The following is a 103,193-nucleotide window of genomic DNA, read 5'->3' as shown; positions in this document are numbered from 1 at the left end:
GGCGGCGGCCAGGCGCTGCGGGCCGGACTGGCGGCCCGGGGCGTAGACCGGCTTGGCGGCCGCCACGGCACTGGCCTTGGTTTCGGCGGGCTCGGCGCGCGGCGACTTGCCGATCACCGCGATGGCTTGACCGTCGGAAGCGTCGCTCGCGGCCCGGTTGATCGAGGCGTAGATCTTCTGCACGTAGCCGTGCCGGAACCCGGTGACGAAGTTGCCCGAGTAGTAGCAGCTGAACGACTTGCCCCAATCGTTGTTGGAGCGGCTGTAGCACTCGGCCAGGATGCGCGAACCGGCCTGGAGGTTCGGGCAGGTCTCGAAGGCTTTCTCGTAGGAGTCCAGGCCGTACTTGCCCAGGTTGTAGCGGTTGACCTGGGCGACGCCGAGCGAAAAGTTGTAGCCGCGGCGCTCGAGCATGCGCACGGTGGCGATCGCTTCGGGGAGATTCTTGGGCTGGCGCACGAGGCGGCCGCCCACGACGCCGATGGCGTAGGGATTAAAGGACGACTCCACGCGCACGACGTGGTGCATCACTTCATGTGGAACTGCCAAGCCCGGGCAGTTCATCAGCTCAATTCCGGGCAACATTCCTTGATTCCCCCCTGCCGACCTTGGCGCCGACCCCCTGTGAACAGACCGATATGAATGGGTTGCTAGCAGTTGGAGCGACGCCGCAATGATTCATGTTGGAGCCAGGATTGTCAATCGCAATGCACACTTACGTCACTTTTTCACGAATTTCGCGAACGTCCGACACCTATTCAGCGTGCGTGCGTTCCGGATTGAAATCGATACCCGTGATATAGCGCTGCCCGGCGTGGGCCTTGATGTGCACGACGATGTCGATGGTCATCATCAACAAGCGCTTGATGACCGCGAACTCCAATCCCGAACCTTCGTTCGAAGCCTTCACCATCAACGCCAGCTGATCCCAGGTCTGGGTGATGCTGCCGGCGTGGCAGCTGGTGATCGATCCCGGGTGACCCGAGGCGCAGTTACGAATGAAGTAGAACGATTCGTCGCCACGCAACTCGGCCAGGATGATCCGGTCGGGCTTCATACGCAGGCAGGCTTCCATGCAACTCTTGGCCGTGACGTTGCTCGTGCTTTGTCCACCTTTTGAGTAGAGCAAGTGCACCACATTCGGCTGCTCGATGAAGAGCTCGCGCGCGTCCTCGATCGTCACCAGCCGTTCGTAGGCCGGGATGTGGTTGACGAGCGACTTCATGAAAGTGGTCTTGCCACTGCCGGTGGCGCCGGCGACGACGACATTCTTCTTGTATTGCACGGCCTTCTTGAAGAATTCGGCGTAATTCCTCGACGCGCGCAGCTCGAGCAGCTCGCGGTCGTGCTCGCTGAGCACGTGCGTCTGCTCGACGACCTGGGCGAAGAAGCCGTCCTCCTCGTACTGCTGCAGGGTCTTGCTGTGCTTGGACGGCAACCGGATCGTGATCGAGACCTTGCCGGCGTCGCAGGCCGGCGGGATCACGAACTGGGCGCGCTGGCCGGTCGGGAACGTCAACGAGACCACCGGGTCGGCATCGGTGATGCGCTGGCCTGTGTTGCTCTCGTTGACGACCGCGGTACAGAACTGCCGGGCCCGTTCGAACGTCAGGCCCGGCACTTCGATCCGGTTCCAGCCCGACCGGGTCTCCAGATAGAGCTCCCCCGGCCGGTTGATACAGATTTCCGTCACATCCGGCGAGCTCATGTACTCGTGGATGCCCAGCACCTGGTACTGGTACTCCAGGAACGCGTTGGATACCTGGGCGATCGGTGAATTGTCCGTATCCATTTCTCAACCAACCACTGTTGTCGATATCACCTGAGGACCGACGAGAAGTCGACGTCCTTGGCGACATAAACGTTCACGATCGTGCCCTGATTGATGGTCACGGTCGGCGGCCGGTTGATGCTCTTGTCCAGAGCCTGGTTGGCCAGACGCTCCATGGCGCGAGCGGTGTTGCTCTCGTAGGGCTCCTGAACCGCCAAGCCGCCGTTAGTGATGGTGGTGCTCTCCGGGCCGTTCTTGGCCGCGGCGTACTTGAACGCGTCGCTGATCAGGCTGATCAGCAGCGCCGAGGCGATGCGGCTGCCCCAGTGCGCGTTGAAGTCGCCGGGGTGGCCGGCGCCGCCGAGGTTGTCGACGCCCGGGCTGGCCATGTTGACGTCGATGCCGTTCGGCGTGGTGATGCGATCCCAGATGACCGACACGCGCGGGCCGTTGATGTTGTCGCTCTGGTAGCGGCCGGAGATCTTGGAGCCCTTCGGCAGCAGCAGGCGACGGCCGTTGATCGAGTAGGTCGGCTCGGTGACGACGCAGGAGGTGAAGCCCGGCAGATCGGTGATGATCCGGGTTTCCATCACGCAGCGGATGTACGTACCGCGCACCAGCAAGGTGTCGGGGTTGTAGATCGGCTGGGCGAAGGCGACTTCCTTCGGCGGCTCGACGGCGACGGCCTTGTTCGGGTTCATCCGGGCTTCGGCGGCGGCCAACTGGGCAGCGAGTCGGTCCTCGGCGTTATAACCGCCGCCGCCACCGCCGCCGCTCTGCCCTGCCATTTCACCCATCCGGCGCTCCATCAAGCTCGGCCCGCGCGGACCGGCTTCGACCTGCTCCTGCGGCTGCTGGTTCATTTGCGGCTGCGGCGGCGGCATCGGCTCGGCCATCGGCAACGGCGGCATCTCCGCCATCGGTTCCGGCGGCGGCAGCTGCGCTTCGATCGGCTTGGGCAGCGCCGGGATGCTGACCTCTTCTTCCTTGACCTTTTTAGCGTCTTCGTCGCCGGAGGTCGCGCTGTTGAACATCCACAGCGCGGCGATGATCAGCAGCAGCACGATGCCGCCGAGGAACAGCAGCGCCTTGCGGTTGAGCTTCTGCGCTTCGGAGGACTTCAGGGTCGGGGTGCTGGCGTCCAGGTCCGGCGCGGGGCCGGAGGCCTGCTGACCGTAATAGGGATTGGCACCGGCGTAACCGTAGTTGCCTTCTTGCGGCGTGCCCTGGTCGTCCTCGGGGCGGCCAGGCGGGTTGGGCGGCATGTTCTGGCTCATTTCTGCTTCTTCCTGCGCAGACCGACGACGTTGTTGCCGTGCCGGATGATCAAGTAGGGATAGGTGCCGTGGACCACGATCGTGTTGTTCTCGACCGTGGTGTTGACCACGAAATCCTCGCCGCCTTCGCGTTCGCGGCCGAACACGGCGGGGAAATTGCCGGTCGGCAGGCTCTTCAGTCCACTGATCTTGATGTAGGTGAACTGGCCGTCGTCGTAGACGTTGGTCGGCACCAGCCAGGACGGCTTCTTGCGGGTCGAATATTGGTAGTCGAAGTTGTAGACGCGGTTCTTGTCGAGCGTCGTGTTCAACTCCGGAACCGGTTCGGCCTTGGTTTCCTGGGCGCTGGAAAACTCGGTGCCGTTCGGATACACGAACTTGATCTTGTACTGCACGCCGGCCTGCTTGGCCTGTTCGAGCACGCGCCAGTCGGTGGCGACGACCTTCAACTCGAAGATGTACGAGTGGGTGCTCGTACGGATCATCATGTTGGTGTCGACGTCGACGTTCTTGGGCTTGATGTAGAAGACGTTGTCGCGCCGGCTCAGATCCCAGCCGGTGCTGAAGCCGGTGCTGTAGTCGAGGATGTTCTCGCTCGGGCTCAGCTCGATCTGGGTGGTGATGCCCAGACCAGTACGCACCGGATAGATGCGGTTGGCTTCGTATTCGTATTCCTGGATAACCTGGGCCGTGGCAGGTAGCGCGAGGCCGGATACCGCCAGAAACAGCAGGGCGGCCAAGCGGTGTTTACGCAGGCAGTTCATCGGTTGCTGACTCCATTCGCATTGCCAGTCGGTGCAGGTGCGGGTGCCGCCGGCGTCATTGCCGGATTGGCGGCGGGATTGGGGGGAACGGGCGCGCCGGGCTGGCCGGGCTGAGCCGGTGCCGTCGGCGGATAGCCGGGGGCGGCGCCGGGAGCGGCCGGTGCCGCGCCGGGATAACCGGGCGCCGGCGCGACGGTGCCGTCGGGCATCAACTGGCCCTGCTGCGGCGCGGCGCCCGGTGCGGCGGTCTGCGGCGTGGTCGGGTACTCGCTCTGGATCGGCGGCGAAGCGGCGTAGTCGTTGTCGACGCGGTAACCGGTGACCTGGAAGCCCAGGGGATTGAGCACGCGATTGCGCTCGTCCATCTTGAGGTTCGACTTGTACAGGTACTCGATCGTGGCGATCTTGCTGTCCAGCGGCTCGGACGCGCCCGAGGTCTTGTTCAGCACGCTGCGCTGGAAGCGCACCGTGGCGACCTTCGCCTTCGGGCCGGTGTTCTGCTCGCCGTTGAGCTGGATGCTGAGGATCTTGACCCGGACCGTCTTCTCCTTGCCGAAGATCTTGATCGGGTTGTTCGGGTTGGTGGGGCCGAACAGCTGCGAGTAGCCGCTGGTGACGTGCGGGGCCGCCATCGCGAACACCGTGCTCCAGTCGCGCTCGCCGATCTGCGAGGCATCGTAGGACTCGCGGGCCATCACGAAGTGCGAGATGTTCGCCTTGTTGATCGCTTCGCTGGTGGCGATGCTGGGATTGACGAAGTCGTCGCGCAGGCGGGCCACGGTCGAGGTACCGGTGTAGGCATCGGCCATGACCAGGTACGGCACCTTCTCCTTGAGCGGCAGGAAGTAGAAGTAGCCGCCGGCCAGGATCAGCGACATCACCAACGAGGCGGACGCCACCATCCAGGCGCGGCGTTCGCTGCGTCGCGCGATGTCGGCGACGGTGACCTCGTAGTTGGCCGCCTTGGCGACGGCGTTCTCGATCTGCGGAGTTACGGGCTTTTTTCCGAACATCTTATGTCGCATCCATAACTATGGAATCGTTGCCGGCGACCGCGCGTGCTCGCGCACGCAGATCGCCTGGACGGGTCGGCGTTAGCCGTTCGATGGTTAAGGCGTCGGAACCGGGGCTTGCGCGACCGCTGTCGTCGAGACCGACGAGGGCGCTGCGTCGTCCGCGGAGGGCGATGCGGCCGGGGCCGGTTCGTCCTTGGATTTGACCTGGTGCTTGGCTTTCGGCTCGGGTTCCGGCAACGCGGCCGCGGGACCCGGCGCCGGCGCGGCGACGGCCGAGCGCACCACGATCTTGTCGCCTTCGCGGGCGATCACCACGCCCTGCGCGGCGTACGCCGAATTGAGCTGGGTGACCGCGTCCGGCAGGCTGGTGGTGTGGATCAGCGACACCGCCTGATGCAGGGTAAAGTCCGAATAGTGCTGGTAATCCAGGGTCATATTCGAATCGGCGGCCCAGCGGGTCAGCATGTTCTTCAACGTGCCGTCCATCGGCGACGGATAGAACACGTAGGACTGGTGCAGCGGAATTTCGCTGGGCGCTTCGGAATACCGGTTGACCGGCTTCCAGCGGCCGCCGAAATCCGGCGCGGGTCGAGTGGCGCAGCCTGCCAGCGCAATCGCCAGCAAAATCGCGACCCACAAACGAGGGCTGGTTGCAGTTGTATGTCTCACGCTTTCCCCGGCTTTATTGATTGAACTGACGCACGAAAAATCGCCGCTGAGGCCGCCAGCCACGCCTGGACTCGCCAGCGCGTCGCGACTGGCCCCGCCGCGGTCATTGTTGGTAACGGATTAGACGGACCGAAGCCGGCCAAAATGAGACGGCGGACACCTTTACAGCGGCAGTGCGTAACACGCCTGCCCTTTCTGCACCGGGTCGCGAAAGTAAGGCCGCGCGAGACGCGCGACGCGTAATCATCGTTCTGTCCATGAACTCCCCTGCTGCACGGTTAAACCGTTGAACGTGCGTCTGACGACACTCGTAGACGAAGATTAGACCGAAGTCAAAGCTTTGGGCAAGTGGTTCGACGAAAAAAGTGCAATCTAGAGTTGCGACTCAAAGTCCGGCCAGGCGTTCGATGGCCGCGTCCAGGGTCGCTTCGTTCTTGGCGAAGCACAGGCGCGCCAGTCGTTGGCCGGCCGGCGGCGATTCGTAGAACGGCGACAGCGGAATCGCCGCGACGCCCTTCTCGACGGTCAGCCAGCGGCAGAAGGCGGCGTCATCGAGGTCGCTGATCGCCGAGTAGTCGACCAGCTGGAAATAGCCGCCGGGCACCGGCAGCGGCTTGAGCCGCGTGGTCGACAGTTGCTCGCGAAACCGATCGCGCTTGGCCTGGTAGAACTCGCCGAGGCCTTCGTAGTGCCCGGGCTCGGCCTCGATCATCTCCGCGAACGCCCACTGCGCCGGGGCGAAGCTGCAGAAGCTGTTGTACTGATGGACCTTGCGCAATTCGGCCGAGAGCGCCGGCGGCGCGATGCAGTAGCCGATCTTCCAGCCGGTGCAGTGGTAGGTCTTGCCGAAGCTCGACACCACGAAGGCGCGCTCGCGCAACTCGGGGTAACGCAGGATCGATTCGTGGCGGCGTCCGTCGAACACGATGTGTTCGTACACCTCGTCCGAGAGCAGCCAGAGCTCGTGCTCGCGCAGCAGCTCGGTCAGGCGCGCGATGTCGTTCGCGTCGAACATCGCCCCGGACGGGTTGTGCGGCGAGTTGATCATCAACAGCCGGGTCCTGGGGGTGACCGCGGCACGCACCCGATCCCAGTCGACGGCGAAGGTCTGCGGGTCCAGCGGAACGTGCACGGCGCGGCCGCCGGCCAGGTCGATCGCCGGCTCGTAGCTGTCGTAGCACGGGTCGAGCACGATCACTTCCTCGCCGGGGCGGACCACGGCCTGGACTGCGTCGAAGATCGCCTCGCTGGCGCCGGACACCACGGTGATCTCGCTGTCGGCATCGGGCCGGTGGCCGTAGCAGCGCTCGGTCTTGGCGGCGATGGCCTGGCGCAGGGCCGGGATGCCGGTCATCGGCGCGTACTGGTTCTTGCCGTCCTTCATCGCCCGCGCCAGCGATTCGACCAGGCGCGCCGGCACCTCGAAGTCGGGAAAGCCCTGGCCCAGATTGACCGCCTGGTGCTCGAGGGCGAGCTGCGACATCACGGTGAAGATGGTGGTGCCTACTTTCGGCAGCTTGGTTTCGAGCGTCATGGGCCGGGACGGATCGCGTACGGGACATCGAGTGTAACGGCGCGGTGTTGCAGGCGGTTAGATCGCATCCGGCGGCAAGCCGTCCGGCTCGACATACCGATATGCATCCGGCCCATTGGACAGCCGCCGATCAACGGGCATTGCACTGCCCGCCCGGGGTCGGGACACTGGCGCCATGCGCGAACTACAAGTCGTCGATGCAGCCGAGCTGGCGGTCGCCTACGCCGCGGCGGACTATGCGGTGGCCCTGGACGGAGACGCGCTGCCCCTGCGGGTCGGCCGCCCGGCCCGGGACCTCGAAGCCTACTGGCCGGCGACACACTATATGTTCGTGACCGCCTGGAACCCGGCCTCCGAACCGCATTCCGACAGCGCCAACCGCGCCGCCGACGAGCGCCTGGTGGCGCGCCTGGATGCGGCCGGGGCGCAGCGCCACGCCGCCTGGGCCGAGGACACCGCCGGCGAATGGCGCGAGCCGGGCTGGCTGCTGGCCGATCTCGACGAGAACATCGCCTACGCCCTGGCACGCGACTTCGGCCAGGCCGGAGTGCTGGCCTGGCGCCGCGGCGAGCCGGTGCGCCTGCGCATGCTGATCGCCCGCCCGGCCAATGCCGAGCGCTCGGAATTCACCGACTGGCTCGGCGATTGAGCCCGTCCCGATCCAGGCCGCGCGGGCCGGCGCGGCCGCGGTCGCCCTCGCGCTCGCCCTCGCGCTTGCCCTCGATCGCGGGATCGGCGGCGGACTCGCATAAAATGCGCGCTTCGCGACCCGACCGGGCGCCCGCACCCGACCGATGACCTCACCCGAACGTACCGCCCCGCCGCTGTTGCAAGCCCGCGGACTGCGCTTTGCGCGCAACGACGAACCCGTGTTCGGGCCGCTCGACTTCGCCGTCGACGCCGGCGAGGCCTTGCTCGTGCAGGGAGACAACGGCGCCGGCAAGACCACCTTGTTGCGGGTGCTGGCCGGCCTGTTGCGCGCCGACGGCGGCGAGATCGACCTGGACGGCGAGCCGTCCGACCCGGCGCGGCGCGCCCGCGCGATCGCCTACCTCGGCCATCTGCCCGGGCTCAAGGCCGACCTGAGCGCGATGGAAAACCTCGACTTCCTGTGCGGCCTGCAGGGGCGCCGGCGCAGCCAGCTGCCCGAGAACGCCCTGGCCATCGTCGGCCTGGCCGGCTACGAGGACGCCCTCGCCCGCCAGCTTTCGGCCGGCCAGAAGAAACGCCTGTCGCTGGCCCGCCTGTGGATGGCGCCGGCGCCGCTATGGCTGCTCGACGAGCCCTACGCCAACCTCGACCTGGAAGGCATCGAGCTGGTCAATCGCATGGTCCAGGCTCACCTGCGCGAGGGCGGCGCCGCCCTGGTGACCACCCACGGCGCCTACGCCGCGCCGCCGGTGCGCACGCGCATGCTGGTCATGGAGAAGGCGGCATGAGCGCGCGCCAACGCAACCCGAGCCTGGCCGCCGCCACGCCCGGCCTGATCGGCTCGGCCCGCGCGCTGATGGCGCGCGACCTGCGCCTGCTCTGGCGCCGTCGCGGCGACGCCCTGCAGCCGGCGCTGTTCGCGGTGCTGGTGGTGATGTTGTTCGCGCTGGCCCTGGGCGGCGAAAAGCAGGCCCTGGCGAACGTGTCCGGCGCGGTGCTGTGGCTGTCGGCGCTGCTGGCCGGCCTGCTCGCCCTGGACACCCTGTTCCGCGGCGACGCCGAGGACGGCTCGCTGGAGCAATGGATGCTGGCGCCGGTGCCGCTGGGCTGGCTGGTCGCGGTGCGTACCTTCATGCACTGGGCCACCACCGCCCTGCCGCTGCTGGTCGCGACCCCGTTCCTCGGCGAGCTGCTGTACCTGCCGCGCGAGCAATTGCCGGTGCTGCTGGCCTCGCTGGCGCTGGGCACGCCGCTGCTGAGTCTGCTCGGCGCGGTGGTGGCCGCGCTGACGGTCGGGATGCGGCGCTCTGGTATCCTGGTGGCCTTGTTGGCGCTGCCGCTGTACGTTCCGGTGCTGGTGTTCGGGGCGGGCAGCGTGGCTCGCTCGGCCCAGGGACTGGACCCGGTTGGCGCGTTGCTGTTGCTGGCCGCCGGCCTGGTGGTCGCCCTGTTGCTGGCGCCGCTCGCGGCCGCCGCGGCGATCCGCATCGCATTGAACTGATCGCAACCAACAGACCTGCGCGGCCGTCGTCCGGCCGCGTCCCACCGCTCCAGGCCGCTCGCGACCCAGACACCCAGACCTCGACGAACCACTGAATGAATCCCCTCGTCCGCTGGTTCCACACACTCGGCTCGCCGCCCTACTTCGACCGCTTCGCCGCGCGCTGGGCGCCGTGGGGCTACGGCCTGGGCCTGCTGGTCATGGCCTGGGGCCTGTACTCGGCCCTGTTCCTGGTGCCGGCCGACTACCAGCAGAAGGACAGTTTCCGCATCCTCTATATCCACGTGCCCAGCGCCTGGATGAGCATGGCGGTGTTCGCGCTGATGGCGGTCTATGCCGCGATCGCCCTGGTCTGGCGGATCAAGCTGTGCGAGATCCTGGCGATGGCCTGCGCGCCGATCGGCGCCGGCTTCACCCTCATCACCCTGGCGACCGGTTCGATCTGGGGCAAGCCGATGTGGGGCACCTGGTGGGACTGGGACCCGCGCCTGACCACCGAGCTGATCCTGCTGTTCCTGTATCTGGGCGTGATCGGCCTGTACAACGCCATCGACGACCGCCGCGCCGCCGCGCGCGCCGCCGGCCTGCTGGCGATCGTCGGCGTGGCCTTGCTGCCGGTGATCCGCTACTCGGTGGTGTGGTGGAATTCGCTGCACCAGGGCCAGACCATCAGCCTGCTCGGCAAGTCGAGCATGGACCCGAGCATGATGGCGCCGCTGATCTGGATGATCGTCGGCACCAAGCTGTGGTTCCTCGGCGCGCTGCTGACGCGCGCCCGCGCCGACAACCTGCGCCGCGAACAGGGCAAGGCCTGGGTCGCCGCCCTCGCCGGCGCCGGCGCCGGCGCCGGCGCCGGCAACGAGGGTAGCCGCTAATGGAATACCGGGAATACATCATCGCCGCGTATGCGGTCTTCGCCATCGTGCTGGGCTGGGAGTTCGTCGCCGGCCGGCTGCAGATCCGCCGCGAGTTGCGCCTGGCGCGCGCGCGCGCGGCCCGCAGCGCAGCGCGCAGCCAAACCAGTGAGTTGAGCCGATGAATCCCACTCGCCGTCGCCGCCTGCTGTGGGTGGTCGGGCTGGTCGCCGCCGCCGGCGCCGCGACCGCCCTGGTCGCCACCGCCTTGCAGCGCAATGTCGCCTATCTGTACACGCCGAGCGAAATCCTGCGCGGCGAAGCCAGCGAACGCGCGCGCTTCCGCCTCGGCGGCATGGTCGCGGCCGGTTCGTTCAAGCGCACCCAGGGCACTCTGGACTCGCAGTTCCGCGTCACCGACGGCGACGCCGAGCTGGCGGTCGCCTACACCGGCATCCTGCCCGACCTGTTCCGCGAGAAGCAGGCGGTGGTCGCGACCGGCCGCATGCAGGGCGACACCTTCGTCGCCGAGGAGATCCTCGCCAAGCACGACGAGACCTACATGCCGAAGGAAGTCGCCGACAAGATGGGCGCCGCGCACAAGAAGCACGACGTCGCCGCTCCCGGCGGCGCGGAGCCGGCGCGTTGATCGCAGTGACCGCGGCGGTGGCGAGAGCGAATCCCCCTTGCCTGGCGTTTTCGAAGGGCGCAACGGCATGGATGGGTCATGCATCGCCGGATGAATTGCGCATCGTCGCCAAAGGCATAGCGGCATTGCCCGCTTCAACGCGTCCCGCTTGCCGTCCCCGTTTGTCCGAAGCGGACCGAGGGGGGCTTGCCTTCGCTTCCAGTTCGCCCTCCACCTTCGCAGGCGATGCCCATGCTGCCTGAACTCGGCCAGATCGCGCTGATCCTCGCCCTGCTGATCTCCATCGTTCAGGCCGGCCTGCCGATGCTCGGCGCGCATCGTGGCATCGCCCCGTGGATGGCGGTCGCGCGACCGGCGGCCTACGCGCAGCTGATCTTGGTCGGCTTCGCCTTCCTGATCCTGACCGAGGCCTTCGTCACTCAGGACTTCTCGCTGCGCTACGTCGCCGAGAACAGCAATTCGCTGCTGCCGATGGCGTACCGCTACTCGGCGGTGTGGGGCGCGCACGAAGGCTCCCTGCTGCTGTGGGCGCTGGTGCTGGCGCTGTGGACCGCTGCGGTCGCGCGCTTCTCCAGGGCGCTGCCGCCGCAGGTGATCGCGCGCGTGCTCGCGGTCATGGGCGTGATCAGCGTCGGCTTCCTGTCCTTCCTGATCTTCACCAGCAATCCGTTCGCGCGCCTGCTGCCGGCGGTCGCCGAGGGCCGCGACCTCAACCCGCTGCTGCAGGACCCGGGCCTGATCATCCATCCGCCGATGCTGTACATCGGCTACGTCGGCTTCTCGGTGCCGTTCGCCTTCGCCATCGCCGCCTTGCTCGACGGCAAGGTCGATGCGCGCTGGCTGCGCTGGACCCGGCCTTGGACCAACATCGCCTGGGCCTTCCTCACCCTCGGCATCGCCCTGGGCTCGTGGTGGGCGTATTACGAACTCGGCTGGGGCGGCTGGTGGTTCTGGGACCCGGTCGAGAACGCCAGCTTCATGCCCTGGCTCGCCGGCGCCGCGCTGCTGCATTCGCAGGCGGTCACCGAAAAGCGCGGCAGCTTCCGCGGCTGGACTCTGTTGCTCGCGATCGCCGCGTTCTCGCTGTCGCTGCTCGGCACCTTCCTGGTCCGCTCCGGCGTGCTGACCAGCGTGCACGCCTTCGCCGCCGACCCATCGCGCGGCCTGTTCGTGCTGATCTTCCTCGGCATCGTCATCGGCGGCTCGCTGCTGCTGTACGCCTTGCGCGTGCCGTCCGGCGACGACAACGGCGGCAAGCCGTTCGAACTCAGCTCGCGCGAGACCTTGCTGCTCGCCAACAATCTGCTGCTCGCCACCGCCTGCGCGATGGTCCTGCTCGGCACCTTGTATCCCTTGCTGGCCGATGCGCTCGAGCTCGGCAAGATTTCGGTGGGGCCGCCGTACTTCTCGCTGATGTTCCTGCTGCTGATGGCGCCGCTGGTGTTGCTGCTGCCGTTCGGCCCCCTGTTCCGCTGGCAGCGCGAGCAGCCCTCGCGTCCCTTGGCGATGCTGGTGCCCTGGGCCGGCCTCGCCCTCGGCGCGGCCATCGCCGCGTATTTCCTCGCCCCGCAGGGGCCGTGGAAGGTCGCCGCCGGCGTCGGCGGCGCGGTCTGGGTCGCGGCCGGCACTTTGCGCTTCGTGTGGACGCGCGTGCGCGGCAACGGCACCCGCTACACCGCCGAGATGCTCGGCATGACCCTGGCCCACCTCGGCGTCGCCGTGTTCCTGGTCGGCGCCCTGCTGGTCGAAGGCCTCAGCGTCCAGCGCGAAGTCGCGCTGGCGCCGGGCAAGAGCCTGGACCTCGGCCGCTACCAGTTCCGCTTCGACAGCGTCTCCCACCGCGTCGGGCCCAACTACGAAGCCGACTACGGCACCGTCACCGTGTTCGACGGCGACGAGGTGCTCGCAGTCATGCATCCGGAAAAGCGCGCCTACGCCAGCGGCGGCCAGGTCATGACCGAAGCGGCGATCGAGCGCGGCATCACCCGCGATCTGTATGTCGCCCTCGGCGAATCGCTCGGCGACGGCGCCTGGGCGGTGCGCGTGCACATCAAACCGTTCGTGCGCTGGGTCTGGCTGGGCGCGCTGCTGATGATGCTCGGCGGTTTCGTCGCCGCGGCCGACCGGCGGTTCCGGGTCAAGGCCGATAATCGCGAGGCCGACAGTCGCGAGGCCGGTGCGCGAGCGGTCGACGTGCGCGAGCCCGGCGGACGTTCGCCCGGGCCGCAGCCGGCGGCGGGCACCGTGGCGGCCACGGTCGCAGGATCCATTGCAGGAGAACAGGCATGAATACCCCCACCCCGCGCGGCAACAACAGCCGCTGGTTGCCCTTGGCGGTATTCGCTGCGTTGGCCGTGCTGCTCGCCGCCGGCGTCTGGCTAAGCCGCAAGCCGAACCGCGAGGCACTGCCGTCGCCGTTGATCGGCAAGCCGGCGCCGGCGTTCTCGCTGCCGGTGCTGCACGAAGCCGGCCGCCTGCTCTCGTCCGACGACCTGCGCGGAGCGCCCTACCTGCTGAACGTCTGGGGCAGCTGGTGCCCGGCCTGCCGCGACGAGCACCCGGTGCTGACCCGGTTCGCCGAAACCAAGCGCGTGCGGGTGATCGGCTTCAACTGGAAAGACGAACACGCCGACGCGCTGCGCTGGCTGGAGCAGTTCGGCAATCCGTACTGGGTCGTGGTCACCGACTACGAAGGCAAGTCGGCGATCGACTGGGGCATCTACGGCGCCCCGGAAACCTTCCTGGTCGACGGGCGCGGCATCGTGCGCTGGAAGTTCGTCGGCCCGCTGACCGACGCGACCATCCGCGACGAGCTGCTGCCGAAGCTGGCGGAAGTCGAGAAGGCGCGATGAGCGGCCGCGGCAAGAGCGCATCCCTCCCCCCCTCCTTCGAAGGGGCGGCCAGCTCGGGTTCGTTGGCTGCATCGACCGCATCCGATAGCCTCTCTCCTTTGAAAAAAACGCGCCCGGGGGGATTTGCCGTCCTCGCCCGATCGCTGCGCCGAATCACGAGCCGCGTCGCGTTCGCGTTGCTGCTGACCCTCTCCATCGCCGCGCCGCTCACCGCGCAGCCGGCCAACGACCCGGTGCCGCTGAGCTTCAACGACAGCGGCGAGGAGCGGCGTTTCCACGCCCTCGTCGCCGAGCTGCGCTGCGTGATGTGCCAGAACCAGTCGCTGGCCGATTCCAACGCCCAGATCGCCCACGATCTGCGCCGCGAAGTGCTGGATCTCATGCGCCAGGGCAAGGACGACGCCGAAATCAAGCAGTTCCTGGTCGCGCGTTATGGCGAGTTCGTGCTGTACCGGCCGCAGGTCGACTCCAAGACCTGGTTGCTGTGGTTCGGCCCGGCCCTGCTGCTGGCGGTGGGCGGCTTCGTGGTGGCGCGCATCGTGCGCCAGCGCAGCGCGGCGTCGACGCCCGCGCCGAACGACGACGAGCAAGAGTGGTGACGGCCGTGGCGATGGGCTCGACCTCGATGACGATGTTCGCGATCGCCGGCGCGACCCTGGTGGTGTTCGCGCTCGGGTTCGCCCTGTATCCGCTGTGGCGCTCGCGGCCGTGGCTCGGCGCCGGCGTCGGCCTGGCGCTGGCGGCGGTGACCGCGGCGCTGTACCTCGCGATCGGCACGCCGGCCGCGCTCAATCCGCAGCAGGTCAAGGCGCCGCAGACCCTGGCCGAGGCGGTGACTCAACTCGAAGTCGAACTGGACCGCGACCCCAACCAGATCGAGGGCTGGCGCCTGCTCGCCAGCGCCTACACCGCCCAAGGCCTGCACGAAAAAGCCCGCGATGCCTACGCGCGCGCGGTCAAGCTCGCCCCCGACAACCCCGACCTGCTCGCCGAGGCCGCCGAGGCGCGCGCGCTGGCGACGCCCGACCGGCGTTTCGACGCCGAAGCGGTGGCGATGCTGCAGCACGCCCTGAAGCAACAGCCGATGCATCAGCGTGCGCGCTGGTTCCTCGGCATCGCCCAACGCCAGGCCGAGCAGCCGGCCGAAGCGGCCAAGACCTGGGAACCGTTGCTCGCCGTGGTCGATCCGCGCACCGCCGCGAGCCTGCTCGAGCAGATCAACGGCGCGCGCCTGGAAGCCGGGCTGGAACCGATGCAGCCGCCGGCGCCGGCCCAGGCCGCCGCCGCGGGGCCCGGCCTCACCGTCAAGGTCAGCCTGGCGCCGGCGCTGGCGGCGAAATTGCCGGCCAATGCCAGCGTGTTCGTGCTCGCCCGCCAGACCAGCGGTGCGCCGATGCCGGTCGCGGTCGAGAAACTCGCGGCCAAGGACTTCCCGATCGAAGTCCGGCTCGACGACGGCGACAGCCCGATGCCGACCATGAAACTGTCCCAGCTCGCGCAGGTGCAGGTGCTCGCCCGCGTTTCGGCCTCCGGCAACGCGATCCCGCAGCCCGGCGACTTCGCCTCCGCGCCGGCCACCGCGCGCGTGGCCGGCAACGGCACGGTCGAGATCTTGATCGATCGCGTGGTCGAATGAGCGCGGCCGGGTCGGTCCCGCCGATCCGCAGCGGTTCGTCCACGTGCGAAACGCGGCCTGTGGCGCGATCGGAACGAGCGCATGACCGCACAAGCGATGCTGCGGCGACGCACGCCGAAACTATGCTTTAGGCTGCACGGCGACCGGCGCGGGCGAACGGAACAGGCGAGTCTCGCCGACCTCCGCAGCCCGCTCGGTGTTTCCCCTCCGACCCCATGGACACCGGCCCCCGGCCGGCCAGACGAGCGCAAGGCATGACCGAATTCATACCGCCCGGCACCCGCCACATCGACCTGCCCTCGCCGTTTCCGATGAAGCGCGGCGGCGCGCTGCACGGCGCCCGCATCGCCTACGAAACCTGGGGCGAGCTCAACGCCGCGCGCGACAACGCCATCCTGATCGTCACCGGTCTGTCGCCCGACGCGCACGCTGCGGCCAATGCCGGCAATCCGGAACCGGGCTGGTGGGAGGCGATGCTCGGCCCGGGCAAGCCGATCGACAGCGATGGCTGGTTCGTGGTCTGCGTGAACTCGCTCGGCAGCTGCAAGGGCTCGACCGGTCCGGCGTCGGTCGATCCGGTCACCGGCGAGCTGTACCGCCTCGAATTCCCCGAGCTGTCGATCGAAGACGGCGCCGATGCCGCCGCCCACGTGGTGCGCGCGCTCGGCATCGAGCGCCTGGCCTGCGTGATCGGCAATTCGATGGGCGGCATGACCGCACTGGCCTTGCTGATCCGCCACCCGGGCCTGGCGCGCAACCACATCAACATCTCCGGCGCGGCCCGCGCGCTGCCGTTCTCGATCGCGATCCGCTCGCTGCAACGCGAAGCGATCCGGCTGGACCCGCAGTGGAACCAGGGCCGCTACGACGACGCCCATTACCCCGAATCGGGCATGCGCATGGCGCGCAAGCTCGGCGTCATCACCTATCGCTCGGCGCTGGAATGGGACGGCCGCTTCGGCCGCGTGCGTCTGGACTCCGACCGCGCCGACGACGAGCCGTTCGGGCTCGAGTTCGAGGTCGAGAGCTACCTGGAAGGCCACGCGCGCCGCTTCGTGCGCCGCTTCGACCCCAACTGCTATCTGTACCTGAGCCGGTCGATGGATTGGTTCGACCTGGGCGATTATTGCGGCCAGACCCTCGCCGACAATGATGAACAGGTGCGCCTCGGCCTAGCCGCGATCCGGGTCGAGAAGGCCCTGGCGATCGGCGTCCAGACCGACATCCTGTTCCCGCTGCAGCAACAGCAGGAGATCGCCGACGGCCTGCGCGCCGGCGGCGCCGATGCGCGCTTCCTGCCGCTGGAATCGCCGCAGGGCCACGACGCCTTCCTGGTCGACATCGGCCGGTTCGGGCCGGCCGTGGCCGGATTCCTCGCCGAGCTGCGGGGACGCTAGGACAGACGTAGAATGGACCGCATGAACGCCACCGACGCCCTGCCCGACCTCGACTTCCCCGGCCACGACAAGCTGGTCGCCGCCATCGACGACGCCGTCGCCTGCGGCGACGAGCACGCGGTCACCGCGGCCTTGCGCAACACCTTGTGCAAGATGATCCGCGACCGCGACGTGCACCTGCCCGAATGCGTGTTCGATCCGATCGACGATCACTACGCCCGGCGCGAGATCTACCGCAGCCCGCAGCTCGGTTACAGCGTCGTGGCGATGACCTGGGGGCCAGGCCAGGGCACGCCGATGCACGACCACAGCGGCCTGTGGTGCGTCGAAGGCGTGTGGGACGGCGAACTCGAAATCACCCAGTTCGAACTGCTCGAACGCAACGGCGAAAACTTCCGCTTCCGCGCCGCCGGCGGCATGCATGCCGGCCCCGGCAGCGCCGGCAGCCTGATCCCGCCGCACGAATACCACACCATCCGCAACGCCAGTAACGACTCGGTCGCCGTGTCCCTGCACATCTACAAGGCGCCGATGGAAGCCTGCTCGATGTTCGAGCCGCGCGACGGCGAGTGGTTCCGTCGCGTCGACAAGTCGCTGGAAACCGACGAAGCGGCCTGAGCCGCCCGGCGCCGCCGCGCGCGGCGGCGCATATCGCATCGCGGGCATCGGCCCGATGACCGGCGCGCAGGCATGCCATCGCGACGCCGCATGGCATCCGGCTTATGACCCGTGCCGGCGCGGCCGACAAGGCGTAGCATCCGCGAGTTCGCTGCTTGCCCTCTCTCAGCCGCCGCCGGAGACCAGACGATGCTGACCGACCTGTTGCTTGCCGCTACCCACCACTTGCTGGTGTTCGCCCTGGTGTCGATGCTCGTCGCCGAATCGATCCTGTTGCGCGGCCCCATCGAGGGCGGCGTACTGCAGCGCCTGGCCCGGCTCGACGCCGGCTACGGCGGCTGCGCCGGCTTGTTGCTGCTGATCGGCCTGGGCCGCGTGTGGTATGGCATGAAGGGCCACGATTTCTACCTGCACAACCCCTGGTTCCACGCCAAGCTCGGCGCCTACGTCCTGGTCGGCCTGCTGTCGATCCTGCCCACCGTGCGCTTCCTGCGCTGGCGCAAGGCCCTCTCGCTCAACCCGGGCTACCTGCCGGACGCCGGCGAAGTCGCGAAGATGCGCGGCCTGGTACGTTTCGAACTGGTGCTGATCGCCGCGATCTTCGTCCTAGCCGCGTCGATGGCGCGCTACGGCGGCTTCTGAGCCGTCTGCGTTCGCAGCAGTCGCGCGGAGGCTCCGGCCCCGATTCCTTCCGATCGCCGATCGTTGCAGACCGTCTAGAAACACCGAGGACGACAAGGAGGCGAGCATGGCCTGGAAACTCATCGGATCTATGGTGTTGCTAGCGATGGTCGCCGTCGGGTCGTACCAGTCGGGCCGGTTCAGCCGCGAAGCAGAAATCAGGGCGCTACGCGTCCAGAACGACACCCGGAAAGAACGCGCCGATCGACTGGACCGTCTGAACCAGGTCTTGATGCAACCGTGCGAGAAGCACGCCCGGGCCGCCTCGGGCATGCTGGAGTCGAAGTAAGCCAGTCCACGGTAGTGAAGCCCGATCCGACACGCCAGCCTGGCGCCGAGGGCAAGCTCATGCCACCGACATCGGCAACACCCGCGATGGACGGATCGACAGGCCGAACGCTTTAACGAACCCCGACACGGCCCGAACGCCGGACCTGCTCGAGACGTGCAGACGCGGAGCGTTCGGCTCGCTATACTGCGCGTCCGCTGCCGGAGTGGCGGAATCGGTAGACGCAGCGGACTCAAAATCCGCCGCCCTTAAAAGCGTGTGGGTTCGAGTCCCACCTCCGGCACCATGAAAAAACAAGGGCTTAGCCGCAAGGCTTGGCCCTTTGTTTTTGCGACGTGCCGAGCCGGCCCGTCAATGCGAGAGCTCAATTCGGCTCGCCGGCCTCGTCGTCGGCCGCCAGCGCCACCGCCATCGAGGCGGTCGCGGCTTCGCTGGTTTCGAGCGGTTCCGCCACCGGCTCAGGGCGTTCCGCCACGCGCATCCGCGCCGCCGCCTGCCAGGCGGTCACGGTGCATCGGATGGCGGCGGCGGTTGCGAGCATGGGATCAGTTTTCTGAATGAGATCGACCACAGCCCAGGCATCGCCGGGTAGGGCCGCGACGGCCGGACGAAGGCCGCGACAGCAGGCCGCCACAAGGACATTGCGGCTCCAGTCCGCGCTCCCAGCGCCACAGACGCCAGAATGAATACATCATCATCGTGAAGCCGGCGCATACGCTGCCGAGCTGCAACGATCGTGCGATCGGCGCGAACGCCGCACCGGCGGGCGTATCGCCTAGTTCCAACAGTACCGTACCGGCCGCGATGCCGCCGGCGGCGATCACCAGCGCCGGCGCGAACAATTGCAGCAACATCCTGGCACCACGATTCATCGAGAGCTCTCCCCTTCTGCGCCCGGTAGCAGAACGTGGAGCGATCTCAGCCGATGAGACGATGGCCAGAATATGGCCAGCTTCGCGGCGACGCCCCTGCCATTCGTCGTGGCGGCGCCGCGACGCTTGGCGCTTGCGCAACGCCGCCGGTCGTGAGCAATCCGGCGCCATGGTCAGGGCTAGAATGGCGCGATGTGCCTGATCGCCCTCGCCTGGCAACACCACCCTCGCTATCGCCTGGCCTTGATCGCCAATCGCGACGAGGCCCATCAGCGCCCGACCGCCCCGGCGGGGCCCGACCCGGACAGCCCCGAGGTTTACGGCGGCCGCGACCTGCTGCAGGGCGGCAGTTGGCTGATGGCGTCGCGCGCCGGCCGTTTCGCCGCAGTCACCAACGTCCGCGCCGGGCTCAATCCCGAGGTCGCGCCGCGCTCGCGCGGCGGCCTGGTGCGCGGGTTCGTGCGCGATCGCATCGGCGCGGCCGACTATCTGGAAACCTTGCGTCCCGATGCGGCCGAGTTCGGCCGGTTCAACCTGTTGCTATGGGACGGCGAGGCCTTGATGTTCGCCAGCAATCATCCGCAGTTCGTCGCCGAACCGGTTGCGCCCGGCGTACATGCGATGTCGAACGGCGCCTTCGACGCGCCGTGGCCGAAGAGCGCCCACGCGACCCGCGCTTTGTCGTCGTGGCTGGATTCGTCGGCGTCGACCGCGCCGCAGTCCGGCACCGATCAACTGGGCATGCTGTTGTCGGCGCTCGCCGACAGCACGCCCGCGCCCGACGCCGCCTTGCCCGATACCGGCGTGGGCCTGGAACTCGAACGCATGCTGTCGCCGCCGTTCGTGCTCGGCGAGCGCTACGGCACGCGTTGCAGTACGGTGGTGTTGATCGATGAAGATTCGATCGCCTTCGTCGAGCGGCGCTTCGGCCCGAACGGCGCGCCCGCCGGCGAATCGGCGACCCTGCTGCCGCTGTCGCGGCACGATTGACCCGCGACCCGATGCGCCGACCAGGCTCGAACGAGCAAGCTGTCAAGCGTGCGCATGAAATAGACATGAGAAGACCCGGGCCTTCGAGATGTTCCTCGGGTGTCCGGGCCTTCCGTATCGGAGCGATTGCATTGGACTTTACGCCCGTTGCTTGTTCTCCGATGGGCGTAGATTAACGCCGCCGGCGTTACCGGCCGGTCAAATTTTCGTAAGCCCGGCCTGGCGTCGCCTGTTCAGGGCGTAGTGCTGCTACTAGGAACTAGAAACTAGAAACTAGGAGCGAGTAGGAACCGGCCTGGAGCTCTACTAGTTACTAGTAGTTACTAGTTCCTCACTACTAGTTCCTCGCTCCTAGCCCAAGGCCACCACCCCCGCCCGGTCTGGGCGTAGCGGTCGGCAGCGCGCTCGAACCGATTGCGCACGCTGACGCCGCCGCACAGCAGGTACAACGGCACGAACAGCGGGCCCAGCACCATGTACTGATAGACGTGGGCGCGCTCGTGATCGGCCAACAGGATCGGCGGTTCGTCGCCGTGGCCGGCGTCGTGGGCGTAGGTGAAGCACGGCGAATCCAGGCTGTCGCCGGTGTGCAGGATGACGTTGCCGAGGGTGATCGCCCCGCCCGGGCCCCACGGCCAGTGCTGGAACACCAGGGCCAGATCGCTGCGGCGCAAGCGCAGGCGCGCGCCGAACGGCATGCCGACGGCCCCGGCGAGCAGGCCCAGGATCGTGACCGGCGAGGTCCAGAGCATGCCGAGCGCGCCGCCGGCGATTCGCACGAAGCCAGCCAGTCAGCAGCCCTCTTCCGACATCAGCAGCCACAGGATCAGATACGCCAGCGCGACCGGCAGCACGAAGGTGGCCAGGGCGAGTACGACGAAAACGCCGCGCACCAGCACAGGATTCCACTGCAACCGCAGGGCGATGCCGCCGCAGACGCCGGCGATCATGCGGTCGTGGCGCGAGCGGCAGAAGGTTCGCGTGGTGCTGCTCATCCGGGCGTACTCCGGGGTTCCTGCGGGCCCGGAATCAGTCTAGCGCGTCAGGGTGATGGCGTCGTCGCCGGCTTGCGCAGCTGAACGAGACGGGCCTTGAGCCAGACGGCCGAGGGCACCGGCTGGGCACCGCCGCAGCGGACCCGGTAGGCCTGGCCGCTGAGGCTGCTTTCGCTGGCCGCGCGCTCGATGAACTGCTCGGCGGTGTCGGCCAGCTCGCGCTTGCGCAGGTAGGCCAGTTTCTTGCGCAGATGCGCCTGGGCGGCCTGGGCGTCGTGCCAGCTGCCGTTGCGCTCGAACTGGCAGGAGGAGCTGCCCAGCGCCTGGATCAGTTGTTCTATCTCGCGCTCGGCCTGGGCCGAGGGCACAGCCTGGGCGTTGCCCATTCCAGCGAACAGGCCGGCGAGCAGGCCGGAAAACAGGACCATCGCGGCCAGCGTCCCCATAAACGGGCTGGCCGGGAGGCTGGCGGAGGTCTGGCGGAAACAGGCGTGGGCGACGCGCATGCGAGGAATTAAAGCTTACCCAGCCAGGCGCCGACCACGTCGGCCCATATTGCGTAGCCGCTGCGGTTCATGTGCAGGGCGTCTTCCAGGAACAGCTCCGGCCGCGGCGCGCCGGAGGCCTGCAGCATCGGCGTGTAGACGTCGAGATAGTCCACGCCCTTCGCTTGCTGTGCGTATGCGCGCACCAGCGCATTCGCCTCGCGCACCTGCGGCAGCAAGGCCGCGCGCGAAGGGCTGGGCTTGATCGAGATGAAACCGATCCGCGCCTGCGGCGCGGCCGCGCGCACGCGCTCGACGAAGGCGACGAAATCGTCGCGCACCTGCGCCGGCGTGCGGCCTTCGTGCAAATCGTTGTCGCCGGCATAGAAGACCACCGCGCGCGGTTGATACGGGGTGACGATGCGATCGGCGTAATGGAGCGAATCGTAGACGCGCGAACCGCCGAAACCGCGATTGATGATGGCCACGCCGGGGAAGTCCGTGTCCAGGCTTCGCCACAGGCGGATCGAGGAACTGCCGACGAAGACGATGCTGCCGGGCCGGCGACGGACCACCGCGTCTTCGCGCTCGAAGGCCTGGATGTCGAGCTCCCAGCGGCTGGAATCGGTGGCGGCGGGAGCGGTTCGTACAGCGACCGGCGCTGCGGCGGCCGTCGCGGCCTCGGGTGCCGGTGCGGTGCTGGCACAGGCGCAAAGCAGGGCCGACAGCAAGGGAAGCAGGATGCGGCGCATGGGCGTTCTCTGACTGACGAGTGGCCGAGACTAAACGTCCCGGCGTTACGATGCATCCGGCAGTGCGGGTGCGTGGTTGCTCTTGCCCTCCCCCGGCCCTCTCCCGCAAGCGGAAGAGGAAGCGGTTCGCGTGCGTGGCGAGGCGCGCTCAGCGGCTGCGGCGCCGCCGTCGTTTTGACCCGCTTCAGCGCGAGCGCTGCGCCAGCCAGTCGTGGATCGCCTGCGGCACTTCGCGCTGGGCGCGGCCGGACACGTAGATGCCGATGTGGCCGCCACGGAACGACAGTTCCGAGTAGTCCTCGGTGCCGACCAGCTTGGCCAGCGCGCGCGACGCGGCCGGTGGCACCAGATGGTCTTGTTCGGCGAAGATGTTCAGCACCGGCATGCCGATGTAAGCCAGGTCGACCGCGCGGCCGCCGATGTCGATGCCGCCGTTGACGAAGCCGTTGCCCTGATAGAACTGCTTGATGAACTGGCGAAAGGCTTCGCCGGCCTGGTCGGGCGAGTCGAAGATCCATTTCTCCATGCGCAGGAAATCCTCGAGCGCGCGCTTGTCGTCGAGGATGTCGATCAGGCCGACGTATTTCTGCACGAACAAGCGCCACGGCTTCAAGGTGAGGTAGCACCAGTTCATCACGTCGGCCGGGACGTTGCCGAGGGTGTCGACGAACTGGTCGATGTCCAGGCCGCGGGTCCAGTTCGACAGCATGTTGTCGTCGGTGTGGAAATCCACCGGCGTCACCATGGTGATCAGGTTGCGGACCTTGTTCGGGTTCAGGGCCGAGTAGCACAGCGAGAACGCGCCGCCCTGGCAGATGCCGAGCAGGTTGATCGCGTCCATGCGGTACTCGCGGCGCAGGTGGTCGACCGCGCCGCCGAGGAAACGCTGGATGTAGTCCTCGAGTTCTAGATAGCGGTCGGAACGGTCCGGATAACCCCAATCGAGGATGTAGACGTCTTCGCCGCGTTCGAGCAAGCCGCGCACGATCGACTTGTCGGCCTGCAGGTCGACCATGTAAGGGCGGTTGACCAGGGCGTAGGCGATCAGCAGCGGCACCTTCGCGGTCGGCGCCTTGTCGCCGCGGAAACGGTACAGCGCCACCTTGCCGTCGCGCCAGACTTCCTCGCGCGCGGTCGCGCCGTAGTCGATGTCGCCGACCTGGTGCAAAGACTCCAGGCCGGCGCGTAATTTGTTCTGCGCCTGCATCGCTTCCTGGGCCAGGGATTCGGCGCTGAAATTGATCGGTGCGGTCATGTCAGCGCGCCTTCTTGTTGGGCTGGGCCGGCTTCACCGCGGCGGAGTCGGGCCGCGCCGGCGGCTGCGGGCGGGCGATTGCTGTCTTCTTCGCCGGATTGGGCTTGCCCGCAGCGACGGCGGCCGACTTGCTGGCGGCGGCCGCGGCGGCCTGGGCCGCGCGCGGCTTGACGATCTTCTTCGGCGCCGGCTTGGCGGATTTTGCCGCAGATTTCTTGGCCGCGGGCTCGGCGGCCGGTTGCGCCTGCGCGCGCGGCGCGTCCGCCGGACGACGCGGCGCCTCGTTCGCGCCCGAGGAGCGCGATTGCTGCACCTCGTCGCGCAGCCTGCGCAGTTCGCGTTCGAGCTGGACGATCTTGCGATGCGCGGCATCGATCTCGGTCCGGGTCGGGATGCCGAACGTGCCGCTGGCCTGCTCGATCTCTTTCTGCACGCCGGCGCGCAGACGCATCTGCGAATTCACCAGCGCCGCATAGGCGTCGCGGAAGCGCGGCGACAAGGCGATCTGCGCATAGGCCTCTTCGGCGGCATCGATCCACAGGTCGAACAAGGCGCGCGCGCTGCTGATCTGGCGGCCCGGCTCGCTGCGTTCGGCCAGCTTGTCCTCGAAGCGCGCGAATGCGTCCTGGCCGGCTTCGGCCATCAGCGCGTTATAGGCCTGACTCTGCTTCTGGTAGTCCATGTGCGCCTGCGCCAGCGCCTGCAGGCGCTCCTGGTGCTCGCGGGCGAAACCGAACGCCGGCAGGCCGAAGATCGATTGGCCCTGGCCCTGCAGGCGCTCCAGGTAAGGCGCGATCTGCTCGACCCAGCGCGACAAGTCCTGCTGGCCCGGGCCGCGCATCGCTCCGAACACGTCGGCGAAAGGGTTGGCGGCATCGCCGCCGAGGGCGCGCTTCCAGGCGCCGGCGATGTCGCCGGCCGAGGCGTCGCTGCCGGCGAACTGCGCCGCCAGTTTCTGGATTTCGCCGAACCAGCCGCGCGCCTGGCTGTTGAAACGGTCCAGGGTTTCGTCGGCCTGCGGGCTCGCGCCCTTGGCCAACTGCGACCACCAGTTCACCGCCTCGTTCCAACCCGGTACCGACGGCTGTGCAGGCTGCGCGCCGGTGCCGCGCATCATCTGCCCCCATGCGCTCCAGTACTGTCGCGCCAACGCATCCAGGTCGGGCCCGGCGCCGAAATCGCCGGGATGAGTCGAGCCGAAACCGAAATTCGCCATCGCCGCCTCCATGATTTGCCCCGATCATAGCAACGGCCTGTTGCCGCGCGCTGCATGTTCGCCGTGTTGACGCGAACGGCTCGACACTTCGATCGGCCGCGATACGCAAACTGCGTGCGGCTACGCGGTCGGCCCGGGCTTGGGTATGCTTGCGGCACATTCAGGCAAGGAGCCACTCGTGGCCATTGGCGAGTATTCGCAGATCTACCGCGGCAAGCGCATCGTGAATTTCAGCATGGGCGACACGCCCGCCGGCGGCGACGTCGTCTACCGCCTCCACCAGGATTACGACAGCGCCGAAAGCCAGGGCGACCTGCTCGGCAGCCTGCTGTCGCAGGTCGATCCGGGCGCGCTCGAAGCCCTGGTCATCGGTCCCTGGAGCGAAGCCCACGACGAAGGCCCGTCGGGCTATCTCGACCTGCTGATCGAACGCCGCGCCGAACTGCCCGCGCTCAAGGGCCTGTTCGTCGGCGACATGACCTACGAAGACTGCGAGATCTCCTGGATCATCCAGACCTCGTACAACGCCCTGCTCGCCGCCTATCCGGCGCTGGAATCGCTGCGCATCCGCGGCTCCAGCGGCCTGGAGCTGCAAGCCTTCGAACACGAGCACCTGCAGGAGCTGGCGATCGAATGCGGCGGCCTGCCCTCGAAGATCGTCGACGCTCTCGCAGGCTCCAGGCTGCCGGCCCTGCGCCACCTCGAACTGTGGCTCGGCGACGACAACTACGGCTACGACGGCGACCTGGCGACCTACCAGCGCCTGTTCACCGCGATCCAGCCCGAGCGCCTGCGTTACCTGGGCCTGCGCAACGCCAGCATCAGCGACGAACTCGCCGTATGGCTGGCCGCGCAACCGTGGCTCGGCGGTCTGCAGACCCTCGACCTGTCGCTGGGCACCATCGGCGACATCGGCGCGCAGGCACTGTTCGAAAGCCCCCATCTCGGCGGCATCGAGCGGATCAACCTGAGCCATCACTACATCTCGCCGGAGTGGCAGGCCAAGCTCGCCAGCCTGTCCTGCGAGGTGGTCCTCGACGAGCACGAAGACGAGGACGACGGCGAACGCTACGTCGCAGTCGCCGAGTAAGCCGTGCCCGCCGCCTCCTGGCTGCTGTTCGGTCCGCGCGCCAGCCGCCGGGTCCAGGGACTGCAGCAGGCCTTGCGAGAGCGCGGCCTGGCCGCGGCCGAGGTGGTCGACTACCAGGCCCTGCTGAGCGAGCCGGAACGCGCCGCCGAGGCGATCGCCGGCCATCGCGGCGCCCTGGTCAAGCTCGAGTCGCCCGGCGAAGCGCCGGCCCTGCACGCCGCCCTGATCGAACGCGGCTGGCAACGGCACGGCGCGACGGGCCCGGCGCCGCACGCGCTCGAGCACGGCGAGCTCGCCCACCAGCACTACTGGTACGCCGGCTTTGCCGATCTGCTGCGCGCGCTGCCGGCCGATGCGGCTTACCTCAACCCGCCCGACGACATCGCCTGCATGAGCGACAAGCTGGTCTGCCAGCAGCGCTGCATCGGCGCCGGGGTCGAGGTGCCGCCGTTGCTCGGCCCGGTCGAAGGCTATGAGCACCTGCGCGAACGCCTGCACGACGCCGGCTGCGACCAGGTCTTCGTCAAGGCGCGCTACGGCTCCTCGGGCGCCGGCGTGCTGGCGTATCGGCGCAACCGCGCCGGCCGCGAGCTCGCCTACGGCTCGGCCGAACTGGCCGACAGCGGCGGACGTGTGCGCATATTCAATTCGTTGCGCCCGCGCCGTTACACCGACGGCCGCGACATCGCCCGGCTCGTCGACCTGCTCGCCCTGCAAGGCGCCTATGCCGAGCGCTGGATCGCCAAGCCGCGCGCACCCGATGCGCACGGCGGCCATTACGATCTGCGCGTGGTCGCGCTCGACGGACAGGCGCGGCAGCGCGTCGCCCGGATCAGCCGCGGGCCGCTGACCAACCTGCACCTGGGCAACCGCCGCGGCGCGACGGAAGCCTGGTTCGACTGCGTCGCGATGCAGGCGCTCGAAGCCGCGACCGCGCGCGCCGCCGGCGCGTTCCCGCGCAGCCGCATGATCGGCTTCGACCTGATCCTGCGCGAGCGCCGCAGTTGGCTGCTCGAAGCCAACGCTTTCGGCGACCTGCTGCCGAACCTGCTGTGGCGAGGCCGCGATACTTACCAGGACCAGGCCGCGCTGGCGCCGTCGCCGCCGGCCCGCAGCGCTCCGGATCGACTGCCCGCCCATGCCTGACGCCCTGCCCGACATGCACGCCATCGTCGGCGATCACGACTTGGTCCTGATCACCCTCGATACCTTGCGCTACGACGCCGCCCAGGCCTGTTTCGCACGCGGCGAATTGCCGGTGCTCGGGCCGCACCTGCCGCCGGGCGGCTGGGAGCGCCGGCACACGCCGGGCAGCTTCACCTATGCCGCGCACGCGGCGTTCTTCGCCGGCTTCCTGCCCACGCCGGCCGCGCCCGGCCCGCATCCGCGCCTGTTCGCGCTCGACTTCGAAGGCAGCGAAACCACCGCGGCGGGCACCTATGTGTTCCGCGACCGCGCCGACATCGTCTCCGGCCTGCACGACGCCGGCTATCGCACCATCTGCATCGGCGGGGTCGGCTTCTTCAACAAGCGCAATCGGCTGGGTTCGCAGTTGCCGGGCCTGTTCGACGAGAGCCATTGGGAACCGGGCTTCGGCGTCGCCGCGATCGACTCCACCGAGCGGCAGGTCGCCCTGGCCTGCGCGCGCCTGCGCAGCGAGGATCTGCGCGATACCCGCTGCTTCGTCTTCATCAACGTCTCCGCCCTGCACCAACCCAATCGCCACTACCTCCCCGGCGCCGAACGCGACGGCTACGACAGCCATTGCGCCGCGCTGCGCTACGTCGATGCCGCGCTGGCCCCGTTGTTCGCTGCCTTGCGCGAACGCGGGCGCGCCTTCGTCATCGCCTGCTCCGACCACGGCACCGCCTACGGCGAGGACGGCTACCACGGCCACCGCCTCGCCCACGAGGTGGTGATGACCGTGCCCTACGCGCATTTCATACTCTCGCCATGACCGCTCCCCTTGCTTCGCCCGGCCTCGCCGACCTGCTCAGCCTGCCGCCGTACCAGGCCTATTCGTATTCCTATCCGCACAAGACCGCCTACCGGCCGATCGAGCCGGCGCGGCCGCTGTCGCGGCTGTGGGCCGGCGAACGTCGCGACGCCCTGTTCCTGTACCTGCACATTCCGTTTTGTTCCTACCGCTGCGGCTTCTGCAATCTGTTCGCGCTGGCGCGGCCCGAGCCGGCCAAGGTCGACGCCTACCTGGCGCAGATGGAGCGGCAGTTGCAGGCCACCGCCGAGGCCCTCGGCGATCATCGCTTCGTGCGCTTCGCCCTCGGCGGCGGCACCCCGACCTACCTCGACGCCGAACAACTGCGCCGGGTATTCGCGATGGTCGAGCGGCATGCCTCGATCGATCTGAAAACCACGCCGGCCGGCATCGAGGTGTCGCCGGAAACCGTCGATGCCGACAAGCTGCGGGTCTGCCGCGAGGCCGGCATCGACCGGGTCAGCATGGGCATCCAGAGCTTCAGCGACGCCGAGGTGCGTTCGCTGGTGCGGCCGCAGCAGCGCGAAGTGGTCGAACGCGCGATCGCGACGATCCGCGGCCGGGCCTTCCCGATCCTCAACCTCGATCTGATCTACGGCATCGCCGGGCAGACGGTGGCGAGTTTCCTCGCCTCGATCGACAGCGCGCTGAGCCACCGGCCCGAAGAAATCTATCTGTATCCGCTGTACGTACGGCCGCTGACCGGCCTGGGCCGGATCGAGGCCAAGGCCGGCGCCAAGCCCGGTTTCGCCCTGCAGCCCGAGCCCGTGGACACGCGCCTGGCGCTGTACGAGGCCGGCCGCGACCATCTGCTCGCCGCCGGCTACCAACAGGTGTCGATGCGCATGTTCCGCGCCCCGCATTCGCCCGACATCGCCGCACCGGTCTATTGCTGCCAGAGCGACGGCATGGTCGGCGTGGGCTGCGGCGCGCGCTCCTATACCGGCCGCCTGCATTACTCCAGCGAGTACGGCGTGGCCCGGCGCAGCGTCGCCGAAATACTCGACCACTACCTGACCCGCGACCCGGCCTCGTTCGCCTATGCCGACTACGGCATCGAGCTCGACGACGACGAGCGCCGGCGCCGCCACGTCATCCAGTCCCTGCTGATCCGTCCGGGCTTGGACCGCGACGACTATCGCCGCCGGTTCGGCGCCGACTGCCTGGACGACCTGCCGCAGTTGCGCGATCTGCTCGATCTCGGCCTCGCCCGCGGCGACGAGGCCATGCTCGCCCTGACCGACGCCGGCCTCGCCCGCGCCGACACCATCGGCCCCTGGCTGACCTCGGCGCGCATCGCCGAGCGCATGCACGACTACCGCCTCGGCTGAGCGCATGCACCTGTCCCTGCTCTATCGCGGCCGGCTCAGCAGTTGCAACTACGAGTGCGCCTATTGCCCGTTCGCGAAGACCTACGACAGCCGCGCCGCCCTGCGCCGCGACGCCGAGGACCTGGCGCGCTTCGTCGACTGGGCGGCCCAGCAGCGCATGGAGTTGTCGATCCTGTTCACGCCCTGGGGCGAGGGCCTGGTGCGCCGCCACTACCGCGAGGCGATGACCCGCCTGAGCCATCTGCCGCACGTGCGCCGGGTCGCGATCCAGACCAACCTGTGCGTCGGCATGCGCTGGCTCGACGAGGTCGACACCCGCAGGCTCGCGCTGTGGTGCACCTACCACCCGACCCAGGTCGCCCGCGCGGCCTTCCTCGCCCGTTGCCGCGAACTCGACCGCCGCGGCGTACGCCACAGCGTCGGCATGGTCGCGCTGCACGAGCACCTGGACGAAATCGACGCGCTGCGCGCGGAACTGCCGGCGCATACGCCGCTGTGGCTCAACGCCTACGACGAGCGTCCGCCGGGTTATTACGACGAGGCGCAGATCGAGCGCCTGCAGCGCATCGACCCGCACTTCCGCTACAACCTCGACCCCGCGCCGAGCCTGGGCGCGCCCTGCCTGACCGGCGAGAGCGTGGTCTCGGTCGACGGCGACGGCAACGTCAAGCGCTGCCACTTCGTCGCCGAACCGCTCGGCAACCTCTACGACGGCAGCTACGCCGCGCAACTGCGCGCCCGCCGTTGCCCCAACGCGCGGTGCGACTGCTACATCGGCTACGCCCACCGCCCCGACCTGCCGTTCCAGCGCGATTACGCAGGCGGCGTACTGGAACGGGTGCCGTCGTTCGTCCTATGACTTCGGCGGGCCCGCATGCCCGCCTCGCCCCCAGCCGGTCGCCGATCCGGTCGCCTTGAACCGGCAGACCACCCTCTTCCCATGCAAAGGAACGCCCATGTCCCGCAACCCGCTCCGTAATGCGCTGTTGGCCGCGCTGTTGATTCCGGCCGTGCTCGCGCCGGCCATCGACCCGGCCTTCGCCGCCAAGCCGTCCAAGGCCGCCAAAGCCAAGACTCGCGCGCCCAAGATCACCATGAAGCCCGAGCAGGTCGCCGAGCTCTACGCGCGCGTCGCGCTGAGGCAGGACCTCGAAGCGGCGAAGCAACTCAACGCCTATTCCAAGCCGCTGTACGCCAACAACGAAAACGCCTTCGATCTCGAGGGCCTGGCCGACACGGCCGGAATGGAGCAGCAGTACGAAGGCTTCGCCGACGGCATCCTGGCGGACATGCCGAAGGTCGACAAAGCCAAGGCCAAGCCCGCCCTCGCCGCGGCGATCAAACGGGTCAATCAGCTCGCGGCCGGCGCGCAATGCCGCGGCCTGTCGAACACCGAACAGGCGAACGAGTACGTCAAGAACGGACGGATCAGCGAGGTCGAGCTCGAATGCACCGTGCCGGCGCTGAGCGCGCGCATGCAGGACGTGCTGGCCAAGAAGGGCAATCCGGCCAAGCTCAAGACCAAGAAATTGCTGGAAGGGCTGGCCGAGTTCGATCGCCTGCTCGATCAAGCCGGCAGCCGGGTGATTCCGGCCACGATGACGTTGTACGCGCCGGGCAAGGGACAGCCGTGGTCCACCGGCAGCTATAACGACATCATCGAGACCGTGCACAACGGCATGTACGCCGAAGTCGCGGCCGATTAAGGCCGGCAAGGCCGGTCGAAACTGTTCGGGCGAGTGCCCGCGGCGGCGCAACGACCGCATCGGCCATGCGCGCGCCGCGGCGCGCGCATCCCTCATATGCATCCGTCGCGCGATCTCGTCGGCGCGCTTGCGACCCTTGCCTTGTCGACGATCGCGGCTCGACGTGCGCGCCGCGCGCACGATACGTCGATACGTCGATACGTCGATGCGCATCGCAGGCCTTACCCATTCGCTTATCGAGCCAGGCAAAGACAGGCCATGAAAGCGCGGCCACGAACGCGTGCATGTCGGCGATTTTTCGTTCTTCGTACGCACGAAAACACAGAAGGCCGCCTTTCGGCGGCCTTCTGTGTTGTTTGGCGTCCCCACGGGGATTCGAACCCCGGTCGCTACCGTGAAAGGGTAATGTCCTAGGCCTCTAGACGATGGGGACAAAACTTGTTGTTCTTGCAGCTAACTCGTCCGGAAACCCTTTCAGTTCCGAAGAGTGGTGGAGCCAGCCGGGATCGAACCGGCGACCTCTACAATGCCATTGTAGCGCTCTCCCAGCTGAGCTATGGCCCCACGTGCTGGAAAGACGAACATCTTAGCGGGCGTTCAGCGATGTCGTCAAGCATTCATCGCTAAATTTTTTCCCGGTCCCGCGTCGCCTGGGCCGATCGGATCGGGCTGCGCGGGGTCGTGTTCGACCGGGCGCAATGTTGCCATGCCATGACCCCGTTCCGCTAGATACTCGAGCCACTTTCCTAAAAAAGTATTCATGCGCATGCGGTGGCCGATCAGCTCCGCCGGCGGCGGGTACATGCCGATGACGTCCTGCCAGCGCCGGCCGACATAGCAATGGGTGGCTTCGACCTGGTGCGCGTCGTGATAAAGCCGCAGGTACGCCGAAGGGTCGGGCTCGCCGGTCAAGGGGTCCTGCAGCGCATACGTCAAGCGCATTTCGGTGGTGTAACGGTGTTGCTCGATCACGTCCAGGCGCAGGTCGAGGCCGTCGCCGACCTCGGACAGGTACACGCCGCGCGCGAGTTCGGCCGGAGAAAACAGGCGCGAGAGGCGGTCGTGGTTCTCCGCATACAAGCCCATCAACCAGCCGAAACGGCTGAGTTTGGGAAGGCGCGCGAAGCGGGAGGCGGCTGTGCTCATGTTCGCGATCCTACACGCCTTGCGCAGCCCGCGGCAGCATTGACGAAATAGCGAAAAAGCCTTAATTTATAGGCTCTTCGCCAAGGCGAACGGGACAGGCGGAACGCTGGGGAGCGGACTGCGCAATTCAAGCCCCGGCCCCGGTCGCGACACACGCTGCTACGCCCCGGTTCATACGCTTATCCGCGAGCCGCCGCTCGCTTTCCTGCTCCGCAACGCATCCAGGGCTTCCCTGCCCGTCCGTGCCCGGGCGCATCCGCTGCCGCTCACGGCGGCGCGGCAGGCCGGTTCAGAACATCTCGCGGTGGATGCCCAGAGTGGTCAGCACCTTGCTCGAGATTTCCTCGATCGAGGTATGGGTGGTGCTCAGGGTCGGAATGCGCTCGGCCCGGAACATCATCTCGGCCGCGGCGACCTCGCGCTTGCAGGTCTCGAATTGGGCGTAACGCGAATTCGGCCGGCGTTCCTGGCGGATCTGCTGCAGCCGGATCGGGTCGATGGTCAGGCCGAACAGCTTGTTGCGGTACGGCCGCAGGCGCGGCGGCAGGCGGTCGTGCTCGAGGTCCTCCTCGGTCAGCGGGTAGTTGGCCGCGCGCACCCCGTAATGCAGCGCCAGATAAACGCAGGTCGGGGTCTTGCCGGCCCGCGACACCGCCACCAGGATCAGGTCGGCCTCGGCGTAGTCGACGCTGGCCCCGTCGTCGTGGGTCAGGGCGAAATTCATCGCATTGATGCGGCGGTGGTAGGTCTCGAAATCGGCGATGCCGTGGGCCTGGCCGATCCGGCGCTGGCGGGTCTCGTGCAGCTCGCGTTCCAGCGGTTCGATGAACGGCGCGAATACGTCCAGCATCAGCGCCCCGCTCTCGGCCAGGGCCGCGCCCACCTCCCCGTCCATGCAGGAATTGATCACCACCGGCCGCACCCCGTGGACCACGGCGGCCTCGCGGATCCGCGCCGCGGCGTCCTGGGCGCGCTCGACGCTGTCCACGAAGGCGATGCGATCGGTGACGAACCGGGTCTCGGTGAACTGGGTCAGCAAACTGTGACCGATGGTCTCGGCGGTGATGCCGGTGCCGTCGGAAACGTAGAAAACCGGTCTTGTGCCTGCCATCGCCCACCCCATCGTTCCGCTGCGCCAATACGAAAAAGCCCGTCGGATCAAGCTTGTATGCACCCGACGCCCGGGCGATCATAGCCGCTTGGCCGCGCCCCTGACGTGTCCTCCCCCCTCGGAGATTGTGTGTCTTGAACGAGAACATCCTCTGGCTGCACGCGTTACGCCTCAACGATCTCGCCCGCGTAGGCGGCAAGAACTCCTCGCTCGGCGAAATGATCGGCAACCTCGCCAACCTCGGCGTATCGGTGCCAGGCGGCTACGCCACCACCTCGGAAGCCTTCAAGGCCTTCATCGCCCATAACAATCTGCACCAGCGCATCTTCGACAAGCTGGCGACCCTGGACGTGGAAGACGTGCCGGCGCTGAACGCGGCCGGCGCCGAAATCCGCGGCTGGGTCATCGAGTCGCCCCTGCAGGACGATCTCGACCGGGACATCCGCAGCGCCTACCGCAAGCTGTGCAGCGAGAACGGCGGCGGCGACGTCGCGGTCGCGGTGCGCTCCTCGGCCACCGCCGAAGACCTCCCCGACGCGTCCTTCGCCGGCCAGCAGGAAACCTTCCTGAACGTCACCGGCGAAGACGACGTGGTCCGCAAGGTCAAGGAAGTGTTCGCCAGCCTCTACAACGACCGCGCCATCGCCTACCGGGTGCATCACGGCTTCAAGCACGAAGACGTGTTCCTGTCCGCCGGTGTGCAGCTGATGGTGCGCTCCGACGTCGGCGCCTCCGGCGTGCTGTTCACCCTCGACACCGAGTCGGGCTTCCGCGACGTGGTCTTCATCACCTCCAGCTACGGCCTGGGCGAGATGGTCGTGCAAGGCGCGGTCAACCCCGACGAGTTCTACGTCTACAAGCCCACCCTGCAGCAGGGCAAGCCGGCGATCCTGCGCCGCTCGGTCGGCGCCAAGCAGCTGCGCATGGTCTATTCCGACCGGCCCGGCGAGCGCGTGCGCACCGAGAACACCCCGGCCGAACTGCGCGCGACGTTCTCGATCAACGACGCCGACGTGCACGAGCTCGCCAAGCAGGCGCTGGTGATCGAAAAGCATTACGGCCGCCCGATGGACGTGGAATGGGCGAAGGACGGCGTCAGCGGCAAGCTGTTCATCGTCCAGGCGCGCCCGGAAACGGTGAAGTCGCGCGGCAAGGCCACCCAGATCGAGCGTTACCAGCTCGAAAAGCGCGGCGAAGTCATCACCGAGGGCCGCGCGATCGGCCAGAAGATCGGCAGCGGCGTGGCGCGCGTGGTGCGCAACCTCGACGACATGAACCGGGTGCAGCCCGGCGACGTGCTCGTCGCCGACATGACCGACCCCGATTGGGAGCCGGTGATGAAGCGCGCCGCGGCGATCGTGACCAACCGCGGCGGCCGCACCTGCCACGCGGCGATCATCGCCCGCGAGCTCGGCGTGCCGGCCGTGGTCGGCACCAGCAACGGCCTGGAGACGATCAAGGACGGCCAGGTCGTCACGGTCAGCTGCGCCGAAGGCGACACCGGTTTCATCTACGACGGCAGCCTGCCGTTCGAGCGCCATGTCGCCGACCTGGACAAGATGCCGCCGGCGCCGCTGAAGGTGATGATGAACGTCGCCAACCCGGAGCGCGCGTTCGACTTCGCGATGCTGCCTAACGCCGGCGTCGGCCTGGCGCGCCTGGAGATGATCATCGCCAGCCACATCGGCATCCATCCGAAGGCGCTGCTCGAATACGCCTCGCAGGACGCCGACACCAAGAAGAAGATCGACGCCAAGATCGCCGGCTACGGCAACGATCCGGTGCAGTTCTACGTCGACCGCCTGGCCGAAGGCATCGCCACCATCACCGCGTCGTTCGCGCCGCATCCGGTGATCGTGCGCCTGTCGGACTTCAAGTCCAACGAATACGCCAACCTGATCGGCGGCACCCGCTACGAGCCGCACGAAGAGAACCCGATGATCGGCTTCCGCGGCGCCAGCCGTTACGTCGACCCGAGCTTCTCCGATGCCTTCGCCCTGGAATGCCAGGCGGTGTTGAAGGTGCGCGAGGAAATGGGCCTGACCAATTGCTGGATCATGATCCCGTTCGTGCGCACCCTCGACGAGGGCCGCCGCGTGCTCGAAGTTCTCGAGAAGAACGGCCTGCGCAAGGGCGAGAATGGGTTAAAGATCATCATGATGTGCGAGGTGCCCTCGAACGCCCTGCTGGCCGACGAGTTCCTCGAGATCTTCGACGGCTTCTCGATCGGCTCCAACGACCTGACCCAGCTCAGCCTCGGCCTGGACCGCGACTCGGCGATCGTCGCCCACCTGTTCGACGAACGCGACCCGGCGGTCAAGAAGCTGCTGGCGATGGCGATCTCGGCCGCGCGCGCCAAGGGCAAGTACGTCGGCATCTGCGGCCAGGGCCCGAGCGATCACCCCGACCTGGCCGAATGGCTGATGGACCAGGGCATCGAATCGGTGTCGCTGAACCCGGACACCGTGGTCGACACTTGGCTGCGCCTGGCCAAGGCCAAAGCCAAGGCCCAGGTCTGAGCGCACGATGACGGAAAAGGACGCGGTGCAGACGCTGGTCCCCAAGTCCCTGCTGGGACTTGAGGCCGGCTTCGACATCGACAAGCTGCTCGCCTGGGCGCAGACCAAGGGCCTGGTCCTGATCGGCGCCCTGGCGATCCTGCTGATCGGCCTGTGGCTGGCCAAGTGGCTGTCGCGCGCGCTGGAACGGGTCATGACCCGCGCCAACATGGAAGTCACCCTGCGTGGCTTCCTGCGCAACATCGCCTATGCGGCGATGATCGTGATCGTCGCGGTCGCCGCCCTGCAGCAGCTCGGCGTGCCGATGACCTCGGTGCTCGCCGTGCTCGGCGCCGCCGGCCTGGCGATCGGCCTGGCGCTGAAGGATTCGCTGTCGAACATCGCCTCCGGCGTGATGCTGATCGTGCTGCGCCCGTTCCGTGCCGGCGACCATGTCCAGGCCGCCGGCATCGAGGGCACGGTCGAGCAGATCCGGGTGTTTCAGACCCGCCTGCGCACCATCGACAACCGGGTGATCGTGCTGCCGAACAGCCTGATCACGACCGCGGCGATCATCAACTTCACCGCCAACCCGAAGCGCCGCATCGACCTGACCGTCGGCGTGGGCTACGACGACGACCTCAAGGTCGCCAAGGCCACCCTGCTCGCCCTGGCCACCGCGCACCCGAACGTGCTGCAGGACCCGGCGCCGGAAGTCCTGGTGACCGCCCTGGCCGAGAGCAGCGTCAATCTGGAGCTGCGCTCCTGGGTCAAGACCGCGAACCTGCTGCGGACCAAGAGCGACCTGGTCGAAGGCATCCGCAACGAACTGATCGGCAAGGGCCTCAACATCCCCTACCCGCAGCGCGACCTGCACGTGTATCACCACGATGCCGACGGCCGCCCGCTGACCGAAGTGCTGACCAAGGCCGTCGCCGACGATGGCGACCTGCCCAGGCCGGCGGTCAAGCCGAAGGCGTGAGGCGCGGCCGCTTCGGCCAGCCGAAGCGGCGAACGGCTTGTGTGTAGGAGCGGCGTGAGCCGCGACCAATCGGGATGGTGTATGCAAGCGCCAGGAACCGAAGCCCGGACATTGGGGCTCAGGCTGGCGGCAGGCCGGGTTTTGGAGGATGACGTGGCATTGCACCGCTTCGGTTGGTCGCGGCTTACGCCGCTCCTACAAGCCGCGAGACGTCGGAGCAGCCTCAGCCCAGACCGCCCAGCTTGCCCATCGCCGCGCGGTAATGCCTGAGCTCGGCGATCGAGTCCATCACGTCGCTCAGCGCGGTGTGCTTGCTGTCCTTGTTCAACCCGGCCAGCACGTCCGGCGCCCAGCGCCGCGCCAGCTCCTTGAGCGTGCTGACGTCGAGGTTGCGGTAGTGGAAGTACTTTTCCAGCCGCGGCATGCAGCGGTGCAGGAAGCGGCGGTCCTGGCAGATCGAATTGCCGCAGATCGGCGAGGTGTTCGGCGGCACCCAACGGGCGAGGAACTCCAGGGTCCGGGTTTCGGCCTCTTCCATCGCCACGCCCTGTTCGAGCACCCGCTTCCACAGGCCGGACTTGCCGTGCTGGTGGCGGTTCCACTCGTCCATCGCCTGCAGGCGTTCGAGCGGGTGGGCGATCGCGAGCTCCGGTCCCTCGGCCAGGACCTGCAGCTGCGCATCGGTGACGACGGTGGCGATTTCCAGGATCGAATCGCGGTCGGTATCCAGCCCGGTCATCTCCAGATCGATCCAGATCAGCCGGTGCTCCTGCCCTGTCTTGTCGCTCATAGCCTCGCCGTCGTGCCCGTGTCGCGGCATGATAGCCCAGCCCCCTTCCCCACCGCCGCACCGCAATGAGCCAGAACGCCGCCTCTTTCGCCCACTACGCGATCCTCACCGCGATGCTGGCCCCCGCGTTCTTCCTGACCGCGACCGCCTCGCTGCTGCTGTCGGCCAACAACCGCCTGGCGCGGGTGATCGACCGCGCCCGGGTCCTGCTGAAGGAGCTGGCCGAGACCGAGGACGCCGAGGAGCGCGACCAGCTCGAACGCCACATCCTGCGCCAGAAGAAGCGCAGCAAGATCATCCTGCGCGGCAGCCAGTTGCTCTACACCGCGATCAGCTTCTTCGTCGGCACCAGCCTGAGCGTGGCCGGCGACGCCTTCCTCGGCTACCGGCTCGGCGCAGTGCCGACGGTTCTCGCCGCGCTCGGGGTGCTGGCGATGTTCGCCGCCAGCCTGCTGCTCGCGCGCGAATCCTCGCTGGCGGTCGAGGCGGTCAACGAGGAAATGGACCATGGCCACATCAGCGCGATGAAACGCTGGTCCAAGCCGCAGGCATGAGCCGCGCCGGTCCGGCTTGCGGCATCATCACGCCTCGCGCGCATCGTTCGCGTGCATAGATCCTGGAGCCCGTCATGGCCGATCCTCTCGTGCAACTGAGCAGCCATTACACCGTGGTCTCGGCGATGATCACGCCGGCGTTCTTCCTGACCGCCACCGCTTCGCTGCTGGTGTCCTCCAACAACCGCCTGGCGCGCGTGGTCGACCGCATGCGCCAGCAGCTGGGCCAGCTCGAGGACACCGTCGACGAGCAGGCGCGCGATTATCTGGAGGCGCGCATCATCCTGCACCGCCGGCGGGTGCGCCTGATCCTGATCTGCCTGCAGTTGCTGTACGGCGCGATGACCGCCTTCGTCGCCACCAGCCTGGCGATCGGCATCGACCAGTTCACCGACTACCGCCTGCGCGGCGTGCCCACCGGTCTGGCGATGTGCGGCGTGCTGTTGGTGCTGGCCGCTTCGATCAACCTCGGCCGCGAAGCGCGCATGAGCGTGACCATGCTCGATGCCGAGGTGAAGCGCGAATTCGACCGCGACAACGGCCGCCAGAAACGGCGCTGAGCCCGAGGGGCCCAGTCTTAAACCGGCTTGCCGCGCTTGCGGCGGAAATACGCGGTCAGTCGCGCGCCGGCCTCTTCGCCGAGCACCCCGCCGCGCGACTCGATGCGATGGTTGTGGCGCGGGTCGGTCAACAGGTCGAACACGCTGCCGGCGGCGCCGGTCTTGGGGTCGCCGGCGCCGAACACCACCCGCGCGACGCGGGCGTGCACCATCGCCATCGCGCACATCGCGCAAGGCTCCAGGGTCACGTAAAGGGTCGTGCCGATCAGGCGGTGATTGGCGAGCCGGCGGCCGCCTTCGCGCAAGGCGACGATCTCGGCGTGCGCGCTCGGGTCGTGGCTGCCGATGTTGCGGTTCCAGCCTTCGCCGAGCACTTCGCCGTCGGCCGAGACCAGCACCGCCCCGACCGGGATCTCGTCGTCCTCGCGCTCGGCCCGTTCGGCCAGCGCCAGCGCATGCCGCATCCAGCGTTCGTCGATGTCGGCCAGTTCGCTCACTCGGCGGTCCGCGGGTGGAAAGCGGCGATTATCGCCGACGCGCGGACGCGGCGCACCGGCCGGGCCGGCACGCCTGCCTGCCGGCCAGCCGTTTCGGCTCAGAGCGAGCCGGCGGCGAGGTAGTCCGGCTTGCGCAGGGCCACGCCCTGATGACGCAGGATCCCGTAGGCGGTGGTCAGGTGGAAGTAGAAGTTAGGCAGGACGAAGAAGCGGATGTAGTCGGCGGCGACGAACTTCAGCTCCGGCGCGTTCGGCGGGCGGATCACGATCTCGCGCTGCTCCTGACCCTCGATGCTTTCGCGCGGCACGCTGCGCAGGAATTCCTGGGTGCGGGCGATGCGCGCACGCAGCTCCTCGAGGGTGGTCTCGGTATCGGGGAAGCTCGGCGGCGCGATGCCGCCCAGGCGCGCGGCGCCGAACTTGGCCGCGTCGCTGGCCGCCTGCACCTGCCGGGTCAGGGTGTACATGTCGGGCGCGAGCCGGCCGCCGAGCAACTGCTCGATCTCGATGCCCCGCTCCTGCGCGTGCGATGCGCCTTTGTCGAGCAGGTGCGAAAGCGTGTCGAGACCGCGCAACAGGCTCGGTACCGAGATGTCGTACAGGGATAAGGTCATGGAGATTCTCTTGGCGTGGCGTGGTGGCGAGCGCCGCCGTCGGCTGGCGCGTGTCGGACTGCTGGGTGTCGATGCAACGAAAAGCGCACGGTGCCGGTCTCGTCTGCCGCCGGTAGGCCGGCCGGACCCGACGATGCGGGGCCAGCCGGTCAGGCGACTGCGTCGAGCCCGGCTTAATGTAGCGATTGCTAAGCAATGCGAGCGGGATTCTGGCTGCTTGCCGAGGCCGGGTCAACGATTTTATTATCGATCGCTATGGAAATACCCGTTGCGAAACCCGGCCCCCTCGCCGAGGCCCCGGACAGCTGCAAGCCGGCGCCCCGCCCGCGCGGCCGGCCACGGGTGTTCGACCGCGAGCAGGCTCTGGATACCGCGATGCGTTTGTTCTGGTGCCAGGGTTACGAGGCGACCTCGCTGAGCGACCTGACCGCCGCGATGGGCATCGCCGCGCCCAGCCTGTACGCCGCGTTCGGCAGCAAGGAGCAATTGTTCCGCGCCGCCATCGCCCGCTACATCGACGACTACCGCTGCAACGGCGGGCGCGCGCTCGCCGACCCGACGCTGGGCACGCGCCAGGCCTTCGAGGCCTTCTTCGAATCGATCGCTCACAGTTTCGTCGAGGCCGAACGGCGTTCGGGCTGCATGCTGATCGCCGCCGAGGCCGGCGGCCTGCCGGCCGAACTGCGCGACGAACTCGCGCGTTATCGCGGCGCGCTCGAAACCGAGTTCCTGCTCCGCCTCGAGCGCGGTCTGCGCGCGGGCGATCTGCCGGCCGATACCGATGCGGCGGCCCTGGCCAAATTCCTCACTGCCCTGACCCAGGGCCTGTCTGTCCAGGCGCGCGATGGCGCGACGGTGGAGCAACTGGCGCAGGTTGTGCGCATCGCGATGCGCGCCTGGCCTTCGGTCTGAGAAAAGGCGTCACTCCAGGAGCAGCGCTGGCGCGCTCAATGGATACCGAGCGACTGCGGCGCAAGCACCGGCCTGGCGCCCTTGCGCACCGGCGCCACGGGGTGTTTGCGGTAAAGCGCGTCGCAGCGGGCCCGTTCCAGCTCGATCGCATGTACGTCGCGCGCCGCATCCGGTTCGGTCCGCGCAGACGCGGCCGCGATCAGATGCGGCAAGGCCAGCAAGGCCGCCACCACCGGCAGGTATCTCGACATCGAACTTCTCCCTGGCAAGGTCGTTCGTCGTGCATCCCGGCCGCGGCAGTCGCCTGGATCGGCCGGTACTGAAGAAACGACGAGTCGAGCGCTCCAAAATCGACAACGCAGGCGCAACGCGAAGGCGGCTCGACCTATCCCGGCTTCTGTGCGCAGACGAACGCCCGTGAGCCGCCTCGATCGGGGCCCCGGGACAGATCGTCATGCGGCGAAGCTACGCCCCATTCCGGACTGGCTTTGTCCTAAATCGAAAGCGTCACTGTGGCGATGTCATGATCCGGGACGCAGTTGGCGATCGGATGCGACCCGATGTCGCAGGCCTGTCGTCGCAGGCCTGTCGTCGACGGGCTGTCATCGCCGGGATGTCATCGCGGATCTGTCGGCGGCGTCGGCCGACGCACCGGGCGCCGGCATTGGAAGCGCCGCGACCGAAAGGAACTTGCTCGCCGAGAGCGATATCGGCGGCGAACGGCGGTCGGGCCGCGCGGGTCTTTCGTGGCTCGTCCGTGGGTCGAAGGAAGGGGCGGTGTTCCGCCCCTCCCATGCCGGATCAGCAGCCCGGCGTACAGATGGCCCAGCAACGCGAATCCGGATCGTCCGGATCGCAGCTGCTGCAGCACGGCCGCGCGAACGCGCTGAGGCTGACACTGAGGCCCAATCCGAACGCGAAGCAGGCCAGCAACACCTTGGTGCGGGACTTCCTATTCATCGCTTTCTCCTGTGCTGATGGAACGACCGGGGCTCTCCTTCCCCTGCCGTCCGGGGCGCCGACGGCAGGTGCCGTCCAGCGCGGTTCGCCGCGACTCCTTCCGCAGCCAATCGGTCCCGCGATACGGCGTTTCGCCGTCGCGAGTTCGTATTTCGCAGTGCTTGCTCGCCCTGCTCCTCGACGGAACGAACGCGCACCAACGGCGGCAGGCGCCTTCGTCGCATCAGTCTTCAAGCCGTGGGCAGATGGATGAGGCTCGTGCGCATCGGTCGTGCAGGCCGGTGACGACGAAGATTCAATCGCGGGCAGACCGGCCGCGGGTCCGATCGATGCCGGCGCCCGAAAAGAGGAACATGGCGGTTCGCGGCGGCGCAACGACCACCCCGGCCGCGCGCCGGCTCCGCGAAACGCGACGGTGGTGAGGCTGCCTGTCCAAGCGGGTGCGGACATCCTGTGTCCCCTGGCGGCTCCGGGCCGATACCCGGATGCCGTTCGAACCCTAGCGGCGTAAGGCCCGCGGAAACGCGTTGCGAATCACACAACCGACCGGGAATGGCATGGGCTGCCCGTCCCGACGCCAGCGCCGGAAGCCAGCGCATGAAGTCGAGTGATGCATCCCCAGCTCGACGGCTAGGCGCCCATCCGGTCAGGCCCGTCGAAACCGGACGACGAACGCCGGCACGATGCTTCGCTACCGCGCTCGTCAAAGCGGTCTTGAGAGTAAGCAGGAAGATGCGAGAACTACGGCCAGCGCCATGGGCTCCGGCAGGATTCGATCGGCTTTACCCGGCCGACGCGGACGTGCCTGCGCACATCCGAACGACAAGAATGAATCGGGGCCTTGCCGCGCTTGCGGCAAGACCCCGGTCATGAGAGCAACGGCCCCGATGGGCTCAGCGGCGACTCACTCCCACTCGATCGTCGCCGGCGGCTTGCCGCTGATGTCGTAAACCACCCGCGACACGCCGCGCAGTTCGTTGATGATGCGGTTGGAGACCGTGCCGAGGAAGTCGTACGGCAGGTGCGCCCAATGCGCAGTCATGAAGTCGATGGTCTCGACCGCGCGCAGCGCGATCACCCACTCGTAGGCGCGTGCGTCGCCGACCACGCCGACCGATTTCACCGGCAGGAACACCGCGAAGGCCTGGCTGGTCTTGTCGTACAGGCCGGCCTTGCGCAGTTCGTCGATGAAGATGTGGTCGGCCTTGGCCAGCAACTCGGCGTATTCGCGCTTCACTTCGCCGAGGATGCGCACGCCCAGACCCGGACCCGGGAACGGATGGCGATAGACCATCTCGCGCGGCAGGCCGAGTTCGACGCCGAGGCGGCGGACTTCGTCCTTGAACAGCTCGCGCAGCGGCTCGACCAAGCCGAGCTTCATGTGCTCGGGCAGGCCGCCGACGTTGTGGTGGCTCTTGATCACGTGGGCCTTGCCGGTCTTGCTGCCGGCCGACTCGATCACGTCGGGGTAGATCGTGCCCTGCGCCAGCCACTTGGCGTTGGCGAGCTTGTTCGACTCTTCATCGAAGATGTCGACGAACAAGTTGCCGATGATCTTGCGCTTGGCTTCCGGGTCGCCGACGCCGGCGAGTTTTTCGAAGTATCGGTCGGCGGCGTTGACGCGCAGCACCTTGACGCCCATGTGCTCGGCGAACATCGCCATCACCTGGTCGCCTTCGTTGTAGCGCAGCAGGCCGGTGTCGACGAACACGCAGGTCAGCTGGTCGCCGATCGCCTTGTGCAACAGCGCGGCCACGACCGAGGAGTCGACACCGCCGGACAGGCCGAGGACGACCTCGTCGCTGCCGACCAGGGCGCGCACGCGCTCGATCTGGTCTTCGATGATGTGGGCGGCGGTCCACAGCGTCTGGCAGCCGCAGATGTCGACCACGAAGCGGCGCAGCAGGGTCTGGCCCTGCTTGGTGTGGGTGACCTCGGGATGGAACTGCACGCCGTACCAGCCGCGCGCGTCGTCGGCGAAGGCGGCGACCGGGATGCGGTCGGTCTTGGCGGTCACGACGAAGCCGTCCGGCGCCTTGGAGACGTGGTCGCCGTGGCTCATCCACACGTCCAGGCGCGGCGGCGAGCCCGGGTGGTCCTTCAAGCCGTCGAACAAACGGCAATGCGCGACCAGCGAGACCTCGGCGTGGCCGAACTCGCGTTGGTCGGCGGCCTCGGTCTCGCCGCCGAGCTGCTTGGCCATGGTCTGCATGCCGTAGCAGATGCCGAGGATCGGCAGCCCGGCGTCGAACACCTGCTGCGGCGCGCGCGGCGAGCCGTGCTCGGTGGTCGACTCGGGGCCGCCGGACAGGATGATGCCCTTGGCGCCGAACGCAGCGATCTCGGCCGGATCGTGGTCCCAGGCCCAGATTTCGCAGTACACGCCGAGTTCGCGGATACGGCGCGCGATCAGCTGGGTGTACTGCGCGCCGAAGTCGAGGATCAGGATTTTGTCGCTATGGATGTCTTGGCTCATCGGGACTCGGGACTCGGGACTCGGGACTCGGGATCCGTCGCCCTTCAGTTACGACGGTGGCCGCAGGTATCGCCCGCGGCCACTTCGCTGCACTTACCGCTTTGCCGAGTCCCGAGTCCCGGCAAACATCATCCCGCCCGATAGTTCGGCGGTTCCTTGGTGATCTGCACATCGTGGACATGGCTTTCGCGCGCGCCGGCATTGGTGATGCGCACGAAGCTGGGCTTTTTGCGCATATCCTCGATGGTCGCGCAACCGACATACCCCATGGTCGCGCGCAGGCCGCCGGCCAGCTGATGGACCACGCCGTGCAGCGGGCCGCGGTAGGGCACGCGGCCTTCGATGCCTTCGGGCACGAGCTTGTCGGCGTCGGAGGCGTCCTGGAAATAGCGATCCTTGGAGCCCTGCTCCATCGCACCGAGGCTGCCCATGCCGCGATAGCTCTTGTAGCTGCGGCCCTGGAACAGTTCGATCTCGCCCGGCGCTTCCTCGGTGCCGGCGAACAGGCCGCCGACCATGACCGTGGAGGCGCCGGCGACCAGCGCCTTGCCGATGTCGCCCGAATAACGGATGCCGCCGTCGGCGATCAGCGGGATGCGGTCCTGCAGGGCCTCGGCGACCATCGCCACCGCGGTGACCTGCGGCACGCCGACGCCGGCGACCACGCGCGTGGTGCAGATCGAACCGGGGCCGACACCGACCTTGACGGCGTCCGCGCCGTGATCCATCAGCGCCAGCGCCGCGTCGCCGGTGACGATGTTGCCGCCGATCACCTGCAGCTGCGGGAAGCGGGTCTTGACCCACTTGACCCGGTCGAGCACGCCCTGCGAATGGCCGTGCGCGGTATCGACCACGACCACGTCGACGCCCGCCGCGGCCAAGGCCTCGACGCGCGCTTCGGTGTCGCCGCCGACGCCGACCGCCGCGCCGACCAGCAGCCGTTCGGCGCTGTCCTTGGCGGCGTTGGGGTTGTCGGTCTTCTTCTGGATGTCCTTCACCGTGATCAGGCCGCGCAGCTCGAAGCCGTCGTTGACCACCAGGATCTTCTCGATGCGGTGACGGTGCAGCAGTTGCAGCACTTCGTCGTCGCTGGCGCCTTCCTGCACCGTGATCAGGCGGTCGCGCTTGGTCATGATGTGGCGGACCGGGTCGTCGAGCTTGGTCTCGAAGCGCATGTCGCGGCTGGTGACGATGCCGACCAGCTGGCCGCCGTCGACCACCGGCACGCCGGAAATGTTGCGCGCCCGCGTCAGCTTCAGCACTTCGCCGATGGTCGTTTCCGGACCGACGGTGAACGGTTCGCGGATCACCCCGGCCTCGAACTTCTTGACCTGGGCGACCTGCGCGGCCTGGGCTTCCAGGCTCATGTTCTTGTGGATGATGCTGATGCCGCCGAGCTGGGCCAACGCGATCGCGAGGCGGGCCTCGCTGACGGTGTCCATCGCCGCCGACAGGATCGGCAGGCGGATCGACAGATCGCGGGTCAGGCGGGTCGAGAGGTTTACGTCCTTAGGCAGGACGATCGAATGCGCGGGGACGAGGGACACATCGTCGTAAGTAAGCGCTTCAGCCTGGATGCGCAGCATGGGCGGGCCCGGGAGGATGAAGCGCGCCATTCTAACCCGAAACGCCTCCTGCCCGCCCGCTGCGCCAGCGGAAAGAGGCGTTCTGCGGGTGGGAGGGCGGTAGCCGTTAAGCCTCGCCTGAGACCGGGCGAGGCGGTCTGCAACCGTCCTTCCCGCGCAGGCGGGAACCCAGGGCTCTCGAGCAAGAACCACCAAGGTCCGGCCGTTCCCACTGCAGGCCCCCGGAAACCGCCAACTGAAGTCTCTGGAGTCCGGCCTTTGCGGGAACGACGCCCTGGAGTGCGGCTCCGGCCCGTCCGGTGCCTGCGAGGCAATGCCCTCAACCGACCTTGTCGGCGGCCTCGGCCGCTTCCAGCGTGTTCTGCATCAGGGTGGCGACCGTCATCGGCCCGACCCCGCCTGGCACCGGGGTGATCCAGCTGGCGCGCTGGGCCGCAGCGTCGAAGCCGACGTCGCCGACCAGGCGGCCGTCGTCGAGCCGGTTGATACCGACGTCGATGACCACCGCACCCGGCTTGACCCATTCGCCCGGGATCAGCTGCGGACGCCCGACCGCGACCACCAGGATGTCGGCGCCGCGCACCGAGGCCTCCAGGACCTCGGGCGGGGTGAACTTGTGGCAGCTGGTGACGGTGCAGCCTGCGATCATCAGCTCCAGCGCCATCGGCCGGCCGACGTGGTTGCTGACCCCGACGATGGTCGCGCTCTGCCCGCGCACCGGGCGGTCGGTATAGCCCAGCAAGGTGGTGATGCCGCGCGGCGTGCACGGGCGCAGGCCGAACTGGCGCAGGACCAGATGGCCGACGTTTTCCGGGTGGAAGCCGTCGACGTCCTTGCGCGGATCGATGCGGTGGATCAGTGCGGTGGCGTCGCGGCGGTCCGGCAGCGGCAGCTGGACCAGGATGCCGTGGACCTCGGGGTCGGCGTTGAGCCGGTCGATCAGGGCCAGCAACTGCTCGTCGCCGGTATCGGCCGGCAGATCGTAGTCGATCGCGCGGATCCCGACCTTCTGCGCGGCGCGGCGCTTGTTGCGCACGTAAACGCTGGACGCCGGGTCATTGCCGACCAGCACCACCGCCAGACCCGGCCGCGACTGCCCCGCAAGGATGCGCGCATCGACCTGGGCCTTGAGATTGTCGAGCAGGTCCTCGGCGATGCGCTTGCCGTCGAGGATGCGGGCCGGATGCGCCGAATGGGGTGTGGACGTCATGCGAGGTCGGATGCGCTGCGGTAGAGTCGTGGCCGCGCATTATCCCCTATTCCCACCCGCGTTTTTTGCCGGGTCACCGCGAGCGCCGCCATGAGCCACACCCCGCCCCCCGCCCCGCCCCCGCAGGACCATGAAACCCTGGCGATCGAGGCCGCCGCGTTCCGGCGCCTGCTCGCCCATCTGATGCACGAGCGCAGCGACGTGCAGAACATCGACCTGATGATCCTGGCCGGCTTCTGCCGCAACTGCCTGGCCGACTGGTACCGCGAAGCCGCCGAAGGCCGCGGCATCGCGATGACCAAGGACGAAGCCCGCGAGGCGGTCTACGGCATGCCGTTCGCGCAGTGGAAGGCGCAGCACCAGCAGGACGCCACTGCGGAGCAGTTGGCCGCGTTCGAGGCGGCGCAGAAGCGCCACGGCTGAGTCCGCTTCGGCGGTTGTGCCGGCATAGCCCCTGCTCGTGGTCTGTTCGGCGCGCTTGCTTTCAGGGTAGGAGCGGCGCGAGCCGCGACTGCCTACCTGAGCGGCGAGATAAGCGCCCGAGCCTCAACCGCGTTGCCGTTGCCGTTGCCGTTGCCGTTGCCGTGATTTTGATCTTCTGCCTTTCCGGTCAATTGAAGACCCGGAGGGCGGCCCGCAGGGATGCGGGCCGTGCGCAAGCAGGCCATGGATGGCCTGTCTGGAGCATCCCTGCGTCGGCAGCGATCGCGCGGGCTGGTGCCCTTGCAAGGAGAGCCCTTTTCTTTGGTTACCTTTCTTTTGGGCTTAGCAAAAGAAAGTAACCCGGCCGCGTCAGCGGACGGAAGCTTAGGTGTTGATGTTGCTTCAAAGGCCTACGGTAAGAAACGCCGCAACTGGAAACGGCGCGGTCGCGACTTGCGTCGCTCCTACCCCGCAAGAGTTAACGGCTTCGACCATTGCCCTCGGCGATGCGGCCTTTGCGCGTCCCTGGGACGCGGCTTACGCCGCTCCTACAGGGGATCGATTCGCAGCTTTGCGGTGCAGGCTTCGCCTTTGTAGGAGCGACGTGAGTCGCGACCGCGGACTGCGGAGATGACGAGGCCGTCGACATTCGTCGAAGCGGCGCCCGCTCGCCAGGGTAGGAGCGGCGCAAGCCGCGACATCGCTGCAGCGGTCTTGCGACGCGCGGTTCAAGAAAAATCAAGATCAAGATCAAGATCAAGATCAAACCCAAAGCTTCCGCCACTAAAGCGGCGGGTTACTTTCTTTTGTCACAAGCAACAAAAGAAAGGTAACCAAAGAAAAATGCTTTTCTTTGAGTCAAAGGCCCGCACGAGCGGTGCTAACGCGGTGATTTTTCATACGGGACATCCCTGTCCCGATGAAAAACGGCCCGCATCCCTGCGGGCCGCCCTCCGGGTCTTCTGTTGCCTTCACTAGTGCGAGACTACGCACGGCAACCACAACGGCAAAGGCCAGGACGGCATCGAACGGCGGCGCGACTTGAGGGCGCGCGGTCGCGGCTCACGCCGCTCCTACAGGACGGCGCTTACTGCTGCTGCGGCCGCACTCCCGGGGCATTCGGGTTCGGGCAGCGCGGCACGCCGGAGCCCACCACGCATTGCACGCAGCAGCCCTGCGGGGTCGCGGCCGGGGGCGCGGTCTGCGGGACGTACAGGGGAATCGCCGGGGAGAGTTGGGCCAGCGAGGCCTCCGGCTTGAGCTTGAGCAACGCCGCCCAATCGAGCTTGTTCATGTCGCAGGCCGCGGCGGTGTCGGGCGAACACTCGACCTGGGTTTCGCTGCGGCGGGGCAAGGGCCAGAATTCGCCGCTGCGGTTGACCGCCATGATCCGCATCGTCGCGCCCTGCTGGACGTTGCCGCCGATCAGATAGGCCTTGCCGTCGTTGTTCGGATTGACCGCGACGACGATGTCGCAATGCATGTTGAGCGAGCCGTTGGCGCCGTCGAGCGCGGCGGCCAGGCCTTCGTAACCGTAGACGCGGTTGCCCGAGCGCACCGCGCACAGCAGGTCGCCGACCGCCGGCCGCGCCGTGCTCGGGTCCAGGAACTGGAACGGGCTCTGGTCGGGCGTGCGGTAGGCGTCGCGGACATAGTCGTAATGGCTCGCCGAGGGCCGGAAACCGGGCACGGCGGCTTTCATCATCACATAGGACACGAACGCGGCCGACCAGGGGTTGTCGACCAGGAAGGCGCGGCAGGCGACCGCCGGGTAGCTGCCGCCGTAGGGGTCGTTGCATTCGTTGGCGCCTGCGAAGCCGGCCATGCGCTGCAGCAGGCCGGTGTCGCGCCAGTAACTGACGGTGCGGCGCCAGGTCTCGGTCGCGCCGTCCTCGAGCCGGCTGGTCTCGGCTTCGCTGAGGGTCGCGCTGGCCAGGCGGCCCTGCACGTCGATGAAGGGACGGAACCACTGCAGGTTCTCGGTGCAGGCGGCCGCGGCGATGCGCGTCGCCGCCTGCGGCGCCGCGGTCTGCGCGCGCAACGCCGGGCAGGCGTCGGCGGCGACGGCGGCGCCCGCCGACAGCCACAGACAGGCGAACACGAGCGAACGGAACATCGGCACTTTCTCCAAAGCGGTGCCGGGCGGCACGCGAAACGACGATACGGTCCGTCGTACGACGACGCCGCGTGGGGTGACGGCATGATCGGTCAATCACCCGCCCTTGCCCAGCCTATGGATCGTCTGTGCAAGTCGTGTGATAGCCGCGGCGCTGGCGAGAAACCGACGCCGCGGGTTATCGTCGCCCGATCGCACCGTGCGCCCGCAATCCATCGCCCGCGCTCCCTTGCCCGCCTCGGAAGGCCCTGCATCGATGGCACGTAATCCGCGTCTGCTCCAATCCGTCACCACCCTCGCCGGCGTCGCCGCGGCCGGTTATCTCAGCGTCTGCGGCTGGCTCTACTTCAAGCAGCGCGAGCTGATGTACTTCCCGCAGAGCACGCGCCTGGGCGCGTCGATGACCGACTACACGGTCAGGCACGGCAACATCGTCCTGCGCGGCTGGCGGCTCAATGCCGGCCAGGACAAGGCGCTGATCTATTTCGGCGGCAATGCCGAACGCATCGAGAACATGCGCGAATCCCTGGCGCAGTGGTTCCCGGACCGCAGCATCTACCTGGTCTCGTACCGCGGTTTCGGCGCCAGCGATGGCCGCCCCGAAGAGTCGGCGCTGTTCGCCGATGCGCTGGCGGTGTTCGACCAGGTCGCGCGCGAACACCCGCGGCAGCCGATCGCAGTGATCGGCCGGAGCCTCGGCAGCGGCGTGGCCAGCTACGTCGCCGGCCATCGCCCGGTCGAGCGCCTGGCCCTGGTGACCCCGTTCGACAGCCTGCGCGAGACCGCGCAGGCGCATTACCGCTGGTTGCCGACGCGCTGGCTGGTCAAGGACCGCTACGATTCGGTCACCTACCTGCGCAGCTATTTCGGCCCGATCCTGGTGGTGCGCGCGACCGCCGACGACGTGATTCCGGCGCCGAACACCCAGCGCCTGATCCACTCGCTGCAGACCCGGCCGCAAGGCGTCGACGTGGTGCAACTGGAAGGCGCCGACCACCACAACATCGCCAGCTACCCGGCCTATCGCGACTCGCTGCGCGAGTTCATGGACTGAGCCCGCGACCATGCAGCGACGCGCCATTCACCCGACCGCGGTCTCGTACGCGCAGGCGCACGAGATCGCCGGCTTCAAGCGGATGCTGTTCGTCAGCGGCCAGATTCCGCAAAGCGACGACGGCGCGCTCGCCGACGATTTCGACGGCCAATGCCGCCAGGCCTGGGCCCATGTCGCCCGCCAACTGGCCGCCGCCGGCATGGACTACAGCCATCTGGTCAAGGTCACGACCTTTCTGACCGATCGCCGCCATCGCCAACGCAATTACGAGATCCGCCACGAGCTGCTCGGCGAACACTCGCCGGCGCTGACCGTAATCATCACCGGCTTGTACGAGGAAGGCTGGCTGGTCGAGATCGAGGCGATCGCCGCCGAATGACGCCGTCGTGCGAGCCTCGCCGCACCTGGCACAGTTCGCCGAAGGCGCGTACCTGCGCGGTGCGGCGCGAGACGCCCAGGGCGGTCGCCGCGGCCTCAGTGCGCACTGCAGAAGGCCTGATAGTCGATATAGCCGGGGAACTCGCGGCCGGCCGCGCACACCGGGCAATCCGGATCGGGCGCCAGCCGGGTTTCGCGGAAGCGCATGCCCAGGGCGTCGAAATGCAGCAGGCGACCGGCCAGGGATTCGCCGAGCCCGAGGATCGACTTGATGACTTCGGTGGCCTGGACCAGCCCGACCACGCCGGGCAACACGCCGAGCACGCCGGCCTCGGCGCAGTTCGGCGCCGCTTCCGGCGGCGGCGGTTCGGGGAACAGGCAGCGATAACAGGGGCGCGCGCCGCGCTGGCGGCCGGCGTCGAACACGCTGACCTGTCCTTCGAAGCGATGGATCGCGCCGTAGACCAAGGGTTTGGCCAGCTTCACGCAGGCGTCGTTGAGCAGATAACGCACCGGGAAATTGTCGGCGCCGTCGAAGACCACGTCGGCGCCCTCGATCAGCCGCTCGACGTTGTCGGGCGTGATCCGTTCGGCGAAGGTTTCCACGCGCACGCGCGGGTTCAACGCCGCCAAGGCGATCCGCGCCGATTCGACCTTCGACACGCCGATGCGCGCCTCGGTGTGCAGGATCTGCCGCTGCAGGTTACTGCGATCGACCACGTCGTCGTCGGCGAGCACCAAAGTGCCGACGCCGGCTGCGGCGAGATAAAACGCCGCCGGCGAGCCCAGGCCGCCGGCGCCGACCATCGCCACCCGCGCGGCCTGCAGCTTGCGCTGCCCGGCCTCGCCGACTTCGGGCAGGCGCAGATGGCGCGAATAGCGGTCGTAGAAATCGCGTTCTTCGTCGGACTGCTCCAGCAGCGCCAGCGGCAGCCCTTCGGCGATCCAGCGCGAAGTGCCGCCCTCGACCGAGGCCACCCGCGCATAGCCGGCGTCGAGCAGGCGCTGCGCGGCGCGCAGCGAACGCGCGCCGGATTGGCAGATCAGCAAAATCTCGGCGTCGCGGTCCGGCAAGTAGCTCGACGGCTCGGATTCCAGCGCGTCCTTGGCGATGCCGCGCGCGTGTTCGGCCTGGCCGCCGGCGCGCTCGTGGGCCTCGCGCACGTCGATCAGGACCGCGCCGGCCTGCTGCCGCCGGCGCGCCTGCGCCGGGGAAATCTGTTCGATGCTCATGCGCGGATTATCCGCTTTCGGGTGCTCCCGCGCAGGCCGATCGAGCGCGTCCGCGGCGACGCTGTGTTGCGCCGGCCGTCAGTACGGCAGGACTTCCATTACCGCGCCCTCGGCCAGGCTCTGCGGCCCTTCGGCCACCACCATCAGGGCGTCCGAATCGGCCGCGGCGCGCAGCCGGTGCGAACCGGTGGCCGGATTCGGGTCGACCCGCAGCACCCCCTCGTCGTCGCTGAACAAACGCGCCCGGATGAATTCGCGCCGCGGATGCGTCTTGTCGATCGAGCCGACCAGGCGCGCGCGGAACCGAGGGCGCGCCTCGCTGCGCCCCTGCAGGCCGTCGATCAGGGCGCGACCGAAGGTCATGTAGGTCGCCATCACCGAGACCGGATTGCCCGGCAGCCCCAGCATCCGCGCCTGGTCCATGCTGCCGAACAGCAACGGCATGCCCGGGCGCATCTTCACCTTCCACAGGTGGATCCGGCCGAACTCGCGCAGCACCGCCGGAATGTGGTCCTTTTCGCCGGCCGAGACCGCGCCGCAGGTGAACACCAGGTCGAAGGCGCAAGCGGCGTCGCGCAGGGCGATCTCGACCTGTTTCGGGTCGTCGGGCAGGCGCGGCCACGCGGTCGGTTCCAGACCGTCGGCGCGCAGCAGTCCCATCAACAGGTCGCGGTTGCTGTCGTAGATCTGTCCCGGCTGCAGGCTCATGCCGGGCTCGACCAGTTCGTCGCCGCTGGTGAATACCGCCACGGTCGGCTTGCGCCGAACACGCAGCGAAGACAGGCCAAGCGAGGCAGCCAGCGACACCCGCGCCGGAGTCAGCAACTGCCCGGCCTGCAGGACCCGCTCGCCCTCGCGCACGTCTTCGCCGGCATAGCGCACGTTCTGGCCGAGCGCGGTGCGCGGCACGCTCACTCGCTCTCCGTCGACGGCGACGTTCTCCTTGATCGCGACCGTGTCGGCGCCGGCGGGCAGCGGCGCGCCGGTGGTGATGCGCACGCAGTCGCCGGCGCCGAGCGACCAGCCGCCGTCGAGGCCGGCGAACTGCTCGCCGATCAGCCTCAGCACGGTCGGCTCGCCAGCCTGATCGCCGGCCTGGTCGGCATGGCGGAAGGCGAAGCCGTCCATCGCGCTGTTGTCGAACGGCGGCAACGACAGCGGCGCATCGACGTCGTCGGCGAGCACGCGGCCGTGGCAGCGCGACAAGGCCATGGTTTCGGCTTCGAGCCGGTGCGCGGCGGCGACTTCGGCGACGATCGCCATCGCCTCGTCGAACAACAGGCCGGTCGGAAAATCGCTTATAGGAGCATCGCTTATAGGAGCATCGCTCATGGGGGCATCGCTCATGGGGGCATCGCTCGCAGAGGGCGGATCAGCGGCCCGGCGCGTCGTCGGCGACGAAGCCGTGGGCCAACAGATCCTCGGGACGGTTGAGGTTGCCGAAGCGTAGGCCATCGAGCCGCGCCGCGGCCATGCCGAGTCCGGCCTGCAGTTCGCGCACCGCCAGGCGCCGGTGCGTCAGGGCCTGGGCCAGGGCCGTGCGCAAGGCGGCCACCGGCCACAGCGCGAACAAAGGCTGCACGCCGTCGTCGTCGACGGCATAGGCGCCCTGCCCGTCCTGTACGGCGATCAGCGCCGGCAACAGGCGCTCGTCGAGCGTCACCGCATCGACCGGCAAGGTGAACAACCACGGCGTCGTGCAGGCCGCGGCCAGGGCGTCGAGGCCGCCGAGCGGGCCGAGATCGGGATGGGCATCGGCAACCGCGTGTGCGCCGAGCGGGCGGTACCGTTCCAGGTCGCGATTGGCGCTGACCAGCACCTGCGCCACCCGATCGCGGTAGGCGTGCAGCAGGCGGAGCACCTGCGCTTGACCGTCGCGGCGCAGCCAGGCCTTGTCGAGGCCGCCCAGGCGTGAGGCGCGGCCGCCGGCGAGCAGGCCCAGGCTGAGCTCGGCGCGTGTGCACTGCATGGCCTGTCCTCGCTTGTCTTGGGTGCGTCCACTCGCGGGCCGCCGCCGCGGCTCGAGCTTATTTGCCGCGCTTGACGTGGCGGATCAGGCGCTTCTTCTTCGCCACCTGGCGTTCGGTCAGCACGTTCTTCTTGCCTTCGTAAGGATTGCTGCTGTCCTTGAAGACGAAGCGGATCGGGGTGCCGACCAGCTTGAAGCGCTTGCGGAAGAAATTTTCCAGGTAGCGCTTGTAGGTATCGCCGAGCGTGCGCAGGCGGGTGCCGTGGACGACGAAGGTCGGCGGATTGAGCCCGGCCGGATGGGCGAAGCGCAGCTTGGCCACGTGCCCGCGCACCACCGGCGGCGGGTTGGTCTCGTAGGCCACTTCCATGGCCTTGGTGACTTCGCTGGTGCCGATCTCGGTGGTCGCCGAGGCGTGAGCGCGGTGGATCGCGCTGAACAGCTCGCGCAGGCCGGAGCCGTGCTTGGCGCTGATCCGCACCTTTTCGGCCCACTCGACGAACGCCAGCTTGCGCATCAGCAGGTTTTCGGTCTGCTGGCGCTGGTATTCGGTCTGCCCGTCCCACTTGTTGACCGCGACCACGAGGGCGCGGCCGGAGTCGAGCGCATAGCCCAGCACGCTAGCGTCCTGGTCGGTCACGCCTTCGCCGGCGTCGAGCATGACCACCGCGACCTGGCAGTTCTCGATCGCCTGCAGGGTCTTGATGATCGAGAACTTCTCGACCGCTTCCTCGACCTTGGACTTGCGGCGCACGCCGGCGGTGTCGACCAGGCGATACAGGCGGCCGTCTCGTTCCATGTCGACCGCGACCGAGTCGCGCGTGGTGCCCGGCACTTCCGAGGCGATCATGCGCTCTTCGCCGAGCAGGCGATTGACCAGGGTCGATTTGCCGACGTTGGGGCGGCCGATGAAGGCCACGCGCACCCGCGAGGGGTCGTTGTCTAGTTCGCTGGTGGTGCCCTCCTCGGGCAGGCGCGCGAACACTTCGGCGAGCAGTTCGTCGATGCCCTGGCGGTGCGCGGACGACACCGCGACCGCATCGCGGATGCCGTAGCGGGCGAAGTCGTTGACCGCGGCGCGCGCATCGAGGCCGTCGGTCTTGTTGACCACCAGCAAGGTCGGCCGCGCGGTCTTGCGCAGCCAGGCCAGTATCTCGTCGTCGAGCGCCGAGGCGCCTTCGCGGCCGTCGACCAGGAACAGCACCAGATCGGCCTCCTCGGCGGCGGCGCGCGCCTGGCGCGCGGTCGCGCCGGCCAGCCCCTCGTCCTCGCCGGCGATGCCGCCGGTGTCCACGACCGCGAACGGGCGCTGGCCTTCGGGCCGGCACACGCCGTAGTGACGATCGCGGGTGACGCCGGGCTCGTCGTGGACGAGCGCGTCGCGGCTGCGCGTGAGCGCATTGAATAGGGTGGATTTTCCGACGTTGGGGCGGCCAACGAGGGCGACTAAGGGAAGCATGATGTGAAGCCGGGAATGGGGAATGGGAGTGGGGAATCGAAGGCGCGCGGCCGCAGGCGGCGGCGTCGGGCCCGGGAATCCATCGGCGCGAGGCTGCCGAAACAGGCGCCATAGTGCCAGAGCGGACGCGAAGACGCTTTCGCCCGGCCGCCGGCCGGGCCGGTCGAGACGCCTCGGTACAGGCACCGGTCGCCCGGATGCGGCACCGATCAAACGAACGGCCCGGCACGGCTTGCGCCGCCCGGGCCGCGATTACTGCGGAAAACGGGGCCGGGCTGGGCCCGCGCTCCCGAATCCCGGTCTTATTGCAGCTTGAACGCGGTCAGCTCGCCTTCGACGTTCTGCACGATCAGCACGCCGTCGGCGACCACCGGGGCAGCGCGCAGCAGCTTGCCGCCGACCCGCGCACGCGCGGCGAATTCGCCGTTGTCGAGCTTGAGCCAGTGCACGTAACCGTCGAAATCGCCGACCACGGCGTAATCGCCGTGCACGGCCGCGCCGGTCAGGCTGCGCCGCGCCAGGCCGGGCTGCTGCCACAGGGCGCTGCCGCTGGCCTTGTCGAGGCCGAACACCAGGCCGGTCGGATCGCTGACGACCAGGCGGTCGCTGGCGACGCCGAGGCGGCCGACGCCGCCGTGCTCGCTGACCCACATCGGCCGGCCGCTCGGGGCGTCGATCGCGATGGTCTGCTTCTTGAAGCTGCTGGCGTACAGCGTGGTGCCTTCCAGCACCGGGGTGCCGTCGATATCGGCCATGCGGTCGAGTTCGCTGCGGCCTTCCGGCTGTGCGACCGGCAGGTCCCAGGTCGGACGGCCGTCGCTCGCCGACAGTGCGTTGACCGTGCCGTCGTCGTTGCCGACGAACAGGAAGCCCGGGCCGAGGGTCGGCGAGCCGTTGCCGCGCACGGTCAGCATCGGCACTTCGTGCACCCAGAACCAGCGGCGCTCGCCGCTGGCGGCGTCGAACGCGGTGACGCGGCCGTCGTTGGAGCGCACGAACACCATGCCCAGGCCGATGGACGGCGCGGCGATGACTTCGTTGGACACCTTGGCGGTCCATTTCTGCGCGCCGGTGGCCGCGTCGAGCGCGATCACTTCGCCGTCGAGCCCGCCGATCACGACCAGGCCGTCGCCCGCGCCCGGACCGCCGGACAGGCGGATGTCCTTGTCCTTCTTGTCCTTGTCGGTGCGCATGGGCTGGAAGTGCCAGACCTGCTTGCCGGTCTGCAGATCGTAGGCATACACGCCGCCCTTGACCGCCGCGGCGTAGACGCGGCCGTCGGCCACCGCCGGGCCCTGGCGAATGCCGATGCGTTCCTCGCCCTTGCCGGCGTTGACCGACCAGATCTTGTCGACCTTGACGCTCGGGGTGATGTCGGTGAGCTCGGTCGGCTCGTTGGGCTTGCCGTCGTCCTTCTTGCCGCCGCCGAACCAACCCTTGATGGTCGTGCAACCGCTGAGCGCGAACGCGCACAGCACGATCGCGGCGGTGTTGCGGACGGCGGGGCGGCCGGAGAACCTGTTTTCAGCGGACTTCATCAAGACTTGGCCTCGGGCTTGGCCGGCGTGCCGCCGGCTTCGGTGAGCTTGAGTTCGAGCAGACGGCGACGCGGCGAGGCCTCGTCGAGCTTGCCGAGCGCGGAGCCGTAATCGGCCCGGGCGAGATCGGACTTGCCGAGCGCGAAGTGAGCGTCGCCGCGCACCTCGATCGCCATCGGCGTGGTCGACTTATCGAGCAACTTGATCGCTTCGGCCGGCTGCTTGGCGTCGATCAGCAAGCGCGCCAGGCGCTGCTTGACGATCTCTGCGATGGCCGCGTCCTCGGTCTTGATCCCGCGCAGGGTGGCGATCGCGGCGTCGCGCTGGTCGGCATCGACCTGCGACTTGGCCAAGTCGAGCTGGGCCAGGGTCTGGTACATGCCCGGAGGCAGCGCCTTGACCTTGGCCGCGGCGGCCTTGTCCTTCGCCTGAACCGCATCGACCGCGGCCTGGAACTCGGCGGCGGCCTTGCCGTGGGTTTCGAGCTGGTGGTTGCCCCACCACTTCCAGCCGCCGATCGCGGCCAGACCGAGGGCGATGCCGCCGATCAGGCCGGCACCGTTGCTGCGCAACCAGGCCAGCACCCGTTCGCTTTGTTCGTGTTCGTCGAGCAGATCGTCTATCGCCATGAGTACGCCGTAGGCCGCCGTGCTAGGTCCTCGCCCGCGAGGGCGAAGCCGAAGTCAATGAGGACCGGCCCGCAACGCGGGCCGGTGATGGTCGCGAACCCGCAGCGCGGATCAATTAGACGCTGGCGCGAGGGAACCGTCAGAGGATAGCGTAAAGCGGGCCACGCTTCCGCGGCTGAACGGCGCCAGATCGACCGACTCGCCGGTCTTGCGGACTTCCACGCCGGAGGCGTTGCCGAGCTTGACGTAGCCGACTTCGCCGAGGTTGTAGCTGCGGGTCTGGCCGGGCTGGACGGTGCCCTCGTCGAGCACCTGGCCGTCGGTCCCGCGCACTTGCATCCAGCTTTCGCCGGTGAAATTCAGGGTCAGGGTCTTGCTGGCCTGGATCTGCGACAGCGCCGGCGCCATCGAGGCGACCAGGGGCGTGCGCTGCGGCGACATCGCCGTCGCGGTGGCCGAGCGTGCCGTCAGGGCGGCGCCGTGCTCGGCGCCGGCCGGAGTCGCCGGCATTTCCAGCGATTGCACGTTGACGCTGTTGCTCAGGTGCGGCCGCGTCGCCAGGACCACCGGCACCGCGATCGCCGCGGTCATCACGATGTAGATAGCGCGGCGGGTGGTCTGTTCGAACACGCGGCGATAGCGCGGCGTGTGGGTGTGGCTGATCAGTTCGGACGGCGCGGTCGAGGCCAGCGGCGTACCGCTGAGCTGGGCTTCCAGGTCGATGCCGACCAGGCGCGCATAGCTGCGCAACTGGCCGCGCACGAAGACCGGCGCGCCGGTGCTCGCGGTGTCGTCGTTTTCCAGCGATTGCACCACCCGCGACGGCATTTTCAGCCGTGCCGCGACGTCTTCGATGGACAGCCCCGCTGCCTCGCGGGCCTGTTTCAGACGCGCGCCACAGCTTCCGCCGCCTTCAGGCGCGAATTCGTTCGACTGCATCTTCACCTACCGCCATCCCCCGTTCCGGAGCCCTGCGCGTCAGGGAACTCCGCCCTCATTCGCTGAACGTATCTTGCGGCGGCAGCCGTGTCGCCGAGTTTTTGTTCGATCTGTGACGCAGTCATCAGCGCTTCAGCTGTGATTGGCTCAACGGCCAGCCGGCGTTCAGAAAAGGCCCTCGCCTCGAAGGCATTGCCCAGGCGCAGCTGCCGCTTGGCCATCGCGCTCAGCGCCATGGCGTTGGTGGGGTCGAGCGTCAGCGCCAGGCGCAGGTCGCGGTCGGCGCGCTCGCCCTGCCCCAGCTTGTCGGCGCAGGCCCCGCTGTTGGCCAGGGCCACTGCCGGGGTGCCGTAACGCGGGTCGGTCAGGGCCTTGTCGAACCAGCTCATCGCCTCGCTGGCGCGGTTGTTCGCGCACAGCCAGACGCCGTAGTTGTTGAGCGCGGCGCCGCGGTCGGGCGCCAGTTCGGCGGCCTTGCGGTAGTGGGCGCCGGCCTGGGTATTGTTGCCGTCCTGCTCGGCCATCACCGCCAGCAGGCTGTAGGCCTCGGCCGATTTAGGATCGAACTGCAGGGCCTGCTTGATCTCCGAGCGGGCCTTGTCGCGGTCGCCGGCGATCAGGTGGCTTTGCGCGGACTGGATCCGGCCCAGCGCGCTGGCTTCGCCGCCCGAGCGGCCGCGCTTGTCGCCGACGTCGTACTCCACCGCCGTCTGCTTGAAGCCTTTGCGCTCCATGTTCGGACGGATGAAGCTGAGCCGGTTGCAGGCGCTGGCCGCCAGCACCACCACGGTCAGCAGGGCGATGACGCGCAAAGCGCGAAGGCGCGGTGCGGCGGGACGGGGGTTCGACGCTGTGGCGCGCGGGAACTCAGGCAGCCGCATCGCCGACATCCTGGTCGAGGCCCTGGGCTTGCAGTTGTTTGCGGAACTCGGCCTGGCGCCGGGTCCGGTCCATGACCTGCCCCTTGAGCTGGCCGCAGGCCGCGTCGATGTCGTCGCCGCGGGTGCGGCGCACCGGCGCGATCATGCCGGCGTCGTTGAGCAGTTTCTGGAACGCGCGGATCGCGGTCTCGTCCGGGCGCTCGAAGCGGGTGCCCGGGAACGGGTTGAACGGAATCAGGTTGACCTTGGCGGCGTCCTTCATCTGCACCGCGTTGTCGAACTGGCGCAGCAGGCGGACCAGCTGGCGCGCGTGGGTCGGCTGATCGTTGACGCCCTTCATCAAGGTGTACTCGAAGGTCACCGACGTGCCGCGCTTGCGCAGCGCGTAGCGCACGCAGGATTCCATCAACTGCTCGATCGGATACTTCTTGTTGAGCGGCACCAGCTCGCTGCGCAGCTCGTCGTTCGGCGCATGCAGCGATACCGCCAGCGAAACGTCGCTGACCTCGCCGAGCTTGTCGATCATCGGCACCATGCCGGCGGTCGACAGGGTCACCCGCTTGTTGGCCAGGCCGTAGCCGAGGTCGTCGCGCATGATGCTCATTGCGCGCACGACGTTGTCGAAATTCATCAACGGCTCGCCCATGCCCATCATCACCACGTTGGTGAGTTTGCGCTGCTGGTGCGGGACGTTGCCGAGGTGACGCGCCGCCACCCAGACCTGGCCGATGATCTCGGCGGTCGACAGGTTGCGGTTGAAGCCCTGGGTCGCGGTCGAGCAGAACTGGCAGTTCAGCGCGCAGCCGACCTGCGAGGACACGCACAGCGTGCCGCGCCCCTTGTCGGGAATGTAGACCGCCTCGATCGCATTCTTCGCGTCCATGCCGAGCAGCCACTTGTGGGTGCCGTCGGTGGAGGGCTTGTCGTACACGACCATCGGCGCGCGCACTTGCGCATGCGCCTCGAGCTTGGCCCGCAGCACCTTGCCCAGGTCGGTCATGTCGTGGAAATCGGTGACGTAGCGGTGATGGATCCACTTCATCACCTGGTGCGCGCGGTAGCGCTTTTCGCCCAGCGTCTGCTCGAAGAAGTCCTCGAGCTGCACGCGGTCGAAATCGAACAGATTGGTCTTGCCGTTGTCGGGCACGACGGCGCCGGCCGAAGCCGGCGCCGCCGCATTGCCGACCAGCACGGCCGGTATCGCGTTCGATACCGGCGCGCCGGCGACATCCGCGCGCGCGACAGCGGATTCCCTCGCCTGCTCGCTGGCGGCTGCGGGAAGATCGTTTGCGTTGTCGCGGATGTCGTTCACTGCAGTGCTCTAAGTTTTTCGCTTAGCGTGCGTAGACGTCGGTGGCCGGGAAGAAATACGCGATTTCGATCGCGGCGTTCTCCAGGCTGTCCGAACCGTGCACGGCGTTGGCGTCGATGCTGTCGGCGAAGTCGGCGCGGATCGTGCCCGGCGCTGCGTCCTTCGGATTGGTGGCGCCCATCAGGTCGCGGTGCTTGAGCACGGCGTTTTCGCCCTGCAGCGCCTGGATCATCACCGGACCGCTGATCATGAACTCGACCAGGGCGGCGAAGAACGGACGCTCGCGATGCACGGCGTAGAAACCTTCGGCTTCCTGCTTCGAGAGGTGCTTCATCTTGGCGGCGACGACCTTCAGGCCGGCCTTCTCGAAACGGGTGTAGATCTCGCCGACCACGTTCTTGGCAACGGCGTCGGGCTTGATGATGGACAGGGTGCGCTCCAGCGCCATGGAAAGTCTCCGGGTAGGCGGGCCGCTTTACGGTCGGCCCGAGAATAACAGAAAACCCGCGACGGGACGCGGGTTTAGCCGATATGGCTGCGGTAATTCTAACGGAATAATCACCTGGTTTACATCCTCCGCCGAGGGTTCCGCCGGCCGGCCGAAGGGCGGCGGCGGAACCGAGATTGACGATTCCCGGGTCCCGGACTAGCATCAAACAAGCGTTTGATTCAGGCCGTCGCGACGGTCGTCCAGGAGTAGCCCGCGTCCCATGACCACGACCGCCCACTTTTCGACCAAGGACCGCATTCTCGGCGCCGCCGAGGAATTGTTCGCCCAGTTCGGCTTCACCGGCACCTCGCTGCGCCAGGTCACCAGCCGCGCCGACGTCAACATCGCCGCGGTCAATTACCACTTCGGCAGCAAGGAAAATCTCGTCAACGAGGTGTTCCGCCGCCGCATGGACGAGATGACCGAGCAACGCATGGGCGCGCTCAAGACCGCGGTCGAACGCCACCCCGGCGAGCTCGAACCGATCCTGGCCGCCTTCGTCGAGCCCGCGCTGGCGCTGGCCCAGGACCGCAACGGCGGCGGCGCCTTCGTACGGGTGATCGCCCGCGCCTACGCCGAGAAGAACGACAGCCTGCGCAAGTTCCTGTCCGACCACTACGGCCATGTCCTGCGCGAATTCGCCAAGGCCATCGCCGGCGCCGTACCGAACCTGAGCAAGGAGGAGCTGTACTGGCGCCTGGACTTCCTGGCCGGTTCGCTGACCTATGCCATGGCCGATTTCGGCCTGATCAAGCGACCCGCCGGTGTCACCGAAGCGGCGCACCGTGAACGCGCGGCCCGCGAACTGATCCGTTTCGCCGCCGCCGGCTTCAAGAGCTGAGCGACGCCAGATGCCGGCCCCGGCGGGGACCGGCGTCGCCGGACGGCCCAGCGCCGCCGGTTCTGCTCTGGATTCCCTCTGGACTCCCGCCCCCTCGCCCACATCCAAGATTTCTGTTCTTCTTCAAGGAGTTGTAGACGATGTCTAAGCAATTGCTTGTCCGCCGTGCCGCGGTCCTCGGGGCCGGCGTCATGGGCGCCCAGATCGCCGCGCACCTGACCAACGCCGGTGTCGACACGGTGTTGTTCGACCTGGCCGCGAAGGAAGGCGACCCCAACGGTATCGTCAACAAGGCCATCGCCAACCTGGCCAAGCTGAGCCCGGCGCCGCTGGCCAGCAAGACCCTGGCCGAGCGCCTGACCGCCGCCAACTACGACACCGGCCTGGAACAGCTGCGCGGTTGCGACCTGGTCATCGAGGCCATCGCCGAGCGCATGGACTGGAAGCAGGACCTGTACAAGAAGATCGCCGACTACGTGCCCGATCATGCCGTGCTGGCCTCCAACACCTCGGGCCTGGGGATCAACAAGCTCGCCGAAGTGCTGCCCGAGCAACTGCGCCACCGCTTCCTCGGCGTGCATTTCTTCAATCCGCCGCGCTACATGCACCTGGCCGAGCTGATCCCGGCCAAGACCACCGACGCGGCCGTGCTGGAAGGCCTGGAAACCTTCCTGACCACCACCCTCGGCAAGGGCGTGGTGATCGCCAAGGACACCCCGAACTTCATCGGCAACCGCATCGGCGTGTTTTCGATGCTGGCCGCCATGCACCACACCGAGCAGTTCGGCCTGGGCTTCGACACCGTCGACGCGCTGACCGGCCCGGCGATCGGCCGCCCGAAGTCGGCGACCTTCCGCACCGCCGACGTGGTCGGCCTGGACACCATGGCCCACGTCATCAAGACCATGGCCGACACCCTGCCCGACGACCCGTGGCATTCCTACTTCCAGGCGCCGAAGTGGCTGTCGGCCCTGATCGGCAAGGGCGCGCTCGGCCAGAAGACCGGCGCCGGCGTGTACACCAAGCGCGGCAAGGACATCCTCGTGCTCGACCTGAAGGCGCAGGATTACCGCGCCTCGGCCGGCGAGCTCGACGCCGACATCGCCGCGCTGCTCAAGGAAAAGGACCCGGCCAAGAAGTTCGCCGCGCTGCGCGCCAGCGAGCATCCGCAGGCGCAGTTCCTGTGGGCGGTGTTCCGCGACAGCTTCCACTACAGCGCCTTCCACCTGGAAACCATCGCCGACACCGCGCGCGACGTCGATTTCGCCATGCGCTGGGGCTACGGCTGGTCGCTCGGCCCGTTCGAGACCTGGCAGGCCGCCGGCTGGAAGCAGGTCGCCGACTGGATCGCCGAGGACATCGTCGCCGGCAAGGCCATGGCCAGCGCCCCGCTGCCGAACTGGGTGTTCGACGGCCGCGAAGGCGTGCACGGCAAAGACGGCAGCTACAGCCCGGGCCGCAACGCCCAGGTGCCGCGCTCGTCGAATCCGGTGTATGCGCGCCAGCGCTTCCCCGACGCGCTGCTCGGCGAGCGCTTCTCGCAGGGCCAGACCGTGTTCGAGAACGACGGCATCCGCCTGTGGGCCGACGACGGCGACGACATCGCGGTGATCAGCTTCAAGACCAAGATGCACACGGTCAACGACCACGTGCTCAACGGCATCCAGGAAGCCATCGCCATCGCCGAGCAGAAGTTCAAGGGCGTGGTGATCTGGCAGCCGAAGGAACCGTTCTCGGCCGGCGCCGACCTGTCCGGCGCGCTGGGCCTGTTGCAGGCCGGCGACCTCAAGGGTTTCGAGGCGATGGTCGCCAACTTCCAGGCCACCAGCCAGCGCATCAAGTACTCGCTGGTGCCGGTGGTCGCGGCGGTGCGCGGGCTCGCGCTCGGCGGCGGCTGCGAATTCCAGATGCACTCGGCGCGCACGGTGTTCGCGCTGGAAAGCTACATCGGCCTGGTCGAGGCCGGCGTCGGCCTGCTGCCGGCCGGCGGCGGCCTGAAGGAGTTCGCGGTGCGCGCCTCCGACGCGGCCGGTCCGGGCGGCGACGTGTTCGCCGAACTCAAGACCGCGTTCGAGAGCGTGGCGATGGCCAAGGTCTCGACCTCGGCGTTCGAGGCGCGCGAGCTCAAGCTCGCCCGCGACGGCGACCGCGTCGTGTTCAACGCCTTCGAGCTGCTGCACGTGGCCAAGGCGCAGGCGCGCGCGCTGGCCGAAAGCGGTTACCGCCCGCCCCTGCCCGGCCGCCGCATCCAGGTCGCCGGCGACGTCGGCATCGCCACCTTCAAGATGCTGCTGGTCAACATGCTCGAAGGCCGCTTCATCTCGCCGCACGACTACGAGATCGCCAGCCGCATCGCCACGGTGATCTGCGGCGGCGAAGTCGACCGCGGCGCGCTGGTCGACGAGGAATGGCTGCTCAAGCTCGAACGCGAGCATTTCGTCGCCCTGGCGCAGATGCCCAAGACCCAGGAGCGCATCGCCCACATGCTCAAGACCGGCAAGCCGTTGCGCAACTAAGCGCAACGGGAATCGGGAATTGAGAATCGAGAATCGTTAAAGCGGGATACGGCGATCGGGCGGGAATCATGAGCGTTTGCTCTTGCGATTCCCGACTCCCGATTCCCGATTCCCGCCTCTGGAGAATCCAATGAGCAAGCAGATCCAGGAAGCCTACATCGTCGCCGCCACCCGTACCCCGGTCGGCAAGGCCCCGCGCGGTGTGTTCCGCAACACCCGTCCCGACGACATGCTCGCGCACGTGCTCAAGTCGGTGATCGCGCAGGCGCCGGGCATCGACGTCAACCGCATCGACGACGCGATCATCGGCTGCGCCATGCCCGAGGGCGAGCAAGGCATGAACGTGGCGCGCATCGGCGTGCTGCTGGCCGGCCTGCCCAACACCATCGCCGCGCAGACCATCAACCGCTTCTGCTCGTCCGGCTTGCAGGCGGTCGCGCTGGCGGCCAACGAAATCCGCCTCGGTAACGCCGACCTGATGCTCGCCGGCGGCACCGAGTCGATGTCGATGGTGCCGATGATGGGCAACAAGGTCGCGCTGTCGCCGTCGGTGTTCAACGACGACCACGTCGCCATCGCCTACGGCATGGGCATCACCGCCGAAAAGGTCGCCGAGGAGTGGAAGATCTCGCGCGAAGACCAGGACGCGTTCGCGCTGGCCTCGCACCAGAAAGCCATCGCCGCAATCCAGGCCGGCGAGTTCAAGAGCGAGATCAGCCCGCTCGAAGTCGTCTCGCGCGTACCGGACCTGTCGGGCAACACGATCAAGTTGCGCAAGAGCCTGGTCGAACTCGACGAGGGCCCGCGTCCGGACGCTTCGCTGGAAGCGCTGGCCAAGCTCAAGCCGGTGTTCCGCAACGGCCAGTTCGGCGGCAGCGTCACCGCCGGCACCAGCTCGCAGATGAGCGACGGCGCCGCCGCGGTGTTGCTGGCCTCCGGGCAGGCGGTCAAGGACTACGGCCTGACTCCGCTCGCCCGCTTCGTCAGCTTCTCGGTCGCCGGCGTGCGTCCGGAAGTGATGGGCATCGGCCCGATCGCCGCGATTCCGAAGGCGCTCAAGCAGGCCGGCCTGACCAAGGACCAGATCGACTGGATCGAACTCAACGAAGCCTTCGCGGCGCAGGCCCTGGCGGTGATCCGCGACAGCGATCTCAACCCGTCCAAGGTCAACCCGCTCGGCGGCGCGATCGCGCTCGGCCACCCGCTCGGCGCGACCGGCGCGGTGCGTACCGCGACGATCGTCCACGGCTTGCAGCGCCGCAAGCAGAAGTACGGCCTGGTGACGATGTGCATCGGCACCGGCATGGGCGCGGCCGGCGTGTTCGAGTCGCTGTAAGCCACGACGCCCCGGCTGCCGGGACGTTCGCGATGCACCGAAGGCGACCGGGTTCCGGTCGCCTTCGTCGTTCACGGCCAACGGCGGAACTGCGACAGCGCCATCGCAGCGACGATGCCGGCGCGGTTCGCTGTCGCGGCTTGCGCTGCTACCCTCGAACGCAGATCCGTTACGCCGACCTCAGGCCAACCGCGTTCCGTTCGGCACCGCCCGCTCGAGGGCGGTGATCACCACGCCCTGCTCGGTCGGGAAACCGGTCAACAGGAACTCGGACACGAACGGCCCGATCTGCTTCGGTGGGAAATTGATCACCCCGACGATCTGCCGCCCGACCAGGTCCTCGGCCGAGTACAGATCGCGAATCTGTGCGCTGGTCTTGCGCAGGCCGTGCGGGCCGAAATCGACCCACAGCTTCCAGGCCGGCTTGCGCGCCTGCGGGAACTCCTCGACCCGGGTCACGGTACCGGCGCAGATCACGACTTTCTCGAAGTCGCTCCATGCGATCAATCCGGCCTGGCTGTTATCGGTATCGCTCATCCTGCCCTTCCCTCTGTGCGTTCTTTGTAGGCGTCCTTGAGTTGCGCCCAGGTGTAGCTCAGCTGCGCCGCCAGCAGGCCGGCGGGTTTCATCGCCGAAACCAGGCCGTAGTCGGACAGCTCGCGCCAGCCCTCGTCGCCATGGGCGATCGCCGCCGCGACGGTTTCGCCGGCGAAGGTGGTCGGCGCGACGCCGTGCCCGCCGAAGGCCTGGGCCAGCCACAGGCCCTCGCCGATCCGGCCGATCTGCGGCATCTGATGGCGCGCATAACTCATCAGGCCCGACCAGGCGTAATCGATCCGGGTGCCGGCCAGTTGCGGGAACACCTTGAGCAGGTCGCGATAGAGCAAGCGCTTGACCGCCTGCGGCGAGCGGTCCAGCACCGAGATGCGTCCGCCCCAGAGCAGGCGCGTGTCCGGCAGCGGCCGATAGTAGTCGAAGGCGAAACGTGTGTCGTAGACCGCGGCGCGCGTGCGCAAGGCCTCGTCGAGGCGCTCGCCGAGCGGCTCGGTCACCATCACATAAGTCGCGATCGGCATCACCCCGGCATCGACCTCGCGGCGCAGCCCGGCCAGGTAACCGCCGCAGGCGAGCACGACCTGTTCGGCTTCGATTTCGCCGCGCTCGGTCCGGATCCGCCAGCCAGGACCCTGGCGCTCCAGCGCGAGCGCCGGGCTGCGTTCGTGCATGGCGACCCCGCGGCTTTCGGCCAGCGCCGCCAGCCCATGCGCGTACTTGAGCGGATGAAAATGCAGGGCCTGCGGTTCGAACAGGGCCTCGTGATAGCGCTCGCTGCGCACTTGTTCGCGCAAGCGTTCGCGCGACCACCATTGCCAGTCGACGCCGTAGTGTTCGGACAGCAGGGCCTGGCGCGAACGCAGTACTTCGCGGTCGCGAAACCAGTTGGCCCAGATCACCCCGGCCTCGGTGGCGTCGCAGGCGATGCCGTGGCGATGGATGCGCGAGCGGATCAGCTCGACCGCGCCGGTGGTGCCGGCGTACAGCGCGCGGGCGCGCTGCGGCCCGAGCTCGCGCAACAAGGCGTCTTCGCCGCGCGAATAACCGCCGAACACGAAGCCGCCGTTGCGGCCGGAAGCGCCGTGGCCGATGGCCTGCGCCTCGATCAGGGTCACCTCGCTCAGGCCGCGCTCGGCCAGTCCCAGGGCGGTGTTGAGCCCGGCGAAGCCGCCGCCGATCACGCACACCCGAGCCTGGCGTTTGCCTTCGAACGCCGGCCACGAAGGCTGGCGTTCGATGCTGGCGCGGTAATAACTTTCGGCGGGTATGGACATGAGCGGGTCGCAACGGGTTTGATGATGCCGGCCGGCGCCGCGGCGGCCGGTGCATGACCGCGCCGCCACACCGAACGCCGAGACGCAGACGATGGAGATCCACCGCGCCGACCTAGCCTACCGCAGACGCAGCCTGTGGCTGTTGGCCGCACTGCTGGCAGTCTGCGCGATCGGACTGTGGCTGCTGCACGGCTGGCTGCAGGCGGTGCAGGCGCACGCGCTGGCGAGCGCGCCGCAGGAGGCGCGGCGTTGGCTGCGCGGCGCGATCGCCGCGATGTTGATCGCGGCGGCCTTGCCGAGTGCGCTGTGGGGCCGCAGTCTGCGCCGGCTCGGCCGGGCCGCGCGCGAGGAAGGCCGTTTCCCGCCGCGCGCCTGGAAGACCTACCGCGACGTGCGGGTGCTGCGCGAACGGGCGGCCTTGCGATGGTCGCGGCGCAGCGAGCGCCTGGGCCGGATCGCGCAGGTCGCGGCCGGGATGTTCGCGGCGGCGGCCGCGGCGACCTGGGCCTGGCCCGGCTGATCGCAGCCGGCGCTGGCCGACCAAACGATCAAACGATCATGGGCTGCATCCGCGGCCCATGAGTTGCACGACTATGCCCTGCCCGCTGCTTACTCGAGGTCTTCGACGCCGAGTTCGTTGAGCGCGTTCTGCATCATCTGGCGCGCCGAATCGCTGAGCTTCTCGTGATCGAGGGCGTAGCGGATCGTGGCCTCGATCAGGCCCAGGTGGGTGCCGCAGTCGAAGCGCGTGCCCTGGAAGCGATAGGCGTTGACGGTTTCGCGCTCGAGCAGGGTCGCGATGGCGTCGGTGAGCTGGATCTCGCCGCCGGCGCCCGGCGTGGTGGTTTCGAGCAGTTCGAAAATGCCGGGATTGAGCACGTAACGGCCGACCACGGCGAGCGTGCTCGGCGCGACCTCCGGCGACGGCTTCTCGACGATGGCGCGGATCCGGCCCTGACGGGCCTGGAAGGCGTCGGTGGCGACGATGCCGTAGCTCGCGGTCTGCTCGCGCGGCACGTCCTGCACCGCGATCACGCTGGCGCCGCTGCTCTGGGCGGCGTCGGCCATCTGCTTGAGCGCGCCCGGGCCGCGGTTCCAGATCACGTCGTCGGGCAGCAGCACCGCGAAGGGCTCGTTGCCGATCACTTCCTTGGCGCACAACACCGCGTGGCCCAGCCCCAGGGCTTCTGCCTGGGTCACGAACACCGCGCGCACGCCTTGCGGCAGCACGTTGCGGATCAGTTCGAGTTGTTCGGTCTTGCCGGAGCGTTCGAGCTTGTGTTCGAGCTCGTAGGCCTTGTCGAAGTAGTCGGCGACCGCGTGCTTGTAGCGGTTGGTGATGAACACCAGGGTGTCGCAACCGGCTTCGATCGCCTCATCGACGGCGTACTGGATCAGCGGCCGATCGATGATCGGCAGCATTTCCTTCGGCACGGTCTTGGTCGCGGGGAGAAAACGGGTGCCGAGGCCGGCGACCGGAAAAACAGCCTTGCGAATACGTGCGGCCATCAAATCTTCCTGGCGTTACGGGCGGGGAATGCCACCACCGTAGCCGATTCCTTGTAATCGGGATGTTCACCCACCGGACGGAATTCCGGTACCGCGATGCGCAGCAAGGTACCGAGCGCCTCGCGGTCGTAGCGGATCGACGCATCGCGCAGCTGCTGCAGCGAGTTCTCCAGGGCCAGGCTCGACACGTCGCGCGGCTCGGCCTGGAGAATCTTCGGATGCACCGTCGGGCGATAACGCTCGTCGGCATGGAACAAGGTCTCGTGCAGTTTTTCGCCCGGGCGCAGGCCGGTGTAGACGATGGCGACGTCGCGGCCCGGGGTCTTGCCGGCCAGGCGGATCATCTGCTCGGCCAGCAGGCGGATCGGCACCGGCTCGCCCATGTCGAGGGTGTAGATGGCCTCGTGGGTGCCGATCGCCGAAGCCTGCAGGATCAACTGGCAGGCCTCCGGAATGGTCATGAAGAACCGGGTGACCTCCGGATCGGTGACCGTGACCGGGCCGCCGCTGCGGATCTGTTCGCGGAACAAGGGCACCACGCTGCCGGCCGAGTCGAGCACGTTGCCGAAGCGCACGGTGACGAACCGGGTGGCGCGCTGGTCGGCCAGCGATTGGCAGGTCATCTCGGCCAGACGCTTGGTTGCGCCGAGCACGTTGACCGGGTCGACCGCCTTGTCGGTGGAAATCAGCACGAAGGTGCCGACCCCGGCGGCGCGGCAGGCGCGCGCCACCGTCTCGGTGGCCAGCACGTTGTTGCGCACCGCCTCGCGCAGCTGCGCCTCCAGCAACGGCACCTGCTTGTAGGCGGCGGCGTGGAAAGCGGCGTCGGGCGAGGCCAGTTTGAGTGCGTATTCGATGACCGCCTTGTCGCCGCAGTCGCCGAGGATCGGGATGAATTCGACGTCGGGGAAATCGCGTCGCAGCGCGGTCTCGGTGGTGACCAGGGCCAGCTCGTCGATCTCGATCAGGGCGATGCGGCCGGCACCATGGCGCGCGCACTGGCGGCACAGCTCGGAACCGATCGAGCCGCCGGCGCCGGTGACCAGCACCGAGCGCGCGCCGAGCCAGGCGCGGATCGCCTTCCAGTCCGGCAACACGGGCTTGCGGCCGAGCAAGTCCTCGATCGCGACTTCCTTGAGCTCGCCGGGCAGCGAGCGCCCTTCGAGCACGTCCTGCAGGCGCGGCACCATCCGGAACGGCACGCCGGTGCGTTCGCAGGCCATGACCACGCGCTGCATCGCATTGGCGTCGGCCGAGGGCATGGCGATGACCAGCAGCTTGGCCGCGGTCTCGCGGGCGATCTCGGCGACGTCGTCGACGTTGCCGAGCACCGGCACGCCCTGGACCTTGCTGCCGCGCAGACGCGCGGCGTCGTCGAGGAAGCCGACCGGATGATAGGTGCCGAAGCGGCGCAGGTCGCGCACCAGGGCCTCGCCGGCGCGGCCGGCGCCGAGGATCAGTATCCGCACCGAGACCGCGTTGGCGCTGTCGATGCGGCTGTCCTTCCAGGCCCGGTACAACAGGCGCGGCGCGCCGAGCATGCCCATCAGCACCAGCGGGTACAGCACCAGCACGGTACGCGGCACGGCGTCGACGCGGTTATACAGGAACAAGCCCAGGACGATCGCGAACAGGCCCAGCATGCAGGCTTTGAAGATATTCCACAGATCGGGCACGCCGGCGAAGCGCCACAGGCCGCGGTACAGGCCGACCTGCCAGAACACCAGGCCTTGCGCGGCCAGGACCAGGGCGATCTCGGTCGACCACAGCGGCAGGGTCGGCGGGGTGGCGGTGATGCCGAAGCGCAGCTTGTGCAGCGCCTGCCAGACCAGCCAGACCATCGCGAGATCGTGCACGACCACCGCCAACCGCGGCAGGCCGCCTTTCAGACGATCGCGCAATGAACTCATTCCCTGCCCCTACTGAAAGAAAATCAATCGGTCCGGCCGGATCGCAGATCGGGCCGCTCGGTTCGTCCTAGCCGATCGGGTCGCCGGATTCGCGTCCGGTCTTCTGGATCAGCCACCAAAAAAAAGCGCCGGACATATACCACGCCGCTCCCATATATAAGATGAAACCGGTTCGGACTTCGGTCACATAGCGCACGCAGGCTAGCGACAACAGCGTGAAAACCGCATAGGCGAGCGTGACCCGGGTGTGGCCGATGCGCCGGGCCCAGACCTGGTAAGCATGCTGAGTATGCGGGGTCCACCAGCGTTCGCCGCGCCGGACCCGCCGCAGCAGGGTCAGGCCGGAGTCGACCATGAATGCGGCCAGCGGCAACAACAACAGGCCTGAACGCTGGCCCAGGCCGCTCGCGGCGAACACGCACAAGGCGGCGATCGCGTAGCCGATCGCGCCGCTGCCCACGTCGCCCATGAAGATCCGCGCACGGGGGAAATTGAACGGCAGAAAGCCCATGCAGGCGGCCAGCAAGGCCAGCGCCAGCCAGCTCCAGACCGGCCCGCCGAGCCAGACCAGGCCCAGCGCGACCAGCGCCGCCTGCGACGCGGCCAGACCGTTGATGCCGTCCATGAAGTTCCAGACGTTGGGCAGGCCGACCGCCAGCGCGAACGCCGCCAACGCCAGCCAGGGGTTGCCCAGTACGTACCAGACCGCGAACGCCAGCAGCGCCGCCGCCAGGCCGTGCACGCCCAGGCGCAGCCATGGCGACAGAGGCCGGTGGTCGTCGACCCAGCCGATCCCGGCGATCAGCAGCAGGCCGATGCCGAAGGCCCAGGCGAGCGGCGCGTGCGAGGGAAAGCGGATGCCCAGCGCAGCCGCGGCGACCAACACCGCGGCGACGATGGCGATGCCGCCGCCGCGCGGCGTGGCCACGCTATGGCTGCGGCGTTCGCCCGGCTCGTCGATGAGCCGGCTGTGCAGCGCATAGGCGCGCGCCAGCCAAGTGCCTGCGGCGCCGAGCGCCGCATAGATCGCGATCCATTGCCACATCGCTCAGACCACCGCGTAGTTCAGCAGCGGCTTGACCGAACCCCATTCCTTGCAGCTCGGGCATTGCCAGTGGTGACTGCGGGCGCCGAAGCCGCAACGATTGCAGCGGTAACTCGGATTGCGCACCAGCAGCTGGTCGGTGATGTGCTTGAGGTCGTGCAGGGTCGCCAGCGGGTCGGCGTTCTCGGCGATGGTGAGGTCGATCAGCGCCGCCTCGCCGCGCACCGAGGGGCGGTCCTTGAGCTGGCGCGCCAGATAGGCGCGCGCCGCCGGCACGCCGTCCTCGGCTTCGACCATCCGGGTCAGTGCCAGCACCGGGGCGATGCCGCGATAGTGCTCGCACATCTCGGCCAGGAAGGCGCGGGCACCGGTGGCGTCGCCGCCGCGTTCGTAGCAGCTCAGCAAGGCCGGCAACACTTCCGGCAGGTAATCGGGGTCGGCGCGGGCGACGCGCTCGAAGGCGCGGATCGCCGCGGCGTCGTTGCCCGTCTCCACCTCGATGCGCCCTTCCAGCATGCCGGCGCGGACCGAATTGGCATCGGCCTCATAGGCGCGCTTGACCGCCGCGCGCGCGGCGTCGGTATCGCCGGCGGCGCGGTAGCGGTCGGCCAGTTCGCATTCGAACTGGGCGATCAGCTTGCCCATCGGCTCGCCGGTCGCGGCCTCGTAGCGCTGGGCGTTCTCGATCGCCTTGTCCCAGTCGCGTTCGGACTGATAGATGCCGATCAGGTGACGCAGGGCCAGCGGCGCGCGCATGTCCAGCGCGACCAGATCGCTGAACACCGTCTCGGCGCGATCGAGCAGGCCCGAACGCATGTAGTCCTCGCCGAGCGCGAGCAAGGCCTGGACCTTCTGCTGGTCGCTCAGCCCCGGCCGCTGCACCAGGGCCTGGTGCAGGCGGATCGCGCGGTCGACTTCGCCTCGGCGGCGGAACAGGTGGCCGAGCGCGACCTGGGTCTCGAAGGTGTCCTTGTCGAGTTCGGCGATGTGCAGGAACAGCTCGATCGCCTTGTCGGGCTGTTCGTTGAGCAGGTAGTTGAGGCCGCGGAAATAGGTGGTCGACAGGCGGCTGACCTGATTGTCGCTATGCCGCTCGCCCCCTCGCCGCCCGATCACCCAACCGCTCACCGCCGCCACCGGCAGCAACAGGAAGAACCAGAACCACTGGCTGATGAATTCCATGCTCAGACCTCGGGACCGGTGAGCGGGGGCGCCGGCGCGGCGCTCGCCGCACGCTCGGCGCGGCTGAGGCGGCGGCGCAACGGCAGGACCACGCTGGCGCTGATCGCCAAGCCGCCGATGAGGGCGCCCAGCAACAGGGCGACGATCAGGGCGATGCCGAGCGAGGTCGCCGGGACGAAACCGATGCCGAGGTCGATGCTGACGATCTGGCGGTTCAGGGCGCCGAGGATCGCCCCTGCCGCGAGGCAGGCCAGGGCGATGAGAAGACGGATCACGCGCATGGGGAGTTCCGGGAGGTCGTGCACGATCTCGTGCGTGTCGCGCCTAGCTTAACGGACGCGCATGCGCGCGGCGTATTAGCCGGGGGAAACGAGTTTGGAGGAGTAAGGAGCGAGTCAGGGCGTGATCGCCCTACCCACGGCCAGTGCGGCCGATGCGTATAAATAAGGAATCGAGAGCGGCCGGCGGCGATGCCGCTCGTTCCTCGCTGCTCGCGGCGGCGCGGCCGCCACTCATTCCCGGGATTTCAGCCTTCTTCGTCCAGCGGGGTGACGCCGCTGACGCGTTCGCGCAGTTCCTTGCCGGGCTTGAAGTGCGGGACGTGCTTGCCGGGCAACGCGACCGACTCGCCGGTCTTCGGGTTGCGGCCCAGGCGCGGCGGACGATAGTGCAGCGAAAAGCTGCCGAAGCCGCGGATCTCGATCCGCTCGCCGGCCGACAGGGCGCCGCCCATCATTTCCAGCAAAGCCTTCACCGCCAGATCCACATCGTCGCCCTTGAGATGGGCCTGACGCTGCGAAAGGATCTCGATGAGTTCGGACTTGGTCATGGACGAAGCGTGGCCTTGCCTTGGGAAGGTCGTGAAGAAAGTCGTGCGGACGTCGCGATCGGCTGCGATCCCCTACCGCAGACCGAAGGCGACCCGGCCGTACCGGGCCGCCTCGGCGGATGCATCGGTAAAGCCCGGCCCGGATCGACCGGGCCGTATTGCCTGTAGCGTGACGCGTGCAGCGATTACTCGGACTTGCCGCCCAGACGCTCGCGCAGCAACGCGCCGAGGCTGGTGGTGCCGCTGGCGGCTTCGGAGGTCTGGCGGTTGTAATCGGCCATCGCTTCCTGCTGCTCGTGCTCGTCCTTGGCCTTGATCGACAGCTGCATGCTGCGGCCCTTGCGGTCGGTGCCGATGATCTTGGCTTCGACTTCCTGGCCGACCTTGAGGTACTGCGAAGCGTCTTCGACGCGCTCCTTGGCGATGTCGCGCGCGGCGACGTAGCCTTCGATGCCGTCGGCCAGTTCGATCGTCGCGCCCTTGGCGTCGACTTCCTTGACCGTGCCCTTGACGATCGAGCCCTTGGCGTTGGAAGCCACGTACTGGCCCATCGGGTCCTGCTCGAGCTGCTTCACGCCGAGGCTGATGCGCTCGCGCTCCGGATCCACGGCCAGGACCACGGCTTCCAGCGTGTCGCCCTTCTTGTAGTTGCGGACCACGTCTTCGCCGGTGGTGTTCCAGCTGATGTCGGACAGGTGGACCAGGCCATCGATACCGCCGTCCAGGCCGATGAAGATGCCGAAGTCGGTGATCGACTTGATCTGGCCTTCGACCTTGTCGCCCTTCTTGTGGATGGCCGCGAAGGTCTCCCACGGGTTCGAGGTGACCTGCTTCATGCCCAGCGAGATACGGCGACGCTCTTCATCGACGTCGAGGACCATGACCTGAACTTCGTCGCCGACCTGCACGATCTTGGACGGGTTGACGTTCTTGTTGGTCCAATCCATTTCGGAGACGTGGACCAGGCCTTCGACGCCCGGCTCGATCTCGACGAACGCGCCGTAATCGGTGACGTTGCTGACCTTGCCGAACACGCGGGTGTTGGCCGGGTAGCGGCGGGCGATGTTGTCCCACGGATCCTCGCCCAGCTGCTTGAGGCCGAGGCTGACGCGGTTGCGCTCGCGGTCGTACTTGAGCACGCGGACGTCGAGTTCCTGGCCGACTTCCACCACTTCCGAGGGGTGACGCACGCGCTTCCACGCCATGTCGGTGATGTGCAGCAGGCCGTCGATGCCGCCGAGGTCGACGAACGCACCGTAATCGGTGAGGTTCTTGACGACGCCCTTGAGGATCGCGCCTTCCTGCAGCTTCTCCATCAGCTGTTCGCGCTCGACGCTGTACTCGCTCTCGACCACCGCGCGGCGGGAGACGACGATGTTGTTGCGCTTGCGGTCCAGCTTGATCAGCTTGAACTCGAGTTCCTTGCCTTCCAGGTAGGCGGAGTCGCGCACCGGGCGCACGTCCACCAGCGAACCCGGCAGGAAGCCGCGGACATCCTTGATGTCGACGGTGAAACCACCCTTGACCTTGCCGCTGATGCGGCCGGTGATGGTCTCGTTCTTTTCGAGCGCCTCTTCGAGCTCGTCCCACACCATCGCGCGCTTGGCTTTCTCGCGCGACAGCACGGTTTCGCCAAAGCCGTTCTCGATCGAGTCGAGTGCGACCTTGACCTCGTCGCCAACGGCGACGTCGATCTCGCCGGCGTCGTTACGGAACTGTTCGATCGGCACAATGCCTTCGGACTTCAGGCCGGCGTTGATCACCACTACGTCGCCGCGCACTTCCACGACGGTACCGGTGACGATGGCGCCCGGCTTCAGCTTGGCCAGGTATTGCTGGCTGGCTTCGAACAGTTCGGCAAATGATTCGGTCATTGGATTGGATATCTCGGTTAAACACACGGGCCGCACCGTCTGACATCGTTGCCGGACTGGCAACGCAAGCAGTACGTGGTCGACCCACCCGTTATGTGGCGCGATGGAACTGCACCATGTGTTATTGGTTGATCCGCCGCAGGATTGCGACGGGGCTGTGAAACAACGTTGTTGCGACTGCATGGTGTTGCGACTGCATCTGCCACGGACGCATCGCGTACGCTCGTGCCGTTCAGCGCGCGGGCAACAAAGCCAGCACCTGTTCGACTACCGTGTCGATGCCCAGACCGGTGGTATCGATGCGCACGGCGTCTTCGGCCGGGCGCAACGGCGCCACCGAACGCTGGGCGTCGCGGGCGTCGCGGGCGAGAATCTCCCGTAGCAGACCGTCTAAAGTAACCGAAACCCCTTTGTCTTTCAACTGCTTATAGCGCCTTTCGGCCCTTTCGTCGGCGCTGGCGGTCAGGAACACCTTGAACGGGGCGTCCGGGAAGATCACCGTGCCCATGTCGCGACCGTCCGCGACCAGCCCCGGCGCCTGCCTGAACGCGCGTTGGCGATCCTTGAGCGCGGCCCGGACCTCGGGAATCGCGGCAATCGCAGAGGCCGCGGCGCCGGCGGTTTCGGTACGCAGCTCGTCGGTCGCATCGACCTCGTTGATCAGGACCCGCAGCTCGCCGCGCTCGTCGTCGCGGAAGCCGATGTGGGTGTCGAAGGCGCAGCGGACCAGGGCCGCCGGGTCGGCCAGGTCGAGATCGGCCCAGCCCGCGGCGACGCCGACCGCACGGTAAAGCGCTCCGGAATCGAGGTAATGCCAGCCCAGGCGCTGCGCGACCAGGCGGCTGATGGTGCCCTTGCCCGAGCCCGAGGGCCCGTCGATGGTGAGGACGGGGATAGTGCCGTTGTCTGAGGATGCGCTGTTCATGGGTATCATTATGCGACGGCCGCCCGCGCTTTCGGCCCGCGATCGCAGCCGATCGATGCCGATCGAGGCCCGGGGCTCGGCGCAGCGCGCCGGTCTGCCGGCCGCCCTGCCGGGCCGATCCGTCGCCCCCGGCGGACGATCCCGAGACCGAGCCTGGCGGCGGAAGGGCACCGCCCCGGACGCGGCGATTCGCCCCGGCCGGCGCCGGCTGGATTTTTTTCACGCAAGCACTTGATCGGACGGAGATTTGTCCGCTACAATCGCGGGCTAACTTTTCCACCCCGCTTCTTTCATCCCATTTTTGCCGAGGTTCTCATGAAGGTCCTGTCCTCCCTGAAGTCGGCGAAGGCCCGTCACCGCGACTGCAAAGTCGTCCGCCGCCGCGGCAAGGTCTTCGTGATTTGCAAGTCGAACCCGCGTTTCAAGGCGCGTCAGCGCTGAAACAGACCAGCGTGGTCGAGGCGCGTCAGCGCTGAGACCCGCGGGACGGCCCCTGGCCGTCCAAGGTTCGACGCCGAAAGCCGCCGCAAGGCGGCTTTCTTCGTTCTCCGGCCCGATCCGCCCTCGGCTTCGCCAAACCGTGACGGCCGCACGCTGCCGTTAAGCGTCAGCTTGTGACTAGAATCCCCGCGTCCTTTGACGAGGTGGCTCTTCCATGAAATTGCGTATCGCCGTTGCCCCGCTGCTCGCCCTGCTCGCCTTCTCCGGCGCCGTCTCCGCCGAGACCCTGCTGATCCAGCGCGTGCAGGAGGAAGGCAAGGCTTTGCTGCCGTCCCGTGGCCAGAGCATGGACCAGGTCAAGGCGCGCTATGGCGAGCCGACCCAGCGCATGGACCCGCGCGGCGGCCAGAAGCGGCAGTGGCCGCAGATCAACCGCTGGGTCTATCCGGCCTTCACCGTCTATTTCGAAAAGAGCCGGGTGATCGACGTGGTCGCCAACAAGGCCGACGCCGAGGAAATCGGGCCGAAACCGCCTATCCTTTGAGGCTATGAATAAAAACGTATTGCGCTTCCCCGCGGAGTGGGAACCCCAGTCCGCGGTTCTTGTCGCCTGGCCGAATGCCGACACCGACTGGGCCGAGCGCCTGGGCGAGGTCGAGGAAACCTACATCGCCCTGGTCGCGGCCATCGTCCGCTACCAATCCGTGCTGATCTGCGTGGCCGACGACGACGTCCAGGCCTATGCCCGCGCGCGCCTGTCCTCGGCGCGCATCGACATGGCCCGGGTGCACTTCATCGAAGCGCCCTACGACGACACCTGGCTGCGCGACTCGGGCCCGATCAGCCTGCGCGACGGCGATGGCTTCCGCCTGCTCGACTTCCGCTTCACCGGCTGGGGCGGCAAGTTCGACGCCAGCCAGGACGATCTGCTGGTCGAACGCCTCACCGACATGGGAACCTTCTCGAACAGTGTCCGCCAAAGTATTGATTTTGCTTTGGAAGGCGGCGCTATCGAGACCGACGGGGCCGGCACCTTGCTGAGCACCTGGCAATGCCTGCACGAACGTCACCCGCAAGCCAGTCGCGAGGAAATCACCGCCAAGCTGGCCGGCTGGCTGCAGCAGGACCGGGTGCTGTGGCTGGACCACGGCTACCTCGAGGGCGACGACACCGACGCCCATATCGACACCCTGGCCCGCTTCGCCGCGCCCGACACCATCGTCTACCAGGGCTGCGACGACCCGACCGATTCGCACTACACCGAACTGCAGGCGATGGCGGCCGAACTGGCGGCGTTGCGCACCCGCGACGGCCAGCCCTATCGCCTGTTCGCGCTGCCGTGGGCGCAGCCGGTGATCGATGAAAACCGAAGGCTGGCCGCGAGTTACGCCAACTTCCTCATCATCAACGGCGCCGTGCTGATGCCGGCCTACGGCGACGCCGCCGATGCCCAGGCCCAGGCCGTGCTGGCGCAGGCCTTCCCCGACCGCGAGATCGTGCCGGTGCCCTGCCGCGCCCTGATCTGGCAGAACGGCAGCCTGCATTGCGTGACCATGCAGTTGCCGCAGGGACTGATCGCGGACTGATCTGTTCGGGCGGATCGCATCCACCCGCATAAAGTGCGCGCACCGGGCCAGCCGGTCGCTGCGGGCCTGTCGCAACGTGTGGATCGGCAGCTTGTCCACCCGGCACGGATACGACAATCTTGCGCCCGGCATGCGCGACGCTCGCGCATGCCGAACAGGGGGGTAAGGATGGATCGAATCATGCTGGCCGCAGGCGTCGCCTTCGCGGCCGCCGGCCTGTTGTCCGGCTGTGGCGTCGGGTATTACAAGTCCAATGCCGGCACCGGCACCGCGCAGCTAAGCTTGACCCGCGGCGCCATGCATCTGGGTGGCCGCTCGCTGCAGGTTTATTCCGCCTACCGCGACGCGCATTGCACGGACAGCTCCGGCAGCGGCCGGCTCGCTGCGATGCTGACCTATACGGCACCGCGCAAGGCGGCCACGGTCGACGCTGGCCAGCGTCTCTATCTGGCGGCTGGCTTGCACGACTATGGCGTCACCGATTCGCCGCCTCGCGGTCCCGGCGCGTTCTACGACGGCCCCGGCATGTACCTGGTCCAAGGCACCTGCCTGAACCTGATCAGCTTCATTCCGCAACCCCGGCACGAGTACGACGTCGTACAGGAACGGGTCGGTGCCGGCTCTTGTGAATTGCGAGTGGTGGACCGCGACACGGGCGCCCCGCCCCCCGATCTGGCCGAAGAAAACCCGCGCGCCTGCCCGCGCGACACCGCGCAGTGACGCAGTCCGGGCGGCCGGCCCGTCGCCGGGCCTTACAATGACCGCCCCACGTTCGCGATCAAGCAGAGACGATGAACAAGACCACCCTTCCCGTCGCCCTGATCCAGGACCGCGACCACGGCTCGCGCGAGGCCAACCTGGCCAATATCGAGGACCGGGTCGGCGAGGCCGCCAAGCGCGGCGCCAAGTTGGTGTTGCTGCAGGAACTGCACAACGGCCCCTACTTCTGCCAGCACGAATCGGTGGCCGAATTCGACCTGGCCGAGCCGATTCCCGGCCCGAGCACCGAGCGCCTGGCGGCCCTGGCCAAGCGCCACGGCGTGGTCCTGGTCAGCTCGCTGTTCGAGCGCCGCGCGGCCGGGCTGTACCACAACACCGCGGTGGTCTTCGACGCCGACGGCTCGACCGCCGGCAAGTACCGCAAGATGCATATCCCGGACGATCCGGGCTTCTACGAGAAGTTCTACTTCACGCCGGGCGACATCGGTTTCGAGCCGATCCAGACCTCGGTCGGCCGCCTCGGCGTGCTGGTGTGCTGGGACCAGTGGTACCCCGAAGGTGCGCGCCTGATGGCGCTGGCCGGCGCCGAACTGTTGCTGTACCCGACCGCCATCGGCTGGGATCCGGACGACCAGCAGGACGAGAAGGACCGCCAGCGCAACGCCTGGATCCTCAGCCATCGCGGCCACGCGGTCGCCAACGGCCTGCCGGTGCTCAGCGTCAACCGCGTCGGCCACGAGCCCTCCCCGATCGGTGCCTCCGGCATCCAGTTCTGGGGTTCGAGCCACGTGGTCGGGCCGCAGGGCGAGTTCCTGGCCGAGGCCAAGACCCAGGACCCCGAGATCGTGATGGCCGAAGTCGACCTCGGCCGCAGCGAACACGTGCGGCGGATCTGGCCGTTCCTGCGCGACCGCCGCATCGACGCCTACGCCGACCTGCTCAAGCGGTACCGCGATTGAACCCGGGCGCGCCTCCCTCGCCGCTGCTGCGCCCGGCGGTCGAAGCCGACCTCGAGGCGATCACCGCGCTGTATGCGCGGGAAGTGCGCGAGGGCCTGGCGACCTATGAGTACGACGAACCCGATGCCGCCGAAATGCGGCGGCGCTGGCGGGCGATCGTCGAGGCCGGTTATCCCTATCTGGTCGCCGAGCAGGACGGCGCGTTCGCCGGCTATGCCTATGCGACGGCCTACCGCACCCGCATCGGCTATCGCTGGACGGTCGAGAACTCGGTTTACGTTGCCCCGGACTTCCACGGCCGCGGCATCGGCCGCGCGCTGATGCTGCGCTTGATCGAGGACTGCACCGCGCTCGGTTTCCGGCAGATGGTCGCGGTGATCGGCGACGGCAGCAACCGGGCCTCGGTGGCCCTGCACGAACGCCTCGGCTTCAAGCCAGGCGGCGTATTTCCGGGCTTGGGCCGCAAGCACGGCCGCTGGCTCGACACCGTGCAACTGGTGCGCGCGCTCGGCGACGGCGACCAGGGCGAGCCCGACCAGGACGTGCCGGGCCTGCGCTGACTTTCGGCCGCTTGCGCTACTCCAGCCGTAAGCCCGGCACTGCGTCGCCGGCTAGCCCCCACTCCTCCAAGGCACGCTCCCCAAAGACACACTTCGCCGAGGCCTGGGCCGCACTGCGACCCAGGCCCGTGGCAAGGGCGGCCTCGTCCGGTAAGCTGAACGGCGGCCGCCGACGAACGGTCACAATAAAACGAACGGACGTGCTATTTTGGATTCATGTCGATGCTGACCGCCACCGTCAAAGGCGCCGCGACCCGCGACGCGATCCTCGAGCAGGCCTATGGCATCGCCGCCTCGGCCGGACTGGAAGGCCTGTCGATCGGCCCCCTGGCGGCCGCGGTCGGCATGTCCAAGAGCGGCGTGTTCGCTCACTTCGGTTCGCGTGAAGACTTGCAGCTGGCGGTGCTCGACCTGGCCAGCCAGCGGTTCGTCGAATATGTGCTGTTGCCCGCATTGCGGCACCGGCGCGGCCTGCCGCGCCTGCGCGCCATCGTCGAGGCCTGGTTCGATTGGGCGCGCCACACCGAGGGCGGCTGCGTCCTGCTCGGCGCGGTCCACGAATACGACGACCGTCCCGGCTCACTGCGCGCCGCCGTGGTCGATCAACAACGGGGCTGGCAGCAGGCCCTGGGCAAGGCGGTGCAACTGGCCATCGACACCGGCGAGCTCGGTGCCGACACCGACACCGCGCAACTGGCTTTCGAAATCTACGGCGTGGCGTTGGTCGTGCACCACGACTCCGGCCTGTACGGCTACGACTCCGCGACCGAACGCGGGCGCCGCGCCTTCGAACGCCTGATCCGTTCCTACGCATCCTCCCCCACCGCCTGAGCGACCGACGAGGCTCGTCATGTATCCGCTTATTGCCAGAATTAGCACGACCGTTCGTAACATAGTGAAACTTTACGGTTTGCGCCTGAGTTTCCTGGCCGGCGCTTGGCTTGCACCCGACGCCACCATGCATCGGGTGGCGCGGTTGTTCTGCACCCCGTTCGCGTCCACCCGCAGCCGCGCCCTCGCCGCGCCGACCCATGGCGCCCGCGAGGAAGCGCTGGAGGTCGACGGCCAGCGCATCGTCACCTACGTCTGGGGGGATCCGCAGCGCCAGCCTTACGTGCTGTTCGCGCATGGCTGGTCGAGCCACGGCACCCGCATCGCCAATTGGCTGCCGGGCCTGTTCGCCGCCGGCTACGCGGTGGTCGCGTTCGACCAGCCCGCGCACGGCAAGAGCGAGGGCCGCCTCGCCACCCTGCCCGACTTCACCCGCCATCTGTTCGCCGTCGGCGAGCACTACGGGCCGGCCGCGGTGGTGATCGGCCATTCGCTCGGCGGCGCCGCGGCCTTGCTGGCGATGGCGCGCGGCCTGCGCGCCGAGCGCGCGGTGCTGATCGCGCCGGCGGCCGACCCGGTCGCCGCGGTGAAGCGTTTCGCCCAACTGCTGTGGGTCGGCGAGGACGTCTGCCGGCGCCTGTTCGCCTATTACGAAGCGCGCATCGGCATCAGCTTCGATTCGCAACAGGCGCACCGCAACGCCCCGGCAATGGCCAGCCCGGCGTTGATCGTGCACGACCTCGGCGACCGCGAGGTGCCCTGGGCCGAGGGCGAGCGCTATGCGCGCTATTGGCCTGATTCGCGCCTGCTGACCACACGCGGCCTCGGCCACCGCCGGGTGCTCGAGGACAAGAGCGTGATCGAGGCCGGCCTGCGTTTCCTGCACGGCGAGAACGTCGGCGAACGCTTGGTGTCGAGCCCGAACCTGCCGTTCGGCCTGGCCTGAACGCTCGGCATGGACGGCCGCGAACGCGGCCGCTGCGGTCTCGGACGGGTCGAACCCGACGCCGGCCCCGGGCTCTCACCGAAGTCGGCGGCGAATGGCGGGGGCAGCATCGGGGCATCTGGCCCGCACTGCGTGAACGCGACCGCGTTCATTGCCGGCCCCGGTTGCAGGCTCTAAGCTCTGCCCCCATACGGTAGGAGTCGCCGTCCGGCAACGGAGCGGCTTCACCCCATCGATTCCACCCGCTTCGGCACAGACGGCGCCCTTGGGCGCCGTTGTGTTTGCCGGGGCCGCCACCGAGCCGCTGCATGCATCCGTTCTCGAGTTCGTCCTTCCGTCGACCGCGCGGGCCGCGCGCATGAGCGAGTCGTTGTTGGCGCCGGCAAGCACGAGTCTGCAGGACGTGCTCGCCACCCAGCCGCATGCGGTAGTCGAACGCGACGGCGTGCGCTACACCCTGCTCGGCACCGCCCACGTGTCCCAGGCCAGCGTCGATGCGGTGCGCGACGCGGTCGGCAGCGGCGCCTTCGATGCGGTCGCGGTCGAACTCGACCCGCAGCGCCTGCAGGCCCTGACCGATCCAGACGCACTGGCCAAGCTCGACCTGATCCAGGTGATCCGCTCCGGCAAGACCGCGCTGTTCGCCGCCAACCTGGCCCTGGCCGCATACCAGCGCCGGCTCGCCGAACAGCTCGGGATCGAGCCCGGCGCCGAGCTCAAGCGCGCGGTGCTGGAAGCGCGCGAACGCGACCTGCCGGTGCACCTGATCGATCGCGAAGTCGGCCTGACCTTCAAGCGCGCCTCCTCCAAGCTCGGCTTCTGGGGCCGGGCCAAGCTGGGCGTGGGCTTGATCAGCGGGCTGTTCGCCGCCGACGAGGTCGGCGAGGAAGAAATCGAGAAACTCAAGCAAGGCGACATGCTCGAATCGAGCTTCGGCGAGTTCGCCGCCGAAAGCCCCGAGTTGTACGAGACCGTGATCGCCGAGCGCGACCGCTACATGGCCGCGCGCTTGCGCGAGACCCATGGCGAGGCGCGCGAAGTGCTGGCCGTGGTCGGCGCCGGCCATCTGCAAGGCCTGGCCCGGCATCTGCGCGAAGACACCGAGGACCCGATCGCCCAGCGCACCGCGCTCGAACAGGTCACCACCAAGAGCAAGGTGCCGTGGGTGATGATCGTGATCACCTCGCTGATCATCGCCGGCATCGCCTGGGGCTTCTGGAAGGGCGGCGCGGCGATGGGCGCCGACCTGCTGCTGCAGTGGGTACTGTTCACCGGCGGCTTGGCCGCGCTGGGCTGCCTGCTCGCCGGCGGCCATCCCTTCAGCATCATTACCGCGGCCGTGGTCGCCCCCTTGAAGCCGTTCCGCCCCGGCGTACCGACCGGCGCGCTCAGCGCGCTGGTCGAAGTGCACCGGCGCAAGCCCGCCTATGGCGACTTCATGGCCCTGCGCGACGACGCCCAGACGGTCAAGGGCTGGTACCGCAACCGCGTCGCCCGGGTGGTGCTGAACTTCATGCTGACCAACATCGGCACCGGCATCGGCGTGTGGCTGGCCGGTTTCCGCATCGCCAGCAAGCTGGTCGGTTGATCGAGCGGACTCAAGCGGGGGAGCTTTCCCTTCGATCGTTGCGCGCGACGCTGCCCTGAGGGTAACGAACGCCTGCGCAGCTATAGCGAAGCGTGGCGCTGAAGCTTCGCTCGCGAACGCTCGCTCAACGGATCGGCAGTTTCAGGCGCCGTCCGTTCCAGTCCAGGACGACGCCGTCGGTCCTGATCGCCACCAGCACGGCGTCCCCGATGCGGCTGCCTTCAGACAGGCGCTGGCCATCGATGATGACGAACCGCTGCGCCGGTGCGTCGTTCCACATGTGCATGCTCAACTTCAGCGGCGGCAGCTGCTTGCGCTCGGCCACCGGAAGGTCGGCGAGCAGCAGCAGGCCGTCGTTGTTGGCGATCGCCACCGGCGGTGCCGGCTCGGGAACGACGACCGGTGGCGGGGCCGGCAGCGGCGGTGGCGGCGGCACGAGCGCGGGCGTCGGCGGCGGATCGGTCGCGACTGCGGGCGGCTCGGTCTCGCTCTCTTCGGCTTGCTCTTCGTCCCCGCCCCGCCTGCCGGCGGGTGCCCGGGGCGGCGCGGCCGCGGCGGTAGCCTGAGCCATGGGCGCAGGCCGATTCGCAGGCCGATTCGCAGGCAGCGGATTGCCTATCGGCGCGGCCGCGACCGCGGGCGACTCGATCGCCGCGGGCGGTTCGATTCGCGGCGTCGCGGCAGCGACGGGGCGTTCGCGGCCGGCCACTTCGTCTGCGGTGTTCGCGACCGGCTCAGCCGCCGGCGGTCGGCTCAGCCACCAGACGAGCCCGGCGGCGACGGCGACGGCGGCAAGCGCGAGCCACCCACCGGTCGGCGTGGCCCGATGCGGCGCGCGCGCGAGCGGCGGCAATTCCGCGTACAGATCGGGCGACTCGCCACGGCGGCGTTCGGCTTCGGACTTGCGCAGGGCTTCGAGAATCAACGACATCGGCTTACTCCAACCCCGGCTGCAGGCGCGGACCGGTGTCGCCGGACGACAGCGCGAGCATCGTCTCCGGACCGACCACGCCATCGCCGAGCAAGCCGCGTGCGCTCTGGAAACTGCGCACGTCCTCGATAGTCGCGCCAGCCGCGGTCACGCCGAGCCGCATGCGCAACCATTCGCCATGCACCCCGCCGGCATGCGGCGCCAAGGACGAGCCCAAGCCCTCGGGGCCGCGCCATACCGCAGCATATTCGCCGGTCCACAGCCGCTCGAGCGCGGCGCGGTCGGTCTCGAACGGCGCGCCGTCCAGCGACAAACGCACCGTGCCGGCATTGACGCCACTCAGCAGAACCCAGGGATCGCGGACGCCAAGGCGCAGATGCAGCAGCACCGGGCGGCCGAGCCGGACCAGTTTGCCCAGGTTCGCCTTCCCGCGCAGGCAATACACTCCGGGAGCGACAGGAGAAACACAGCGCGACGCCGCGGCGACGGCGGCTTCGTCCGCAGGCAACTTCCAGACGCTCAGCAACTGCCTCCATGCCGGCAGCGAAGCAGGCTCGGCCGCGGCGACACGCTGCGCGAACGCGGTGTCATCCAGGTGCGGCGTCGCCGTCGGGTCGTTCGCCTTCGATGGCTTCGCGCCGGCTCCGGCTTTCGCCGCCGATGAGGTCCCATCAGCATCCGTCGCTCCGGCCTGATCGGTCGGCTGGGCCGGCGTCGTCGCGACGAATGCGTTGGCTACCGCCTGAGACGGCTGGCTCCGCCACCACAACGCGCCGAGCGCCAACGCCACGATGGCCGCGGCGGAGAACATGGCGGCACGCTCGCGCGAAAGGCCTCGCCGGCTCGGCGCCAACGCTTCGGCCGCGGCGCGGTTCACCGTGCGCTCGTCGACCTGGATGTTGTCGTGGGCATAACCGCCGAGCAAGGCGCGTTCGGCGATCACGTTGATCAGTCTCGGCACCCCGCCGGAGTGCGCGTGGATTCGCTTGATCGCGCCCGGCGTGAACGGCAAGTGCTGCCCGCCGGCGATGCGGTAGCGATGGCGCAGGAAGGCCGCGGTTTCGTCGGCGCTCAACGGCGTGAGATGAAAACGCGCGGTGATGCGCTGCGCGAGTTGGCGCATGTCCGAGCGCGCCAGCATGTCGCGCAGCTCGGGCTGGCCGAGCAGGATGATCTGCAGCAGCTTCTGGGTGTCGGTTTCCAGATTGGTCAGCAGCCGCACCTGCTCCAGCGCTTCCAACGAGAGGTTCTGCGCCTCGTCGACGATCAACACCACCCGCAGGCCCTGCGCGTAGGCGTCGAGCAGGTAACGATTGAGCGCATCGACCAGCGCCTTGACGCTGCCGTGCTTGCCGGCGAGGTCGAGGTGCAGTTCCTCGCAGATCGTTTCCAGCAACTCGACCGGACTCAGCCGCGGATTCAACACCAGGGCGACCCGGGTCTTCTCCGGCAGTTGTTCGAGCAGCAACCGGCACAGCGTGGTCTTGCCGGTACCCACCTCTCCGGTGAGCTGGACGAAACCGCCGCCCCCGCCCTGGCCGATGCCGAACAGCAAGTGCGCCAGCGCATCCCGGTGGCGCTCGCTGAGAAACACGAAGCGCGGATCGGGAGTGATCGAGAACGGCGGCTCCTTCAGGCCATAGTGCTCGAGGTACATGCGCGTCGTCGTGGCTTTGAGGCGCCTAGCCTGCCACGAATCGGGCACCTCGTCGCTGCGAGACAGCGCACGAATCCGGCGACTCTGCGCCAGTGCCTGGAGACGGCAACGCCCCGGACCGACCGCGGCCGATCGCGCCCACGCCCCCGTGCAAGGGGCGTGGCAAGCGTCGAGGCGATGCCTTCAGGGCCGGCGATCCGGACCCGCTTCGATGCGCGCCCGAACCTCCCGCTACGCCGGCAGACCGGCTTCTTCGCCCGCCTCGCCCGTCCGCTCGCCCGGCGATGCGGGCTTACCGCGCGCACGGCCCACGATCCGGCCGGTGCTGGCGCGCATGTCGTCCAGGAGACTGTAGATCGTCGGCAGGAACAGCAGGCTGACCACGGTCGAGAACGCCAGGCCACCGGCCACCGCGCGCGCCATCGGCGAGTAGGCCAGGCCGCCGAGCACGACGGTGTCGCTCAGCGAAATCGGCACCATCGCCAGGATCGCCGTGCCCATGGTCATCATGATCGGGCGCAGACGCTCGCGGCTGCCCTCGACCAAGGCCTCGTTGCGCGACAGGCCGCGTCGCCGCAAATTGTTGATGTGCTCGACCATGACGATGCCGTTGTTCACCACCACGCCCATCAGCACCAGAATGCCGATGAAGGCCATGACCGTGAACGAACTGCCGGTCAGCCAGAACAGCCAGAACACGCCGAAGATCGAGAACACCACGCAGCTCATGATCGCCGCCGGGAACAACAGCGACTCGAATACCGCGGCCATGACGACGTAGATCATCACCAGGGCGATGACCAGGTTGAACATCATCTGCTTGCCGGCATCGTCGTCGCGCTCGAACGAGCTGCCGTCGAAGCTGTAGCTGTAGCCGGCCGGGAACGCGACCTTCTTCAGCGTGTCCTCCATCGCCTTGCGCGCATCGGGGGTGGTCGCCTTGCCGTTGAGACTGGCCAGGATGGTCAGCGTGGTCTGGCGGTCGTTGCGGTTGATCTGGCTGGCGGTCGGGCGCAGGTTGACGTCGACCATCGCCAGCAGCGGCACGCTGCGGCCATCGCTGGAGCGCACGGTGAACTCGGCCAGGTTCTCGATGGTGTACTTCTCCGCGCCGGCGAAGCGCGCCCACACCGGCACCTCGGTCTCGCCGCGCTGGAAGTCGCGCAACTGCGCGCCGCGCAGCGACAGGCCCACGAAGCGCGACACCTCCTCGACGCTGAAACCGAACGACGCGGCGCGTTCGCGATCCACCTTGACGTTGAGCTCGGTGTTGCGGTCGCCCACGTCCACGCGGACATCGCGCAGTTCCGGCCGGCGCGCGAGCATCGGGATGATGTCGCGGGCCAGCTCGGTCAGGGTCTCGGTCGAATCGCCGACCAACTGGACCTGGACGTTCTTGCCGCCGCCCTGGCCGCCGTCCTGGTCTTGGCCCACGGTGATCTCGGCCTTGGCCGATTTCGGCAGGACCTTGGCGATCTCGTCGACCAGCGGCTTGTTGTTCTTGACCTTCGCCTCGTCGAACTGCAGCCGCGTGCCGCCCTCGCTGCCCTGCTCGCTGAAGAACGAATAGATCTGCTTGATGTGGTACTGCTTGCGGCGCGCCTCGAGGAACTGCTCGATCTTGAGGATCTCGACCGACATCTGCTCGCGGGTGTAGCTGCCCTTCCACTGATATTGAATGAAGGCTTCCTTGCCGCCTTCGTTGCCGAACATGTCGAACTTGGTCTGGGTCGCCGGAATCAGGCTGATCAGCACCACCAGCACGATGCCGAGCACGCTCAGGCCGCGATGCTCCAAGGTCCAGCGCAGGAACCGCGCGTAAGACCGCTGCAGCCAGGGGATCAGCCCGGTGGTGGTGTTGACCGCGGGCGGCGTCTTCATCCGCGCCGAGATCATCGGGATCAGGCTCACCGCGACCAGCCACGAGGCCAGCAGCGAGACCGAGATCGTGATGGCGATCTGCGACATGAAGATGCTGATGTCGTTGGTCTCGCCGATCAGATTGGGCAGGAACACGATGCAGTGGCACAGCGTACCGGCCGACAGGGCGATGGCGACGTGGCGCGTGCCCAGGATCGAAGCCAGCTGCGGCTGCTCGGGCATCTTCTCGCGTTCCTGGTAGATGCTTTCGACCACGACCACGGCGTTGTCGACCAGCATGCCGACCGCCAGCAGCAACCCCATCAACGACAGCACATTGAGAGTCACGCCGATGAAGTGCATGAAGCCCAGGGTCATCACGAAGCAGATCGGAATCGCCAGGGTCACCATCAAGGTCGAGGGCCAATGGCGCAGGAAGAAGAACAGCACCGCGATCGACAGCAGCAGACCGATCGCGCCGGCCTCGCCCAGCTCCAGCAAGGAACTGGTCACGTCTTCGCCCTGGTTCTGCACCACCTTGATCTCGATGTTGCTCAACGCCGGCTGGGCGCGGATCGCCTCCACCTCGGCCAGCGCCAGCTTCGACACCTCGACCAGATTGGCGCTGCGCTCCTTGAAGATGTCCAGGCCGATGGCCGGGCGGCCGTCGAGACGGCGGCCGGTTTCCAGGCGCGCCGGCTTGAGCCGCACCTCGGCGATGTCGCGCAGCTTCAGTCCGCTGGTGTTGATCACCAGATTGCGGAATTGCTCCAGATCGGCCACCTGCCCGATCGGCTGCACCCGCAGGCGCCGGCCGCCGTCCTCGATCTGGCCGGCCGAGATCGAGAAATTCAGCGCCTGCAGACTCTTGGTCAAGGTATTGAGATCCACGCCATGCGCGACCATGCGGTCGGGCAGGATCGCGATCTCGACCTCGTTCGGCGCGGCGCCGCCGATCTCCACCTTGGCCACGCCCGGGATGCGTTCCAGGCGACGCTTGAACTCGCGATCGATCAGGTCGTATTCGCGGCTGAGGTCCATGTCGCCGGCCAGGCGCACCTGCAGGATGGCCTGGTCGGCGCTGGACCACTTGAACACGAAGTAGCGCTGGAAACCCTCGGGCAAGTCGTCGACGATCGCGTCGATGCGTTCGCGGGCCTCCGAAGCCGCGATGGCGATATCGCGGTCCCAGTCCTTGAACTCCATCTGGATGGTGGCCGAGTCCGAGGTCGCGCTGCCGCGCATGGTCTTGATCCCGGTCATCGTCGCCAGCGCTTCTTCGGCCGGGCGCAGGATCGTGCGCTCGACTTCTTCCGGCGTGGACCCGTCGTACGGCAACTGCACCACCAGGAACGGTGCGGTGATGTCCGGCAGCGACTCCAGCGGCAGCCGCACCGCCGCGATCAGGCCGATCACGAACATCGACACGAACAGCATGATGGTCGTGATCGGCCGCTTGATGCTGATCTCGGCAACGCTCATGTCAGTGCGCCTCGGCCAGCGGGTCGTTGTCGTGGCCGATCTTGTCGGCGGCGGTCCTGGCGTCCCGCTCGGCCTTGCGCACGCGATTGCGGTAGTACTCGTCGCCGCGACGGTCGAGCAGGTCGTACACCACCGGAATCACCACCAGGGTCAACAGGGTCGACACCAGCAGACCGCCGATCACCGTGATCGCCATCGGCGAGCGCACCTCGGCGCCCTCTCCGGTCGCGATCGCCAGCGGCAGGAAGCCGAACAAGGTGCACAGCGTGGTCATGATGATCGGGCGCAGCCGCGAGCGAGCGCCTTCGATCAGGGCTTCGCGCTTGGGCATGCCGTGCTCGCGCAACTGGTTGACCTTGTCGATCAGGATGATCGCGTTCTTCACCACCAGGCCGACCAGCAGGATCAGGCCGATGAACACCACCACCGACACCGCCGAGCGGGTCAGCAGCAGCGCCAGCACCGCGCCGACCAGTGCCAGGGGGATCGTGAACAGGATCACGAACGGGTGCAGCAGCGACTCGAACTGCGAGGCCATCACCAGATAGACCAGGAAGATCGCCAGGCCGAACGCGAACAGCAGCGAATTGATCGACTGCTGCAGCTCCTCGCCCTGGCCGCCGATGTGCATGCGCACCTCAGCGCTCAACGGTTGCTCGCGCACCAGTTTCTGGACTTCGGCGATGGCGCCGCCGAGGTCGATGTCGCGCAGGTTCGAGGAGACGATCGCCACGCGCACCTGGTCGGCGCGATGGATCTCGCTGGGACCGCTGGTGGCGACGACGTCGGCCACCGACTCCAGCGTCACCGGGCGGTTGCTGCCGGGGTTGACGATCAGGCGGCGGATGCTCTCGATCGAGGCGCGGTCGGACTCGCGCGCCCGCACCAGCACGTCGATCTTGCGGTCGCGGAAGCTGTAGCGGGTGGCCACGTCGCCGCGCACCTTCTTCACCACCACGTCGGCGATATCGCGCGTGGCCAGGCCGAAAGCGCCGGCACGGTCCTGGTCGAAGCGGATCTGGATCTCGGGGAAACCCTGCTCCACCGTCGACTTGACGTCGGCGAAATGCGGACTGCCGCGCAGCAGCTTGGCCATGTGCTGGCCCGCGCGCTGGATGGTCTCCAGATCCTGCCCGCGCAATTCGATCTCCAACGGCGTGGAGAAACTGAACAGCTGCGGCCGGGCGAAATCGACCTGGGCGCCGGGATGGGCCTGCATGGTGCGGCGCAGGCGCTCGGTCTCTTCGGCTTCGATCTGCTTGCTGCCGCCGTCGGCCATCACCACGGTGATCTTGCCGATGTTCTCGCCGCTCTCGGTGGGGTTGGCGTCGAGCCGCGTACCGCTGCCGCTGACGCCGAACCAGGCGTGGATGCCGGGGTCTTTCGCGTGTTTCTCCTGGATTTCGCGCACCAGGCGGTCGGTCTCGCGCAGCGGCGTGCCCGGCGGCAGCTTGACGGTCATGTCGAAGCGGTCCTGGGCCAACTGCGGGATCAGATCGGCGCCGAGCAGCGGCACCGCCGCCAGGGTGGCCACGAACGCCGCGCCGGCCAGGCCGAGCACCAGCACGCGATGACCCATCGCCGCCGGCAACAGCTTCAGATAGCCGCGTTCGGCGCGCTCGTACGGCGCCATCGCCAGGTCGCTGGCCTTGCCCATGACCGGCCCGAGCCCCGCGCCGAGGATGCGCCAGGCGCGCACGACCGCCCAGGCGATGCCGAAGAAGGTCCAGCGCACCGCAGCGCCGATCGCCAGGAACGGCCAGGCCAGCACCTTCGTCACGCGGTTGCGCGGCTGCCAGCGCGGATGCGGCGCCTCTTCCTGGAAGCCCAGCGCCGGCCGCCCGCGCAACGCGCTCAGCATCGGGATCAGAGTCATCGACACGATCAGAGAGATGCCGATCGCCAGCGCCACGGTCAGGGCCTGGTCGCGGAACAGTTGGCCGGCGATGCCCTCGACGAACACCAGCGGCAGGAATACCGCGATGGTGGTCAAGGTCGAGGCGACCACCGCCATGCTGACCTCTCGCGTGCCGGTCACGGCCGCTTCGAGAATGCCGAGCCCGCGTTCGCGCGCCTTGGCGATGCTCTCCAGTACGACGATCGAGTCGTCCACCACCAGGCCGGTGGCGAGGGCCAGGCCGCCCAGCGACATCACGTTGAGGCTCAGCCCCAGGCGGTCCATGAAGAAGAAGGTGGCGATGATCGACACCGGCAACGACAGGCCGATCACGAAGGTGCTCCAGCCGTCGCGCAGGAACAAGAAGATGATCAGCACCGCCAGGAAGCCGCCGATCACCGCGTCCTTCTTGACGTCGGCGATAGCGTGGCGGATGAACTGCGACTGGTCGTCGATCGTGGTCAGCTCCACGTCCGGCGGAATCTGCTCCTTGATCTGCTTGAGGCGCGCCTGGATCGCGTCGGCGGTGGCGACGGTGTTGGCGTCGCCCTCCTTGTAGATCGCCAGTTCGACCGCTTCGGTGCCGCCCAGGCGAATGATCGCCTCGCGCTCCTTGAAGCTCTGGCGGACTTCGGCGATGTCCTTCAATCGCACCGGCTTGCCGCCGGCCGCGGTGCTCTGCTCGCCCGAACTCGCGCTCTGCACCGAGGCGGCCGCGGCCATGGCGTCGGCCGAACCCGAGGCGGCGGCCACCCGCGCCATTTCCGCCGCGGCGTCGGCCGCGGCGTTGCCGCCGGCCTTCTGGGTGGTCACCAGCATCTCGCGGATTTCGGGCACGCTGGCGAATTCGTTGACGGTGCGCACCAGGTAGCGTTGCGCGCCCTCCTCCAGGCGGCCGCCGGAGATGTTGATGTTCTCCTGCTTGAGGCGCTGGATGATGGTGTCGATCGGCAGGTTGAGCTGGGAGATCTTCTGCTGGTCGATGTCGACCTGGATCTCGTCCTCGAGACCGCCGCCGACCTTGACCGCGGCGACGCCGTCGACCGGCTCCAGCTTCTTCTTGAGGTCGTCGTCGGCATAGCGACGCAATGCGGTCAACTGACGGATCGCCTCGTTCTCGCCGGCCTTGGCGCCGTTCTTGTTCGACAGGGCGATGCGCAGGATCGGCTCGGTCGAGGGGTTGAAGCGCAGCAGCACCGGCTTCTTGGCTTCCAGCGGCAACTGCACGACTTCCATCTTGTCGCGCACTTCCAGGCTGGCCTGGTCCATGTCGGTGCCCCAGGCGAACTCCAGCACCACGTCGCTCTGTCCGGTGCGCGAGACCGACTTGAGCTTGCGCAGGCCCTTGACCACGCCGACCGCTTCTTCCAGCGGCTCGGAGATCAGGGTTTCGATTTCGGTCGGCGCCGCGCCGGTGTACTCGGTGCGCACGGTCAGAGTCGGATAACTCAGGTCCGGCAGCAGGTTGACCTTGAGGCTGTTCAGCGCGATCAGGCCGAACAGCAGGAAAGTGATCGTCACCATCGCCACGGTGACGCGGCGACGGGTGGAGAACTCCACCAGGTTAAAGGACGTCGTGTCCGGAAGCTGAGCCACAGTCAGTCCCCACGTTCAAAAGAATTCGAAAGACGCGGCCGAGGGCCGGCCGCGCTGGACCGCAAGCGTCGGACGCTTACTGCTTGTCGGTGGCCGCGCCGGCGGCGCTGGCGACGGCCTTGGGCTGCGCGGTGTTGATCAGCTGCACCTCGGTCCCCTCGCGCAACGCGGTCTTGCCGGCCACCACGACCTGGTCGCCGAGCTTGAGGCCGTCGCGGACCTCGGCCCAGGCGCCGTCGAGATAGCCCAGCTTGACCGGGACGCGCGCGACCTTCTTGCCGCGCACCACGAACACCGCCGGGTCGCCCTCGTCGTCGAGCAGCGCCGCGCGCGGCACGACCAGCGCGTCGGCGCGGTTGTCGTAGTCGATGCGCAGGCGGCCGAACATGCCGGGCTGCAGCGTGCCGCCGCCCTCGAACGCGCAGATCACCCGGAAGGTGCCGCTGCCGGAATCGACCACCGGGGCGACCCGGTCGACCGTGCCGGTGAACACCTTGCCGGGCATGGCGTCGACCTGCATCTGCACCGGCAGGCCGGCCTTGAGCGTGGCCAGCTCGCGCTCGGGCACGTTGAGCGTCGCCTCCAGGCGCGAGGTGTCGACGATGCGGATGATCGGCGAGTTGATCTGGACGAAGTTGCCGGTCTTGATCGAACGCGAGGCGACGATGCCCGAGATCGGCGCCTCGACCTTGGCGTAGGACAGCTCCAGGTTCGCCATGCGGTTGGCGGCGCGGGCATTTTCCAGGTCGTAGCGCAGTTGGTCGTTGTCGTTGGCGCTCAGCAGGCGCTGCTCGGCCAACTGCTTGGAGCGGGCGTAGTTGGCCTCGAGCTTGCGCATGGTCGCGTTGGTCTGGGCGGCCTGCAGCTCGGCGCGGGCCGAGTCGAGCCGGACCAGCACCTGGCCGGCCTGCACGTGCTGGCCTTCCTCCACCATCACCGCGAGCGCCACGCCCGAGGTCTTGGCCACCACCTGCGATTCGGCCCGCGCTTCCAGCGGCGCGGTGCCGGTATAGCTGGCCGCGATCGCGCGCCGGGACGCCTGGGCGACCTCGACCGGGACCGCTTCCGATGCTTTGTCCTTGGCTTCCTTGGCCTGCGCTTCCGCAGCGCCGGCGCCGCCCTTGCAGGCCGACAGGCCGAGCACACAGGCCAGGGCCAGGGCGGCGACCGCCATGGTGCCGCCCATTGCCGGACCGCTGTTGCGGATATTGGTGAGTTGACGCATTCGAGACGACCCCAAGCTCTAGATTTTTCGTCGGTTACCGGTCGTATGCCGGTGTTGTATATAGGTATATCACCGGCCCTGAAAACCACCATCCGCCGAAGGTAATGGTGACTGGAGCCATGCACTTATTCTGAGGCACGGTAAGCGCGAGCGATGCCGGTCGCGCCGCCGCGGCGCCTCCGGCGGCCGGCCGCCGCCGCCCTCGCGAGTATGGATGCGCTCATCGACGACTTCGTTGCAGTCGCATGGCCGGCTATACTCGCCGACTTATGCGCGGCTCCGGCCCTGCACAGCCAGCCACCACCTTTCGCTAGCCATTCGAGATTGCGGACTAGACATGATGCGACCGCTGACGATCGCCGCCTGCTTTGCCCTGACCCTGGCCGCCATGACGGCGCACGCTCAGGAACCCGCCAAGGCGCCGGCCCCCACCCCCGCCGCCGCTCCGGCCACTCCGGCCGCCGCGCCGGCCATCAAGGGCAATGCCGAGACCGGCCGCCAACTGACCTATACCTGCCAGGGCTGCCACGGCGTCGCCGGCTACAAGAATGCCTACCCGAACTATCACGTTCCCAAGATCGTCGGGCAGTCCCCGGAGTACCTGACGAACGCGCTGACCGAATACAAGAAAGGCACGCGCAAGCACCCGACGATGCAGGCCCAGGCCCAGAGCTTCTCTGACCAGGACATCGCCGACATCGCCGCCTTCCTTTCCAGCGCCAAGTGAGCCGCCCCATGACGAACTCCAGCTTCTTCAAGAGCGGCCTCGCCATCGCCCTGTGCTCGGTCCTGACGCTCGCCGCCTGCTCGCAGGGCGAAGCGCCGGCCGGCCATTCCTCCGCCGACCGCGACGCCGGCCACACGTCCTCGTCGGCGGGCCTGCCGGCCGGCAACATCGCCGCGGGCGAAAAGCTCGCCAGCGTCAAGGGCAAGGCCACCGGCCAGTCCTGCGTGGACTGCCACGGCGCCGAAGGCAATGCGCCGATCGACCCGACCTACCCGAAGCTCGCCGGCCAGTACCACGACTACATCGCGCACTCGCTGCAGACGTACCGCGACGGCGACCGCGAGCATGCGCTGATGTCGAGCCAGGCCAAGGATCTGACCGATCAGCAGATCGCCGACCTCTCCGCCTACTTCGGTTCGCGCGAGAAAGGCCAGTTGCGCGACCTGCACGGCATCCACTGAGGCCTCGCGGCCTCGGCCGCGCAGCGCTCGGAAAGCGACGGCCCGCGCATGCGGGCCGTTCGCGTTTGCGGCGGGCCTTGCGCCCCGCCGCCAAGACCCGCAGCCGGAACAATTCCAGATTGCGGAATGGCGCGCCCGGCGTTGTGCCCCGATCGCGGGGCTGGGCGCCCGGGTCGGCCGCGCTCAGCCGCCCGGCGGCGGCCGCACGCTGCCGTTGTCTTCCTGCAGATGCGGTTTGAACGGGATGTCCGGCGGCGGGCGCGCGATCGCCGGCTGCTCGTTGAGGTTCGGGTCGTTGATGCCGCAACTGCCGCCGAGCATCAGCAAGGCGACCGAACACTGGATGCTTTTGCCCTTGCTGCCCGGGATCGGAATCATCACCGTCTGCACGCTGCGGCGGACCCATTCGGCCAACAGGGTTTCGTTCGGACGCCAATACTTGTCGAGCGCGGTCGGCTCGTAGTCGGTCGGCTTGCGCCGCAACCAGGTGCCGGCGCGGTCGAGATCCTTGATCTCGGCGGTGATCGTGCCCGGCGGCTTGCCCGGCGACGCCGAGCCCGGCGCATCGGCCAGACGCACGCTGCCATCGCTGTTGTACAGCCCGGGACGGTCGCCGCGCTGGCCGCCGGGCTGGTTGCGGGTCGACTCGCCCCAGTCGTCGCCGCGCTTCGGCGTCGACCAGGTTCCGGGCCCGGGCGTCGGCTTCGGGCCGGCGCCGGCGGTCGCTGATGGCGCTGCCGGGCTCGCCGCCGGCGCCGCGCTCGATGCGGCGGGCTGGCTGCTGGAACTGCTGGAGCTGCTGGAGCTGCTGGAGCTGCTGGAACTGCTGGGGCTGCTGGCCGGGGGGCTAGTCGCGGCCGAGGCCGAAGGCGGGAACGTCGACGGCGCGGCGCTCGGCGAGGACGCGGCCGCCGCGGACGGCGACGGCGTGGGGATGTCCGCGATGCGCACTTGCGGCGCGGTCGAACGCAACTGCGGCGCGGCGATCGGCGGCGTCGGCAGCTCGCGCACCGGCACCCGCGACAACGGCGCCGGCACCTCGCGCACGCTCACTTCGCGCGGCTGCACCGCGATGCTCGGCGCGGCGATTTCGCGTTGCGGCAGTTCGCGCGCGATCGGCTGCACCGGCGCCGGCACGTCGAGCGACGGCACCGGCTGGGTCTTGGCTTCGAGTTGCGGCACCCGCGGGGTGTCGTCGAGCCGGCGGCGGGTCGGCGGCAGGACGAAGATCTGCGGCGAATCCGGCACTTCCTTACTGACCATCACCGGCTGCTCGAGGGTCGGCGCCGGCGCCTGCGGCTCGGGGACATCGCGCTGCGGCACCTCGGGCAAGGTCGCCTGCAGTTCCGGGGTCGGCAGCGGCGCATCGGCCGCCAGTTGCGGCGGCGTGGGCTCGGAGGGCGCCGCGGCTTGCGGGGTCGGCGCGGCCTGCGGCGACGGAGTCTCGGCCTGCGGCTGATCGCTCGGCTGCTGCGAGCCGCCGCCGGGTTCCTTCGGCGTGCCCTCGCCGATGTATTCGATCATGGTGACGTTCTCGCCTTCCGGCGGCGGCCGGGTGGCGAAGAACTGCAGATACATCAGCCAGATCAGCAGGCCGGCGACGAAGATGTGCCAGACCAGCGAGAACGCGCCGGCGATCCAGCGCAGCCAGCGCTCTTCGCGCTCCGGCGGCTGCCATTGCTGGCGCCACAAGGTCGCGAAGGCCTGCCAACGGTTGAGCATCGCCGCGCGCGGCGGGGGTTGCACCAGGGGCCGCTGCGCGATCACCGCGATCAGCGCGTCCGAGGTCGCGCCGGTCACCGCGCCGCTGCGCTCGCGCATCGACTCCAGCCAGCTTTGCCAGCCCGCGGGAAACTCGCCCGGCGGCGGCGAATCGCGGCGCACCGCAAGCCGCAACCGGCGTTGCAGTGCTTCGATGACGGAGGCGGCGGTGGGCATAGGCTGCGCCGCGCCGGAATCAGGCGGCGGTGTCTCGGGGGATGTACGGCGCGTCACCGGTCTCGTGATCGGTGGCGTCGCGTACCGCGGTCACGCCCGGCACCTTGGTCATCAGAGTGGTTTCGATACCCTGCTTGAGCGTCACGTCGGCCATGCCGCAACCGTGGCAGCCGCCGCCGAAGCGCAGCACCACCACGCCGTCGGCGGTCACTTCCTGCACCGAGACGTGGCCGCGGTGCTGGGCGAGCTGCGGATTGACCTCGTGCTCGACCACCCAGCGCACCCGCTCGACCAGCGAGGCCGCATCGGTCGGCGCCTCGCCCTTGATCTTGGGCGCGCGGATCTGCAACTGGCCGCCGGTGGCCTTGACCTCGTAATCGATCTCCGCGCCGTCCAGGTACTGCACGCTGTCGGCGCGCAGCCACAGAGTGAAGCCTTCGCAGTCCACCGCCCATTCGTCGCCGGCCAGGTCGGCCGGCTCGGCGAACTCCAGGCGCACGTCGGCGCGCGGCGTGCCCGGATGCACCGCCGACAGCCGCACGCCGAGCCCCGGCAGGGCCTCGCGCTCGATGAGCTTGCGGAAGTGGGTTTGCGCGGATTCGGAAATATTGATCATCGGGCTATTCTAACGGGGTCGGCACGGCGTGAAGCCGCGCATGCATCCTACGACCGTCGGCGATACGATTCCGTTCATGGAAGGCGGTCGCCGCGCATAGCCATGCCGCGGCGCCATCGCCGGGCCGCCCAGGAGTCCGCAGCATGAACGATCTCATCCCCCTGTCCCAGGCTCATTGCATCGTGCGCCGGGGCATCGAACACAAGCTCAGCGAAGCCCGCATCCGCGAGCTGCTGCCCGAAGTGCCGGGCTGGGAGCTCGCCGAGGACGGCCACGCCCTCACTCGCACCTTCCGTTTCGACGACTATTATCGAACGATGGCTTTCGTGAACGCCCTGGCCTTCATGGCCAATCGCGAAGACCATCATCCCGATCTCGGCGTCCATTACGACCGCTGTGTGGTGCGGTATTCGACCCACGACGTCGGTGGCCTGAGCGAGAACGACTTCATCTGCGCGGCCAAGGCCGACGCTCTGACCGGTTGATCCCGCCATGAACCCAATCCGCACCAATTTCCGCCTTTCGCCGCGTCTGACCCCGGCCCTCGGCGCCGCCCTGCTCGCCCTGCTCGCCGCCGGCTGCGGCGAACGCGCCGCGGACGCGCCGGTCATCCCGTCCACGCCGCTGCGCGCGGTCGACACGCCGCCGCCGGATTACCCGCAGGAGATCGGCTGCGACCAGATCGGCGGCAAGGTCGTGCTGCAGCTCAGCGTCGGCCCCGACGGCAAGCCGAAGAAGGTCGACGTGCTCGAAAGCAGCCGCACCCCGGCGCTGGACCAGGCCGCGATCAAGGGCGTGCAGCGCTGGCGCTTCGAGGCCGCGACCCGCAACGGCAAACCGGTCTCGACCGACATCCAGGTGCCGGTGACCTTCCACTCGCCGGCGACGCGCCCGGAGCATTGCGGCTGAGGCCCCCGGAGCATTGCGGCTGAGGCCGCTGCGCACAGCAGACCCTGGCAGACGAACGACGCCGGCCCGAGCCGGCGTCGTTCGTTTGCAGCCGCCGGATCGGGCGAGAGCGCCCTGACCCGAAATCCGATAGCCAAGCCCGATGCCCGGTCTGCTGCCCGCAGGCGAGCATTGCAGCGGGGACTGCGGCTCAGCCCAGCCGGTCCAGCACCTCGACCAACTCCGGCGCCAGCGGCGCGTTGAGCAGATAAGGCTCGCGGCCGCCGTCGAGGGCGAATTCCAGGGTCGAGGCATGCAGGAACAGGCGCTTCAGCCCGGCCTGCTCGCGCAGGCGCTTGTTGGCCTCGACCTCGCCGTATTTATCGTCGCCGGCGACCGGATGGCCGATGTGCTGGGCATGCACGCGGATCTGGTGGGTGCGGCCGGTCTCGATCCGCACCTCGCAATACGACTGCCCGCCGCGCCGCTCCAGGACCTTGAAGTGGCTCAGCGACGGCTTGCCGTCGCGATGCACCTGGACATGGCGTTCGCCGCCCTGGCGCAGGCCGATGTGCAGGGCCGCGTCCACGCTCATCACGCCCTCGGGCATGCGCCCGGTCAGCAGCGCCATATAACGCTTGGCGATCCCGCCCTCCTCGCGCATCAGGGCCTGCATCTCGGTCAGTGCCGAACGCTTCTTGGCCACGATCAGCAGGCCCGAGGTGTCGCGGTCGAGCCGGTGCACGAGCTCCAGGGTCTGGCCCGGGCGCAGCGCGCGCAGAGTCTCGATGGCGCCGAAGCTGATCCCGCTGCCGCCGTGGCTGGCGACCCCGGAGGGCTTGTTCAGGGCGAGCAGGCGCGCGTCCTCGAACACGATCGCCGCGTCGAGCGCGTCCATGAAGCCCTTCGGCGGAGTCGGCTTGTCGCCGGTCTCGCTGAGACGAACCGGGGGAATCCGCACCTCATCGCCGGCCTCGAGCTTGCGCTCGGCCTTGGCGCGACCGCCGTTCACCCGCACTTGGCCGGAGCGGACCAGCTTGTAGATCAAGGACCTGGGCGCACCTTTGAGTTGGCCCAGGAGGAAATTGTCGAGCCGTTGACCGTCACGATCTTCGGGTACGCGCACAGTCCGTGCGCCGGTGTTACCGGAGTTTGCTGTCTGGGTCATCCCGAAGCGTTATCTGTTACACTCGCGACGCGAGATAAGGTTTTGATTTCGCTGGGAGTTGTACCCGACCGCGTCGCCTGACAAGCGTGCGGTTCGGTACGGGGCCGAAAGCCCCTCCCGCGATTCCGGTCCGCGTCTAACCACTGCCCACGGGGTAGCCATGTTAGCAGCGACGGACCGGCGGAACCGGCCAGCGCCCGATGGGTCAAACCGTCGAGATGAACACCCGTGCGGCGCCCAAGCCTGAGGCTCGTTGAGAGCCGGCTCGACGCGCCGCCGCCCGCCCCGAGCGACGTTCGCGTCGCCGGCCCCGAAAGAACCGAGTAGGTAAGAAGCGCTCCCGCGGCGTGCCGTGGTGATGTAGCGCTGGTAGTGGAGACCTCGCCGGCGCGCGGGCGGCCCGCATTCGCTGCGGCCGACGATCGCGACGGCGAAGTCTCAGTTCCCAGATAGCGAAACGCCATGGCGTTCCGCGCGGTAGAGCGCGCGAGGAACGCAACAATGAAGCGCATGCTGATCAATGCGACGCAGGCGGAAGAACTGCGCGTCGCCATCGTCGACGGCCAATCCCTGTACGACATCGATATCGAACAGCCGTCGAAGGAACAGAAGAAGTCCAACATCTACAAGGGCCGCATCACCCGGCTCGAGCCTTCGCTGGAAGCGGCGTTCGTCGACTACGGCGCCGACCGCCACGGCTTCCTGCCGCTGAAGGAAATCTCCCGCGACTATTTCCAGCCGGGCGTCGACCACAACAAGGCCGGCCTGCGCGAACTGCTGCGCGAGGGCCAGGAAATCGTGGTCCAGGTGGACAAGGAAGAACGAGGCAACAAGGGCGCCGCCCTGACCAGCTTCATCTCCCTGGCCGGCCGCTACATGGTGCTGATGCCGAACTCCCCGACCGCCGGCGGCGTCTCGCGCCGGATCGAAGGCGAGGACCGCGCCGCGCTCAAGGACGCGATGGACAAGCTCACCATCCCCGACGACATGGGGGTGATCATCCGCACCGCCGGCGTCGGCCGCGATGCCGAAGAGCTGCAGTGGGACCTCGACTACCTGGTCAGCGTCTGGAAGGCCGTCACCGACGCCGCCCTGAGCAAGCAGGCCCCGTTCCTGATCTACCAGGAATCGCGCCTGATCATCCGCGCCCTGCGCGACTACATGCGTCCCGACATCGGCGAGATCCTGGTCGATACCGACGAGATGTACGCCGAAGCGCGCGAGTTCGTCGAGCAGGTGATGCCGCACAACCTGCGCAAGCTGAAGAAGTACGCCGACGACACCCCGCTGTTCAACCGCTTCCAGATCGAGTCGCAGATCGAGAACGCCTACGAGCGCACCGTCCGCCTGCCCTCCGGCGGCGCCCTGGTGATCGACCAGACCGAAGCCCTGACCGCGATCGACGTCAACTCGGCGCGCGCGACCAAGGGCGGCGATATCGAGGAAACCGCGTTCAACACCAACCTGGAAGCGGCCGAGGAAGTCGCGCGCCAGATGCGCCTGCGCGACCTCGGCGGCCTGGTGGTGATCGACTTCATCGACATGGCGTCCAACCGCCACCAGCGCGACGTCGAGAACCGCCTGCAGAACGCCCTCAAGCAGGACCGCGCCCGCGTCCAGATCGGCCGCATCTCGCGCTTCGGTCTGCTCGAACTGAGCCGCCAGCGCCTGCGTCCCTCGCTCGGCGAGTCCAGCCAGTTGGTCTGCCCGCGTTGCGACGGCCACGGCCGCATGCGCAGCGTCGAGTCGATGTCGCTGTCGATCCTGCGCATCGCCGAAGAGCATGCGATGAAGGAGAACACCGGACAGGTGCTGGTGCAGGCCCCGACCGAAATCGCCAACTACCTGCTCAACGAAAAGCGCCGCGCGCTGACCGAGATCGAACAGCGCCACGGCGCGCCGATCGTGATCGTCGCCGACGAGCAGCTCGAAACCCCGCACTACGAAGTCACCCGGGTGCGCGAGAACGAGATCGGCGAAGAATCGTCCAAGCCTAGCTACCAGCGCGGCACCCAGCGCAAGCTGCCGCTGCACGCGCTGACCAAGGCTCATCTGAACATTCCGGACGCGCCGATCGTCACCAACGTCAAGCCGCTGCAGCCGGCGCCGTTGCGCGAACCGCGCGAACCCGCCGTGGCCGCGGCGGCGCCCGCCCC

General features: G+C 68.1%; 99 protein-coding genes, 3 tRNA genes and 2 pseudogenes. 48 read left to right on the top strand and 56 right to left on the bottom strand.

Annotated elements, in window-relative coordinates; translation table 11 throughout:
• From ACSAMQ_RS03540 to ACSAMQ_RS03510, 7 genes and pseudogenes are all read right to left on the bottom strand, one after another.
• A partial coding sequence (locus ACSAMQ_RS03540) for a lytic transglycosylase domain-containing protein (protein ID WP_435394316.1) occupies positions 1-573 on the bottom strand: 573 nt, incomplete at its 3' end.
• Between the two features lie 181 nt (positions 574-754).
• The gene (gene virB11, locus ACSAMQ_RS03535; RefSeq protein ID WP_435394307.1) at positions 755-1,792 is read right to left on the bottom strand and encodes a P-type DNA transfer ATPase VirB11; all 1,038 of its coding nucleotides are present in this window, start codon (positions 1,790-1,792) and stop codon (positions 755-757) included.
• A 26-nt stretch (positions 1,793-1,818) separates the two neighbouring features.
• Positions 1,819-3,048, bottom strand: coding sequence for a TrbI/VirB10 family protein (locus tag ACSAMQ_RS03530; RefSeq protein ID WP_435394306.1), 1,230 nt, complete (start codon positions 3,046-3,048; stop codon positions 1,819-1,821).
• Positions 3,045-3,812, bottom strand: a complete 768-nt coding sequence (locus tag ACSAMQ_RS03525; RefSeq protein ID WP_435394305.1) for a TrbG/VirB9 family P-type conjugative transfer protein — start codon at positions 3,810-3,812, stop codon at positions 3,045-3,047. The genes ACSAMQ_RS03530 and ACSAMQ_RS03525 overlap by 4 nt, the downstream gene beginning before the upstream one ends.
• On the bottom strand, positions 3,809-4,825 hold the full coding sequence (locus ACSAMQ_RS03520; RefSeq protein ID WP_435394304.1) for a virB8 family protein: 1,017 nt from the start codon (positions 4,823-4,825) through the stop codon (positions 3,809-3,811). Before ACSAMQ_RS03520 ends, ACSAMQ_RS03525 begins: the two co-directional genes overlap by 4 nt.
• Positions 4,826-5,104: 279 nt before the next feature.
• Positions 5,105-5,467 (bottom strand): annotated as a pseudogene (locus tag ACSAMQ_RS03515) (hypothetical protein); the annotation flags it as partial.
• A 415-nt stretch (positions 5,468-5,882) separates the two neighbouring features.
• Positions 5,883-7,031 carry a pyridoxal phosphate-dependent aminotransferase gene (locus tag ACSAMQ_RS03510; RefSeq protein WP_435394303.1) on the bottom strand — a complete coding sequence of 383 codons (1,149 nt, stop codon included), beginning with the start codon at positions 7,029-7,031 and terminating at the stop codon, positions 5,883-5,885.
• Positions 7,032-7,206: 175 nt separating this feature from the next.
• Here ACSAMQ_RS03510 and ACSAMQ_RS03505 point away from each other — a divergent pair, with 175 nt between their 5' ends.
• The 15 genes and pseudogenes from ACSAMQ_RS03505 (at position 7,207) to ACSAMQ_RS03435 (ending at position 18,445) form a co-directional block, all read left to right on the top strand.
• The gene (locus ACSAMQ_RS03505; RefSeq protein WP_435394302.1) at positions 7,207-7,680 is read left to right on the top strand and encodes a DUF3293 domain-containing protein; all 474 of its coding nucleotides are present in this window, start codon (positions 7,207-7,209) and stop codon (positions 7,678-7,680) included.
• Positions 7,681-7,825: 145 nt separating this feature from the next.
• A complete protein-coding gene (ccmA, locus tag ACSAMQ_RS03500) occupies positions 7,826-8,470 on the top strand; it encodes a heme ABC exporter ATP-binding protein CcmA (protein ID WP_435394301.1) in 645 nt (214 codons plus the stop codon).
• Positions 8,467-9,183, top strand: a complete 717-nt coding sequence (gene ccmB, locus ACSAMQ_RS03495; protein WP_435394300.1) for a heme exporter protein CcmB — start codon at positions 8,467-8,469, stop codon at positions 9,181-9,183. Before ccmA ends, ccmB begins: the two co-directional genes overlap by 4 nt.
• A 95-nt stretch (positions 9,184-9,278) precedes the next feature.
• Positions 9,279-10,058, top strand: a complete 780-nt coding sequence (gene ccmC, locus ACSAMQ_RS03490) for a heme ABC transporter permease CcmC (RefSeq protein ID WP_435394299.1) — start codon at positions 9,279-9,281, stop codon at positions 10,056-10,058.
• On the top strand, positions 10,058-10,222 hold the full coding sequence (gene ccmD, locus ACSAMQ_RS03485) for a heme exporter protein CcmD (RefSeq protein ID WP_435394298.1): 165 nt from the start codon (positions 10,058-10,060) through the stop codon (positions 10,220-10,222). The genes ccmC and ccmD overlap by 1 nt, the downstream gene beginning before the upstream one ends.
• Positions 10,219-10,686, top strand: a complete 468-nt coding sequence (gene ccmE, locus ACSAMQ_RS03480; RefSeq protein ID WP_031370728.1) for a cytochrome c maturation protein CcmE — start codon at positions 10,219-10,221, stop codon at positions 10,684-10,686. Before ccmD ends, ccmE begins: the two co-directional genes overlap by 4 nt.
• Before the next feature lie 231 nt (positions 10,687-10,917).
• A pseudogene (locus ACSAMQ_RS03475) lies at positions 10,918-12,822 on the top strand (heme lyase CcmF/NrfE family subunit); the annotation flags it as partial.
• 149 nt (positions 12,823-12,971) lie between these two features.
• The gene (locus ACSAMQ_RS03470) at positions 12,972-13,538 is read left to right on the top strand and encodes a DsbE family thiol:disulfide interchange protein (RefSeq protein ID WP_435394297.1); all 567 of its coding nucleotides are present in this window, start codon (positions 12,972-12,974) and stop codon (positions 13,536-13,538) included.
• A gap of 152 nt (positions 13,539-13,690) precedes the next feature.
• Positions 13,691-14,137 (top strand): cytochrome c-type biogenesis protein, encoded by a 447-nt coding sequence (locus tag ACSAMQ_RS03465; RefSeq protein WP_435394315.1) that lies wholly within the window; start codon positions 13,691-13,693, stop codon positions 14,135-14,137.
• A 26-nt stretch (positions 14,138-14,163) separates the two neighbouring features.
• The gene (locus ACSAMQ_RS03460) at positions 14,164-15,174 is read left to right on the top strand and encodes a tetratricopeptide repeat protein (RefSeq protein ID WP_435394314.1); all 1,011 of its coding nucleotides are present in this window, start codon (positions 14,164-14,166) and stop codon (positions 15,172-15,174) included.
• A gap of 254 nt (positions 15,175-15,428) precedes the next feature.
• On the top strand, positions 15,429-16,571 hold the full coding sequence (gene metX, locus ACSAMQ_RS03455; RefSeq protein ID WP_435394296.1) for a homoserine O-acetyltransferase MetX: 1,143 nt from the start codon (positions 15,429-15,431) through the stop codon (positions 16,569-16,571).
• Positions 16,572-16,592: 21 nt separating this feature from the next.
• Positions 16,593-17,189: a cysteine dioxygenase gene (locus ACSAMQ_RS03450; protein ID WP_435394295.1), complete on the top strand. Its 597-nt coding sequence runs from the start codon at positions 16,593-16,595 to the stop codon at positions 17,187-17,189.
• Positions 17,190-17,378: 189 nt separating this feature from the next.
• Positions 17,379-17,831, top strand: coding sequence for a DUF2214 family protein (locus tag ACSAMQ_RS03445; RefSeq protein WP_435394294.1), 453 nt, complete (start codon positions 17,379-17,381; stop codon positions 17,829-17,831).
• A 106-nt stretch (positions 17,832-17,937) separates the two neighbouring features.
• Positions 17,938-18,159, top strand: coding sequence for a hypothetical protein (locus ACSAMQ_RS03440; protein ID WP_435394293.1), 222 nt, complete (start codon positions 17,938-17,940; stop codon positions 18,157-18,159).
• 199 nt (positions 18,160-18,358) lie between these two features.
• Positions 18,359-18,445: transfer RNA gene (locus tag ACSAMQ_RS03435), tRNA-Leu, on the top strand.
• A gap of 78 nt (positions 18,446-18,523) precedes the next feature.
• Here ACSAMQ_RS03435 and ACSAMQ_RS03430 read toward each other — a convergent pair.
• Together ACSAMQ_RS03430 and ACSAMQ_RS03425 are read right to left on the bottom strand one after the other, a co-directional pair.
• Entirely contained in the window at positions 18,524-18,700 is a 177-nt protein-coding gene (locus tag ACSAMQ_RS03430; RefSeq protein ID WP_435394292.1) for a hypothetical protein, read from the bottom strand.
• Positions 18,701-18,704: 4 nt separating this feature from the next.
• Entirely contained in the window at positions 18,705-19,172 is a 468-nt protein-coding gene (locus ACSAMQ_RS03425) for a hypothetical protein (RefSeq protein ID WP_435394291.1), read from the bottom strand.
• A gap of 51 nt (positions 19,173-19,223) precedes the next feature.
• On the opposite strand from ACSAMQ_RS03425, the gene ACSAMQ_RS03420 reads away from it, so the two are divergent.
• Positions 19,224-20,021 (top strand): NRDE family protein, encoded by a 798-nt coding sequence (locus tag ACSAMQ_RS03420; protein WP_435394290.1) that lies wholly within the window; start codon positions 19,224-19,226, stop codon positions 20,019-20,021.
• Positions 20,022-20,344: 323 nt separating this feature from the next.
• Here the strand turns inward: ACSAMQ_RS03420 and ACSAMQ_RS03415 are convergent, their stop codons facing one another.
• The 6 genes from ACSAMQ_RS03415 to phaE all read right to left on the bottom strand — a co-directional run bounded on the left by ACSAMQ_RS03415 (position 20,345) and on the right by phaE (position 24,724).
• The gene (locus ACSAMQ_RS03415) at positions 20,345-20,773 is read right to left on the bottom strand and encodes a hypothetical protein (protein WP_435394313.1); all 429 of its coding nucleotides are present in this window, start codon (positions 20,771-20,773) and stop codon (positions 20,345-20,347) included.
• Between the two features lie 39 nt (positions 20,774-20,812).
• Entirely contained in the window at positions 20,813-21,016 is a 204-nt protein-coding gene (locus ACSAMQ_RS03410) for a PspC domain-containing protein (RefSeq protein WP_435394289.1), read from the bottom strand.
• A 47-nt stretch (positions 21,017-21,063) separates the two neighbouring features.
• Positions 21,064-21,522, bottom strand: a complete 459-nt coding sequence (locus ACSAMQ_RS03405) for a DUF5329 domain-containing protein (protein ID WP_435394288.1) — start codon at positions 21,520-21,522, stop codon at positions 21,064-21,066.
• 8 nt (positions 21,523-21,530) lie between these two features.
• Entirely contained in the window at positions 21,531-22,253 is a 723-nt protein-coding gene (locus ACSAMQ_RS03400) for an SGNH/GDSL hydrolase family protein (protein ID WP_435394287.1), read from the bottom strand.
• A 184-nt stretch (positions 22,254-22,437) separates the two neighbouring features.
• The gene (locus ACSAMQ_RS03395; RefSeq protein ID WP_435394286.1) at positions 22,438-23,508 is read right to left on the bottom strand and encodes a class III poly(R)-hydroxyalkanoic acid synthase subunit PhaC; all 1,071 of its coding nucleotides are present in this window, start codon (positions 23,506-23,508) and stop codon (positions 22,438-22,440) included.
• A gap of 1 nt (position 23,509) precedes the next feature.
• On the bottom strand, positions 23,510-24,724 hold the full coding sequence (gene phaE / locus ACSAMQ_RS03390) for a class III poly(R)-hydroxyalkanoic acid synthase subunit PhaE (RefSeq protein ID WP_435394285.1): 1,215 nt from the start codon (positions 24,722-24,724) through the stop codon (positions 23,510-23,512).
• Positions 24,725-24,902: 178 nt separating this feature from the next.
• On the opposite strand from phaE, the gene ACSAMQ_RS03385 reads away from it, so the two are divergent.
• The 6 genes from ACSAMQ_RS03385 (at position 24,903) to ACSAMQ_RS03360 (ending at position 30,847) form a co-directional block, all read left to right on the top strand.
• On the top strand, positions 24,903-25,814 hold the full coding sequence (locus ACSAMQ_RS03385) for an STM4015 family protein (RefSeq protein ID WP_435394284.1): 912 nt from the start codon (positions 24,903-24,905) through the stop codon (positions 25,812-25,814).
• A gap of 24 nt (positions 25,815-25,838) precedes the next feature.
• Positions 25,839-26,960 carry an STM4014 family protein gene (locus tag ACSAMQ_RS03380; protein ID WP_435394312.1) on the top strand — a complete coding sequence of 374 codons (1,122 nt, stop codon included), beginning with the start codon at positions 25,839-25,841 and terminating at the stop codon, positions 26,958-26,960.
• Entirely contained in the window at positions 26,953-27,771 is an 819-nt protein-coding gene (locus ACSAMQ_RS03375) for an STM4013/SEN3800 family hydrolase (protein ID WP_435394283.1), read from the top strand. Before ACSAMQ_RS03380 ends, ACSAMQ_RS03375 begins: the two co-directional genes overlap by 8 nt.
• A complete protein-coding gene (locus ACSAMQ_RS03370; RefSeq protein ID WP_435394282.1) occupies positions 27,768-29,141 on the top strand; it encodes an STM4012 family radical SAM protein in 1,374 nt (457 codons plus the stop codon). Before ACSAMQ_RS03375 ends, ACSAMQ_RS03370 begins: the two co-directional genes overlap by 4 nt.
• Positions 29,142-29,145: 4 nt before the next feature.
• Positions 29,146-30,000, top strand: coding sequence for an STM4011 family radical SAM protein (locus tag ACSAMQ_RS03365; protein WP_435394281.1), 855 nt, complete (start codon positions 29,146-29,148; stop codon positions 29,998-30,000).
• Positions 30,001-30,097: 97 nt separating this feature from the next.
• Positions 30,098-30,847 carry a hypothetical protein gene (locus ACSAMQ_RS03360; protein ID WP_435394280.1) on the top strand — a complete coding sequence of 250 codons (750 nt, stop codon included), beginning with the start codon at positions 30,098-30,100 and terminating at the stop codon, positions 30,845-30,847.
• 357 nt (positions 30,848-31,204) lie between these two features.
• On the opposite strand, the gene ACSAMQ_RS03355 is transcribed toward ACSAMQ_RS03360, so the two are convergent.
• The 4 genes from ACSAMQ_RS03355 to ppsR form a co-directional block, all read right to left on the bottom strand.
• Positions 31,205-31,280: transfer RNA gene (locus ACSAMQ_RS03355), tRNA-Glu, on the bottom strand.
• A gap of 55 nt (positions 31,281-31,335) precedes the next feature.
• Positions 31,336-31,411, bottom strand: a tRNA-Ala gene (locus tag ACSAMQ_RS03350).
• Positions 31,412-31,456: 45 nt separating this feature from the next.
• Positions 31,457-31,993 (bottom strand): DUF1249 domain-containing protein, encoded by a 537-nt coding sequence (locus ACSAMQ_RS03345; RefSeq protein ID WP_435394279.1) that lies wholly within the window; start codon positions 31,991-31,993, stop codon positions 31,457-31,459.
• A gap of 289 nt (positions 31,994-32,282) precedes the next feature.
• A complete protein-coding gene (gene ppsR / locus ACSAMQ_RS03340; protein ID WP_435394278.1) occupies positions 32,283-33,104 on the bottom strand; it encodes a posphoenolpyruvate synthetase regulatory kinase/phosphorylase PpsR in 822 nt (273 codons plus the stop codon).
• Between the two features lie 134 nt (positions 33,105-33,238).
• Here ppsR and ppsA point away from each other — a divergent pair, with 134 nt between their 5' ends.
• Entirely contained in the window at positions 33,239-35,623 is a 2,385-nt protein-coding gene (gene ppsA / locus ACSAMQ_RS03335) for a phosphoenolpyruvate synthase (RefSeq protein ID WP_435394277.1), read from the top strand.
• A gap of 7 nt (positions 35,624-35,630) precedes the next feature.
• Positions 35,631-36,584 carry a mechanosensitive ion channel family protein gene (locus ACSAMQ_RS03330; protein WP_435394276.1) on the top strand — a complete coding sequence of 318 codons (954 nt, stop codon included), beginning with the start codon at positions 35,631-35,633 and terminating at the stop codon, positions 36,582-36,584.
• A gap of 223 nt (positions 36,585-36,807) precedes the next feature.
• Here the strand turns inward: ACSAMQ_RS03330 and orn are convergent, their stop codons facing one another.
• Complete coding sequence (gene orn, locus ACSAMQ_RS03325; protein WP_435394275.1) at positions 36,808-37,374, bottom strand: oligoribonuclease; 567 nt, start codon at positions 37,372-37,374, stop codon at positions 36,808-36,810.
• A 65-nt stretch (positions 37,375-37,439) separates the two neighbouring features.
• On the opposite strand from orn, the gene ACSAMQ_RS03320 reads away from it, so the two are divergent.
• Both ACSAMQ_RS03320 and ACSAMQ_RS03315 read left to right on the top strand, forming a co-directional pair.
• Positions 37,440-37,928 (top strand): DUF2721 domain-containing protein, encoded by a 489-nt coding sequence (locus tag ACSAMQ_RS03320; protein ID WP_435394274.1) that lies wholly within the window; start codon positions 37,440-37,442, stop codon positions 37,926-37,928.
• Between the two features lie 74 nt (positions 37,929-38,002).
• On the top strand, positions 38,003-38,488 hold the full coding sequence (locus tag ACSAMQ_RS03315; RefSeq protein WP_435394273.1) for a DUF2721 domain-containing protein: 486 nt from the start codon (positions 38,003-38,005) through the stop codon (positions 38,486-38,488).
• Between the two features lie 17 nt (positions 38,489-38,505).
• Here ACSAMQ_RS03315 and tadA read toward each other — a convergent pair whose 3' ends face one another.
• Together tadA and ACSAMQ_RS03305 are read right to left on the bottom strand one after the other, a co-directional pair.
• The gene (tadA, locus tag ACSAMQ_RS03310; protein ID WP_435394272.1) at positions 38,506-38,985 is read right to left on the bottom strand and encodes a tRNA adenosine(34) deaminase TadA; all 480 of its coding nucleotides are present in this window, start codon (positions 38,983-38,985) and stop codon (positions 38,506-38,508) included.
• Positions 38,986-39,083: 98 nt separating this feature from the next.
• Positions 39,084-39,599: a DUF1993 domain-containing protein gene (locus ACSAMQ_RS03305; RefSeq protein ID WP_435394271.1), complete on the bottom strand. Its 516-nt coding sequence runs from the start codon at positions 39,597-39,599 to the stop codon at positions 39,084-39,086.
• Between the two features lie 375 nt (positions 39,600-39,974).
• Here ACSAMQ_RS03305 and ACSAMQ_RS03300 point away from each other — a divergent pair, with 375 nt between their 5' ends.
• Positions 39,975-40,511 (top strand): TetR/AcrR family transcriptional regulator, encoded by a 537-nt coding sequence (locus tag ACSAMQ_RS03300; protein WP_435394270.1) that lies wholly within the window; start codon positions 39,975-39,977, stop codon positions 40,509-40,511.
• 35 nt (positions 40,512-40,546) lie between these two features.
• Here ACSAMQ_RS03300 and ACSAMQ_RS03295 read toward each other — a convergent pair whose 3' ends face one another.
• From ACSAMQ_RS03295 to folD, 5 genes are all read right to left on the bottom strand, one after another.
• On the bottom strand, positions 40,547-40,762 hold the full coding sequence (locus ACSAMQ_RS03295; RefSeq protein WP_435394269.1) for a hypothetical protein: 216 nt from the start codon (positions 40,760-40,762) through the stop codon (positions 40,547-40,549).
• 550 nt (positions 40,763-41,312) lie between these two features.
• On the bottom strand, positions 41,313-41,471 hold the full coding sequence (locus ACSAMQ_RS03290) for a hypothetical protein (RefSeq protein ID WP_408953519.1): 159 nt from the start codon (positions 41,469-41,471) through the stop codon (positions 41,313-41,315).
• A gap of 904 nt (positions 41,472-42,375) precedes the next feature.
• On the bottom strand, positions 42,376-43,947 hold the full coding sequence (guaA, locus tag ACSAMQ_RS03285) for a glutamine-hydrolyzing GMP synthase (RefSeq protein ID WP_435394268.1): 1,572 nt from the start codon (positions 43,945-43,947) through the stop codon (positions 42,376-42,378).
• A 128-nt stretch (positions 43,948-44,075) separates the two neighbouring features.
• Entirely contained in the window at positions 44,076-45,533 is a 1,458-nt protein-coding gene (guaB, locus tag ACSAMQ_RS03280) for an IMP dehydrogenase (protein WP_435394267.1), read from the bottom strand.
• Positions 45,534-45,852: 319 nt separating this feature from the next.
• Entirely contained in the window at positions 45,853-46,743 is an 891-nt protein-coding gene (gene folD / locus ACSAMQ_RS03275; protein ID WP_435394266.1) for a bifunctional methylenetetrahydrofolate dehydrogenase/methenyltetrahydrofolate cyclohydrolase FolD, read from the bottom strand.
• 90 nt (positions 46,744-46,833) lie between these two features.
• On the opposite strand from folD, the gene ACSAMQ_RS03270 reads away from it, so the two are divergent.
• Positions 46,834-47,166, top strand: coding sequence for a DUF1244 domain-containing protein (locus tag ACSAMQ_RS03270; protein ID WP_435394265.1), 333 nt, complete (start codon positions 46,834-46,836; stop codon positions 47,164-47,166).
• Between the two features lie 1,087 nt (positions 47,167-48,253).
• On the opposite strand, the gene ACSAMQ_RS03265 is transcribed toward ACSAMQ_RS03270, so the two are convergent.
• Positions 48,254-49,282 (bottom strand): DUF2272 domain-containing protein, encoded by a 1,029-nt coding sequence (locus ACSAMQ_RS03265; RefSeq protein WP_435394264.1) that lies wholly within the window; start codon positions 49,280-49,282, stop codon positions 48,254-48,256.
• A 256-nt stretch (positions 49,283-49,538) separates the two neighbouring features.
• Here ACSAMQ_RS03265 and ACSAMQ_RS03260 point away from each other — a divergent pair, with 256 nt between their 5' ends.
• Positions 49,539-50,336, top strand: coding sequence for an alpha/beta hydrolase (locus ACSAMQ_RS03260; protein WP_435394263.1), 798 nt, complete (start codon positions 49,539-49,541; stop codon positions 50,334-50,336).
• Between the two features lie 10 nt (positions 50,337-50,346).
• Positions 50,347-50,715: a RidA family protein gene (locus tag ACSAMQ_RS03255; RefSeq protein WP_435394262.1), complete on the top strand. Its 369-nt coding sequence runs from the start codon at positions 50,347-50,349 to the stop codon at positions 50,713-50,715.
• Positions 50,716-50,810: 95 nt separating this feature from the next.
• Here ACSAMQ_RS03255 and moeB read toward each other — a convergent pair whose 3' ends face one another.
• From moeB to ndk, 10 genes are all read right to left on the bottom strand, one after another.
• Positions 50,811-51,947, bottom strand: coding sequence for a molybdopterin-synthase adenylyltransferase MoeB (gene moeB, locus ACSAMQ_RS03250; protein ID WP_435394261.1), 1,137 nt, complete (start codon positions 51,945-51,947; stop codon positions 50,811-50,813).
• Between the two features lie 78 nt (positions 51,948-52,025).
• Positions 52,026-53,249 (bottom strand): molybdopterin molybdotransferase MoeA, encoded by a 1,224-nt coding sequence (locus ACSAMQ_RS03245; RefSeq protein WP_435394311.1) that lies wholly within the window; start codon positions 53,247-53,249, stop codon positions 52,026-52,028.
• A 70-nt stretch (positions 53,250-53,319) separates the two neighbouring features.
• A complete protein-coding gene (mobA, locus tag ACSAMQ_RS03240) occupies positions 53,320-53,916 on the bottom strand; it encodes a molybdenum cofactor guanylyltransferase (RefSeq protein ID WP_435394260.1) in 597 nt (198 codons plus the stop codon).
• Between the two features lie 58 nt (positions 53,917-53,974).
• A complete protein-coding gene (der, locus tag ACSAMQ_RS03235) occupies positions 53,975-55,375 on the bottom strand; it encodes a ribosome biogenesis GTPase Der (protein ID WP_031371648.1) in 1,401 nt (466 codons plus the stop codon).
• A 302-nt stretch (positions 55,376-55,677) separates the two neighbouring features.
• Complete coding sequence (gene bamB / locus ACSAMQ_RS03230; RefSeq protein WP_435394259.1) at positions 55,678-56,913, bottom strand: outer membrane protein assembly factor BamB; 1,236 nt, start codon at positions 56,911-56,913, stop codon at positions 55,678-55,680.
• Positions 56,913-57,542: a YfgM family protein gene (locus tag ACSAMQ_RS03225; protein WP_435394258.1), complete on the bottom strand. Its 630-nt coding sequence runs from the start codon at positions 57,540-57,542 to the stop codon at positions 56,913-56,915. The genes bamB and ACSAMQ_RS03225 overlap by 1 nt, the downstream gene beginning before the upstream one ends.
• Before the next feature lie 111 nt (positions 57,543-57,653).
• Positions 57,654-58,481, bottom strand: coding sequence for a helix-turn-helix domain-containing protein (locus tag ACSAMQ_RS03220; RefSeq protein WP_435394310.1), 828 nt, complete (start codon positions 58,479-58,481; stop codon positions 57,654-57,656).
• A 2-nt stretch (positions 58,482-58,483) separates the two neighbouring features.
• A complete protein-coding gene (gene pilW / locus ACSAMQ_RS03215; RefSeq protein WP_435394257.1) occupies positions 58,484-59,371 on the bottom strand; it encodes a type IV pilus biogenesis/stability protein PilW in 888 nt (295 codons plus the stop codon).
• The gene (gene rlmN, locus ACSAMQ_RS03210; RefSeq protein WP_435394309.1) at positions 59,349-60,509 is read right to left on the bottom strand and encodes a 23S rRNA (adenine(2503)-C(2))-methyltransferase RlmN; all 1,161 of its coding nucleotides are present in this window, start codon (positions 60,507-60,509) and stop codon (positions 59,349-59,351) included. Before rlmN ends, pilW begins: the two co-directional genes overlap by 23 nt.
• A gap of 187 nt (positions 60,510-60,696) precedes the next feature.
• A complete protein-coding gene (gene ndk, locus ACSAMQ_RS03205) occupies positions 60,697-61,122 on the bottom strand; it encodes a nucleoside-diphosphate kinase (RefSeq protein ID WP_332937101.1) in 426 nt (141 codons plus the stop codon).
• 262 nt (positions 61,123-61,384) lie between these two features.
• Between ndk and ACSAMQ_RS03200 the strand changes: the two genes are divergently transcribed.
• The 3 genes from ACSAMQ_RS03200 to ACSAMQ_RS03190 all read left to right on the top strand — a co-directional run bounded on the left by ACSAMQ_RS03200 (position 61,385) and on the right by ACSAMQ_RS03190 (position 65,857).
• Positions 61,385-62,005: a TetR/AcrR family transcriptional regulator gene (locus tag ACSAMQ_RS03200; RefSeq protein WP_435394256.1), complete on the top strand. Its 621-nt coding sequence runs from the start codon at positions 61,385-61,387 to the stop codon at positions 62,003-62,005.
• Positions 62,006-62,145: 140 nt separating this feature from the next.
• A complete protein-coding gene (locus ACSAMQ_RS03195) occupies positions 62,146-64,521 on the top strand; it encodes a 3-hydroxyacyl-CoA dehydrogenase/enoyl-CoA hydratase family protein (RefSeq protein WP_435394255.1) in 2,376 nt (791 codons plus the stop codon).
• 130 nt (positions 64,522-64,651) lie between these two features.
• Positions 64,652-65,857, top strand: a complete 1,206-nt coding sequence (locus tag ACSAMQ_RS03190; protein ID WP_435394254.1) for an acetyl-CoA C-acyltransferase — start codon at positions 64,652-64,654, stop codon at positions 65,855-65,857.
• A gap of 180 nt (positions 65,858-66,037) precedes the next feature.
• On the opposite strand, the gene ACSAMQ_RS03185 is transcribed toward ACSAMQ_RS03190, so the two are convergent.
• Positions 66,038-66,394, bottom strand: a complete 357-nt coding sequence (locus ACSAMQ_RS03185) for a tRNA-binding protein (RefSeq protein ID WP_435394253.1) — start codon at positions 66,392-66,394, stop codon at positions 66,038-66,040.
• Complete coding sequence (locus ACSAMQ_RS03180) at positions 66,391-67,686, bottom strand: NAD(P)/FAD-dependent oxidoreductase (RefSeq protein ID WP_435394252.1); 1,296 nt, start codon at positions 67,684-67,686, stop codon at positions 66,391-66,393. Before ACSAMQ_RS03180 ends, ACSAMQ_RS03185 begins: the two co-directional genes overlap by 4 nt.
• Positions 67,687-67,777: 91 nt before the next feature.
• On the opposite strand from ACSAMQ_RS03180, the gene ACSAMQ_RS03175 reads away from it, so the two are divergent.
• Entirely contained in the window at positions 67,778-68,206 is a 429-nt protein-coding gene (locus ACSAMQ_RS03175; RefSeq protein ID WP_435394251.1) for a hypothetical protein, read from the top strand.
• Positions 68,207-68,295: 89 nt separating this feature from the next.
• Here ACSAMQ_RS03175 and galU read toward each other — a convergent pair whose 3' ends face one another.
• The 8 genes from galU to cmk all read right to left on the bottom strand — a co-directional run bounded on the left by galU (position 68,296) and on the right by cmk (position 76,960).
• Positions 68,296-69,195: a UTP--glucose-1-phosphate uridylyltransferase GalU gene (gene galU / locus ACSAMQ_RS03170; protein WP_435394250.1), complete on the bottom strand. Its 900-nt coding sequence runs from the start codon at positions 69,193-69,195 to the stop codon at positions 68,296-68,298.
• Complete coding sequence (locus ACSAMQ_RS03165) at positions 69,195-71,105, bottom strand: polysaccharide biosynthesis protein (protein ID WP_435394249.1); 1,911 nt, start codon at positions 71,103-71,105, stop codon at positions 69,195-69,197. Before ACSAMQ_RS03165 ends, galU begins: the two co-directional genes overlap by 1 nt.
• Positions 71,106-71,172: 67 nt before the next feature.
• Complete coding sequence (locus ACSAMQ_RS03160) at positions 71,173-72,150, bottom strand: MraY family glycosyltransferase (protein WP_435394248.1); 978 nt, start codon at positions 72,148-72,150, stop codon at positions 71,173-71,175.
• Positions 72,151-72,153: 3 nt separating this feature from the next.
• Positions 72,154-73,332, bottom strand: coding sequence for a lipopolysaccharide assembly protein LapB (lapB, locus tag ACSAMQ_RS03155; protein ID WP_435394247.1), 1,179 nt, complete (start codon positions 73,330-73,332; stop codon positions 72,154-72,156).
• Between the two features lie 2 nt (positions 73,333-73,334).
• Positions 73,335-73,613 carry a lipopolysaccharide assembly protein LapA domain-containing protein gene (locus ACSAMQ_RS03150; protein WP_057917762.1) on the bottom strand — a complete coding sequence of 93 codons (279 nt, stop codon included), beginning with the start codon at positions 73,611-73,613 and terminating at the stop codon, positions 73,335-73,337.
• Between the two features lie 245 nt (positions 73,614-73,858).
• Entirely contained in the window at positions 73,859-74,161 is a 303-nt protein-coding gene (locus tag ACSAMQ_RS03145; RefSeq protein ID WP_057947915.1) for an integration host factor subunit beta, read from the bottom strand.
• 185 nt (positions 74,162-74,346) lie between these two features.
• Complete coding sequence (rpsA, locus tag ACSAMQ_RS03140; protein WP_435394246.1) at positions 74,347-76,035, bottom strand: 30S ribosomal protein S1; 1,689 nt, start codon at positions 76,033-76,035, stop codon at positions 74,347-74,349.
• A 232-nt stretch (positions 76,036-76,267) separates the two neighbouring features.
• Positions 76,268-76,960, bottom strand: coding sequence for a (d)CMP kinase (gene cmk, locus ACSAMQ_RS03135; protein WP_435394245.1), 693 nt, complete (start codon positions 76,958-76,960; stop codon positions 76,268-76,270).
• Positions 76,961-77,275: 315 nt separating this feature from the next.
• Here cmk and ykgO point away from each other — a divergent pair, with 315 nt between their 5' ends.
• The 9 genes from ykgO to ACSAMQ_RS03090 all read left to right on the top strand — a co-directional run bounded on the left by ykgO (position 77,276) and on the right by ACSAMQ_RS03090 (position 84,591).
• Positions 77,276-77,401 (top strand): type B 50S ribosomal protein L36, encoded by a 126-nt coding sequence (gene ykgO / locus ACSAMQ_RS03130; RefSeq protein ID WP_010342887.1) that lies wholly within the window; start codon positions 77,276-77,278, stop codon positions 77,399-77,401.
• A gap of 214 nt (positions 77,402-77,615) precedes the next feature.
• Positions 77,616-77,945 carry a hypothetical protein gene (locus ACSAMQ_RS03125; RefSeq protein WP_435394244.1) on the top strand — a complete coding sequence of 110 codons (330 nt, stop codon included), beginning with the start codon at positions 77,616-77,618 and terminating at the stop codon, positions 77,943-77,945.
• Positions 77,946-77,949: 4 nt separating this feature from the next.
• The gene (locus ACSAMQ_RS03120; RefSeq protein WP_435394243.1) at positions 77,950-78,987 is read left to right on the top strand and encodes an agmatine deiminase family protein; all 1,038 of its coding nucleotides are present in this window, start codon (positions 77,950-77,952) and stop codon (positions 78,985-78,987) included.
• A gap of 180 nt (positions 78,988-79,167) precedes the next feature.
• Positions 79,168-79,707: a hypothetical protein gene (locus ACSAMQ_RS03115; RefSeq protein WP_435394242.1), complete on the top strand. Its 540-nt coding sequence runs from the start codon at positions 79,168-79,170 to the stop codon at positions 79,705-79,707.
• A 71-nt stretch (positions 79,708-79,778) separates the two neighbouring features.
• Entirely contained in the window at positions 79,779-80,666 is an 888-nt protein-coding gene (locus tag ACSAMQ_RS03110; protein WP_435394241.1) for a carbon-nitrogen hydrolase, read from the top strand.
• Positions 80,663-81,226, top strand: a complete 564-nt coding sequence (locus tag ACSAMQ_RS03105) for an N-acetyltransferase family protein (protein ID WP_435394240.1) — start codon at positions 80,663-80,665, stop codon at positions 81,224-81,226. The genes ACSAMQ_RS03110 and ACSAMQ_RS03105 overlap by 4 nt, the downstream gene beginning before the upstream one ends.
• Before the next feature lie 222 nt (positions 81,227-81,448).
• A complete protein-coding gene (locus ACSAMQ_RS03100; RefSeq protein ID WP_435394239.1) occupies positions 81,449-82,057 on the top strand; it encodes a TetR/AcrR family transcriptional regulator in 609 nt (202 codons plus the stop codon).
• Between the two features lie 64 nt (positions 82,058-82,121).
• On the top strand, positions 82,122-83,003 hold the full coding sequence (locus tag ACSAMQ_RS03095) for an alpha/beta hydrolase (protein WP_435394238.1): 882 nt from the start codon (positions 82,122-82,124) through the stop codon (positions 83,001-83,003).
• Between the two features lie 358 nt (positions 83,004-83,361).
• The gene (locus tag ACSAMQ_RS03090) at positions 83,362-84,591 is read left to right on the top strand and encodes a TraB/GumN family protein (RefSeq protein WP_435394237.1); all 1,230 of its coding nucleotides are present in this window, start codon (positions 83,362-83,364) and stop codon (positions 84,589-84,591) included.
• A 124-nt stretch (positions 84,592-84,715) separates the two neighbouring features.
• On the opposite strand, the gene ACSAMQ_RS03085 is transcribed toward ACSAMQ_RS03090, so the two are convergent.
• The 5 genes from ACSAMQ_RS03085 to ACSAMQ_RS03065 form a co-directional block, all read right to left on the bottom strand.
• Positions 84,716-85,522 carry a general secretion pathway protein GspB gene (locus ACSAMQ_RS03085; protein ID WP_435394236.1) on the bottom strand — a complete coding sequence of 269 codons (807 nt, stop codon included), beginning with the start codon at positions 85,520-85,522 and terminating at the stop codon, positions 84,716-84,718.
• Between the two features lie 4 nt (positions 85,523-85,526).
• A complete protein-coding gene (locus ACSAMQ_RS03080; RefSeq protein WP_435394235.1) occupies positions 85,527-87,179 on the bottom strand; it encodes an AAA family ATPase in 1,653 nt (550 codons plus the stop codon).
• A 231-nt stretch (positions 87,180-87,410) separates the two neighbouring features.
• Positions 87,411-90,521: an efflux RND transporter permease subunit gene (locus ACSAMQ_RS03075; RefSeq protein WP_435394234.1), complete on the bottom strand. Its 3,111-nt coding sequence runs from the start codon at positions 90,519-90,521 to the stop codon at positions 87,411-87,413.
• A 1-nt stretch (position 90,522) separates the two neighbouring features.
• Entirely contained in the window at positions 90,523-94,014 is a 3,492-nt protein-coding gene (locus ACSAMQ_RS03070) for an efflux RND transporter permease subunit (RefSeq protein ID WP_435394233.1), read from the bottom strand.
• A gap of 76 nt (positions 94,015-94,090) precedes the next feature.
• Positions 94,091-95,239, bottom strand: a complete 1,149-nt coding sequence (locus ACSAMQ_RS03065) for an efflux RND transporter periplasmic adaptor subunit (RefSeq protein WP_435394232.1) — start codon at positions 95,237-95,239, stop codon at positions 94,091-94,093.
• A gap of 340 nt (positions 95,240-95,579) precedes the next feature.
• Here ACSAMQ_RS03065 and ACSAMQ_RS03060 point away from each other — a divergent pair, with 340 nt between their 5' ends.
• Together ACSAMQ_RS03060 and ACSAMQ_RS03055 are read left to right on the top strand one after the other, a co-directional pair.
• Positions 95,580-95,966 (top strand): c-type cytochrome, encoded by a 387-nt coding sequence (locus ACSAMQ_RS03060; RefSeq protein ID WP_435394308.1) that lies wholly within the window; start codon positions 95,580-95,582, stop codon positions 95,964-95,966.
• 8 nt (positions 95,967-95,974) lie between these two features.
• Positions 95,975-96,427 carry a c-type cytochrome gene (locus ACSAMQ_RS03055; RefSeq protein WP_435394231.1) on the top strand — a complete coding sequence of 151 codons (453 nt, stop codon included), beginning with the start codon at positions 95,975-95,977 and terminating at the stop codon, positions 96,425-96,427.
• A gap of 183 nt (positions 96,428-96,610) precedes the next feature.
• Here ACSAMQ_RS03055 and ACSAMQ_RS03050 read toward each other — a convergent pair whose 3' ends face one another.
• Complete coding sequence (locus ACSAMQ_RS03050) at positions 96,611-98,365, bottom strand: hypothetical protein (RefSeq protein WP_435394230.1); 1,755 nt, start codon at positions 98,363-98,365, stop codon at positions 96,611-96,613.
• Positions 98,366-98,384: 19 nt separating this feature from the next.
• Positions 98,385-98,981 (bottom strand): NfuA family Fe-S biogenesis protein, encoded by a 597-nt coding sequence (locus ACSAMQ_RS03045; protein WP_435394229.1) that lies wholly within the window; start codon positions 98,979-98,981, stop codon positions 98,385-98,387.
• Positions 98,982-99,124: 143 nt separating this feature from the next.
• Here ACSAMQ_RS03045 and ACSAMQ_RS03040 point away from each other — a divergent pair, with 143 nt between their 5' ends.
• Both ACSAMQ_RS03040 and ACSAMQ_RS03035 read left to right on the top strand, forming a co-directional pair.
• A complete protein-coding gene (locus tag ACSAMQ_RS03040; protein ID WP_057917746.1) occupies positions 99,125-99,466 on the top strand; it encodes a 4a-hydroxytetrahydrobiopterin dehydratase in 342 nt (113 codons plus the stop codon).
• A 7-nt stretch (positions 99,467-99,473) separates the two neighbouring features.
• Positions 99,474-99,890 (top strand): energy transducer TonB, encoded by a 417-nt coding sequence (locus tag ACSAMQ_RS03035; RefSeq protein ID WP_435394228.1) that lies wholly within the window; start codon positions 99,474-99,476, stop codon positions 99,888-99,890.
• Between the two features lie 190 nt (positions 99,891-100,080).
• Here the strand turns inward: ACSAMQ_RS03035 and ACSAMQ_RS03030 are convergent, their stop codons facing one another.
• Entirely contained in the window at positions 100,081-101,037 is a 957-nt protein-coding gene (locus tag ACSAMQ_RS03030) for an RluA family pseudouridine synthase (RefSeq protein ID WP_435394227.1), read from the bottom strand.
• Positions 101,038-101,538: 501 nt separating this feature from the next.
• On the opposite strand from ACSAMQ_RS03030, the gene ACSAMQ_RS03025 reads away from it, so the two are divergent.
• The coding region (locus ACSAMQ_RS03025; RefSeq protein ID WP_435394226.1) for an Rne/Rng family ribonuclease at positions 101,539-103,193 on the top strand (1,655 nt) is incomplete at its 3' end.

Source organism: Lysobacter sp. 1R34A, assembly GCF_051217035.1.
In the GTDB taxonomy this organism is placed as follows: domain Bacteria; phylum Pseudomonadota; class Gammaproteobacteria; order Xanthomonadales; family Xanthomonadaceae; genus Lysobacter.
Note: the sequence above shows the minus strand (reverse complement) of the source record. Positions and strands in the feature narration are given on the sequence as shown.

Bases quoted from the DNA above. Each gene is read 5' to 3' on its own strand.
- ACSAMQ_RS03290 (WP_408953519.1), bottom strand. From the start codon at position 41,471: ATGAATAGGAAGTCCCGCACCAAGGTGTTGCTGGCCTGCTTCGCGTTC.
- mobA (WP_435394260.1), bottom strand. From the start codon at position 53,916: ATGCAGTGCACACGCGCCGAGCTCAGCCTGGGCCTGCTCGCCGGCGGC.
- ccmB (WP_435394300.1), top strand. From the start codon at position 8,467: ATGAGCGCGCGCCAACGCAACCCGAGCCTGGCCGCCGCCACGCCCGGC.
- ACSAMQ_RS03115 (WP_435394242.1), top strand. From the start codon at position 79,168: ATGCTGGCCGCAGGCGTCGCCTTCGCGGCCGCCGGCCTGTTGTCCGGC.
- ACSAMQ_RS03180 (WP_435394252.1), bottom strand. From the start codon at position 67,686: ATGTCCATACCCGCCGAAAGTTATTACCGCGCCAGCATCGAACGCCAG.
- ppsR (WP_435394278.1), bottom strand. From the start codon at position 33,104: ATGGCAGGCACAAGACCGGTTTTCTACGTTTCCGACGGCACCGGCATC.
- ACSAMQ_RS03270 (WP_435394265.1), top strand. From the start codon at position 46,834: ATGAGCCACACCCCGCCCCCCGCCCCGCCCCCGCAGGACCATGAAACC.
- ACSAMQ_RS03060 (WP_435394308.1), top strand. From the start codon at position 95,580: ATGCGACCGCTGACGATCGCCGCCTGCTTTGCCCTGACCCTGGCCGCC.
- ACSAMQ_RS03035 (WP_435394228.1), top strand. From the start codon at position 99,474: ATGAACCCAATCCGCACCAATTTCCGCCTTTCGCCGCGTCTGACCCCG.
- ACSAMQ_RS03055 (WP_435394231.1), top strand. From the start codon at position 95,975: ATGACGAACTCCAGCTTCTTCAAGAGCGGCCTCGCCATCGCCCTGTGC.
- rpsA (WP_435394246.1), bottom strand. From the start codon at position 76,035: ATGACCGAATCATTTGCCGAACTGTTCGAAGCCAGCCAGCAATACCTG.
- ACSAMQ_RS03345 (WP_435394279.1), bottom strand. From the start codon at position 31,993: ATGAGCACAGCCGCCTCCCGCTTCGCGCGCCTTCCCAAACTCAGCCGT.
- ccmD (WP_435394298.1), top strand. From the start codon at position 10,058: ATGGAATACCGGGAATACATCATCGCCGCGTATGCGGTCTTCGCCATC.
- ACSAMQ_RS03370 (WP_435394282.1), top strand. From the start codon at position 27,768: ATGACCGCTCCCCTTGCTTCGCCCGGCCTCGCCGACCTGCTCAGCCTG.
- virB11 (WP_435394307.1), bottom strand. From the start codon at position 1,792: ATGGATACGGACAATTCACCGATCGCCCAGGTATCCAACGCGTTCCTG.
- ACSAMQ_RS03305 (WP_435394271.1), bottom strand. From the start codon at position 39,599: ATGACCTTATCCCTGTACGACATCTCGGTACCGAGCCTGTTGCGCGGT.
- ACSAMQ_RS03110 (WP_435394241.1), top strand. From the start codon at position 79,779: ATGAACAAGACCACCCTTCCCGTCGCCCTGATCCAGGACCGCGACCAC.
- ACSAMQ_RS03260 (WP_435394263.1), top strand. From the start codon at position 49,539: ATGGCACGTAATCCGCGTCTGCTCCAATCCGTCACCACCCTCGCCGGC.
- ACSAMQ_RS03085 (WP_435394236.1), bottom strand. From the start codon at position 85,522: ATGTCGTTGATTCTCGAAGCCCTGCGCAAGTCCGAAGCCGAACGCCGC.
- ACSAMQ_RS03510 (WP_435394303.1), bottom strand. From the start codon at position 7,031: ATGACGCTCGAAACCAAGCTGCCGAAAGTAGGCACCACCATCTTCACC.
- ACSAMQ_RS03445 (WP_435394294.1), top strand. From the start codon at position 17,379: ATGCTGACCGACCTGTTGCTTGCCGCTACCCACCACTTGCTGGTGTTC.
- ACSAMQ_RS03190 (WP_435394254.1), top strand. From the start codon at position 64,652: ATGAGCAAGCAGATCCAGGAAGCCTACATCGTCGCCGCCACCCGTACC.
- guaB (WP_435394267.1), bottom strand. From the start codon at position 45,533: ATGCTGCGCATCCAGGCTGAAGCGCTTACTTACGACGATGTGTCCCTC.
- ACSAMQ_RS03410 (WP_435394289.1), bottom strand. From the start codon at position 21,016: ATGAGCAGCACCACGCGAACCTTCTGCCGCTCGCGCCACGACCGCATG.
- ACSAMQ_RS03090 (WP_435394237.1), top strand. From the start codon at position 83,362: ATGAGCGAGTCGTTGTTGGCGCCGGCAAGCACGAGTCTGCAGGACGTG.
- ACSAMQ_RS03415 (WP_435394313.1), bottom strand. From the start codon at position 20,773: ATGCTCTGGACCTCGCCGGTCACGATCCTGGGCCTGCTCGCCGGGGCC.
- ykgO (WP_010342887.1), top strand. From the start codon at position 77,276: ATGAAGGTCCTGTCCTCCCTGAAGTCGGCGAAGGCCCGTCACCGCGAC.
- ACSAMQ_RS03315 (WP_435394273.1), top strand. From the start codon at position 38,003: ATGGCCGATCCTCTCGTGCAACTGAGCAGCCATTACACCGTGGTCTCG.
- pilW (WP_435394257.1), bottom strand. From the start codon at position 59,371: ATGTCGGCGATGCGGCTGCCTGAGTTCCCGCGCGCCACAGCGTCGAAC.
- ACSAMQ_RS03470 (WP_435394297.1), top strand. From the start codon at position 12,972: ATGAATACCCCCACCCCGCGCGGCAACAACAGCCGCTGGTTGCCCTTG.
- ACSAMQ_RS03195 (WP_435394255.1), top strand. From the start codon at position 62,146: ATGTCTAAGCAATTGCTTGTCCGCCGTGCCGCGGTCCTCGGGGCCGGC.
- ACSAMQ_RS03450 (WP_435394295.1), top strand. From the start codon at position 16,593: ATGAACGCCACCGACGCCCTGCCCGACCTCGACTTCCCCGGCCACGAC.
- ACSAMQ_RS03395 (WP_435394286.1), bottom strand. From the start codon at position 23,508: ATGACCGCACCGATCAATTTCAGCGCCGAATCCCTGGCCCAGGAAGCG.
- ACSAMQ_RS03120 (WP_435394243.1), top strand. From the start codon at position 77,950: ATGAATAAAAACGTATTGCGCTTCCCCGCGGAGTGGGAACCCCAGTCC.
- ACSAMQ_RS03440 (WP_435394293.1), top strand. From the start codon at position 17,938: ATGGCCTGGAAACTCATCGGATCTATGGTGTTGCTAGCGATGGTCGCC.
- orn (WP_435394275.1), bottom strand. From the start codon at position 37,374: ATGAGCGACAAGACAGGGCAGGAGCACCGGCTGATCTGGATCGATCTG.
- ACSAMQ_RS03375 (WP_435394283.1), top strand. From the start codon at position 26,953: ATGCCTGACGCCCTGCCCGACATGCACGCCATCGTCGGCGATCACGAC.
- ACSAMQ_RS03360 (WP_435394280.1), top strand. From the start codon at position 30,098: ATGTCCCGCAACCCGCTCCGTAATGCGCTGTTGGCCGCGCTGTTGATT.
- ndk (WP_332937101.1), bottom strand. From the start codon at position 61,122: ATGGCGCTGGAGCGCACCCTGTCCATCATCAAGCCCGACGCCGTTGCC.
- ACSAMQ_RS03030 (WP_435394227.1), bottom strand. From the start codon at position 101,037: ATGACCCAGACAGCAAACTCCGGTAACACCGGCGCACGGACTGTGCGC.
- ACSAMQ_RS03065 (WP_435394232.1), bottom strand. From the start codon at position 95,239: ATGCGTCAACTCACCAATATCCGCAACAGCGGTCCGGCAATGGGCGGC.
- ACSAMQ_RS03185 (WP_435394253.1), bottom strand. From the start codon at position 66,394: ATGAGCGATACCGATAACAGCCAGGCCGGATTGATCGCATGGAGCGAC.
- ACSAMQ_RS03040 (WP_057917746.1), top strand. From the start codon at position 99,125: ATGAACGATCTCATCCCCCTGTCCCAGGCTCATTGCATCGTGCGCCGG.
- ACSAMQ_RS03505 (WP_435394302.1), top strand. From the start codon at position 7,207: ATGCGCGAACTACAAGTCGTCGATGCAGCCGAGCTGGCGGTCGCCTAC.
- ACSAMQ_RS03460 (WP_435394314.1), top strand. From the start codon at position 14,164: ATGACGATGTTCGCGATCGCCGGCGCGACCCTGGTGGTGTTCGCGCTC.
- ACSAMQ_RS03265 (WP_435394264.1), bottom strand. From the start codon at position 49,282: ATGTTCCGTTCGCTCGTGTTCGCCTGTCTGTGGCTGTCGGCGGGCGCC.
- ACSAMQ_RS03530 (WP_435394306.1), bottom strand. From the start codon at position 3,048: ATGAGCCAGAACATGCCGCCCAACCCGCCTGGCCGCCCCGAGGACGAC.
- der (WP_031371648.1), bottom strand. From the start codon at position 55,375: ATGCTTCCCTTAGTCGCCCTCGTTGGCCGCCCCAACGTCGGAAAATCC.
- ACSAMQ_RS03100 (WP_435394239.1), top strand. From the start codon at position 81,449: ATGCTGACCGCCACCGTCAAAGGCGCCGCGACCCGCGACGCGATCCTC.
- cmk (WP_435394245.1), bottom strand. From the start codon at position 76,960: ATGAACAGCGCATCCTCAGACAACGGCACTATCCCCGTCCTCACCATC.
- folD (WP_435394266.1), bottom strand. From the start codon at position 46,743: ATGACGTCCACACCCCATTCGGCGCATCCGGCCCGCATCCTCGACGGC.
- ACSAMQ_RS03525 (WP_435394305.1), bottom strand. From the start codon at position 3,812: ATGAACTGCCTGCGTAAACACCGCTTGGCCGCCCTGCTGTTTCTGGCG.
- ACSAMQ_RS03080 (WP_435394235.1), bottom strand. From the start codon at position 87,179: ATGTACCTCGAGCACTATGGCCTGAAGGAGCCGCCGTTCTCGATCACT.
- ACSAMQ_RS03365 (WP_435394281.1), top strand. From the start codon at position 29,146: ATGCACCTGTCCCTGCTCTATCGCGGCCGGCTCAGCAGTTGCAACTAC.
- ACSAMQ_RS03075 (WP_435394234.1), bottom strand. From the start codon at position 90,521: ATGAGCGTTGCCGAGATCAGCATCAAGCGGCCGATCACGACCATCATG.
- guaA (WP_435394268.1), bottom strand. From the start codon at position 43,947: ATGAGCCAAGACATCCATAGCGACAAAATCCTGATCCTCGACTTCGGC.
- ACSAMQ_RS03330 (WP_435394276.1), top strand. From the start codon at position 35,631: ATGACGGAAAAGGACGCGGTGCAGACGCTGGTCCCCAAGTCCCTGCTG.
- ACSAMQ_RS03045 (WP_435394229.1), bottom strand. From the start codon at position 98,981: ATGATCAATATTTCCGAATCCGCGCAAACCCACTTCCGCAAGCTCATC.
- ACSAMQ_RS03405 (WP_435394288.1), bottom strand. From the start codon at position 21,522: ATGCGCGTCGCCCACGCCTGTTTCCGCCAGACCTCCGCCAGCCTCCCG.
- ACSAMQ_RS03320 (WP_435394274.1), top strand. From the start codon at position 37,440: ATGAGCCAGAACGCCGCCTCTTTCGCCCACTACGCGATCCTCACCGCG.
- ACSAMQ_RS03420 (WP_435394290.1), top strand. From the start codon at position 19,224: ATGTGCCTGATCGCCCTCGCCTGGCAACACCACCCTCGCTATCGCCTG.
- ACSAMQ_RS03175 (WP_435394251.1), top strand. From the start codon at position 67,778: ATGGAGATCCACCGCGCCGACCTAGCCTACCGCAGACGCAGCCTGTGG.
- ccmE (WP_031370728.1), top strand. From the start codon at position 10,219: ATGAATCCCACTCGCCGTCGCCGCCTGCTGTGGGTGGTCGGGCTGGTC.
- ACSAMQ_RS03400 (WP_435394287.1), bottom strand. From the start codon at position 22,253: ATGCGCCGCATCCTGCTTCCCTTGCTGTCGGCCCTGCTTTGCGCCTGT.
- metX (WP_435394296.1), top strand. From the start codon at position 15,429: ATGACCGAATTCATACCGCCCGGCACCCGCCACATCGACCTGCCCTCG.
- moeB (WP_435394261.1), bottom strand. From the start codon at position 51,947: ATGAGCATCGAACAGATTTCCCCGGCGCAGGCGCGCCGGCGGCAGCAG.
- ACSAMQ_RS03160 (WP_435394248.1), bottom strand. From the start codon at position 72,150: ATGTGGCAATGGATCGCGATCTATGCGGCGCTCGGCGCCGCAGGCACT.
- ACSAMQ_RS03220 (WP_435394310.1), bottom strand. From the start codon at position 58,481: ATGCAGTCGAACGAATTCGCGCCTGAAGGCGGCGGAAGCTGTGGCGCG.
- ACSAMQ_RS03300 (WP_435394270.1), top strand. From the start codon at position 39,975: ATGCGTTTGTTCTGGTGCCAGGGTTACGAGGCGACCTCGCTGAGCGAC.
- phaE (WP_435394285.1), bottom strand. From the start codon at position 24,724: ATGGCGAATTTCGGTTTCGGCTCGACTCATCCCGGCGATTTCGGCGCC.
- ACSAMQ_RS03430 (WP_435394292.1), bottom strand. From the start codon at position 18,700: ATGCTCGCAACCGCCGCCGCCATCCGATGCACCGTGACCGCCTGGCAG.
- ACSAMQ_RS03520 (WP_435394304.1), bottom strand. From the start codon at position 4,825: ATGTTCGGAAAAAAGCCCGTAACTCCGCAGATCGAGAACGCCGTCGCC.
- ccmC (WP_435394299.1), top strand. From the start codon at position 9,279: ATGAATCCCCTCGTCCGCTGGTTCCACACACTCGGCTCGCCGCCCTAC.
- ACSAMQ_RS03255 (WP_435394262.1), top strand. From the start codon at position 50,347: ATGCAGCGACGCGCCATTCACCCGACCGCGGTCTCGTACGCGCAGGCG.
- ACSAMQ_RS03165 (WP_435394249.1), bottom strand. From the start codon at position 71,105: ATGAGTTCATTGCGCGATCGTCTGAAAGGCGGCCTGCCGCGGTTGGCG.
- ACSAMQ_RS03050 (WP_435394230.1), bottom strand. From the start codon at position 98,365: ATGCCCACCGCCGCCTCCGTCATCGAAGCACTGCAACGCCGGTTGCGG.
- ACSAMQ_RS03295 (WP_435394269.1), bottom strand. From the start codon at position 40,762: ATGTCGAGATACCTGCCGGTGGTGGCGGCCTTGCTGGCCTTGCCGCAT.
- ACSAMQ_RS03150 (WP_057917762.1), bottom strand. From the start codon at position 73,613: ATGCGCGTGATCCGTCTTCTCATCGCCCTGGCCTGCCTCGCGGCAGGG.
- ccmA (WP_435394301.1), top strand. From the start codon at position 7,826: ATGACCTCACCCGAACGTACCGCCCCGCCGCTGTTGCAAGCCCGCGGA.
- ACSAMQ_RS03225 (WP_435394258.1), bottom strand. From the start codon at position 57,542: ATGGCGATAGACGATCTGCTCGACGAACACGAACAAAGCGAACGGGTG.
- ACSAMQ_RS03200 (WP_435394256.1), top strand. From the start codon at position 61,385: ATGACCACGACCGCCCACTTTTCGACCAAGGACCGCATTCTCGGCGCC.
- ACSAMQ_RS03145 (WP_057947915.1), bottom strand. From the start codon at position 74,161: ATGACCAAGTCCGAACTCATCGAGATCCTTTCGCAGCGTCAGGCCCAT.
- bamB (WP_435394259.1), bottom strand. From the start codon at position 56,913: ATGAAGTCCGCTGAAAACAGGTTCTCCGGCCGCCCCGCCGTCCGCAAC.
- galU (WP_435394250.1), bottom strand. From the start codon at position 69,195: ATGGCCGCACGTATTCGCAAGGCTGTTTTTCCGGTCGCCGGCCTCGGC.
- lapB (WP_435394247.1), bottom strand. From the start codon at position 73,332: ATGGAATTCATCAGCCAGTGGTTCTGGTTCTTCCTGTTGCTGCCGGTG.
- ACSAMQ_RS03125 (WP_435394244.1), top strand. From the start codon at position 77,616: ATGAAATTGCGTATCGCCGTTGCCCCGCTGCTCGCCCTGCTCGCCTTC.